Source organism: Flavobacterium sp. Sr18, assembly GCF_011064265.1.
GTDB classification, from domain to species: Bacteria; Bacteroidota; Bacteroidia; order Flavobacteriales; family Flavobacteriaceae; genus Flavobacterium; species Flavobacterium petrolei.
In genome coordinates this window covers 1,384,112-1,499,454 of sequence record NZ_CP049329.1, presented here as the reverse complement: position 1 = coordinate 1,499,454, position 115,343 = coordinate 1,384,112, and the positions used below count along the sequence as shown (strand labels likewise).

The following is a 115,343-nucleotide window of genomic DNA, read 5'->3' as shown; positions in this document are numbered from 1 at the left end:
TTTCTTTTGCCAACTTTCTTTTGGGCAAATTGAAACTCGAAAGTCACTCCACGGACAATTTGTAAATGAATCCGCTTTGGTAGACAATGGCTACGTTTTTAATTTGAATTCGAAAACAAGAACCTTCATCGGCAATCAAGGTTTTTTTGATATTTTGGCGAAAGCCAAAGATACGTTGCTGGTTTCAAGTCCTTTTTTTAAGTCTAAAAAAATCGTACTTCAAGAAAAGGATTTTTTAAAAACGCTGTTTGTAATCAATTTAGAGGCGCAAACTACACTTTTGAAAGAAGTAATTGTAAAAGGTAAAATGGACATAAAGCCTGCTATCGGCAATTCTCAGTCAATCGTGGATACGCAATTTACGGATGATGCGAAATCTTCACCGATAAACAGAACAATGCCTTCAGATGGAACCATAGAAAGCGGAATGGATTTTGTTAGAATATTTAAAATGGTTTCCAAAGTCTTTAAAAAAGATTCGGATGAAAAGGCAGGGTTAAATGCTCAAGCAGATTTTTCTGATGTCGTTTCTAAAGGGTTAGATCGCTATTTTTTTACCAATACCTTGAAGTTGAAAACGGAAGAAATTAGTCTTTTTCTGGATTATTGTGAAAGTGATCCGAAATCAAAAAATCTTTTGAAAGAAGAAGATGAGTTTTTACTAATTGATTTTTTAATCACAAAGAACGAAGAGTTTAAAAGAATTACTACTTTGCAAAAATGAAATCGCCATGATTCCAGAATACAAATATGATTGAAGAATGGCGATAGCATTTTCCGATAAAAAACAAATAGAATCTTCGAATGAAAAAAACAATCTTAATCACTTTTTTTGGTTTACTATTTTTAACATTAACTTCTTTTGGTGTACATAAGTTTTATGTGGCTTTGTATCAGGTGAATTACGCCCCTGAAAAGAAAATGCTTCAGATAACGACTCGCATCTTTGTAGATGATTTGAATATTGCAGTTGGAAAAAAGTACAGCAAGAAAATCAATTTAGGTTCAGAAAATGAATCTGTTGATGATGTAAATTTTTTGAAAAAATACTTCAGCGAAAAATTTTATATCAAAGTAAACGGTCAGACCAAACCGATACATTTTTTGAGCAAAGAAATGGAAGGCGATGTGCTCATTTGTTACTTTAGCATGAAAGAAATTCAAAAAATAAATTCCTTAGAAATTTATAATGCTGTAATCACTGAAGGTAATTCAGAGCAACAAAATATCATGCATTTTAATGTTTCTGGAGTCAAAAACACATTGCTTTTTACGGAATCCACATCCAAGGGAATGTTAAAATATTAATAAATGTAGATGTATCTGCTTAAAATTATTATTTTCACCCATTGAAACAACCAGATTCCCACCTATGAAAAAATTATCTTTATTATTGTTTTTTCCTGCATTGTTATTTGCACAGGAAAAAACAGTGCCGGTAACACCAAAACAAACCGGAAAGTACGACACGAACAAATTTAGTCAAATGTATGATTTGTTAGCCACGCCTAACATGTTTCGTACGGCTTCAGGAGCTCCAGGTCCGGCTTACTACCAACAACAAGCGGATTATAAAATAAATATTGAGCTTGACGACAAGAATTCAAGATTAAGTGGTTCGGAAACCATTACCTATTATAATAATTCTCCGGACACTTTAGAATATTTATGGGTGCAGTTAGACCAAAATCAAGCTGCTAAAAACTCACAAACTCCATTGGCGGAAAGCCAGAGAATGGAGCAGGTTTTTCCAGCGGGAGGTTTTGCTAATAAATTTTTGAAAGAAGAGCAAGAGCGTGGTTTTAACATTGAGTTCGTGAAGGATGTAAAAGGAAACACATTGTCGTATACGATTAATCAAACGATGATGCGTATCAATTTGGCAACGCCAATGAAACCTGGAGAGAAATTTTCTTTTGCAATCAAATGGTCTTACAATATCAACAATTACAGACAAGATGGCGGTCGTTCAGGATATGAATTATTCGAAAAAGACGGAAATAAATTATATGTGATTGCTCAATTCTATCCTAGAATGGCAGTTTATAATGATGTAGAAGGATGGCAGAATATGCAGTTTTGGGGGACGGGAGAATTTACATTGCCTTTTGGAAATTTTGATGTAAATATCACTGTGCCTGCAGATCACGTTATGGAAGCAACAGGAGAATTGATGAACAGAAGCGAAGTGTTTACTCCGGAACAAGTCAAAAGATATGAACTTGCAATGAAATCCTATGATAATCCGGTTGTTATTGTAACACAAGCGGAAGCTGAAGCAAATGAAAAAGGATTCTCTGATAAGAAGAAAACATGGAAATTCAGCGCTAAGAACGTTAGAGATTTTGGAATTGCCACTTCAAGAAAATTCATTTATGATGCCATGGCGGTTAAATTAAGTGAGAAAACGGTAATGGCAATTTCAGTTTATCCTAAAGAAAGTAATCCTTTATGGGGAGAAACTTCGACAAGAACTGTAGCGCATACTTTAAAAAGTTATTCTGCACATACGTTTGATTATCCCTATCCAAAAGCGGTTTCAGTATCTGCGGAAGATCAGGGTATGGAATATCCAATGATTTGCTGGAATTACGGTCGTCCTGACGAAAAAGGAGTGACTAGTGATCGTATTAAAAATGGTATGATTGGAGTAGTAGTGCATGAAGTAGGACACAATTTCTTTCCTATGATTGTAAACTCTGATGAACGTCAGTGGTCTTGGATGGATGAAGGTTTGAACACTTTTATGCAATACATGGCTGAGCAGGAAATGGGAACAAACTTCCCTTCAAGTCGTGGTCCTGCGAGCAAAATTGTTCCTTACATGAGCGGTGATCAAAAATTCTTGGAGCCTATTATGTCTAACTCTGAAACAATAGTTCAATTTGGTGCAAACGCTTATGGTAAGCCGGCAACTGGTTTGAATATTCTTAGAGAAACAATCATGGGAAGAGAATTGTTTGACCATGCGTTCAAAGTATATGCGAACAGATGGAAATTCAAGCATCCTACTCCGGAAGACTTTTTTAGAACGATGGAAGATGCTTCGGCAGTAGATTTAGACTGGTTTTTCAGAGGATGGTTTTACTCCACTGATTTTGTAGATATCGGTGTTAAAGAAGTTAAACAATATTACGTGTCTGAAACGGCTACTAAAGAGCTAAAGGATGCAACGGTAAGAAGAGGACGTTTTGGACAGGAAAAAGGACCTTTCGTGTATTTAGTTCCTGGAACTAGCGAAGAATTATCTGCAAAAGAAAAGAAAGCATTAGCAATTGCGGATGTAAATTTATTAGCGGACTATGTAAATAAAAACTTTACAGCGGATGAAAAAACAAAAATAAAATCTCCAAAATACTTTTACGAAGTAGAGTTCAATAAACCTGGAGGAATGTTAATGCCGCTTATTGTTGAGTTAACTTACGAAGATGATACAAAAGAGTCATTCAAATATCCAGCTCAAATTTGGAGAAAAAACAATGATACCGCTAAGAAAGTATATGCGACTGAAAAAGCAATCAAAAAAATCCAAGTGGATCCAAAATTAGAAACTGCTGATATTGATCTGACCAATAATACTTGGCCGAAAGAAGAAGTGAAATCTAAATTTGACTAAAAAATAAAACTTGTAAAAAAGACTCTGAAAAGAGTCTTTTTTTTATGAAAAAATTAAAAGTCAAAGATTCAAAATTTAATATCTTTGTAACAATCAAAAACAAAAAATATGTTTGGTATAGGTGGAGGCGAATTAATTTTTATCATGTTTATAGTGCTTATGCTTTTTGGTTCTGATAAAGTTCCTGAAATAGCCCGCACCATGGGTAAAGCAATGGCGCAATTGAAAAACGCAACGAATGACATTAAAAGTGAAATTCAAAAAGGCGCTGAGGCAAACGGATTCGATGCGAAAACATTGACCGATTTTAGGGGGAATATTACCTCTGAAATCAATAAAGCGAAGGAAAATTTGTTGGGCGATACATCTCAATTTACTGATATAACCGGCAACATTACTTCAGAAATTAATAAAGCCAAAGACAGTTTATTGGCAGATACAACCGCTCCTATTGAAACTACTAAAGAGGTAATAGAAGACATTACAGGGCCTATAAAACGTCAGATGTAATGGTAGAAAAATTACTTTCATTAGATACGGAATTGTTTGTGTTTTTAAATAGTTTGGGATCAGAAAAATATGATGGTTTGTGGTCATTCATTACTAAACAAAGCAACTGGATTCCTCTTTTTTTACTTTTGCTGTATGTGATCTTCAAAAAACTTGGAGCAAAACAAACACTCTACTTACTGCTATTTGTAGCGGTATTGGTCACGTTTACAGATCAAATGACCAATGTATTCAAAAACGGATTTCAACGCTTGCGACCGTGTAATAATCCTGAAATAAAATCCTTTATACGCATCGTTCAATTCAGAGGATCTTTTAGTTTTTTCTCAGGTCACGCCTCGAATTCAATGGCTGTTGCAACATTATTATATTTTACTTTAAGACAGTATTTCAAATATTTTTGGCTGTTGTTTTTATGGCCTTTCATCTTTGCTTATAGCAGAATTTATCTCGGATTGCATTATCCATTAGACATTTTATCAGGTTATTTATTTGGATTTACCTCGGGTTTTTTGATGTATAAAGTATACAAAATGGCCCAACAAAAGTATTTTCCCTTACGGGCAAGGGATTAGGAGCCATTTCCTGCTCTACGCTGTATCTTTTTCTTGTGATTCTTCCTTGGGTCAGAATAACAAGAAAAAGGATGCCGCTCCCATCAGGGCTAGGCAGTTGTTTTCGAAATGAACAGTTGATTTTACAACACTCTACTCACCGTCAAACCATCACGAATAGGCAATAAAACGGTTTCTACCCTAGGATCATTTGCCAGCAATTGATTGTATTCCAATAATATTTTTGTGCTCAAATCTTTTGGGTTCAACGGTTCCAGTACTTTACCGCTCCACAAAACATTGTCGGATAATATTATTCCGCCTTTGTTCATTTTTGGAACAATCAATTCAAAATAGTTGAGATAATTCTCTTTATCGGCATCAATGAAAACCAAATCAAATTTTATGTCCAGTGTTGGAATAATGGCAACTGCTTCTCCTAAATGTTGGAAAATTTGTTTTCCCCAGGGGGATTTGTCAAAATGCTTGCGCTGAAAATCAACTAATTCTTCTTTGATGTCAATCGTGTGTAATTGTCCGTTCTCCTGCATACCTTCGCACAAGCACAATGCTGAATATCCGGTATACGTTCCAATTTCCAGAATATTCACAGGTCTAATCAATTTTGACAACATACTCAAAACCCGACCTTGGAAATGCCCGCTCAACATTCGCGGCAACAGAATTTTCTGGTAGGTTTCTTTGTTTAAAGCCGCCAATAAAGGGGGTTCTTTTTCAGAATGTTGCTCGATGTAGTCTTCTAATTCTTGGGAAATGAAATGCATTATTTTAAATTTTTCACAAAATTACAAATAACCAAATTCACAAATAACGAAAACCTCAAAATACTTACTAACTTTGCACCATGGAAATCGATAAAAAAGACATACGAGCCTTATCAAAAGAACAACTGCGTGATTTTTTCGTTGCTAATGACGATAAAGCCTTTCGTGGAAATCAAGTGTATGAATGGTTATGGAGTAAAGGCGCACATAGTTTTGAGGATATGACTAATGTTTCCAAAGGAACACGAACTATGCTGGAAACGCACTTTGTCATCAATCACATCAAAGTGGATACGATGCAGCGCAGTGAGGACGGAACTGTGAAAAATGCGGTTCGTTTACATGATGGTTTGGTGGTCGAGTCAGTTTTGATTCCTACAAATACAAGAACAACAGCTTGTGTTTCGAGTCAAGTAGGTTGTAGTTTAGATTGCAACTTTTGCGCTACAGCACGATTAAAAAGAATGCGTAATTTAGAACCGGCTGAAATCTATGATCAGGTAATTGCCATTGATAAAGAAAGCCGTTTGTATTACAATCATCCGTTATCGAATATTGTTTTCATGGGAATGGGCGAACCGCTTATGAACTATAATAATGTGTTGAAAGCAATCGAAATGATTACTTCTCCGGAAGGTTTAGGAATGTCTCCTAAACGTATTATGGTTTCGACTTCGGGAGTGCCAAAAATGATTAAGAAATTAGCGGATGATGACGTGAAATTCAAACTTGCCGTTTCATTACACTCGGCAATCGATGAAATTCGTTCTCGAATTATGCCGTTTAGTGCTAATTTTCCTTTGGCAGATTTACGCGAATCATTAGAGTATTGGTACCGAAAAACCAAAAGCAAAATCTCGTACGAATATGTCGTTTGGAAAGATATCAATGACAATAAAGCTTCCATAGATGCTTTGGTGAAGTTTTGCAAATACGTTCCCTGCAAAGTGAATCTTATTGAATATAATCCTATTGATGATGGAGAATTTCAACAAGCTTCGGAAGAATCTATAAATGCATACATAAAAGCACTTGAAGCCAGCGGAATCGTGGTGAAAGTTCGTCGTAGCCGCGGAAAAGATATTGACGCTGCTTGCGGGCAACTCGCCAATAAAGAAGCATAAAAAAAAGCATTAAGATATAAAACGTCTTAATGCTTTTTGGTTTAAATACAGCGGCTATTTTTGAAGAGTAATTTCGGTTGTAACGCCATTTATTGTTAGCGTTGCGAGATTGTCGCACACTCCATTTCCAAAATTTAATACTCCCTCAGAATCATTTTTAGTTATAGTAACAACGCCGCTTACTGGAAATGGTAAATTACAAGTCATTACATAACGCAAAGGAGTGGTTATTGTTTTTACTATGATGGTTCCTTCAGGTAAAGTTGTTGTGCTGTTTCCAGTAACCAAAAAAACATTGTCATCCCAGATAAGCGGTGTTCCATTTCCCTCAACGGCTTCTTTAACTTTAGTGCCTGTTCTTGTGTAAATTTTACCGTCATCGAAGGTGATTTTCATATCAACAGTAAAAGTCATTACGGGATGAACCTCCGCTAGTAAGGCCGTGCTTTTCAATTCGTAAGTGATTGTTTTGTTTCCTTGAAGAAGTTTATTGTTGTGATAAAAGTCGACAAAAGTATAGGAAATGGTTCTTATGGGACTGGTAAAATCAGTAGAAAAACTAATGATGATTTTTCCTTTTACCATGTTTCCATTTGGGAGCAAACAACCTGCTGTCCCAAAATCAATTGTTCTAGTCCAAATTCCGTCTGCTAATACTGTTGTTATGGTTGCGCACGTGGGTAAAAAACCTTTTGAAGTGGCACTGGATTTATTGGTTGAATTTTGTTGAGTGGTGTATTGATCCTCGACAATGAATACTACATCATCTATTGCGACATCAATTTTTGATTCATTCGCTACATCCGCTGTTGTGAGGACCGGAGACGGATTAGGATCATTATCATCATTATTGTTATTGGAATCACAACTGATAAAAAAACTTAGCATTATAAATGCCATACCTGATAAAATTTTTGTTTTCATGATATATAATTTTTAATTTATACTAATAATTGAAGGTAATCCAATTGTATTATTTGATTTTATTATATGCTTAAAACAGCGGGGTGATCCTCTAATAATTTTAAAGGTTTTAGAGTTAATAAAACGGTTTCTAACGAATTGGGGAATATTAAGTATTTGTACAGATTTAAAAAACAAAAATTGTTTGTAGGTTATTCAATTTTGCGTTGTCTTTCACATAAAATTAATTAAAAAAATCATTTCAGTTTTAAATTCTATGTTAAAATATATCTTAACTATTTTATTTAAAAGAGTATCTTTGAATTCTAATGAATGTTACTTCACAAATAAAACAGCCTATTTTCGATGAAATGGAACTTTTTGAAAAAAAGTTCTATGAATCGATGACTTCGCAAGTGGCTTTACTCAACAGAATCACGTATTACATCGTCAATAGAAAAGGGAAACAAATGCGTCCTATGTTTGTTTTTCTGACGGCTAAAATGGTTTCTGACGGAATTGTAAATGAACGAACGTATCGTGGAGCGTGTGTTATCGAACTGATTCATACTGCGACTTTGGTTCATGATGATGTAGTGGATGATAGCAACCGCAGAAGAGGTTTTTTCTCTCTAAATGCACTTTGGAAAAATAAAATTGCTGTTTTGGTTGGGGATTATTTATTGTCCAAAGGATTGTTACTTTCTATAGATAATGGAGATTTTGATTTACTCCGAATTATTTCTGTCGCTGTACGCGAAATGAGTGAAGGCGAATTACTTCAAATTGAAAAAGCCCGAAGACTTGACATCACGGAAGATATTTACTATGAAATCATTCGGAAAAAGACAGCGACTCTTATTGCTGCTTGTTGTGCTCTTGGTGCAAAATCCGTTATCGAAGATGAAGTTCAGGTAGAAAACATGCGGAAATTTGGAGAGCTCATCGGAATGGCTTTTCAAATAAAAGATGATTTATTCGATTATACCGATGAAGCTATTGGGAAACCAACCGGGATTGACATCAAAGAACAAAAAATGACACTGCCTCTTATTCACGTCTTGAATACCTGTACTTCAAAAGAGAAAACATGGCTTATCAATTCCATTAAAAACCATAATAAAGATAAAAAACGTGTCAAAGAAGTTATTGCTTTTGTAAAAAACAATAACGGTTTGCTTTACGCAGAACAAAAAATGGTTGAATTTCAGCAAGAAGCACTTTTATTGCTGGATAATTATACAGACTCGGAGTTTAAAGACGCGCTGATTTTGATGGTAAATTATGTAATTGAAAGAAAAAAATAACTTTTTTTTAAAATATTTATCTCTCGTTAACAACTGATTTTATTGAGTTTTTTGTTTTTTTTAATTTTAAAATCAAAAAATTTATTTTTAAGATGCAACCTTTTTGCATTGTCAATCGTCTATGCTAATAGAAGTCAGATTCACTATCAAAAATAAATTGCAATCGCAGGAAAATATTGAAATTGAATTTAGCCATTGAATTTATTTATGAAAGTAATCAACTTACATCAAGAGGAAAATAAATTAATCCTGTTGGCTGTCGAAAATAATCGGCAGGCACAACAGCAGATTTATACCCAGTTTTCTCCAAAAATGTTAAGCGTTTGCCGCCAATATATAAAAGACATTCATCAGGCCGAAGACGTTATGATTACCGCTTTTATGAAAGTGTTTACGAATCTGAAGAATTTTCAACACAAAGGAAGTTTCGAAGGTTGGATTAGAAGAATAATGGTCAACGAATGTATTTCTTTTATCCGAGTTGAGAAAAAGTTGAAATACGTTGAAGACGAAACTTATTTTGAAGAAAGTTTCAATAATACTGAAAGCCAATTCGCAATAGCCGACATTCAATTTTTGATAGACAGTTTGCCAGATGGTTATAAAATGGTTTTCAATTTATATGCTATAGAAGGATTCAAGCATCATGAAATTGCCAGTATGTTAGGGATTAAGGAAGGAACATCAAAATCACAATTGTCACATGCCAGGAAAATGTTGCAAGCACAGCTTAATACCTTAAAAAATTACGAGTATGGAACCGAATAAATTAGAAACACTGTTCAAAGAGCAATTGAATTCTAGGGAGATCAAACCATCAGAAATGGCTTGGAGTAAACTGGATGCAATGCTTACGGCGGCTGACCCTAGCAATAGCGAACAGGCGAAGCAAAAACCAAAAACAAAGTTTCCTTGGTTGTTTATGGCGGCAAGTTTTGTTGGATTTCTATTAATTGGAACAGTTTATTTTGGTCAAAAAGGAAATGCAATTGAATACAAGGAAAATGAGGATGTTATTCAGAATTCAGTTGCTCCAAAAACTACTGTTGTTCCAGAGAGTACTATAAGACTAATGGAGGAGGAGAAAGGCTTGGTCGACAATGTTGTGTCAAAATCAACTTCTGGACCTAACAAAACTCCAGTTTTAGAAAAAAAATCGATAATCGTTAACAAGAATTCAAATCAAAATCAAGTAGCAGAAGTTTCAATCAATAATCAAAAAACAGAACAAAAATTAATCAAATCACAAGCTAGCAATATTACAGTTGACGAACTGTTAGCAGTTGCAAGAAATCCTTCAAAAAAGGAAAATCAATTAAACCAAAAACCAGTTGTACATGTAAATGCAAGTAATTTACTCTCGCAGGTTGATGAAGAATTAGAGCTTTCCTTTCGAGAAAAAGTAATCAGTAAAGTAATCAAGAATTACCAAACGGTAAAAGTAGCTTTAGCCAATCGTAACTTAGAATAAAAATCATCAATCACCTTTAAAATCAAATTACCATGAGAAATTTTACCATTTACTTAGTAGTACTGTTGTGTTTTTTTGCAAGTAAAATGCTTGGGCAGGAAACATTTGAACAACGAGCAAAAACCATTGCTTCAAAAATTGAAGCCATTACAAAAGAAGAAAAAGCTGCGCTGAAAATAGAAGTCGAGGCAGTTAATAATCAATTAATCAACGGTACAATTACAAGAGAAGAAGCGGAGAGTAAAAAGAAATTATTGGCAGAAGCCAGAGCAATCAACATCGAAGCCAGAGTGGCTGTTGAACAAGAAGCATTGAAAAACTTGGTTCAGGAAAAAGTGGATGATAAAATTAGAATAGTGGATACTTTAAAAATCGACAGAAGAAGGTCTATTAAAATCTATCTTAACGATAAAAAAAGTAAAAACGATACGATAGAAAAATTTGAATCAGAAAGGAGAACAACGTCACAATTTGTTTTTGCAGCAGGATTGAATAATGTGGTAACTAATAAAAGTGTCGAAAAATCAGACTTCAGGTATTTAGGTTCTCATTTTTATGAATTAGGTGTTTCTTATAACAGCAGAATTGCAAAAAACAACAATTTGCTTCATGCTAAATACGGCTTGTCGGTCATGTATAATAATCTTCGTCCTACCGATAATCGCAGTTTTGTAATCAATAATAATCAAACTAATCTTGTTGTTAATCCTATTGATGTCAGTGATTCTCGTTTCAGAAATGTATATTTAGTTGCGCCAGTTCATTTAGAATTTGATTTTTCGGGTAAAAAAACGAAAGAGGACAAGCCATTTTTCAGAACGCATGAAAGTGTTCGTTTTGGAATAGGTGGTTATGCAGGAATCAATTTGAAATCAAAGCAAATTATCAAATATGATGACAATGATTTGAAAGCTACTGACAGAACCAAAGGGGATTTTAATACCAGTAATTTTATTTATGGTTTGAGTTCTTATATTGGATATAAATCCACGAGTTTGTACTTGAAATATGATTTGAATCCTTTATTTAAAGACAATACAGTGAAACAAAACAATGTTTCTTTAGGACTGCGTTTTGATTTCAATTAGAAATTGTTTTAGTTAGTTTTATACTTTGAGAAGCACTTCGAAAGAAGTGTTTTTTTTGTTTTTAGATATTGAATTATGAACTTTGATTTGCGTATTTTTGCACACTTTTCAACTATTAAACATTTTATCCAACTTGATTTCAAAAGCCACTATTGATATTGTTTTCGAAACTGCTCGAGTAGAGGAGGTTATCGGTGATTTTGTACAGTTGAAGCGTGCAGGAAGTAATTGGAAAGGACTAAGTCCTTTCTCTGAAGAGCGTTCTCCATCGTTCATGGTTTCGCCGGCAAAGGGAATTTGGAAAGATTTTAGCTCTGGAAAAGGTGGGAACTCCGTTGCATTCTTAATGGAACATTCTCATTTTACCTATCCTGAAGCCATTCGATATTTAGCGAAGAAATACAATATCGAAATTGAAGAAACGGAGCAAACGGACCAGGAGAAGGCCATAACTGATGTTCGGGAAAGTATGTATTTGGTTTCGGAATTTGCAAAAAGCTATTTCCATAATACACTTTTAAACTCTGACGAGGGAAAGGCAATTGGATATTCTTATTTTAAAGAAAGAGGATTTACGAATGAGACTATCAAGAAATTTAGTTTGGGGTATTCGCCTGAAACTTGGGATGCTTTCACTAAAGAAGCCTTAGGAAAAGGATATAAATTAGAGTTTCTAGAAAGTACAGGGCTAACAATTCCCCGCGATGACAGACCATTCGACAGGTTCAAGGGCCGTGTTATGTTTCCTATAGAAAGCATGTCTGGACGAGTATTGGGTTTTGGAGGTCGTATTCTTACCAATGATAAAAAAGCAGCTAAGTACTTGAATTCACCGGAAAGTGAAATTTATCATAAAAGCAAAGTACTTTATGGTATTTTTCAGGCTAAACAATCGATAGCAAAATTAAATAATTGCTATTTAGTTGAAGGATATACGGATGTAATTCAGTTCAGTCAATCCGGTATTGAAAATGTTGTATCTTCCTCAGGAACTGCTTTGACACCAGATCAAATCCGATTAGTCAATAGATTAACAAAGAATATTACCGTTCTTTTTGATGGTGATGCGGCGGGACTGCGCGCTTCCATTAGAGGAATCGATTTGATCTTGGAAGAAGGGATGAATGTAAAAGTATGTACTTTTCCTGATGGGGAAGACCCTGATAGTTTTGCTAAAAAAACATCCCATGATGATTTAGTCTCATATCTTGAAGATAATGCTAAAGATTTCATTCAGTTCAAAGCATCGCTTTTGATGAATGAAGCCAAGAATGATCCAATAAAAAAAGCCGATTTGATTCGGGATATGGTGGTCAGTATTTCGAAAATTCCAGACAGGATTCAGCGCGAAATTTACATTCAGGAATGTTCTCGAATTATGGATATTTCGGAGCAGGTTCTGCAAAGTACGTTAGCGCAATTAGTTCAAAAAGATGTTTCTGAAGTTGGTAAAAAGCAAAAACAGGAACAACAGGCCTTCGAAGTTGTAAAAAATGATAATCCAATAGACGCTCAAAAAGTAGATGTTCTATATCGTTTGGAACGTAAGATCATTGAGATTCTTTTGTTGTACGGAAATAAAGAGGAAGAGTTCGAAGATACATTTTTGAGAACAAACGAGGAAGGGGAAATTGAAACGGTAACCGAGAAGAAAGAATATAAAGTATTCCAACGAATCTATCTGAGTTTACAAGAAGATGAAGTTGAATTAGCAAATCCGTTGTTTCGAGATATATTCAATGATTTAATTAATTACTATCATCATAACGAAAATTTTAGTTTAGAGCAGTATTTAATGCACTTACAAGTTGACTTTGCGCAAGAGGTGACGGATATTTTGATGGAGGATGAACGCGTTATTTTACACGACTGGGTTGGACAGAATATTTTTCCAAAATCAAAAAATGATACAATAGTTCAAGAAGTATCGGAGACTATTTTGACTTTGCGTTGGTACTTAGTGGGTAAAATAATCGAAGAATTAAAAAGCTCTCTATCATCTGAACCGAATTCAGATAATACAGAGCCTTTATCTTTGGTAATGGATTACAATATATTAATCCATTCTTTTTCTAAAAAATTAGGAAGAGTAATGTCTAGATATTACTAAACAATCTCTAATTTTTTAGCTTTGTCTACTAAATCTACCAGATTTGTAACATTTAGTTTGGTTAGTAATCGCAATTTGTAGGTACTAATCGTTTTTTCGTTGAGGTTTAAAATTTCAGCAATTTCATGATTCTTTTTTCCTCCACTTAAATAACGTAAAACTTCTACCTCACGGTTAGAAAGCTTGCGGTATAAACGTTCGCTTTTACTTTGTTTTGCAATCAAGGCTAAGTTTTTCTTCACGGTTTCATTCATGATTATCTTGCCTTGGGAGACTTTGATAATCGAAATACCTAAAGTTTCTAACTTTTCTGATTTATGCACAAAGCCAGATACTCCGGCTTTTATGGCATTTGGCGCATAAATCTGTTCTGAAAGCCCACTAAATATAATAATTTTTGTTTTTGGAAAGTTTTTTAAGATCGCTTTGACCTCAAAAATACTGGAAAGACCTTCCAGTTCCAAATCTAATACTAATACATCAATGTCTTTAGTTTGAAGAATATCCCTTACCATCAAGAAATTGCCGACATTGGCAACTATTGAGATGTCTGCATTATCTTTAAAGTAAGATTTCACTCCAAAATGCACAACAGGATAATTATCGGCTATACATACTTTAATCATAATTTTAAATTTTTAGAATTGTTTGTAATTGGAAATGTAAAATTAATAAATAAATTCTGTAATTAATTGTAAATCAATATAAAATATTACTTCTTTATCATTTTGTGATAAAACATACTGGAATTGCTAGCATTTTATGTTGATTAATATTGTTTAATCGCTTATAAATTTCGAAAACAATTTTTTCTCGTCCTGAAAAGTCTTCCGCTGACTTTCCGGCTTCATTTTCAAGCATTGCCCATTCTAATTCATCATAACTGGCTCCTAATTGATCTTCATCAGTTCTGTCATCACCAAATAATCCGTCTGTTGGAGAAGCTTTTAAAATAGATTCCGGTATTTGTAAATAACGGCCTAATAGATAGACTTCTGATTTCATCAAATCAGCAATTGGACTTAAATCTACTCCGCCGTCACCGTATTTTGTATAAAAACCTACGCCAAAATCTTCTACTTTATTGCCTGTTCCTGCAACTAGTAAACCATGGATTCCTGCAAAGTAATAGAGCGTGGTCATTCTTAATCGTGCTCTTGTATTTGCAAGTGCTAGGTGAACTTTTGCTGTATCTGAATCATCAGGAACTGCTTTTTTAAACGTTTCAAAAACGCCAGTCAAATCAGCTTCAGTGCTGGAAACATTAGGGAATCTTTGTTTTAGCTGTTCAATATGTTCGCGTCCTCTGGTTACATGACTTGGTGCTTGATGAATAGGCATTTCAACACATAAAACTTTTAATCCTGTTTGTGCACATAATGTTGAGGTCACTGCTGAATCTACTCCGCCGGAAATACCTATTACAAATCCATTTACTTTTGCATTTTCAGCATATGTTTTTAACCAGTTTACAATTTGAGTATTTACTTTTTCAACTTGGATTGCACTTTTTTTAGTCATAATAGTTTACGTTTTAAAAAGCAGGAATGTATATTTGCAAAATCATTTCGTCATGCATTCGTTTCCTAGGATTCTTTGGAAACAAATTTAATTAATATATATGAAAAAATATCTGTTTCTTGTAGTCTTTTGTCTCGTTTTTTTTTCTTGTGATAAGAAAACTAAAGTTGAAAGTGCCGTTACAGCAATTCCTTTGGAATTAAAAGTGGTGCGATTTGATAAAATATTTTTTGAAACGCCTCCAAAGGATTTAGAAAAAGTAAAAAAGGAATTCCCATTTTTTTTTCCTGCAGGAAACGATAATAGCGTTTGGTTAAATAAAATGCAAGATCCGATGTGGAGAGAATTATACGCGGAAGTTCAAAAAAAATATGCTGATTTTGAACCTGTCAAATTAGAATTGGAGACACTTTTTAAACATATTAAATATTATTTTCCGCAAACAAAAACGCCAAAAGTAATTACCATAATCTCTGAAATGGATTATAATAATAAAGCTATTTATGCGGATAGTTTAGTGATTGTTTCGCTGGAGCTTTATTTAGGAAAAGGGCACAAGTTTTATCAGTTTCCCAATTATTTAAAGCAAAATTTTGAACAAAGACAAATTGCTCCCGATGTGGTTTCGAGTTTTTCGGCTCGTAAAATCCCTCCTGTTCTAGAGAAAGATTTACTGAGTCAAATGATTTATTACGGAAAGCAATTGTACTTAAAGGACCTACTTTTGCCTGAATACACTGATGCCGAAAAAATGGGATATACACCGGAACAAATAGTATGGTGTCAGGAAAATGAAAGTTATATGTGGCGTTATTTTATTGAAAAAGAAATGCTCTACAGTAACGACCAAAAGTTAATTCCGCGATTTATTAATCCGGCTCCATTTTCTAAGTTTTATTTGGAAATTGATAACGAATCCCCGGGACAAGTTGGAGCTTGGATTGGATGGCAAATGGTCCGTTCCTATATGAAAAACAATGAAGTGCCTGTCGCTGATTTGCTGAAAACAAGTGCAAAAGAAATATTTGTGAAATCAAAATACAAACCCAAAAAGTAATGTCAAATAAAAATACATCAGAAATTAAATTTCTAATTGAGTTAGATGAAAACCGTGTTCCGGAAAAATTAATGTGGTCTGCTAAAGACGGTGGAGTAGAACAGGAAGAGGCAAAAGCAATTATGTTGTCTATTTGGGACAGCAAAGCCAAAGAAAGTATGCGTATTGATTTGTGGACAAAAGATATGCCGGTTGATGAAATGAAAATTTTCTTTCACCAAACTTTAGTGGCAATGTCCGAAACATTCAAACGTGCTACAGATGACGAAAAAATGGCTGATACCATGAAAGATTTCTGTGATTATTTTGCAGAGAAATTAGAGTTAACAAAATAGAGTAGATTTCTCTCTAAAAAAAATCCCAAAACTTACGTTTTTAAGTTTTGGGATTTTTTATGCTTTACTAGGAAGCTTTTAAAACTGGCTGTTGTTCTTAAAAACTTCTTGATTTACTTCATCTATATAAGAAAGTAATTCTTCTTTCCCGGTTGATTCTGTTGCTGACGTTACAAAATAATGAGGCATTTCGGCCCAATTATTGGCGAACATTTTCTTTTTGTACGCTGCGATATGCGAATCGATTTTTACTTTACTTATCTTATCCGCTTTGGTGAAAACGATACAAAAAGGAATTTCACTTTCGCCCATGTAGGACATGAATTCAATATCTATAGTTTGTGCTTCATGACGGATATCAATCAGAACAAAAGCACAAACCAATTGTTCTCTGGTTTCGAAATAATCAGTAATGAATTCCTGAAAAATAGATTTCGTTTTTTTGGAAACTTTGGCATATCCATATCCAGGTAAATCGACTAAGAACCAATTGTTATTAATCAGAAAATGGTTTATCAATTGTGTTTTTCCTGGTCTTCCGGAAGTTTTAGCTAACTTTTTATGATTGGTCAGCATGTTTATCAAGGAAGATTTTCCAACATTTGATCTGCCTATAAAAGCATATTCCGGCAAAAAGTCTTTTGGACATTTGCTTACATCAGAGTTGCTGATAACAAATTCGGCGGTATTAATTTTCATTTTCTCGGGGTGTAAAATTCTACTTTTAGGTTTAATGTACGGCTAAATGAGTATGTGTTAACCACTCTTCTAACAAACGGTTAAACTCATCAGGATGTTCCATCATGGCTGCATGGCCACATTTGTCAATCCAGTATAATGTAGAATTAGGTAATAATTTATGGAATTCTTCTGCTACATCTGGAGGAGTGACTTTGTCATTTTTTCCCCATATGATACAGGTTTGAACATGCATTTTTGGCAAATCTTTTGCCATATTATGACGAATCGCGCTTTTTGCAATTGTCAGTGTTTTTATCAATTTTATTCGGTCATTTACGGACTCGTATACTTCATCAATAAGTTCTTTGGTAGCTACTTTAGGGTCATAAAATACATCTTCGGCTTTTTTCTTGATGTACTCATAATCACCTCTTTTTGGGTAACTGTCACCCATGGCGCTTTCATAAAGTCCTGAGCTGCCTGTGATAACTAGGCCTGCAACTTTTTCAGGATACATTTTAGTGTGGTATAAAGCAATGTGTCCGCCTAAAGAATTTCCTAAAAGTATGACGCGTTCTAAGCCTTTGAATGTGATAAAATCCTTCACATATTTTGCAAAACTTTTTACATTCGTTTTCAAAATATTCTGAGTATAGATCGGTAAGTCTGGAATAATTATCTTGTATCCTCTTGAAGAAAAGTAACTAGCAACAGCGTCAAAGTTGCTGAGTCCTCCCATAAGTCCGTGCAAGATGACAATTGGAGTTCCTTCGCCAGCCTCATAATAGCTGTATCTACCTTCTTTTTTATAGTGTTTTTCCATTTTTTTTGAATCCGGATTTCAATTTTGACAAATATAGGATTTAATATATAAAAATGAATTTTTACAACAATTTTTAATTGTAAAATTATCGGGATTGATAAAAAAATACTATGTTTTTTTTAAAAATTAAAGACGCTTTTTCTGAATATTTCACATTTATTCTTACTATTTAAAATTCACTTTTCCTGGAGTTTGAAACCCTTTTTTATATAACATTATGTTTCTTACAAATAAAACAAAAATCAGCTAATGTTCTGACTGTGCATAAATTAAGGGTTTTTAGCTAAAAGTGGTTAAACTTATTAACAAAGTGGTATATAGTGGTAAATTGTGGTAATATTTTTTATATTTTTGCTCTACATCATTTAATAATTTTTTCTTGGATACAATTGTCGGAACATATGAGTGTAAAGTCGATGCTAAAGGAAGGCTGCTTATGCCAGCGCCCTTAAAAAAGCAGTTGGCCGCTTCACTTCAAAACGGATTCGTTTTGAAGCGTTCCGTTTTTCAGCCTTGTCTGGAATTATATCCGATGAAAGAATGGGATTTGATGATGCAAAAGATCAATAAACTAAATCGATTTGTAAAGAAAAACAATGACTTTATCCGTCGTTTTACGGCTGGTGTCAAAGTGGTTGAAATTGATGCTTTAGGTAGATTATTGGTGCCGAAAGATTTAGTGGGTTTCGCTAGTATTTCAAAAGAAGTGGTATTCTCCTCAGCGGTGAATATTGTTGAGATTTGGGACAAAGATTTATACGAAAAATCAATAAGCGGCGAAGACATGGATTTTGCAGATTTAGCCGAAGAAGTAATGGGGAATTTAAATGACGACGACAATGGAATATCATAATCCGGTTTTGCTTCACGCATCAGTAGATGGTTTAAATATTAAGCCTGACGGCATTTATGTAGATGTAACTTTTGGTGGAGGCGGTCATTCAAAAGAAATTTTGAAAAGACTTGGTCCTGATGGAAAGTTGTTTGCTTTTGATCAAGATGAAGATGCTTTAGCGAATGCTTTGCCAGACGAAAGATTTACGCTGATAAACGAGAATTTCAGATTCATAAAACGTTTTTTACGTTTTTACGGAGTGAAAAGTGTGGATGGAATTTTAGCTGATTTAGGTGTGTCTTCGCATCAATTTGATGTTCCGGAAAGAGGTTTTTCTACTCGTTTTGATGCTGGTTTGGATATGCGAATGAGTCAAAAAAATGATTTGAATGCATACCGAGTTGTAAATGAATACGATGAGGCGAATTTGAAAAGAGTGTTTTTGGATTACGGAGAATTGAAAAATGCACCAGTTTTAGCAAGAACAATTATCAAAGCGAGAGAGCTAAAGCTAATCAAGACAACAGATGAATTAAAAGAAGTTTTGGCAAGATTCCTACCAGAAAGGGTCAGAAATAAAATATTGGCACAAATCTATCAGGCCATCCGAATTGAAGTAAATCAGGAAATGGATGTTTTGAAAGAGTTCTTGGAGCAATCCTTAGAAATTTTGAATCCAGGAGGAAGATTAAGTGTCATATCCTACCATTCACTAGAAGATAGATTAGTAAAAAGGTTTGTGAAAAATGGAATGTTCGAGGGTGAACCTGAACGTGATTTTTTTGGAAATTTTTCGGTTCCATTCAAAACCGTTGGAAAGTTGATTGTTCCGGACGCTGCCGAAATAAAGGAAAATAACAGAGCCAGAAGTGCTAAATTAAGGATAGCTGAGAAACGATAAGTAGTCATAAAAATGAAAAACGGAGTTTACAGCCTATTAAAAGCAAGATTTCTTATTAATGATGATGCTGTGAAAAACTGGCGTTTCATCGTTTTTATAATTCTTTTGGCTATTATAATGATTGCAAATACACAGCGATTTGAACAGAAAGTTTTCATGATTGCTGAACTAACAAATAAAGTAAAGGAGTTGCGTTCTGAGTTTGTAGACAGACGTTCTGAGTTGCAGAAATTGAAGATGGAGTCGACGGTTTCTGAGAAAATGATTGAGAAAGAAATTTTTCCGTCAACAGTTCCTCCAATTAAAATTAAAGTTAAAAAAGAAAAAGAGAAAAACTTTTTAGAAAAAATATGGCAGTAGAAGATAAATACATATCCTACAGAATTTATCTGGTAGCTTTTGTCATTTTTTTGATGGCCATAGCAATTGCTGTAAAATTGACAAATATTCAGTGGGTTGAAGGTGATTATTATAGGAAATTAGCTAAAGAGAGAACGGTTAGAAATTTTGTAATTCCTGCTAATAAAGGTAATATTTATTCTGCTGACGGAAGTCTTTTGGCTACATCAATTCCGAACTATGAAATACGTTTTGATGCTTTGGCACCAAAAGTGGAATCTTTCGAAAAAAACGTGAAGTCCCTGTCAGACTCATTAGCAACAGTTTTAGGTAAGCCTGCCAGCTTTTTTGAAAATGAACTTCGAAAAGCCAGAGCAAACAAAAATAGATATTATCTGATAGCTCGAAATTTGAGTTACACAGAGTATTTTAAAATAAAAGGATTTCCATTATTTAATCTAGGTGCTAATAAAGGTGGAATTATAATTGAACAAGAAACCATAAGAGAACATCCGATAGGCAAAATTGCGGAACGTACCGTTGGTTACGAGCGGACTTCTAATGGGGAGTCACTAGACGGAAAAGGAATTGAGTGGGCTTTCAGGAAATATCTAAATGGGAAAGACGGTAAGATTTTAAAACAGAAAATTGCAAAAGGGCAGTGGAAACCAATAAGGGATATTAATGAAGTCGATCCTCAGGATGGGTATGATGTAATATCTACAATAGATGTTTATGTTCAGGATATAGCGCATCACGCATTGCTAAAACAGTTGGAATTGTATCAGGCGGATCATGGTTGTGTGGTGGTTATGGAAACAAAAACAGGTCATGTGAAAGCAATTTCAAATTTGGGAAGAGCTAATGATGGAACCTATTATGAGACTACAAATTATGCAGTAGCCGAATCGCATGAGCCGGGTTCTACCTATAAATTAGCTGATTTAATGGCGCTTTTTGAGGATAAAAAAGCGGATACTAGCACTGTTTATGACAGTAAAGGTGGAGTAGTAGTATATTCAGGAAAAAAAGTACGCGATTCTCATCAAGGTGGTTACGGAAAAATTTCATTAGGAAGAGGTTTTGAACTTTCGTCAAACACAGTTCTGGTTCAGGCGGTTTATAATGCGTATAAAGATGAACCTTCAAGATTTGTGAATCATCTTAATAATTTTGGATTAAATAAAACTTTAGGACTTTCCATTAAAGGGGAAGGAATACCATATATCCCGCAACCAAGTGATAAAAACTGGTCGAATATCTCATTGCCTTGGATGGCTTTTGGATATGGGGTTCATATTACACCATTGCAAACATTAGCTTTTTATAACGCGGTTGCCAATGATGGTGAAATGGTAAAGCCTCAGTTTGTTTCTGAAATTAAGGAATGGAACAGAACCATCAAAAAATATGAAAAAGAAGTTTTGATTCCAAGAATTTGTTCTCCACAAACTATTTCGAAATTAAGAGCAGTTCTGGCAAATGTTGTAAAAAAAGGAACTGCTTCGAAATTATATTCTAAGGATTTTTCGATGGCAGGAAAAACAGGAACAGCGGCGGTGAATTACGGAAAAGCTGGTGGAGTTGGAAAATATTATGCCTCTTCTTTTGTGGGGTACTTCCCTGCTGATGAACCTAAATATTCCTGCATAGTTGTAGTGCATAAACCTAATACAGCAATGAATAATTACTATGGTGCGGATGTGGCAGGTCCAGTTTTTAAAAGAATTGCACAAAAGATTTTTACCGATGCGCCCTCAACAAATGAGATTAAAAACTTGGACAGAAAAATTCCAAAGCAAGAAAACAATTATGATTCCTATTTTGTTAAATCGCAAAAGAAGCAACAAATAATTCCAAATTTAAAGGGAATGTCGGGAATGGATGCTGTCGCTTTATTAGGGAATTTAGGGATGAAAGTGAAGGTACAAGGGGTAGGAAAAGTTAAAAAACAGTCTCTCGAACCGGGACAGAATTTAGTAAAAAACACAACGATACTATTAGAATTATCATGAGTATACTAAAAGACATATTGTACAAAGTAGCTATCGAAGCCGTAAAAGGTTCGACGGATATTGCTGTTAACAAATTGGATTTCGATTCTAGAAAAATCGAGACCAATGATGTTTTTGTAGCGATTCGTGGTTCCATTTCTGATGGTCATGATTTTATAGAAAAAGCAATTCTGCAAGGTGCGTTGGCAGTTATATGCGATACATTTCCAGAAAAAATCGCTAAAGGAATTACTTATGTTAAGGTAACTGATACCAATTCGGCTCTAGCATTTATGGCTGCAAATTATTTTGGAGATCCTTCTCAGAGCTTGAAATTAGTTGGAATTACAGGTACAAATGGTAAAACTACGATTGCTTCTTTATTGTATCAATTGTTTAAAAAAGCAGGATTTAAAGTTGGATTACTATCTACCGTTAAAATAATGGTTGACGAAGTAGAATATAAAGCGACTCACACAACTCCGGATTCAATTACGATAAATCATTTTCTAAAAGAGATGGTTGAAAACGAGGTTGAATACTGTTTTATGGAAGTAAGTTCGCATGGAATTCATCAAAAAAGAACGGAAGCATTGCATTTTGTTGGAGGTATTTTTACGAATTTGTCTCACGATCATTTGGATTATCATCCAACTTTTGCAGAATATAGAGATGTAAAAAAATCATTCTTTGATAATTTACCGAAAACAGCATTTGTATTATCCAATATTGATGATAAAAATGGGCCCGTGATGTTGCAGAATACTGCTGCAAAAAAATTGACTTATGCTCTAAAATCGTATGCCGATTACAAGGCTCAAATTTTGGAGAATCAATTGTCAGGTTTGTTGTTGAAAATAAACGGAAATGAAGTTTGGGTTAAGCTGATAGGAACATTCAATGCCTATAATTTATTGGCAATCTATGGGACAGCGGTTGAGTTAGGAATGGAAAGTCAGGAAGTACTTCGATTATTGTCAGATTTAGAAAGTGTTTCGGGACGTTTTCAATTTATTGTTTCGGCTTCAAATATTACGGCAATTGTGGATTATGCGCATACGCCGGATGCTTTAGAAAACGTATTGAAAACCATCAATGATATTCGGACCAAAAACGAACAACTAATTACGGTTGTAGGTTGCGGAGGAAATAGAGACAAGACCAAGCGTCCAATTATGGCGGGAATTGCATCGGATTTAAGTGGTAAAGCAATATTTACCTCGGATAATCCTAGGAATGAAGATCCTGAGGTAATTATTACTGAAATGGAACAAGGAATTGCCCCGCAGAATTATAAAAAAGTTTTGACCATAACGGATAGAAAACAAGCGATTAAAACGGCTTGTCAATTGGCTCAGCCTAATGACATTATTTTAATTGCAGGCAAAGGACACGAAACCTATCAGGAAATAAATGGGGTTCGTCATGATTTTGACGACATGAAAATAGTTAAAGAGATATTAGCTCAATTAGGAAAATAAGAGTTAGTCGGGAGTTTGAATTATTTGTTTGCGCAAATAAAGATGTGATTAGGAATTAACGAATAAGGAATCAACGATTAACCAAATAAACAAAAATATATGCTGTATTATTTATTTGAATATTTAGACAAAACACTAGATGTCCCGGGAACAGGGGTTTTCCAGTACATTACTTTTAGATCTGCATTAGCTTTAATGCTATCGTTGCTTTTGTCAACAATTTACGGAAAAATGATAATTCGTTTTTTGCAAAGACAGCAAGTAGGAGAAACTGTTCGAGAGCTTGGACTGGCAGGTCAAAACGAAAAAGCAGGTACGCCAACGATGGGTGGATTAATCATCATTTTTGCTACGCTAGTTCCGGTAATTCTTTTTGCCAAACTGCATAATATTTACATCGTTTTGTTGATTGTAACCACACTTTGGATGGGTACAATAGGGTTTATAGATGATTATATTAAAATTTTCAAAAAAGATAAAGAAGGTTTAAAAGGAATATTCAAAGTTGTAGGGCAAGTAGGTTTGGGTTTAATTGTAGGGATTGTTCTTTATTTTCATGCTGGTGTAACGGTTCGTACTGATACTTCTAGCTCAGATATTTTTAAAGCACCAACAGAAACCGTGATTCTGCCTGCGCCAATTGAGGAGAAGTCTACAGCGACAACAATTCCTTTTTTTAAAAATAATGAATTTGATTATGCCGAATTATTGGCTTGGACCGGCGAGGGATATGAAAAATGGGCTTGGTTGATTTTTATTCCAGTGGTGATTTTTATTATTACTGCCGTTTCTAACGGAGCTAATTTAACGGATGGAATTGACGGATTGGCAGCAGGAACTTCGGCAATTTCAGTGCTTGCGCTGGGAATATTCACGTTTGTATCGGGAAATATTATTTTCTCTAATTATCTGAATATTATGTATATCCCAAACTCAGGCGAAATGACGGTATTTATTGCTGCATTTGTGGGGTCATTGATTGGATTTCTTTGGTACAACTCGTATCCGGCTTCGGTTTTTATGGGAGATACAGGAAGTTTGACAATCGGCGGAATTATAGCGGTTTTAGCAATAGCTGTCCGTAAAGAAATGCTGATTCCGTTATTATGTGGAATTTTCTTAGTCGAAAATTTCTCTGTAGTACTTCAGGTAAGTTATTTTAAATATACCAAGAAACGCTTTGGCGAAGGCCGAAGAATATTTCTGATGTCGCCTTTGCATCATCATTATCAGAAAAAAGGATATCACGAAAGTAAAATTGTTACCCGTTTTTGGATTGTTGCCATAATGCTGGCCATATTATCAATTGTTACTTTAAAATTAAGATAACATGAGGCTAGTAATCTTAGGTGGAGGCGAAAGTGGTGTTGGAACCGCTATTCTGGGTAAGCAAAAAGGATATGAAGTTTTTGTATCTGATTTTGGAAAGATAAAAGGCAATTACAAAGAGATTCTTATTATCAATGGAATAGCTTGGGAAGAGGAAAAACATACCGAAGATTTTATCTTGAATGCGGATGTGGTGATGAAAAGCCCTGGAATCCCTGATAAATCGCCAATAGTAAAAAAGCTTTTGGAAAAAGGAATTGCTGTTATTTCAGAAATCGAGTTTGCGGCCCCATTTACAGATGCTACGATTATTGGGATTACCGGAAGTAATGGAAAGACAACTACTACCATGCTTACGCATCATTTGCTGAAATCAGCGGGGTTAAATGTTGGATTGGGAGGAAATATCGGGAAGAGTTTTGCCTGGCAAATTGCTGATAATAAATACGATTCCTATGTGCTGGAGTTGAGTAGTTTTCAACTCGATGGGATTGTCGATTTCAAACCGCATATTGCCATTATTACAAATATCAGTCCAGATCATTTAGATCGTTACGATTACAAGTATGAAAATTATATTGATGCAAAGTTCAGAATAACGATGAATCAAACGGAGGACGATTACCTCATATATGATGCAGATGATGAAGCTATTAATGAATGGTTCAAAACGCACACAACAAAAGCAAAATTAATTCCTTTTTCATTGACTAAAATTTTCAGCGAAGGGGCTTATATAAAAAACAACAAAATGGAAATAAAGATCAATCGAGAAGAATTTACAATGGACACAGAACACATTGCTTTAGAAGGAAAACATAATATGAAAAACGCAATGGCAGCAACCTCTGTGGCAAAATTAATGCAAATAAGAAAGGCGACAATTCGTGAGAGTCTTTCTAATTTTCAGGGAGTAGAACACCGTCTTGAGAAAGTTTTAAAAATCCAGAACGTTCAATATATTAATGATTCAAAAGCAACGAATGTTAACGCTACTTTTTTTGCTTTAGACAGCATGAATACACCTACTGTTTGGATTGTTGGTGGTGTTGATAAAGGAAATGATTATAACGAATTGATGTCATTAGTTCGTGAAAAGGTAAAAGCTATTATTTGCCTAGGAGTAGATAACAAGAAAATTATCGATGTTTTTGGCAATGTTGTCGATATGATGATCGAAGTTTCTAATATGGATGATGCAGTGAGAATGGCTCAACGATTATCAGAAAAAGGGGATACGGTTTTACTGTCGCCTGCTTGTGCCAGTTTCGATTTATTCGAGAATTATGAAGACAGAGGAAATCAGTTCAAACAAGCCGTTAAAAATTTATAAAAAAGTTTAAGTTTTAAAGTGTAAGGTTGAGCAACTTTAAACTTTAAACGAAACTTTAAATCAAAACTTAAAATGAAACAACTAATAAACAATTTAAAAGGAGATAAAGGGATTTGGTCATTTGTGGCCTTATTGGCCTTGTTTTCGTTTATGCCTGTTTTTAGTGCTAGTAGTAATTTGGCCTACATTGGTCAGGGAAACGGAAATACTTTAGGTTACTTAGTGAAGCATATCATGCATATTGGTATTGGTTTTGCCATTATTTTCATGGTGCATAAAGTGCCTTATCACTATTTTAAAGCTGTTTCTAAAGGGGCGTTGTATATTGTTTGGGTTTTATTGGCGTACACACTAATAAAAGGAACAGTAATTGCAGGTGCCAATGCCAGTCGATGGATACAAGTGCCGTTCATAGGAGTTACGTTTCAAACATCAACATTGGCCTCAATGGTTTTGTTTATTTTTGTTGCGCGGTATTTATCTAAGGCAAGAGAAGTGCCTATTGATTTTAAGTCTTCAGTACTGGAGCTTTGGATTCCTGTTTTTGTTACATTGTTATTTATTTTACCAGCTAACTTCTCGACAACTGCATTAATTTTTTCGATGGTATTAATGTTGGTTTTTATTGGTAAATATCCTTTGCGCTACATCGGAATTGTTGTGGGTTCAGGAATCGTATTTCTGGCTTTTTTCATACTTATTGCAAAAGCATTTCCAGATGCATTCCCAAACCGGGTTGATACGTGGATCAATCGTATTGATAATTTTACAAGTGACAAACCGGGCGAGGATGACTATCAAATAGAAAAAGCTAAAATTGCAATTGCTTCGGGAAAAATATACGGCTTAGGTCCAGGGAAAAGTATTCAAAAGAACTTTTTGCCGCAATCTTCTTCCGATTTTATTTTTGCCATAATTGTTGAAGAATACGGACTAATAGGAGGTTTGGGAGTGTTGGCATTGTATTTATTATTGTTATTTCGTTTTGTTATCGCTTCGCACAAAGCCAATTCGCTATTTGGAAAATTAGTAGTGATCGGTTTAGGTTTTCCAATGATATTTCAGGCAATGGTAAATATGGCCGTTGCGGTTGAATTATTGCCCGTTACAGGACAGACATTGCCGCTAATAAGTAGTGGGGGAAGTTCTATCTGGATGACTTGTTTTGCACTTGGAATTATTATAAGTGTAACCAAAAAGGAAGAAGAAATTGCACAGGAAATGAAAGATGCTGCCAAAAGAGAGGAAGCACTCCAAAATTTGATTGATAGAGAATTAGAGGGAGATGCTGCAGTAGCAGAAGGATATTCGATTGAAGATAAAGCAAAGAACCCGATGCATGCAGTTTTAAATAAGTAAGTCGTTTTAGAAAATTAGAAATCAGGAATAATGAAACAGTATAAATTCATATTAAGTGGTGGTGGAACAGGTGGACATATTTATCCTGCAATTGCTATTGCAAATGAATTAAAATCTCGTTTTCCAGATGCTGAATTTCTTTTTGTAGGTGCCAAAGATAAAATGGAAATGCAAAAAGTGCCACAGGCAGGTTACAAAATAATAGGTTTATGGATTGCAGGATTACAAAGAAGATTGACATTTGATAATACTCTTTTTCCAATAAAACTGATTAGCAGTTTATTGAAGTCCAGAACTATAATAAGGAATTTCAAACCGGATGTTGTCGTAGGAACTGGAGGTTTTGCAAGCGGTCCATTATTGCAAATAGCAGCAATTGCAGGAATTCCAACGGTGATTCAGGAACAAAATTCATATCCTGGAATTACGAATAAATTGTTGAGCAAAAATGCAGATAAGATTTGTGTTGCTTACGAGAATTTAGAGCGCTTTTTTCCAATAAACAAAATGATTTTGACAGGGAATCCAGTGCGTCAGGATTTGATAGATATTGACAGTAAGAGAGAAGAAGCATTACAGTATTTTAATTTAGATCCTAATAAACAAACACTTTTGGTATTGGGTGGCAGTCTGGGAGCAAGAAGAGTGAATCAGTTAATAGCTAAAGAAATCTTAACGTTCGCTGCTCATAATATACAAGTGATTTGGCAATGTGGGAAGTTATATTTTGATGAATATAAGCGTATTGAAGAGAATGGAAATATTCAGATTCATTCCTTTATTGACCGAATGGATTTAGTTTACGCCGCTGCGGATATTGTGATTTCGCGTGCAGGAGCTTCCTCAGTTTCGGAATTATGTATCGTAGGCAAGCCCGTGATTTTCATTCCTTCTCCTAATGTAGCGGAGGATCATCAAACTAAAAATGCCCAAACGATAGTGGATAAGAAAGGAGCTTTGTTATTAAAAGAATCTGAACTCGATTCCCAATTCAGCGTGGTATTTGAATCCTTGGTGAAAGATCCAGAAAAGCAAAAGCAGCTGAGTAAAAACATTAAACAATTGGCTCTTCCAGAAGCTACAAAACAAATTGTAGATGAAATTGTGAAGTTAATCAGATAGAAAGAATTAAGATAATAGACAAAAACGAAAACGAAAATGAACCTGAATCAAATACATAACGTCTATTTTATAGGAATCGGAGGAATCGGGATGAGCAATCTAGCCCGCTATTTCAAGAACTTGGGAAAGCAAGTTTCTGGTTATGATAAAACTCCTTCTACGCTGACGAATGAATTAATAGAAAGTGGCATTTCAATTCATTTTGAAGATAATATTGATTTGATTCCAAAGGATTTTTATATAGAAAACACCTTGGTAATTATTACTCCGGCAGTTCCAGTTTCGCATTCAGAATGGAATTATTTTTTAGAAAGAGACTTTCAAATAAAAAAGAGAGCCGAAGTTTTAGGATTAATCACAAAAGATACCTTTTGCTTTGCTGTAGCCGGTACGCATGGTAAAACGACTACCTCAGGTATATTAGGACATATTTTGCACGAAAGTGGAGCAGATGTCACTGCATTTATAGGTGGAATAGTAGAAAATTATAATTCAAATTTAATAGGAAGCGGAAAGAAGATTACCGTTGTTGAAGCCGATGAATTTGACCGTTCATTTCTGCACTTGCATCCCAATATTGCATGTATTACATCTATGGACGCAGATCACTTGGATATTTACGGAACTAGTGAGGCTATCGAAGAATCTTTTATAGAATTTGCTTCGAAAATTAAAGACAAGAGCAAGCTTTTTATTACTAAAGAATTGCCAATAGAAGGAGTTGTTTGTGCGGTCAATGAAGATGCTGGTTATAAAGCGTTTAATGTTAGAATAGGAGATGGAAGTTACATTTTTGATGTGCAAACACCTACCGAGATAATCAGAGATTTGCATTTCGGATTACCGGGACGACATAATTTAATGAATGCATTGATGGCTATTGCAATGGCAAATTTATTTGGTACCCCAACCGATGCCATTGCAAGAGCTTTAGCATCATTCAAAGGAATAAAAAGAAGGTTTTCGTATCAAATAAAAACAGAAGCTAAGGTTTATATAGATGATTATGCGCATCATCCTACCGAAATAAATGCAGTGCATCAAGCCGTTAGAGAATTGTATCCAAACCAAAAGATTTTAGCTGCTTTTCAACCGCATTTGTTTAGCAGAACAAGAGATTTTGCTGATGATTTTGCCAAAAGTTTATCTGCTTTTGATGAGATTATTTTATTAGATATTTATCCGGCTCGTGAACAACCGATTGAGGGTGTAAATTCACAGTGGCTGATGGATAAAATGACAAATAATAATAAGAAAATTGTGATTAAAAACAATTTGGTTGCAGCAATTTTAAAGAGTAACGCAACTGTAATTGTTACAATTGGTGCAGGAGACATTGGAGAATTAGTGCCATCTATAAAAAAAGCGATAAATGAAACTCTTTAATTGGACAAATATTCGATTATTACTGATGTTTGGATTGGTTATTTTTCTTTTTTCTTTCACGTCTAAACGAAATGAAAATAGAAAACTGACTAATTTAGTCGTTGTTTTTGTAGGAGATGACGCTCCTTTTGTTAAGCAAGAAACGGTTAATAAATTGTTAATAGAAAAAAATAGAGAGGCATCGAGCATTCAAAAAGTTAATTTAGATTTGAATAAGCTGGAGACAAATCTAAATTCACAAGAAATGATTGAAAAATCAGATGTTTTTGTGAGCATTGATGGTGTGTTAAAAGCAGTGGTAAAACAAAAAACTCCTATTGCTAGAGTTTTTGACGAAGGAAGTTCTTTTTACATTGATTACGAAGGGAATAGAATGCCGTTGTCAACAAATTTTACAGCTCGAGTTCCACTTGTTTCAGGGGGAATAAATAAACATAATAACGAAAAACTAGCCGACTTATTCCGCATAATTTATGACGATGCATTTTTGAAAAAAAACATCATTGGAATTGAAATTATGCCTAACGGAAGCTTAAAAATGCACAACAGAAATTTTGATTATCAAATAGATTTTGGTATTCTGATAAATGTGGAGCGCAAATTTAAAAATTATAAAGCTTTTTTTCAAAAAGCAGTTTTAGATAGTTCGTTGTATAAATATAAAAAAATTGACCTCCGATTTACGGATCAAGTAGTTTGCACTAAATAATAGATAATGGAAAACGAGAATATTGCAGTAGGTCTAGATATTGGGACAACTAAAATAGTTGCCATGATAGGCAAGAAGAATGAATATGGCAAACTAGAAATTTTAGGTGTTGGAAAATCTAAAAGTTTAGGAGTGGCAAGAGGCGTTGTAAACAACATCACTCAAACCATACAATCAATACAACAAGCGATACAAGAAGCCGAAATTAATTCAGGCTATAAAATTAAAGATGTAGTAGTTGGAATTGCAGGACAGCACATCCGAAGTATTCAACATACAGATTACATCAGCAGACATAATCCTGAAGAGGTTATCGGCGGGAGCGATATTCAGCTTTTGATTGATCAAGTCAATAAATTGGCAATGTTACCAGGTGAAGAAATAATTCATGTTTTGCCTCAAGAATTCAAAATTGATGGGCAATCTGAGATTAAAGAACCTATAGGGATGTACGGCGGAAGATTAGAGTCTAGTTTTCACGTTGTAGTAGGACAGGCTTCTTCAATTCGTAACGTTGGAAGATGTATTCAAAGTTCCGGAATTGAATTGTCAGGTTTGACATTAGAACCGTTGGCTTCTGCAGATGCAGTTTTAAGTCAGGAAGAAAAGGAAGCGGGAGTTGCACTTATCGATATCGGTGGTGGAACAACTGATTTGGCAATTTTTAAAGATGGTATTATTCGCCATACTGCTGTAATTCCTTTTGGAGGAAATGTGATTACAGATGATATAAAAGAAGGATGCTCTATAATAGAAAAGCAAGCCGAGTTATTGAAAGTTAAATTTGGATCTGCTTGGCCAGGAGAAAATAAAGACAATGAAATTGTTTCTATTCCGGGATTGAGAGGTAGAGAGCCAAAAGAGATTTCGTTAAAAAATCTTTCTAAAATAATTCATGCACGTGTTGTGGAAATTGTAGATCAGGTTTTTACAGAAGTAAAAGCGTACGGTCATGAAGATCCTAGAAAAAAACTAATTGCAGGAATTGTACTTACTGGTGGTGGTGCTCAATTGAAACACATCAAACAGTTAGTTGAATATATTACGGGAATGGATACTAGAATTGGATATCCAAACGAACATTTAGCTGGAAATTCAGATGAGGAGATCTCAAGTCCCTTGTATGCAACTGCAGTTGGATTAGTGATGAAAAGCATTGAAAATAAAACACAAAGCGCTGTGCGAATTGATGCTATAGAACAACCAAAGGCACCTGTTTACAGACCGGCAGTTGTTCAAACACCTGTTTATGAGGCTCCTGAAAAGGTAGAAGAGGCCGAAGATCATAATGCAAATGAGAAACAGAATTCTACCGTAAACAGAATACAAAGAAATTTCTTTGATCGTTATGTAGATAAGATTAAAGACTTTTTAGATAACGCAGAATAAGGGTGGAGCCCGAAAAAATATAAGAATTAATAATATAACAATTTCAAAAACCAAATAAAATGATGAGCGACTCAGAATTTGGAAGTATTTCATTTGATTTACCAAAGAATCAATCAAATGTGATAAAAGTTATAGGTGTAGGTGGAGGCGGAAGTAACGCTATAAATCACATGTTCAAGCAAGGGATCAAAGGCGTAGATTTTATCGTATGTAATACGGATTCTCAAGCTTTACAGAGTAGTTCTGTGCCTAATAAAATCCAGTTGGGAGTGCATTTGACAGAAGGACTTGGTGCTGGAGCAAATCCTGATGTGGGACAACAATCCGCTATCGAGAGTATTTCTGAGATCGAAAAAATGTTGGATCGCAATACTAAAATGGTCTTCATCACTGCCGGAATGGGTGGTGGTACAGGAACGGGTGCTGCACCAGTTATTGCGCAGTTGGCTAAAGAAAGAGATATTCTTACAGTAGGGATTGTGACATTGCCTTTCTTGTTTGAAGGGAAAGTGCGTCAGGAACAAGCCTTAATCGGTATTGAAAAATTACGCAAACAGGTTGACTCATTAATTGTTATCAATAATAATAAATTAAGAGAAGTTTACGGTAATCTTGGTTTTAAAGCTGGGTTTTCAAAAGCGGATGAAGTTTTGGCAACTGCCTCAAGAGGAATTGCTGAAGTAATCACGCATCATTATACTCAAAATATCGATTTAAGAGATGCCAAGACAGTTTTGTATAATAGCGGAACCGCTATTATGGGGTCTTCTATTTCTTCAGGTGAAAACAGAGCTAAGGAAGCAATTATCGCTGCTTTAGATTCTCCTTTATTGAATGACAACAAAATTACAGGGGCTAAAAACGTATTGTTGCTTATCGTTTCTGGTACTAATGAAATTACAATTGATGAAATAGGAGAAATTAATGATCATATTCAAATCGAAGCGGGTCATAATGCTAATATTATCATGGGAGTTGGTGAAGACGAATCGCTTGGAGATTCAATCGCTGTAACCATAATCGCTACTGGTTTTGATATTGAACAACAAAATGGAATTGTAAACACGGAACCTAAAAAAATAATTCACACACTAGAGGATGAACAAAGAAGTGTACACAATTTAAGTAGTAAAACTGTTGCTGCATTTGATTTGAACACGGAGTCATCACCAGTTACAAACGTTAACGAAAGAATTGTTTTTGATTTAGTTGAAGATACTGCTGTTGCGCCTGAGTCTGTGATTACCTCTTCAACAATAAATAAAGAAGAGTTGATCGTGATGTCTGAATTTATTAAAAATTTAGATGTGACTTTCGAAATCGTTTCTCCAATTACAGATATTGATTTCACAATTTCCTCTCCTGTTGCTGAAGTAAAAGCGGTACAGCCAAAAGCAATCGAAAGACAAGAACAAACTACTTTCTCTTTTGATTTACCACTTTTTAAAACGGAGCCAGTAGCTCAAGTTGAAGAAAGTAAAGTGATGTACGAGCTAACGAATGAAACACGTGATATAAAAGTAAATGAAGCAGTTCAGTTTGTACCAGTAACGGAATTAACGGATAATGGTATCATCAAATATTCTCTAGAAGAATATATGGAACCAGAGCCTGATTTTATGCCTAAGCCAGTTGCAAAAACTCCAGAAGTTGTTGTTCCGGAGGAGTTAAATATCACCATGAAACAAGTGCAAAGAACTGTGATTAATCCGGTTGATTTTGAAGATATTGCTGCTACCGAAATGACTATTGAAGAATCATTGCGAATGAGAGCAGACGAAAGAAGAAAAAAATTGAAGGAATTCAATTATAAGTTCCATAACAATGTTTCTAAAATTGATGAGTATGAAAAAGAACCAGCTTACAAAAGATTGGGAATAGACATATCAAACAATCAAGCGAACAATACAAACTCGAGAATATCTGTAGGAACAGACAGTAATAATGATTTACAGTTGCGTTCAAATAATTCCTATTTGCACGATAACGTAGATTAATAAAAACAAAACAAAAAGGAGTAGCCCGAAAATTATATTTAATTTTCGGGCTACTTTTTGCCATTATAAGGAGTTTCAATACTTATCTCTTACACGAGACAATCTGTTGTTGTAAATCCGAGTAAAATTCTTTAAATTTGTCGAGCCTTAGAAGAGCTTTTGTTTTAAGTTCCGCCTTAATAATTGGGAGCTTTTTACTGTAATCAGAGCGAAAAATCATTTTTAAAATTAGTAATTCAATAAATCGGTTGATCAAATAATGGATTAACGCAATTAACAATATAGAATATGAGTTTATCAGTACTAATCATGGACGAAATGAAAACCGCCATGAGAGCCAAAGATACCGTTGCATTAGAAGCTTTAAGAGCTATTAAATCTGAAATTCTTTTAGCTCAGACTGCAACAGGATCAAAAGAAGAAATAACACAAGATGACGAGGTTAAATTGCTACAAAGATTAGTGAAAACTCGTAAAGAAAGTGCTAGGATTTTTACCGAACAAAATCGTTTGGATTTAGCGGAACCAGAATTAGCTCAAATTGCTGTAATCGAAAGATTCTTACCGGCACAATTAAGCGAAGCAGAAGTTGAAGCAGTGATAGCAAAAATCATCGCAGAAACTGGAGCGTCAGGAATTGCGTCAATGGGAAAAGTAATGGGGTTAGCAGCTGCAGAATTAGGAGGAACAGCTGAAGGAAAAACTATTTCTACAATAGTGAAAAAACTATTGACATAAAATTTTGGATTGCTGATTAACAATTTTAGATCATAAATCTAAAATCGTTAATCAGCAATCTTAAATCAAATGGCTGCGTAGTTCAACTGGATAGAATATCAGATTTCGACTCTGAGGGTTGCAGGTTCGAACCCTGTCGCGGCCACAAACACATAAAATGCTTCAAAAAATCAAGTTGGCTTGAATTCTTTTGAAGCATTTTTTCTTTTAAAGCAGTTATAACACATGTCACTACAGCTTTTTATTACAGCATTTTTTGGAATGGTTTTTCTTCTGCTTTTAGTTTTTAGAGTGGTTGAGCCAACTTATTTATTGTTATTTAATAAGCCACTTTATATTCATTGGTATTCTTTTTCAAAGAAATTAAAATTAAGTCAACGGCAAATTTTAATAAATGATTTTCCATATTACAATAAGCTTTCTGTCAAAAAGAAAAAGTATTTTGAACATCGGATTATTGCGTTTATCGCGAAATATCAGTTCATTGGCAAAGACATTAAAATTACGGAGCAAATGCAAATATTGATTGCTGGAACCTATGTAATGTTGACCTTCGGGATGAGAAATTATCTTGTAAATTTGTTCGACAAAATAATTATTTATCCTTCCAATTATTTTTCTACTGTAAATCAAGCGCATCACAAAGGAGAATTTAATCCCAGAATGAAAGCTGTTGTGTTTTCGTGGGAAGATTTCATTATTGGTCATTCAGCTTCAAATGATAATATAAATTTGGGTTTACATGAGTTTTCGCATGTGTTGCATTTTCATTGTTTAAAAAGTAATGATCCAAGCGCCATTGTATTTTTTGATGCTTTTAATGACATTGTAAAATATTACATCGATCCAGTTTTAAATGACGAACTGACTCAAAGGGATTATTTTAGATTATATGCCTATGAAAATCAATTTGAATTTTTATCGGTTATCTTGGAGCATTTCTTTGAAACTCCGCGTGTTTTTAAAAGCTACCATCCTGAATTATATGCACATGTTGCTGCAATGATTAACTTTGATGAACCTTTCTAAAATAAAAAATGGCGCTAAATGCGCCACTTTTCTAGAAGTTTGTAAGCTTCTTTAAATCTTGTATCGTTTGGGTTGGATTTTCGGCTTTGAAAACAAAACTTCCCGCTACCAGAACATCGGCTCCGGCTTCCACTAATTGTTTTGCGTTTTTATTGGTTACACCACCATCAACTTCAATGATCGTAGTTGCCCCTTTTTTAGTGATTAAAGCTTTTAGCTTTTCAATTTTTGTATAGGTGTTTTCTATAAAAGATTGTCCTCCAAAACCAGGATTCACACTCATGATACACACTAAATCAATGTCATTGATTACATCTTCCAGTAAGTCAATATTAGTATGTGGATTAATGGCAACTCCAGCTTTCATTCCCTCAGCTTTAATTGCTTGTAGCGTTCTGTGGAGGTGTGTGCAAGCTTCATAGTGTACGCTTAAAATATTTGCGCCTAATTCAGCAAAAGTTTTAATATAACGGTCTGGATCGATAATCATCAAGTGAACGTCAATTGTTTTTTTGGCATGGCGGTTAATGGCTTCCAAAACTGGCATTCCATAAGAAATGTTTGGAACAAAAACGCCATCCATGATGTCAATGTGAAACCAATCGGCTTCGCTGTTGTTGATCATTTCGATGTCGCGTTGCAGATTACCAAAATCGGCTGCAAGCACTGATGGTGCAATAAGTGTATTCTTCATTGGGTAGTTGTTATGTATAGATGCACTGCAGTGCATCTATACAGTTTGTGTTGTTTGTGCAAAAGTAGTTTTTTTGCAGCAATTGGAGAAAGTTTTTTATAGATTCAATTCGTGAATTATCCTGCGATTTGTGTAAAGGATAGAGGCGGTATCCTCGAAGTGTAACGGAGAGATAAAGCCGAAAGCCTGACCCGAAGTTTTTTACGGAGGGTTACGCCCAAATCATTATAAATGGGAAAGGTTTAAGGGAATCTGAAATGAATTCAGATTTAAAAAATAAAACTCCGGTAATCAGCCGGAGTTTCAATCATCAATCAAAAAACGAACAGTTAATCAGACCGTCGTTACTTATTAGTCGAAAGCCGAAAGTCAAAAATCATACAGTTGTTGGACGATATGATTTTTGACTTTGTAGCATTTGACTGTATTATCCTAAATATGTTTTTAGTATTTTACTTCTTGAAGTGTGTTTTAATCTACGGATTGCTTTTTCCTTGATTTGACGCACACGCTCACGAGTTAGGTCGAAAGTTTCTCCGATTTCCTCCAATGTCATTGGGTGTTGATCGCCAAGACCAAAGTACAAACGAACTACATCAGCTTCTCTTGGAGTAAGTGTTTCCAATGAACGCTCGATTTCGGTACGCAATGATTCGTGGATCAATTCTCTGTCTGGATTTGGTGATTCACCAGAACGTAATACATCGTAAAGGTTAGAATCTTCTCCTTCTACAAGAGGCGCATCCATTGATAAGTGACGACCAGAGTTTTTCATGCTCTCTTTTACGTCATTTACGGTCATGTCAAGTTCTTTTGCAATTTCCTCAGCAGATGGTGGACGCTCGTTAGATTGCTCTAATAAAGCGTACATTTTGTTGATTTTATTGATAGAACCAATTTTGTTCAAAGGCAAACGAACGATACGAGATTGTTCAGCCAATGCTTGAAGAATCGATTGGCGGATCCACCAAACTGCATACGAAATGAATTTGAAACCACGTGTTTCATCAAAACGTTGTGCTGCTTTTATCAATCCTAAATTTCCTTCGTTAATCAAATCGGGAAGTGTTAACCCTTGATTTTGGTATTGTTTTGCCACCGAAACCACGAAACGTAAATTGGCTTTTGTCAATTTCTCTAATGCTTTCTGGTCACCAGCTTTAATCTTTTGTGCTAATTCTACTTCTTCGTCAGCGGTAATAAGGTCAACTTTTCCAATTTCTTGTAAATACTTGTCTAATGATGCAGTTTCACGATTTGTTACCTGCTTGGTGATTTTAAGTTGTCTCATGTTTTTGTCTCCTCAATTTTTAAGTGTACAAATGATTATACGTATGGAGTTTCAAAAAAGTTACAATTGTTTTTAAAATAATGTAAATAAAAACAAAAATCCCGTTTCAAATTCATGAAACGGGATTTCCTATAAATAAACCTTTAGTAAACTTAAGATCTGATTACTCTTTTCTTTCCTCACGCGGAGGTCTTGGCATAAGTGCTTTTCGTGACACTTTTTCTTTTCTAGTTTTTGGATCTAGTCCTAAGTATTTTACTTCGAATACATCACCCATTTTTACTACATCAGAAACATTTTCAGTGCGTTCCCAAGCAAGTTCCGATACGTGTAATAAAACTTCGTTTCCTGGAGCTGCTGTATATTCTACAACTGCACCAAAATCTAGCATTTTGATTACTTTTACTTCATAAGACTCATTCATTTGAGGCTTGAAAGTGATTGATTTAATTTTAGCTAATACCGCTTCTATTCCAGCAGGATCTGTTCCTAAAATTTCAATAACTCCTTCTTCAGTAGTCGGGTCTTCATTGATAACAATTGTAGTTCCTGTAGTTTTTTGTAATTCTTGAATCACTTTTCCACCAGGTCCGATCAATGCTCCAATAAACGCATTAGGAATTCTTCTTGTAATGATTTTTGGAGCATACGCTTTAACATCTGCTTTTGGCTCCGCTAAAGTTTCGATTAATTTTCCAAGAATATGCAAACGACCGTCACGAGCTTGCGCCAATGCTGCTTCCATAATCTCATATTTCAATCCGTCAATCTTGATATCCATTTGACAAGCTGTAATTCCTATAGAAGTTCCAGTTACTTTAAAGTCCATATCTCCTAAGTGATCTTCATCACCAAGAATATCAGACAATACAGCAAAACGTTCTCCATCAGTAATTAATCCCATTGCAATTCCAGAAACTGGACGAATCATTTGGATACCAGCATCCATAAGTGCTAATGTTCCAGCACAAACGGTAGCCATAGAAGAAGAACCGTTAGATTCTAAAACTTCAGATACTACACGAATTGTATACGGACAATCAGCAGGAATCATGTTTTTTAATGCTCTTTGAGCTAAGTTTCCGTGACCTACTTCTCTTCTTGAAGTTCCTCTTAAAGGACGAGCTTCACCAGTAGAGAAAGGAGGGAAGTTATAATGTAAGTAGAATTTTTCTTCACCTTGTTCTGATGGAGAGTCAATTTGGTTTGCTTCTCTAGAGGTTCCTAAAGTTGCTGTTGCCAATGCTTGTGTTTCTCCACGTGTAAACAATGCTGATCCGTGAACCGATGGTAAGTAATCTACTTCACTCCAGATTGGTCTGATTTCGGTAGTTTTTCTTCCGTCTAAACGTGTTCCTAAATCTAGGGTTACGTTACGAACTGCTTCTTTGTTTGTTTTGTAAAAATACTTAGAAACTAAATCGCCATTTGCGGCTAATTCTTCTTCTGTAAATAGTGCTTTTACTTCTTCTTTTACTTCTGCAAATGAAGCTGTACGTTCTTGTTTTGAAGAACCTTTGCTTGCAATAGCATAAATTTTATCGTAAGATGCGTCTTTTACTTTTGCATAAATAGTCTCATCTTCTCTTTCTCCTTCATAGGTACGAACTTGTTTTTTTCCAAAAGCAGCTTGCAAACGTAGTTGAGCAGCAATTTGATTTTTGATGTGTTCGTGAGCAAATTTAATTGCTTCTAACATTTCTGCTTCTGAAATTTCTTTCATTTCACCTTCTACCATCGCGATAGAATCCATTGAAGCTCCAATCATCATATCAATGTCGGATAATGCTAATTGTGCGCGACTTGGATTGATGATGAATTTACCATCAATTCTTCCAACTCTTGCTTCAGAAATTAAAGTTTCAAAAGGAATATCAGATAAAGCTAATGCTGCTGAAGCGGCTAAACCAGCTAATGCATCTGGCATTACATCTTCATCATAAGACATTAATTGAATCATAACTTGCACTTCTGCGTGGTAATCATCTGGGAAAAGTGGACGCAAAACACGGTCTACTAAACGCATTGTTAACACTTCGTTATCACTTGGACGCGCTTCTCTTTTGAAGAAACCACCTGGAAAACGACCTGCTGCAGCAAATTTTTCACGATAATCTACCGTAAGTGGTAAAAAGTCGATACCTGGACTTGCTTTTCTTGAAGATACAACTGTTCCTAAAATAACAGTTTTACCTATTCTTACTACTACAGATCCATCCGCTTGTTTGGCTAAACGACCTGTCTCGATTGTGATGTTTCTGCCATCACCTAAATCGATACTTTCTACAAATAATTGTGGAATCATAAATTTAATTTATTAGTTAAACATGGGTTTTAGTTGTGTTGTAGTTGTTGTTTTGCGTAGTTAATGCCTAAAACCCAATGAAAAACCAAACTTTTTTTATTCATCTATACTGATTTAGTACAGACTTTATGGTGTAGTCTTGATTCTAATCCCTTTTGTGTCAGGACCAAAATAGAACCTTTAGACTTTAAATTGTAAAATAAAAAAAGAGGCACTTTCGCACCTCTTTTATATTGATTATTTTCTGATATTCAATACTTTGATAATTTCACGGTATCTGTTGATTTCTGTTTTCTTCAAGTAATCCAACAAAGATCTTCTTTTACCTACAAGCAATACTAATGAACGCTCTGTATTATAATCATGACGATTTTTTTTCAAGTGCTCAGTCAAGTGGCTAATTCTGAAAGTGAATAAAGCAATCTGCGCTTCAGCTTTTCCTGTGTTTGTTTTTTCTCCGTGTTGAGCGAAGATTTCTTCTTTAATCTCTTTAGTTAAATACATTCCAATATTTGTTTAATGATTTTTATGTATGTCATACATCTATTGTAAGACGGGTGCAAAGATAATCTTTATTTTCAAATCGACAAGTTTTAGATGATATTAGTATTTTGTATCTTCCAATTTTAAAAATAGTATTTAACTCATTTGAGAATTATTTTATTGATATAGGTAAAGAATACATTACACTTCTGTTCATTCCTCTTGTTTTACTAGCACTCCATTGGTTATAACTTTTGACTATTCGAATAGCTTCTTCATCAATTCCGAAACCTACCTTTCTGACAACTTTAATATCACTCGCTCTACCGTCTTTTTCAATAATGAAGGTTAAATATACAGTGCCTGACACGTTATATAATTTAGCTTCTTTAGGTTGGATGAAATTATTGCTAATAAAATTGTAAAAATGCTTTATGCCCTTTTTTGGTCCAGGCATAGTAGTTATTGATGTATAATTATATTTAATATTGTTGTAATCTGTGCTTGTTCCAGATATAAGATTTCCCTCCATATAATTTTCGGTATAGGTATACTTTTCAGAATTAACAACACCTTCCCATATTCCATGTTTTAAACCATTAACAATTTTGCCGGTTTCATAGAAATTGTCAGTTTTCGTTTCATATTCACCATTACCATCAATTATTTTTTGGTTACCATTTATGTCCCAAAATTGAATTATTTTATAATTAGGATATCTGGTGTTGTTATCGATGAAAAATTCAGTCTCTGATTTTTTTTGTCCATTTTGATACCAATTGTATTGTTTTCCAGTTTGCGAACCGTTTATATAACTTTCCATGGATTCTTTGTTGCCATTTTCATAATAATAAACAAACTGTCCTTCTTTTTGTAAACGATCTTTGAATTTTGAGGCTCCAGCCATTTGTAAAACTCCGGATTTAAAATAATCATAAATTTTATAGCTTTCTTTATCAGAATAATAATCTTTGACTATCCTATAATATTTATGATTTGCTTCAGTAGTCTCATTCCATGTTGAATCTAAAAATATTTTCCCGTCTTTTGGAGTTTGTGAAAATGATAAAGTGGACAGCAAAAATAATATTGCAGCAAATGAATTAGTTGACATAAGATGTTTTATTTGCAACCAAATATAATTATTTTAGTACAATTTAGCCACCTCTTTATTTACAAATTCCAAGAATTTTTCATCCTCTTCAGTGAAAGGATCTATTACATGACTGTCAATATCAATTTGACCTATGTTTTCTCCGTTTACAAAAAGCGGTACCACGATTTCTGATTTTACAGTAAAACTACAAGCGATATAATTGTCTTGTGCCGAAACGTCAGGAACTACAAAGTTTTCGTTAGAAACGGCTACTTGTCCGCAAATTCCTTTTCCAAAAGGGATTACCGTGTGGTCTGTTTCTGCTCCTACATAAGGTCCTAAGTGCAATGTTTTAGATTCATGATTTGCAAAATAAAATCCAACCCAATTATAATACGAAATAGAATCGCTAAGCAATTGACAAATAGATAATAGTTTTTCGTCTCTGGATTTTGCCGTGTTTAAAGTGATTTCGGTTACTTTTGGTTGTAATTCTTGAAATGTCATATTTTTAATTTTTTACAAAAGTATTTAAAGCTCGTTTTATAAATTACATAAATTTGTTAAAAAATTGATTTTGAAAAAATATTTTACACTCTACAAACCATTTTTACTTTTTCTGGCGGCCTTTTTTTTGACGTATATAGTTTTGACTTTTTTATATCAGCACTATCTTAATAGTTTTGAGGAAAACGAAATAGATTCTATTACTGTAATGGTGAGTGATAATACAGAACAAGTCATGCGATTATTTAATAATCAATCCTACATTAAAAAAAGTGAGATTCATCCTTATATGAAGCTGTTTTTCAATGATAAATATGTTGCCCGAATTGTCGAAGGTTGTAATGCTGTTAGTGTGATTATTTTGTTTATTTCATTTGTGGTAGCTTTTTCAGGAAAACTAAAAATAACATTGCTATTTATCTTTGGCGGAAGCCTGCTTATTTACGTATTGAATGTTTTGAGAATTGCGGCTTTAAGTGCCCTGATTTTTTATTTTCCAAAACAAGAGCCGTTTTTACACGGAGTCCTTTTTCCTTTGTATATTTATGGTGTAGTTTTTATGTTGTGGTTAATTTGGGTCCGTAATTTTTCTAGATATGCTTCAAAAGATACTAAATAACAAAATTCGAGTGCTACAATTCCTTTTTTTGGTGGCATTGTTAGTGCTGGTTCGTGCTTTTGAAAATGAGTTATTCTATGATCCTTTTTTGGATTTTTTCAAAAAAGATTTTACCAAGCTACGATTGCCAAGTTTTAATTCGACCCAATTGTTTTTAGGATTATTTTTTCGTTATACATTAAATACAGCTATTTCATTGGGTATTATCTATGTCCTCTTCAAAGATGTGACAATGGTAAAATTTGCTTTTGCACTGTATTACTTTTTCTTCATGATTCTAATGGCTGCTTTTTTCTACATTGTTTACTACGCAAATGAAAATAGTAATTGGATTCTATTTTATGTTCGTAGGTTTTTAATCCAGCCTATTTTTGTACTGTTATTTGTTCCTGGATTTTATTATCAAAAACAAAATAAGTAGTCTTTTTTCCGTACCTTTAGTGGTGATTTAAGGGTTTGTTTATCAAAACAATACGAATATGAAAATCATCAAACATTCTGGAGATATTGTGGAATTTAACTCAGATAAACTCAAAAAATCTCTTTTAAAATCGGGTGCAAGTACTGTTGTGGTTGATGCCATACTGAATGCTATAAAAAAGCAAATGTATGAAGGTATTTCTACGAAAGAAATTTATAAAATGGCTTTTTCGCTGTTGAAAAAAAGTGCTAATTCTCATGCAGCACGATATAATTTAAGAGAAGCAATTCGGCTTTTAGGTCCTGCAGGTTTCTTTTTCGAGAAATATATAGCCCGTCTTTTTGTTGCGGAAAACTATAAAACGATTACCAATTTGACTTTGCAAGGAAAATGTGTTTCGCATGAAATAGATGTTTTGGTCAAAAAAAATGAAACCATAGCTATGGTTGAATGTAAGTATCATGCGGGCAGAGATGTAGCTTCTGATGTGAAAGTTCCAATGTATATTTTGTCTCGTTTTAATGATATAAAAGAAAAGAAGCATCCTATTTTTGACCAAAAAGACATCGTCTCTAAATGCTGGATTGTTACTAATAACCGTTTTACTGCAGATGCAATTACATTTTCTAAATGTTCTGAATTGAGTTTGCTGAGCTGGGACTATCCAGCGGAAAATAATTTGAAAACCAAAAATGATACTAATTCTCTTTATCCAGTCACCTGTTTGACGACTTTGTCTCTCGCTGAAAAAGATAAGTTACTAATTTTAGATGTCATTTTAGTAAAGGAGATAATTAACAATTCAGATTGTCTCAATAGGATTGGATTAAGTGAAAATCGGATGAAAAATGTGCTGAAAGAGGCATCAGAATTATGTAGGTATTTTTAAGAAGTAAGTTTGAACTGTCAGTTTAATTTTAAAAATCAAATCCCATGAAAGTAAGATTTATAGGTGGTGCGGGAACTGTAACCGGTTCTAAAACATTAATTGAAAGTAACGGAATTCGGATTTTGATTGATTGTGGATTGTTTCAAGGATTAAAGCCGTTGCGCGAACTTAACTGGGAGCCTCTGCCTGTTTTGGCATCCACAATAGACTTTGTTTTGCTGACTCATGGACATTTAGATCATTGTGGCTGGTTGCCAAGATTAGTTAATCAAGGTTTTTCAGGGAAAATATATTGTACAAGGCCTACAAAAGATATTACCAAACTAATTCTTTTAGATAGTGCTAAAATTCAGGAAGAAGAGGCTAAAAATGCCAATGAAGGGAAATATTCGAAACATGAAATAGCCGAGCCGCTGTACACGGTGGATCAAGCTGAGAAAGTTTTTCCGCTATTTAGAGTAATTGAAACTAATGAGGCTGTTGCTTTAGATGCTCAAATCGAAGCTGTTTATACCAATGCGGGACATATTCTGGGCGCATGCAGTATTGCTTTAACCCTTGAAAATAAGACCTTAGTTTTCTCGGGAGATATTGGTCGGGATGACGATGTGTTGATGTATCCGCCAACTAAACCTAAAAAAGCCAATTATGTTTTTCTGGAAAGTACCTACGGAAATCGTATTCATCCTAAAACGGATACCAAATTAGAACTGGAAATGTATATCAATAATACCGTCAATAAAGGCGGAACGATTATTATTCCGAGTTTTGCCGTAGAGCGTGCCCAAACCATCATGTATTTATTGTGGCAATTAAGGAAAGAAGATAGAATTCCAAATATCCCCTATATTATTGACACGCCAATGGGAATCAACGCGCTAAATATTTTTTCTAATAACCAAAAATGGCATAAGTTGTCCTTGGAAGAATGTGCCGAAATGAGTGAAATGTTTTCATTGGTTTCGGATTATCAGGAAACCATGGAGGTGATTTTTGATGAGCAACCTAAAGTGGTGATAGCAGCCAGCGGAATGGTAACTGGAGGAAGGGTTTTGAGTTATCTCGAACATTATATTGGTCTTCCGGAAACTACTTTGATTATTGTAGGGTATCAAGCCGAAGGAACACGCGGAAGAAAGTTATTAGAAGGAGCGACAGAAATTAAAATTCATGGGCAGTATTATCCGGTAAAAGCAAATGTGCTAGAAATACAAGGTTTATCAGCGCATGGAGATCAAAACGATTTACTCAATTGGTTGTCAGAATTAGAAAATAAACCAACCAGAGTTTTTTTAGTTCATGGTGAAAATGAGCCATTAGATGAGCTCCGTATAAAAGTGCATGAAAAATATGATTTTGATTGTAAAGTTCCTTTGATGGGGCAAGAATTTGAATTGTAAACCTTTTTTTTAATAAAATTACATATTGTCACAGTAGTTAAATCAGTGTAAAATTTTGTAATCCTTGTACGGTATTTGATAAATAGAGGAGTATAATTTATATTCAAAATGAAGAGGCATAATGAACCGTTAATAAAACTTTAAAATAAAGCAATAAATTGTTGTTAAGATATATTATCCGTACTTTCACGCACGAATAATTTTAGCATAAAAAACCTAAGAATGAACGATTTTGATTGGAAGAATTTAATTGACCCACTTTTTTATATTCATTTTGATGTTAATGGAATTAAATTGGGTATTTATATAGTTTTATTTATTGTATTTGCCGAAACAGGCCTATTTGCTGGTTTCTTTTTACCAGGGGACAGTTTGTTGTTTTTGGCGGGAATTTACAGCCGTGAATTAATAGAGAATATTGTATTTATTAATAACGATTTTATAAATGTTGTTCTTTTATCAACCCTTGTGGCGTTATCAGGAATCTTAGGGAATGTAGTAGGATACTGGTTTGGTTCAAAAAGTGGTTATTACTTGTATAACAAGGAAGATAGTTTTTGGTTTAAGAAAAAATACTTGGTTCAATCCAAAGACTTTTTTGAAAAATACGGTGGAAAGGCAATTATTTTTGCTCGTTTTCTTCCAATATTTAGAACCTTTGCGCCTATAGTAGCAGGAATTGTGTCCATGGATAAACAAAAATTCATGTTTTATAACATTTTAAGTTCATTTATATGGTCGTTTACATTAATTTTTGCAGGACACTATTTATATGGATTTTTGCTCGATAATTATCAAATTGATTTAAAGGAACACATCGAATTAATTGTTTTGATTTTAGTTGGAATAACGGTCTTACCCGTAATTTACAAGTTCAGTAAAAAATCAAAAGTTCAAGAATAAGAAAAAAATACAACTCATAAAAAAACCGTCTCGATTATATCGAGACGGTTTTTATTTTAAGGAAGATGCTATTACATCATTCCTGGCATACCACCACCCATTGGGTTTCCACCACCATTGTCTTCTTTGATATCAATCAAAGCACATTCAGTAGTCAATATCATTCCGGCAACCGAAGCTGCGTTTTCTAATGCTACACGCGTTACTTTTTTAGGATCAATAATACCGGCTTTAAGCATGTCAACATACTCGTCAGTTTTGGCATTATATCCAAAATCACCTGAACCTTCAGCAACTTTTGCTACAACAACTGAACCTTCAAGGCCTGCGTTTTCAACAATAGTTCTCAATGGAGATTCTACGGCACGAGATACAATTTGGATTCCTGTTGCTTCATCAGCATTATCAGCTTTAATAGCGCTAAGTGCATTTTTAGCTCTTAATAAAGCTACACCACCACCAGCAACAATTCCTTCTTCAACAGCAGCGCGAGTTGCGTGAAGCGCATCGTCAACTCTGTCTTTTTTCTCTTTCATTTCTACTTCAGATGCAGCACCAACATAAAGTACGGCAACTCCACCAGCTAATTTAGCCAAACGTTCCTGCAATTTTTCTTTGTCATAATCAGAAGTGGTAGCTTCCATTTGACCTTTGATTTGGTTTACGCGATTTTTGATAATATCAGCTTCGCCAGCACCACTTACAATTGTTGTATTGTCTTTATCGATAGTCACTTTTTTAGCAGTTCCTAACATTTCGATAGTTGTGTTTTCTAAAGTGTATCCTCTTTCTTCAGAAATCACAGTTCCTCCAGTTAAGATAGCGATGTCTTCTAACATTGCTTTTCTTCTGTCACCAAAACCAGGTGCTTTTACAGCAGCGATTTTCAAGGCTCCACGTAATTTATTTACAACCAAAGTAGATAAAGCTTCACCATCAACATCTTCAGCAATAATCAATAATGGTTTTCCAGATTGAGCAACTGGCTCAAGAACTGGTAATAATTCTTTTAATGAAGAAACTTTTTTGTCGTACAAAAGGATGTAAGGATTTTCCAATTCTACTTCCATTTTTTCTGAATTAGTCACAAAATATGGAGAAAGATAGCCTCTGTCAAATTGCATACCTTCTACAACATCAACATACGTATCAGTTCCTTTAGCTTCTTCAACAGTTATAACGCCTTCTTTTCCAACTTTTGCGAAAGCAGTAGCGATTAACTCACCAATTACTTCGTCATTGTTAGCAGAAATTGAAGCAATTTGTTTGATTTTCTCAGAATCGCTTCCTACTACTTTTGCTTGTTTTGCTAAGTCAGCTACAATAGCTTCAACCGCTTTGTCAATACCGCGTTTCAAATCCATAGGATTTGCACCTGCAGCAACGTTTTTCAAACCTTCTTTTACGATAGCTTGCGCCAAAACAGTTGCAGTTGTAGTTCCGTCTCCAGCTAAATCATTAGTTTTAGACGCTACTTCTTTTACCATTTGAGCACCCATGTTTTCCAATGGATCTTTCAATTCAATTTCTTTTGCAACGGTAACACCATCTTTAGTAACGTTTGGTCCACCAAAAGCTTTTCCAATAATTACGTTACGACCTTTTGGTCCAAGAGTCACTTTTACAGCATTTGCCAATGCATCAACTCCACGTTTTAATCCGTCACGTGCTTCAATATCAAATTTTATATCTTTTGCCATTTTAATTTTATTTGTTAATTCGTTTATTTGTTAATTCGATTATATTATTGCTAAAATATCGTCTTCACGCATGATCAAATAATCTTTTCCTTCCAGTTTTAATTCAGTACCAGCATATTTTCCGTAAAGAACAGAATCGCCAATTTTTACAGTCATTGTATGTTCTTTTGTTCCGTTTCCAACAGCAACAACAGTTCCTTTTTGTGGTTTTTCTTTTGCTGTATCTGGAATAAAAATCCCTGAAGCAGTTTTTGTTTCAGCTGCAACGGGTTCGATAAGAACTCTGTCTGAAAGTGGTTTAATGTTTAAAGCCATGATTTTATATTTTTATATATTTATTTTAACGTCTATAAAGATTTCAGAAATTGTGCCATGCTACTGAAACTGACATAATTTCTTATAAAAAATGCCAGCTTTGACAGGCTGGCATTTAGAATATGTTGTAATAATTTATTGTGCTGGATTTGTGGCAGCAGGTGTGTTTTGAGCTGGTGCAACTGGAGTGCTTGCGGCTGGCGCTGTACTTCCTGTGTTTTCAATGATTTTTGAATCGGTATCACTTAATGTTCCTGTAAAGCTTAAGCTAGAAAGTAAAATAAGTGCAATTAGTATAGTTGCTAATGTCCAAGTGCTTTTGTCTAAAAAATCAGTTGTTTTTTGTACACCACCCAGCATTTGAGAACCACCTATTGTAGATGATAATCCGCCACCTTTAGGGTTTTGAACCATGATTACTACGATTAATAGAAAACAAACTATAGTTATTAAAACTAAAAAAATTGAAAATGTGCTCATTGTTTAATTATTATTATGTTGTAAAATCTTAATATCCGTTATGCGGTCTGCAAAGAAACTACTTTTTTCTGGATATTTCAAAATTAATATTTCATAAGCTTGAATCGCTTTTTGATATTTTTTTTGTTCCAAATAGACTCTGGCTAAAGTTTCCGTCATTAAGAAGGAATTGTCAGCTGCATTTAAGTCAAAAGCAACAGTGGAAGGTACGCCATGTTTTAATGGAGAAATCTTCGGACTCGTTTCTATAAACTTATCAATTAATTCTGTTTTTTTTCTTTTGTCTGCATCTATTATTGGTGCAGCTTGATGTATTGGTTGCTCACTTTCTCTTTTAATTGGTTCAGTTCGCGAAAGCTGTAGCCATTCTTGGAAGGAATGTTGTTCTTTTTTAGAGAAGTCCAACGGTGTTCCAATAGCTAGTTTTTCCTCGATTGCTATTGAATTGTTCTCTTTTTCAATTGGAGAAGCTTCCTTTATTGAAGTCAGAATCGATTGTTCTAATGTGTTTATTTTAACTTCTGATTTTTCTTCAGAAATAAGAATTTCACTATCGATTACTTGTATATCTAAAATTTCGAGGGCTCTTTTATCATACAGACTTTTATGAATAGAAGTAAAAGTGTCCGATGTGATGAAATCAAATAAAACCGATCTGTCCGTTGAATAGGCTGCTGTTATTTTTAAAGCAGCATTGTATTTAAAACTATTTTGATAGTAAAGTCCTTTTAATTGAATCGCTCTGGCACTTTGAAAATAAGGAAACTCAATAAGTACTTTTCCTAAAGCCTCCGTTTGCTTTTCATGGATAGCATCGGGTTTGTTAATCAAATAAGTATAATCGGTTACATTCATAAAGGTTCTTCGTTTATTTGGTTATTCATTAATTTGTTATTCGATTGAGCAAATCATCAAATTTCCGAATATAACCTCATTTACCATTTAGCTAATGACTCGTTGAAAATATCTTGTGTTATTCTCTCAAAAATATCTTTCAAAGCACTATTCAAAGTCGCGCCTGTTAATTGTTGTTCTGCAGGATAATCGTAGAAAAATGTGAATGGTTTTTCAAAATCATCCGCTTCTTTTTTCTTATTGGTAAAACGAACATTCACCCGAATCGTTAAACGGTTTTGAGCTGCTCGCTGATCCGCGGTTGCTGTCATTGGACTAATTCTATAATCTACAATTTCTCCTTCATATGTCAAATCAGCACCGTTTTTGACCAAGTTTAGATTAGTTTGGTTCTGAATCAAATCTTGAAGTTCTAATGTAAATGTACGATCAATTCCGGGTTCGATTAACTCCGCATTATTTTGGAAAAAACCAACTTGGAATGTTTCGGCGTCGATTTTACCGGTTCCTGTGAAGTTATAAACCGAGCAACTATTGATGCTCAATATTAGTATTGAAAAAAGAATAAGTTTAATGTGTTTCATTTTTTATTTTAAAAATAGCCTCGCTAATTTGCTAAAGTCTGGTTCAAATATATTCATTTTCAATCAAAGACATTTAGGTCTCGAAAGAAAAACTACAAATCAAATTGCTTTATTTTTCGGTATAAAGTCCGTTCCGAAATACCTAATTCGTCTGCGGCAGCTTTTCGTTTTCCTTTATTTTTTTCTAATGATTTTTTAATCATTTCAATTTCTTTTTGTTCTAAACGTAAAGTTTCTTCCTCCTCAACGGTTTCTGCAAAAAGATAATTGTCATCATGTTCCTGGTATAAATCCTCATTGTTTTGAGACGCTATTAACGATGCTCTAGGTTCTTCTTCAAAATCTATTTCACTGTCATTTTCTTTTGAACCGTATATTTTTTTTATCAAATTCTGATTCGTTTCCTGCACTTTTGAACCTCCATTTTGAATTAGTTCCAGTGTTAATTTTTTCAAATCATTCAAATCACTTTTCATGTCAAAAAGTACTTTGTACAAAATTTCCCTTTCGGTACTAAAATCACTTTCGCTTTTTTTATCTTTTATAACTGAAGGTAAATTGCTTCCTTGCGCCGGCAAATATGATTGTAAAGTCACAGCAGATATATCTCTGTTGGTTTCTAAAACGGAGATTTGTTCCGCAACATTTCGCAATTGTCTAATGTTTCCGCTCCAACGAAATTTCTGCAATAATTGAATAGCATTTTCGTCTAACTTCAAAGGAGGCATTTTATATTTATGTGCAAAATCAGCAACGAATTTCCGGAACAATAAATGAATGTCGTCTTTTCGATCGCGCAAAGGCGGCAAAGTAATATCCACAGTACTCAAACGATAATACAAATCCTCACGGAATTTCCCTTTTTCAATCGCATCAAATAAATTGACATTCGTAGCCGCAACAATTCGGACGTCCGTTTTCTGTACTTGTGAAGAACCGACTTTTATAAATTCGCCATTTTCAAGAACACGCAACAAACGAACTTGTGTAGTTAACGGTAATTCACCTACTTCATCCAGAAATATAGTTCCGCCGTCAGCGACTTCAAAATAACCTTCACGAGTGCCTGTGGCTCCTGTAAAAGCGCCTTTTTCATGTCCAAAAAGTTCACTGTCAATCGTTCCTTCTGGAATGGCTCCACAGTTTACGGCAATATATTTTCCATGTTTTCTGTGCGAAAGCGAATGGATAATTCGAGGAATGTTTTCTTTTCCAACTCCGCTTTCTCCCGCCACTAATACTGTAATGTCAGTAGGAGCAACCTGAATGGCTTTTTCTATCGCACGATTAAGCTTCGGGTCATTCCCGATAATCTCAAATCGTTGTTTTATAGCTTGAACTGATTCCATATTATTTTTGTTTAAAGTTTTCTTTGTTTCAGGTTTAAAGTTATCGAGAGAACTTTAAACCTGAAACCTGAAACAAACTTTTTTAATTCATTTCACTCAAACCAACTGCTTCTCCTTTTAAAGTTCCGCTTGTGCAAGAAGTGATTCTCACATTTACAAAATCTCCAATCTTGTAATTTTCTTTTGGAAAAACCACGGTAATACTTTGTGAATTTCTTCCTGAAAACTCTTCTGTCGATTTTTTGGAAACTTTCTCAACCAAAACTTCTACAGTTTGTCCAATGAATTCCTCAGAGCGGAACCAAGCGTGTTTTTGTTGTAAATCGACAATTTCCTGCAATCTTCTTGCTTTTGTTTCTTCTGGAACGTCGTCTTCCATTTTTCTTCCTGCCAATGTTCCCGGACGTTCGGAATACGAATACATATAACCAAAATTATATTTCACATATTCCATCAAGCTCATTGTGTCTTGATGATCTTGTTCGGTTTCTGTTGGGAAACCAGCAATCATATCCTGCGAAATGGAGCTGTTCGGAATAATAGTTCTGATTTTATCAATCAAAGTCATGTATTCTTCACGCGTATGCAAACGATTCATCTCTTTTAGGATTCTATTGCTTCCGGACTGCACTGGCAGGTGAATGTGTTTGCAAATATTAGGATGTTTTGCAATCACATGTAAAATACTTTCGTGCATGTCTTGCGGATTTGATGTCGAAAATCGAATGCGCATTTTTGGAAAACCAACCGCTACCATTTCCAGTAATTGATCAAAGTCAACTGCAGTAGCTTTTTGCATTTCGGTAGCATTCTCAAAATCTTTTTTCAATCCGCCGCCGTACCAAAGGAAACTATCCACGTTTTGTCCCAAAAGCGTAATTTCTTTAAATCCTTTGTCCCATAAATCTTGGATTTCTTTCATGATACTTTGTGGTTCACGGCTGCGTTCGCGTCCGCGGGTAAAAGGTACCACGCAAAACGTACACATATTATCACAACCACGCGTGATAGAAACCAAAGCTGTAATTCCGTTGCTCATCAATCGAACCGGTGAAATATCACCATAGGTTTCGTCTTTCGACAAAATCACATTAATCGCATCTCGGCCTTCTTCAACTTCTTGCAAAAGGTTCGGTAAATCTTTATACGCATCAGGTCCTACAACAAGGTCAACGATTTTTTCTTCTTCCAAGAATTGACTTTTCAAACGCTCGGCCATACAGCCCAAAACGCCGACTTTCATCTTCGGATTAATGCGTTTCACCGCATTGTATTTCTCCAAACGTTTACGAATGGTTTGTTCTGCCTTGTCCCGAATAGAACAGGTATTGACCAAAACCAAATCGGCTTCTTCCAGTACTTGAGTCGTATTATATCCGTTTCCAGATAATATGGAAGCTACAATTTCGCTGTCCGAAAAATTCATCGCGCAACCGTAACTTTCTATAAATAGCTTTTTTGTATTCTCAGGTTTATTCTCTAAAACAAGACTTTCACCTTGTTTACTTTCTTCAATAATCTTTTCCATCTTGTATTTTCAAAGTGCAAAGATAACGCAATTCAAATAAATATGACAAGATGTCAGATTAAGAATTAACACTATTTTAAGGCGTTTGTAGCAACAGATAAATTGATCCAAAATTTATTGAATTTAGATATGTTAAAACCCGCCATTCAACGATTAAATTGACTTTTAAAATTTAAAAAACTTAAAATTTAAAAAAATCATATACTTTTGCCGACATAAACAATCGGAATATGGCAAAGAATTTAGTTATAGTTGAATCACCTGCAAAGGCAAAAACAATCGAAAAATTTTTAGGGAGTGATTTTCAGGTAGAGTCCAGTTACGGACATATTGCCGACTTACCATCCAAAGAAATTGGAGTAGATGTGGAAAATGGTTTCAAACCTAAATACGAAGTTTCTGCTGATAAAAAAGCGTTGGTTACTAAATTAAAAGGACTGGCTAAAAAAGCTGAAATGGTTTGGTTAGCAAGTGATGAGGATCGAGAGGGTGAGGCTATTTCTTGGCATTTAGCCGAAGAATTAAAATTAGATAAAACCAAAACAAAACGTATTGTTTTTCACGAAATTACTAAAACTGCGATTCTAAAAGCGATTGATAATCCACGAGAAATTGATTATAATTTAGTCAATGCGCAACAAGCGCGTCGTGTTTTAGACCGATTAGTTGGTTATGAATTGTCGCCTGTACTTTGGAGAAAAATAAAAGGAGGACTTTCTGCTGGACGTGTACAATCAGTTTCTGTTCGTTTGATTGTGGAACGTGAAAGAGAAATTCAAAATTTCAAAGCTGTTGCTACGTATTCTGTTGTGGCAGAATTTACCAATGAATCCGGAAAAATATTCAAAGCCAAACTACCTAAAAATTTCAATACTAAAAAAGAAGCTGAAGATTTTTTAAATAAAAATATAGGTTCTACATATAAGGTAGCCGATTTAGAAACGAAACCTACCAAAAAATCACCAACGGGTCCATTTACCACTTCGACTTTACAACAAGAAGCCGCTCGTAAATTGTATTTACCTGTTGGAATTACCATGCAGTTAGCACAGCGTTTGTACGAAGCCGGACTTATCACGTATATGAGAACGGATAGTGTGAATTTATCCAAAGATGCGATGGAAGCTGCCCAGGCAGAAATTATCAAATCCTATGGAAAAGAGTTCTCTAAACCTCGAACTTTTGTCAATAAAAGCAAAGGGGCACAGGAAGCGCACGAGGCGATTCGACCTACGGATATGTCCCGTCACACGGTAGATATTGACAGAGATCAAGCGCGTTTGTATGATTTGATTTGGAAAAGAACGTTGGCTTCGCAAATGAGTGATGCGCAATTAGAACGTACCAACGTAAAAATTGAAGCAAACAATCACGGTGAAATATTCACTGCATCTGGAGAAGTGTTGCTTTTTGAAGGTTTCTTGAAAGTGTATTTGGAAGGTCATGATGACGATGAAGAAGAGCAAGAAGGAATGTTGCCTGCAATGAAAGTCAACGAAAAATTACAAAATAATTACATTACTGCGACAGAGAGATATTCTCGTGCTGCTGCAAGATATACTGAAGCTTCTTTGGTAAAAAAATTAGAGGAACTGGGAATTGGTCGTCCTTCTACTTATGCGCCAACGATTTCTACAATAATCAATAGAAATTATGTAGAGAAAGGAAATCTTGACGGACAAGAACGTAATTATACGCAATTGACTTTACAATCTGGAAAAGTAGGAGAGAAGCTATTGAAAGAAAATACCGGTTCTGATAAAGGAAAATTAGTTCCTACAGATATCGGAACAATTGTTACGGATTTCTTGGTTAAGAATTTCGGAAACATTTTAGATTATAATTTCACTGCAAAAGTGGAACAGGATTTTGATGAAATTGCAGATGGAAATATCGTTTGGACAAAAATGATGCAGGAGTTTTATGATAAATTTCATCCAACTGTGAAAGATGTCGAAGCCAATGCAGAAAGAGAAAGCGGTGAAAGAATTCTGGGAACAGATCCAAAAACAGGAAAACCGGTTTCAGTTCGTTTAGGGAAATTTGGACCAATGGCTCAAATTGGAGCTGCTGATGATGAAGAGAAAAAGTTTGCGAGTTTGATGAACGATCAAAACATTGGAAACATCACTCTAGAAGAAACATTGAATTTATTTTTATTGCCAAAAAATTTAGGTGAATATAAAGGAGAAGAAGTTGAAGTAAGTAATGGCCGTTACGGTCCTTATATTCGTCATGGTGCGGCTTTTGTTTCCTTGCCAAAAGGAGAAAACCCGTTAGATGTGGATTTTGAAAGAGCACAGGAATTAATTGATGAAAAAGCAATAGCCGATGCTCCAATTGCAGTTTATAAAGGCGAAGGCGTGCAAAAAGGAACGGGTCGTTTTGGTCCTTTTATCAAATGGGACGGCTTGTTTATCAATGTAAGTAAGAAATATAATTTTGATAATTTGTCTCAAGCAGATATTGAATCGTTGATTGAAGATAAATTACAAAAGAATATTGATAAGGTTTTACATAACTGGGAAGATGAAGGGATTTTAGTCGAAAAAGCCCGTTGGGGACGCTCGGTTATTACCAAAGGTAAAATCAAAATTGAATTGAGTAAAGATGTTGATGCTACAAAATTGACATTGGAAGAAGTTCAGGAAATGATAGCCAAGAAAACGCCTGCTAAAAAAGTAGCTGCTAAAAAAGCGCCTGCAAAGAAAGCAGTGGCGAAAAAAACAGCAGTTAAGAAACCCGTAGCAAAAAAGTAAAAAATGGAATTTGATTTTCTTAAACCAATAGATGATGAAATCCAGGAGTTTATAAATGGATTGACTTCACAGCAACTTGGCAGTAAAATAGTTTTACATACGAAGGAGCAATTTCCAGATTTGAATAAGATTAAAATAGCCGTAATAGGGGTTTTAGAAAACCGCGGAGATAAAAAAGCGGTTTCAGATGTAGATTTGGTACCACTCAGAAAAGAATTATATGGTTTGTTTCCAGGAAACTGGGATGCATCAATTGCTGATTTGGGCGATATTGCTGCAGGGAATTCGGTTATGGACACTTATTTTGCAGTAAAAAAAGTGGTGGCAAGTTTGATTAAGAAAAAAATCACGCCAATAGTTATAGGAGGTTCTCAGGATATAACGTATGCGCTTTATAGAGCGTATGATGATTTGGAACAAATGGTCAACTTGGTTTCTATTGATAATAAATTTGATTTCGGAAAAGAAGATGAAGCAGTTTCTGCATCTTCTTATTTGACAAAAATAATTATAGACGAGCCTAATAATCTTTTTAACTATTGTAATATAGGGTATCAAACTTATTTTAATTCTCAGGAAGAAATAGATTTGATAGAAAAATTATTCTTTGATGGTTATAGATTAGGAGAAGTTTCTAATAATATTGCTATTTCAGAGCCAGTTTTTAGGGATGCGGATTTGGTAAGTATTGATTTGAATTCTATAAAATCGTCTGATTCCGGAAATTTTGTTGCGTTTCAACCCAATGGTTTTAATGGTAAAGAAATTTGTTCTTTGTCTCGATATGCTGGAATAAGTGATAAAGTATCTTCGTTTGGGATATTCAACCACAATAATTCAATACAAGAAGCGGTATTGATTGCACAGATAATTTGGTATTTTATCGAAGGGTTTCATTATCGTTCGAATGAGTATCCTTTTGGAAGCAAAGAGAATTATTTAAAATATATTGTTCCATTAGAAGAGGAGGAATTAATTTTCTATAAAAGCGATAAAACAGACCGCTGGTGGATAGAAATTCCATTTATTTCAAATGTTAATAATAAATTAAAAAGAAATTCGTTATTACCATGTTCTTATAATGAATACCTACAGGCTTGTAATCAAGAATTGCCTGAAAGATGGTGGAAAGCACAACGCAAAAATATTTATTAAAATTTTTTTATTTTTATTTGTTAATGTTTTTATAAAAAAATGCAATTTCTTTTGTTTAAAAAATTGTTTTTTATAAAAATTATAAATACGTTTACACCCTTAAAAATAATGAATAGTTAATCCAAAAATTATATGAAGAAGTTCATTGCATTTACGGCAATTTTGACCTTGTTAATTAGCTGTGGAAAGTCAAGTGACAAAGGCGAATTGGTTGGTGTTAAAGGAGAAAAGTGGCATCCTGAAAAGCCTTACGGTATGACTTTGGTTCCTGGTGGGTCATTTATTATGGGTAAATCAGATGATGATATGGCTCATGTAGATGATGCTCCAACAAAAACAGTTACTGTTAGATCTTTTTACATGGACGAAACTGAAATAACAAACAGTGAATATCGTCAATTTGTTGAATGGGTAAAAGATTCTACAATGAGAGTGCGATTAGCCATATTAGCTGATCAAAGCGGATTGAAAGCTGGAGCAGAAAATGCAAAAGGGAAAAATGCAGGAAGTATAGGTGACTATGCTTTTAATGATGCAGATCCGGAAAAAATGACTGCTTATGATAAATATATGTATGACAACTATTATAGTGTTGGTACCGACGATGATCAATATGCGGGTAGAAAATTAAATAAAAAGGTTAAATTAATTAGAGATACTAAACTGTATCCTGATGAGTATTATACCGAAGTTATGGATTCAATGTATTTGCCTATAGAAGCTTCATACAATGGTTTACGCACAATTGATGTAGATAAATTAAAGTTTCGTTATTCTTGGATGGATATTCAAGCAGCAGCGAAAGCAAAAGTGGGTAAAAGAAAAGATTTTGTGAAAACAGAAGAAGTTAAAATATATCCTGACACAACTGTTTGGATTAAAGATTTTGCTTACTCCTATAATGAACCAATGCACAATGATTATTTTTGGCATAAAGCTTACGGGGAATACCCTGTAGTTGGTATAAAATGGACTCAAGCAAAAGCATTTTGTGCATGGAGAACATTGAATAAAAATACATATATTAAATCAAAAAAGAAAGGTCAAGATCTGATCAATTCTTTTAGATTGCCAACAGAAGCTGAATGGGAATATTCTGCAAGGGGAGGATTAGAGTCTGCTACATACCCTTGGGGTGGTCCTTACACGAAAAATGACAGAGGTTGTTTTCTTGCTAATTTCAAACCTAATAGAGGAGATTACGCTGCTGATGAGGCATTGTATACGGTAGAAGCAAAATCGTATGAACCTAATGGCTATAATCTGTATAACATGGCAGGTAATGTTTCTGAATGGACTGATTCTGCATATGATCCTAATGGATATGAATATGTTTCTTCTATGAATCCGAATGTTACTGATGCTTCTAATAAACGTAAAGTTGTTCGTGGAGGATCATGGAAAGATGTTGCTTATTTCCTACAGGTAAGTACGAGGGATTTTGAATATGCTGATTCCGCAAGAAGTTTTATTGGTTTCAGAACAGTCCAAGATTACATGGGACTACAAACTACTGTTACCGGAAAAAAAAATAAGTAGTACAAATAAACCAAATCTATAAAAGTAAAAAACAAATTATTATGGCATTGTTAAGTAAGAAAGTAATGAATTTCTCATATGGTATGGGAGCAGCAGTTGTAATCATTGGAGCATTATTCAAAATTACACACATAGAGTTCGGAGTTATAACTGGAAATTTAATGCTTACAATTGGTCTTGTGGTTGAAGCTGCTATTTTTGCGCTTTCAGCATTTGAACCGGTTGATGATGAATTAGATTGGACTCTTGTATATCCTGAATTAGCTAACGGCCAAGCTAAAGCTGCTACTAAAAAAGTAGAGACACCTTCTGACGCACAAGGATTATTATCTCAAAAATTAGATGTGATGTTGAAAGATGCTAAAATTGATGGTGAATTAATGGCAAGCTTAGGAAACAGTATCAAAAACTTTGAATCTGCAGCAAAAGGTATTGCGCCTACTGTTGATTCAATAGCTTCAACTAAAAAATACAGTGAAGAATTATCTATGGCTGCGGCACAAATGGAATCATTAAATAGCTTATATAAAGTTCAACTGGAAAGTGCTTCAAGAAATGCTGAAGCAAATAAAGAAATTGCTGAAAATGCGGGTAAATTAAAAGAGCAAATGCAATCGATGACTGCAAACATTGCTTCTTTGAATAATGTATATGGCGGTATGCTTTCTGCAATGAATAATAAAGGATAATTAGTTTCAAACTATAATAACAAATAAACTAATTATTAGAAAATATGGCAGGAGGAAAACTAACCCCTAGACAGAAGATGATTAACCTAATGTACTTGGTTTTTATCGCTATGTTAGCATTAAATATGTCCAAAGAAGTGTTATCTGCTTTTGGATTGATGAATGAAAAATTTGAAGGAGCAAATTCTTCAGCAGAATTATCTAACACTCAAATGTTAGCTGGTTTAGATGCTAAGGCATCTGAAGCAGGTGGGGAATTTGCTGCTGCGTCAGCTACTGCGCACAAAGTAGAAGGAATAACTAAAAATTTTTACGATTATATTGCAACAATAAAATCGCAAGTTTTAGTTGGTACAGAAGTAGATCCTGAAACGGGAAAATTGCCTTACGAGGCAATGGACAAAGGAGATAATATCGATAATTTATGGTTTAGTCCAGCTGGTTATTCAACTAAAGGGAAAGAAGTTGTAGCTACGATTGAAAAGTATAAAGCAGATATGAAATTAGCTTTAGGTGATAATAAAAAATTAGCACCAATTTTATCTGAAATCCAAACCAAGTTTAGTTTGGCAGATGTTAAGAATAAAGATGGTGTAGCGATACCTTATTTAGATTATCATTTTAAAGGCTTTCCTGCTGTTGCCTCATTAGCAAAATTATCTGCATGGCAGAACGATGTTAAAAAAGCAGAATCAGATGTTTATAGTACAGCATTAGGTAAGGCGGCTGTTGCAGCTGCTTCATATAGTAACTATCAAGCTATTGTAGTACTAGATAAAAATGCTTATTTTCAAGGAGAGCAAGTTACAGGAAAAGTAGTTTTAGGTCGCTATGATGAGAATACAAAGCCAACTAATGTTACTGGTGCAAGATTGGACCCGGCTACGGGACAAGCTAAGATTGCTTTAACAGCTGGTGGTGTTGGGGAACAAAATATTTCTGGCCAATTTACATTTATTGAAGATGGTAAAACAATTCCTTTAAAGTTCGCTGGAAAGTACGTTGTTGTGCCAAGACCTAATTCGGCTACAATTTCAGCTGATAAGATGAATGTAGTTTACAGAGGTGTATCAAACCCTATGACTATTTCATTTGCTGGTATTCCTGATAATGCGGTTAATGCAGCAGCTCCAGGTTTATCGAAGGTAGGTAATGGTAAATACGTTATGAATCCTGGCGGAGGTAACGAAGTTGTTGTTAGCGTTTCAGGTAAAATGTCTGATGGCAAAGTTGCTACTGATAAAAAAGTTTTCAGAATAAAAGGGATTCCTGGTCCAACTGGAACAATTAGAGGAGAAATGGGTGTAGTTAAAGGACCTAAATCGAATTTAGAAATTGCTACAATCGGAGCAAAATTAGTTGATTTTGATTTTGAAGTTGGTTTAGATGTTGTTGGTTTTAATTTAAAAGTTACCGGTCAACCTACAGTTGTTGTTTCAGGTAATAGATTAAATTCACAATGTAAAGCGGTTCTTTCCAAAGCGGGAAGAGGGGATCAAGTTACGATCTCTGAAATTAAAACTAAACTTGTAGGAGCTGGTAGTTATTTATTGCCTAGAACCGCTCCAGTAATTTTTGAAATACAATAATAAGTAAGTTTATCGGATCCTTGCTTTAATATTATATATTGATACCATGATGAATGTTAGAAATCTTTTTTTAGCTATTGTTTCCTTACTAGGAAGTGTTGCTTCATTTGCACAATCAAATTTGCTAAATGCAAAAAGTCCTGATCAAATAGGACTTAAAACTGCAGCTCAACTTAATTCTGATAATGACAAACCATTGGCTTATGGTTATGTACACGACCGTGATGTTTTGATGGGTAAAACGACTTGGGAAATAATTGATTTAAGTGAAAGAATAAATTTCTCGTTATACTTTCCTATTGACACTGCAAATGTTGGGTCTGATAGACGTTCGTTATATGACGTTTTGACTAAAGCAATGAAGAATGGTAAAATCACTGAAGTGTATACTGATAGCTATTTTAATACTAAAAAATCTCTTAAAGATATTGAAGCATCTCTTTCTCGTATTGACACTACAGATGCGGGTCGTGAACAAATTAACGCAGGACAAGCAGTTTCTCAGGAGTACATCATGAGACAAGATTTAACCGCTCAAGATGTAACACAGTATAAAATAAAAGGATATTGGTATTTTGACAAACGTCAAAGTGAGTTAAAATATCGTTTGTTAGGGATTTGTCCTGTAACACCTGATGTATACACTATGAATAGTGATGAAAAAGATTATATAGAATTGTTTTGGATATTTTTTCCATCAGCTAGAGAAGTATTACATGAAGCTAAAGCTTTCAATGATAAAAATTCTTCAATGCCTGTTTCTTTTGATCAAATATTAAACTCAAGACGTTTCAATAGTATTATCTACAAAGAAGAGAATGTCTATGGAGATAGAACTATCGAAGATTACATGAAAGATAACGCTCAAAATCAGTTGTTAGAATCTGAAAGAGTAAAAGAGAAAATACGTAATTTCGAACAAGATATGTGGAATTACTAATTTCAGTTTTATAAAATATTAATTAACTCTTACTGTAATGGTAAGAGTTTTTTGTTTTAATATGCTTTCTTTGTAGTTAGTTTTAAATGAATGTTTGGATGATTGATTATTTAATTGTTGGTTCTGGTTTGGCGGGTATTTCATTTGCAGAGATTGCTTTGCATAATGGTAGATCTATTATGGTTTTAGATAATAATTCTCAAAATTCTTCGAAAATTGCGGGGGGATTATACAATCCTGTGATACTGAAACGCTTTAGCGAAGTATGGAAAGCGCAGGAACAATTGACTTTAATGAACGAATTTTATAGCCTATTAGAAAGCAAACTAAAATGTAAAGTTGATTTCAAACGACCCATTTTAAGGAAATTTTTCTCTGTCGAAGAACAGAATAATTGGTTTGCAGCTTCGGATAAAATAGCATTGACTCCTTTTTTATCTACTGAATTAATCTCTAAAAAATATATGGGAATTGATTCGCCTTACGGATATGGAGAAGTTTTACAAACGGGTTATGTGGATACGGCTTTATTGTTGAATAAATACAGGCTTTATCTGAACGATAATAACCTATTTCAGCAAGAGTCATTTGATTATGATGCTTTGCAGATTGTTTCGGGTGGTATTCAATATAAAAATACTAAAGCCAAACATATTGTTTTTGCTGAAGGTTTCGGAATGCATGCTAATCCTTATTTCAAGAATTTGCCTCTAGATGGCACCAAAGGGGAACTTTTTATTATTAAAGCTCCACAATTAAACCTTGATGTAATTGTGAATACCAGCGTATTTATTTTGCCTCTTGGGAATGATTTGTTCAAAGTAGGAGCAACATATAATTGGAAAGACAAAACGGATTTACCTACGGAAGAAGGAAAAACCGAATTAATGGAAAGAATCAAGGAAATAATTACTTGTGATTTTGAAATTATTGACCATTTTGCTGGTGTTCGTCCAACGGTAAAAGATAGAAGACCATTAGTGGGGACACATCAATATCATGAAACCATTCATATCTTGAATGGTTTAGGAACGAGAGGAGTGATGTTAGGGCCGGCAATGGCAAAAGCTTTATTTGAAAATATAGAACTTAAAATTCCTTTGGATAAGGAAATTAACATTGATAGATTTTTACCAAAAGGTAAGAATTGATATTATTTTAGTTTTGTAGTTGGATCGTACGAAACAAACATGTTGATATATATATTTCTGGACCAACGAAGAACAAAGGGGAATGATACGATCAAGGAAGCAATAATGACCATAAAGGCGACTTTAAGATTCGAGTCAAAAAAGACAAATGAGATTATAAAAGCTGCAATTCCTATAGCAACATTTAATCCATAACTGACATACATTGCACCGTAAAAAAAAGAAGGTTCAATTTGATATCTTAATCCGCAATGACTGCAATTTTCATGCATTTTTAATATTTTGTTGAAATGCAATGGATTTTTGTCCAAATACATACTCTCATTCTGACATTTAGGACAAGTTCCTGTTAAAATGCTATATAATTTGGATCCTTTTTTTAACATTTGCAAAAAATTTAATTTTTCCTTTTTTGGAGTTACAAATTTACGCATTCGAAAAGGAATAAAATCACAATACATGCTTAATATACACAATTTATCCGTTTCGTTTGGTGGTTCTTATTTATTTGAAGAAGTTACCTTTCGATTGGGTGCCGGAGACCGTGTTGGTCTTGTTGGGAAGAATGGAGCGGGGAAATCTACGATGCTTAAAATGTTGGCAAAAGATTTTGCTCCTGACTCAGGTGTTATTTCTCAAGAAAAGGATCTTCGAATGGGTTTTTTACGTCAAGACATCGATTTTGAGCAGGGAAGAACCGTTCTTGAAGAAGCCTATGAAGCTTTCACGGAGATAAAAATTGTTGAGAAAAAGCTTGAAGAGATTAATCACTTGTTAGTTACAAGAACGGATTATGAAAGTGATGAGTACAGTCAAATCATTGAAGACCTATCTGATTATACACATCGTTTTGAACTTTTAGGAGGTTATAATTATGTGGGCGATACAGAGAAAATTCTTCTTGGTTTAGGTTTTAAAAGAGATGTTTTTGATAATCAAACGGAGACTTTTTCCGGCGGATGGAGAATGCGTATCGAATTAGCCAAATTATTACTGCAAGCCAATGATGTTTTGTTGCTGGATGAACCCACGAATCACTTGGATATAGAAAGTATAATTTGGTTAGAAAGTTTCCTTCGTAATTATCCGGGCGTGGTGGTGATTGTTTCGCACGATAAGATGTTTTTAGATAATGTAACCAACAGAACTATTGAAATTTCACTTGGGAAAGCCTATGATTTCAACAAACCATATTCTCAATATTTAGAATTGCGTCATGAAATTAGGGAGAAACAATTGGCTACACAAAAAAATCAAGCTAAAAAAATTGAAGAAACAGAGAAATTAATCGAAAAATTCCGTGCCAAAGCTTCTAAAGCGTCTATGGCGCAATCGTTAATAAAAAAATTAGATAAAGTTGAACGCATCGAAGTAGATGAAGATGACAACTCAGTGATGAATATTACTTTTCCAGTTTCAAAAGAGCCGGGAAGAGTTGTAATTGAAGCTGAAAATGTGACTAAAAGTTACGGTGATAAAACTATTTTGAAAGATATCAATCTTTTGGTAGAACGTGGAAGTAAAATTGCTTTCGTTGGACAAAATGGTCAGGGGAAATCGACTTTCATCAAAGCGATTGTTGATGAATTTGAATATAAAGGAAATATCAAGTTAGGACATAATGTGCAGCTAGGATATTTTGCACAAAATCAGGCAGAATATCTGGATGGCGAAATCACGTTGTTGCAAACGATGGAAGACGCAGCTGCAGATACAAACCGAATGAAAGTACGCGATATGCTGGGTTCTTTCTTGTTTCGTGGGGATGATGTCGAGAAGAAAGTTAAAGTGCTTTCTGGAGGCGAAAGAAACCGTTTAGCGCTGTGTAAATTATTATTGCAACCTATTAATGTTTTGTTGATGGATGAGCCTACGAATCACTTAGATATCAAATCTAAGAATGTTTTGAAAGCCGCACTTCAAAAATTTGGCGGTACTTTGCTTTTAGTTTCTCACGATAGAGATTTCCTGCAAGGAATGTCAAATTTGGTTTATGAGTTTAAAGACCAAAAAATAAAGGAATATCTAGGTGATATCAACTATTTCCTTGAACAGCGTAATATGGAAAATATGCGTGAAGTGGAGAAAAAAGATGCCGAAAAAGCTGCAGCACCTAAAGAAAGCAATAAATCGTCGTACGAAGATCAAAAGAAAGGCAAAGCCTTGCAAAACAAATTGAGTAAAGTAGAAAGTCAAATCAAGCAATTAGAAAGAGACATTCAACAAGATGATAAAATGTTGGCTTCTAATTATGACAAGCATATTGAAGATGCTAAGTTTTTCATGGCCTACAATAAGAAAAAAGCAGAGTTGGATAAGCTGCTGCTGGACTGGGAAGTAGTTCAGGAAGAAATAGATAATTTATAATAAAAAAAGAGTTCCACAAAGGAACTCTTTTTTTATACAATAATACCAATTGATTTGGAGTGCGCAATGGCTTCGGTACTATGTTTGAAATAACAAATTGAAACGTTCAAGGTTTCTAAATTTTTCATTACGTTGATTGTTTTTTGCTTTTTAGTTGAACCAGTCTGTCGGATGTAAACTGCTTTTACAGTAACTGGAAATATTTTACAGATGGCTTCATATAAATACGGATCATGCTGTGAATCATCACCGAGCAACACATATTCTAAATTGGGATAAAATTCTAAAATGTGTTTTATTTTATCAAACTTATGGTTGTGATCTCCTCTTCCTGTCAAGAAAAAATCCGCTAGACTTGTTTTAATGTCCTTCAATAGCAAAACTGCTTTTGGGAGCTGATGAATTTCAGTGAATTTTGTGATGAAACGGTACAAATTCCACTCGCTGCTCGAAACATAGAAAAAAGCATTAAACTCTTCCTTTTTCTCTCTTCCAGCTGTGCTTAAAGCTTGATAATGGGTTACAACATCTTCGTATATTTTTCTCTTGTTTACATTTTTGAATAATAATACATATAATTTTTTCAAAGGATTTAGCGTATGCGATACTAAAAAGGTATCATCAATATCGGATATGATTCCCAGATTTCCCTTATGCGGTCTAATATAACTGTCTTTTGTGGTGATCGTTTCGTTTTTGTAAACGATGCTTACTTCATAATCAATCCAACCATAATTAGTGTTTTGGTCTAATGGGACGCAAAATTTAAAATAGCCATCAACTAATGTTTTGGTATGAATTTTGGAATTGTTGTGTTTTAAATAGACATCGGCATTTGCCTGCGTTTTTATTTGGAACATTTTAATAACAGAAGTTGCATTTTTTAGATTCTTTTTTTGAAAATTATACTCTTCCATTGATGTTGGTTTGAAGACGTGGCCCATGACGATTAATTCCTGTTCATTTGCGTATCCTCGGTATAATTTTAAAATTGGTTTCATATATTGTATTACTTTTGATAAGAGTTCAATTTAGAGGTTTTTAATCAATAAAAGAAGAAAAAGTTTGAAAAATAATATTATCCTTATCGTTAATCCTATTTCCGGAGACGTCGATAAATCAGAGCTTATTGATGCCGCGACTGTTTTTGCCGAAAAAGAAAACTTGAATCTCGTGATTTACAACACTTCTGGAATTTCAGATAGTGACAATATAAAAGTGCTTTATAATACCTACACTCCTCAGCGAATTATTGTAGCGGGTGGTGATGGAACTATAAAAATGGTTGCTGAAGCTATGGAAGCCCATGACGTTATTATTGGGATTTTACCTGCCGGATCTGCTAATGGTTTAGCGGTAGATTTGAATTTGCCTTCAACAATTGAAGAAAACTTAGAAATTGCATTTCATAATGATTACATGGAAATAGATATGATTTCTATTAACGGAAAGAAAAGTATTCATTTAAGTGATTTGGGTGTAAATGCGGAAATGATAAAGAATTATGAAAATAGCAGTATTCGAGGCAAGTGGGGATATGCTTTGCAAACCGTTTCGACTTTGATTGATTTAGAAGACCCGTTTATTGCTACCATAACAGGTGATTTTCCTACTATTGAATGCGAAGCAAGAATGATTGTTATAGCAAATTCCCAAAAATACGGAACTGGAGTTTCTATAAACCCAAACGGGGTGATGGATGACGGAAAGTTTGAATTAGTGATTTTGAAAAATATGGATTTAGTGGTTTTGGGAAAAATCATCACTGGAAATATGCCGATTGATGTCAATGATGTTGAAATTATTTCTACAGATCAAGCCTTTGTGACGACTAATATTCCGGTTAGTTTTCAAATTGATGGAGAATATTGCGGTAAAGAAACAAAATTGAATATCGAAATTCTGCCAAAGCAATTGAAAGTTGCAGTTCCGAATCCAATTAGTGCTACTGTTTAAAAGGATTGCGTTCTTGCCAAATAGTTTCCGGTTCTAAATATTTGAATATTTTAGGCATATATGGATTAACCATTTCATTACTATGTGCGATGATTCCATACATTTTTATCGGTTTTGCGCCAACAGAACTTTTGATTTCTAATGCTGTTCTTGCAAAAACAATTTCCTTGAAACCTTTATTGATGGAGTAGGCAATCATATCGTATAACATGTTCAAGTACAGCATTTTTTCACGCTGAATACTTTCGTCATACCCCAGAAAATAGGTGTCCATTACTTCACCATTTTTAATTAAAGTGTTGAAACCTATCAGTTTTTCATCGATAAAATAGCCGTAAAAAAGGAATTTGTCTTTAAAGATTTCTTTGAAAACTCTAAAATGATTTTTTGGCAGAAAAAAAGTATTAAAAGGTGCGTTTTTCGCAACATGAAAATACAAATCATAAATTATATCCTCCAAAGCGATGATGTCCTCCAGATGTAGCTTTCTTTTCTCAATATCAGCTGCTTTTTTGCGGGCTCTTTTGTATTGATCTCTGTATTTTTTTGAAAGTGAATCGATGTAATCCTGCTCCGTTTTCCAGTTTTCATTAATCGAGAAAACCATGTTGGGTTGTGTCGAGAATTGATAATCATTTTTGAATTCTGGAACGGCAAAGTGTATAATTTCCTCTTCGCTAAAATCTTTATAAGTCGTAATATGAATCTTGAAACCCTTAGATTTAAATATCTTTTTTAATTCGGTTGCGGCAGCATGTAATGTTTGTATTGCTTTCTTTTTAACAATCGTATTGGATAAAGCAAAGGAGTTTTGCCCCGTAAGCATGTTGTTGCCAATGACCAGCACATGAGAGCCAAAGTTTCTAAAAACAATATTTCGTACAGCAGTTTTGATGCATTTATCACGTTCTCCAAAAGATTCCAATGTATTCAAATCTAAAAATTGAGAAATTGCAATGCCAACTAAAGTTGTATTATCAAAGATTCCAATGAAGTTACAAATCATGTTGTCAGGAGATGATTTTTCTAAAACTTGCAGGTATTTTTTTGACAAAAAAATAGTTGAAATAGCTAAATCATCCCAGTTTTCAGGAAGTTCAATAGTTGAATTGTAAATTTTGAAAGAGTAAACTGGATTCAAATTGTGTAGAAATATTTTTTTCAAAATTAGTTAATAAAGTTAAAGTATTACTGATTGTCATGAAATAAACTAACTTTATATAACTAAATAAATTAATTATGAAAACCTACTCAGAGGAATCTATTCAAATCGCGCTGAAAGAGTTGAAAGACTGGAAGTTTGGCAATAATGGAATCGAGAAAAATTTTAAATTCAAAGATTTTACTCAAGCTTTGGGTTTTATCGTACAGGTAGGAGTAATGGCTGAAAAAAGTAGTCATCATCCGGAATTATTCAATGTCTACAATAAAGTAACGATACGCTTAACAACCCATGATGCAAATGGGGTTACGGATAAAGACATCGATTTGGCAAAAGCCATAGAAAAGATGTAAAGAAAAATAAATTTCGCCTTTTGAATCAGAAGGCGAAATTTAATTTAAAAGTTAAGATAATTTCCATCCACAAATAATCCCTCCCATAATTGTAAGGCAAACAATCCAAAATCCACCAGTTACAAAGGTATATTTGAAACTTCTTCTTTCATATAAAGCATTCGTTCCTATAATTGGTAGAGCAAAAAACAGTCCCGTCATAAAGCCGTGTAAAGTTCCGTGCTTAAATGTTCTGAAAGCATTTCCATAGTCAGTCATAAAAGCATCATAGGAAGGTTTTGCAATACTGGGATCTCCGCCAATCATACCTATTGCTCCAAATTGATGTATGGTGACCATTTGAAGTACGAAGCTGATAAAAAAAGCATATAGCAATGAAGTGCCAAATATTAAAAGCATATTTCCTCCTTTTAGCTTTTCTTCAGTCAAGCCAGATTCTTTCATCCAAATAGTTCCAAAAACTTTTGGATGGTACCAAACAAATCCTATTACAAGTGTAGATAAAGCGGCAACAAATAGTGCTAAGAAATTGATTTCCATAAATTTAAAATTAAGGTTAGTAAGTCAAATTTAATAAAATATTATTTACTAGTAAAAAGAGGCTAATTGTAAGGTATTACTGTATATAAAAAACAATATTATGTAGTTTGTCGATTTTATTTGCTGATTAGCCATAATGGCTGTAGCTTTAGATGTGTAAAAGAAAATTATCCTGTTATGAAAAAAATATCTACTCTATTTTTAACCCTTTTGTTTTCATTTTCAATGCTTGCAAATGTATCTCAATCCGAGAAAAATGCATTGGTGAAATTTTATCAGTCAACAAATGGTAGACAATGGAAAGTGCAGTGGGATTTATCATCACCGGTTTCAACTTGGTATGGTGTTAAAGTGCAAGATGAAAAAGTAATTGCAGTGCATTTAGCCGATAATAATTTAGTGGGAGAGATTCCAACTGATATTGTAAACTTGGTTAATCTACAAGAATTGGATTTACATAGAAATCAAATATCAGGAACAATTCCATCTACTATTGGAAAATTAAAGGATATGAAAGTATTGAATCTTTCGTTCAATAAACTAACAGGTTCAATTCCTTCTTCTGTTTGTGAATTGTCAAATTTGAAAGATTTAGAATTGTATATGAACAGATTTTCAGGAGAATTGCCTTCTAAAATAGGTGATCTTAAGCAGTTAGAGATCTTGTCGCTTTACAATAATGATATATATGGCGAGATACCTACTTCATTATATACTTTGAAGTCGTTGAAAATCTTACTTTTGAATAGTAATAAGTTCTCAGGAAAATTAAATCCTTTAGTCGCAACATTAAGTAATTTAGAGAGTATCAGTTTGTTTGATAATAATTTTATAGGCCAGGTTCCATTTGAGTTGGAAAAATTAAAAAACTTGAAAGAAATGAATATTTCGTTCAATATGTTTAGTGGATTAGTTTCTAAAGATTTGGTTCAATTAGATGCTATGAATATGAAGATGATAAATGAGGAAGGAATTGCAGTATTGCTTAAAGTAGCGATGGATAGAAATTCAGCAATTGTTTCAGAAGATTAATTTTAAATAAAATAATAGACTTAGTATTTTTAAACAATTAGAATTTAGTTGATTTTTTGGTTATGTTAAATTGAATAAACGTAGTTGGTTAAAAACCTGTGTGACTTGCTCCACAGGTTTTTTTGTTATTTCTAAAAAATATTAATAAGGAATATCTTTTTTCATCCTGTTAGCTGTCAGGAAGTTTTTCAACCTGTTTGCCATTTTATAATTCTTAGTTGAATTTGAAAGATTATCCAATTCAATGTATATTCTTTTAGTGTTCTTTAGATAAATTTTGAGTCGGTCAATACCTTTTCCTCTTAATGTTTCCATTGATTACTATCATTCAAAATAATCGTTTGAGGATTAAACGAACTATAAATTGGTTTCTTTATCTAATCCATTTTAATTGTCTCATTTCGAAGTTCTAGAAGTAGTGTGCCGGAAAACAATCTAAATAAAACAATTGCAGAAAGCATAGTAATGGTAAAAGCGAGAATATAGATCAGTAGGCTATTTTGTACTCCAGTTTGTGCCAAAAGGATTCCTAATAGGGGTAAAGAGATCACATACATAATTCCGAAAGGTAGTATTGATAACGTTTTGGCTTTTAAATGTAATACGTTTTCTTCTATTATTTGAGTTTAAAAGATTTTACAAATTCTAAAAAAACAAATTTATCAAAGGTATTAAATGAAAAAAGCTCCAGATTTCTCTGAAGCTTTTTTAGTAGCGGGAATATGGTAATTTTTATTTTATTATTTCTTCAACTTTTAATAGTGCCTCATTAAAGTTGAGAGCTTTTGATTGGGAATTAATATAACTTTTTTTAGAATTATCTATTAACTGATTAACATAGAATAATTCATTATCATTATTTAATTTTTCAAATCTGTTTTTAATATTTTTTAATTCAGTTTGTGTTAAAATGTAACTATCTTTTTTCTTAGATAAATTTGATACATAGATTGTCATAAAATCACCTAATCCGCTAAATCCTATTGAATCTCTATCTCCTGCATAAATTTTGTTGAACAAATTATTTAAGAAACTATAGTCTTCAATGATATCATAATTAGTGTATGAACTCTGATTTAATGAAGGTGATTTATCTAAATCTAAAAATGAGAAAACATATTTTAGAGCTTGTGATGAATTTAATTCAAATAAAATGGCCAATGCGCTTGAGTAGTAATAATTTTTTTCGTCATCTATATTTAAATTAAGATATTGTACGGCTTTTTCCTCACAGAAATTTTTCTCAATTTTTGAATTCATTAGAAGTTTGAGTGAATTCCAGCAATTATGGCTTTTAATTTCAATACAAAGTTCTTTTAATAGTTCGATATCATTAGTCAAGCTAATATATTGCTCAAGCTTTTTGTCAATATTCCCTCCATATTCTTCCATCAGAAAGTATTCTCTAATTTTTGGAAATGTTTTAGTTAGATTATTATCTAATGCATATTGTATGTGTTTATCTAATAAGAAAGAAAATAATTTTTTATTATTAAGATTTTCAATAATTCGTTTATTAAAAAGATCATTATTATTAATTTTTGCCTTCAGCAATTCTAAATTGTTATTCTCTTCACTTGCATTATTGACATCGAAAAACTCAATACTATTTAAGAGAAATTCTTGAGATTGATCAAAATTGAATTTGTTTAGAAAAAACAATATTGTTCTTAGCTTATTATAATCCTGAAGTATATTAAAATTATTTATAGTTATATATCCCATCACTTTATCAAAACGAATTTCATTAGACGCTTTTCTGTACCAGCTATATATAAAAGCTTCTTGCTCTTTGCTTATTGTGAAATTGTTGTTTGAATTGTTTAAAGTCTGAATTTGAGATTTTATTTCTACAATAATTATTTGTTCATTTTCTAAATTCTGTTCAATATCTTTGAATTCAACAGTAGTATTCTTTTCGTAAATAAACTTTTTTAATAAGGAATTTGCAAAATTAATTCTATTGTGATGACCATTTTTTTCATACCATTCCTTGTCAATATTTCGAATCAAAGTTGAATCAATGTGTTTTCCATATTCTTCAAAAATCTCTTTTATTTTTAAAAGTAAATTTCTTTTATCAAATAACAAATCAAAATTCTCTTGTGGTTTGTTGCTGTATATTGTTTTTAATTCTTCAAATTCTTGTAGATTTAAAAAACGTTGGTTAAAAACAAAACCTTTTTCTATCATAGAATTATTAAATTGTTCTGCTAGTTTTCGATTGCCGTGATTTGCTATAACATTTCTGTAAAAATCCAAATTCGCGCTTTCAATTGAGCCATTTGCAAAATTATTAATCACAAGATCTATTGTTTGTTCATCTGTAATAGATGCTAAAAAGTACCCCACATTATTATATGTGTATTTTGAAATTAAACATTCAAAGGCTTTTATTTTACTTGATTTTCTACTTTTTAAAATCAATTTTTTTAATGCATCCTCTTTAAGATAATATTTTGTTTCTTCATCAAAAGAAGAAAGTAGCATAACTAAAAAGGTTTCATCTAAATTTTCAAAATAAAGACATCTTTGAATAATTTCATCTGTAAATCGATCATCACTATAATTATTTTGTGTTTCATCAAAATAGTATTTGACTAAATCAACGAAGTTAGCTGGTGTTTTTAATTTAATAATTATTTTTTCTAATTTCCAACTAGTTCCTCGCATTACCTCATCTTTTACTGCTCTTTCAACAATTCTTCGATCTCTTAAAAATTCAAGTTTGATGTACCAAAAGAAATCATCAATGTTTTCGTAATCTTCGATTAATGAAAGTAAGGCTATATTAATCTCTTTACTAGTTTCGTTTTTAAATAATTCAAATATTTTATTCAAATACTCATTGTCTTCGCAAAGCTTTTGGTCACAAATGCAGTCTAAAACATGAGATTTTACCATTTCAGAATTTTGAGAATTCTGTAATAAAATGAAAAAATCATCTTTAAGTTTTTCTTTTTTATTTGCAGGAATTGTAAAATGACTTAATAAATCTAGTGCTGATATAATTACCCTAAAATGAGGTTTAATTTCGTTGATAAAATAAACTAAGTAATCAAAATTAGTTTCACAATTTCCAAATTCTGCAATTTCCTTAACTGAAAAAGTTCTATTACTGCTAATCCAAAATTTCTTTTCAATACATTCTGATTGAAAGTAATGTTGGAAAACACGAACTCTAAAACTTTCAATTCTATTAGAGTCCGCTTTAAATAATAATTCAGATTCATTGTCAATCAACCATTGTACGAGTTCATCATATTTATTAGAATCAATAATATTTATCAGAAATGTAATCGTATTGAATAATGAAGGATGAGTTTTGTTTATTCCTTTCTCAATAAGTATAAATTCTTTTATTGTGGAAAATGATAAATTACTTAATGCTAATGCCGCAAAATATTCTTGAATATTTCTATGCTCAAAAAAATATTCCTCCTGATTAACTAATTTATTGATTAATGGATTTTTTTTAAAACCTTCAAATTCTTTTGTGTCTTCATTAATTGATGTGTAAAGATTATTCTCATCAATAATGTTACTTTTCATCAACTCATTGATTAATGAAATTTTCTTCGACCATTTTTTTAACGCAGGTACGTTTAAACTTATTTTCTTTAATTTTTCATCTTTATCGTGAGAAAATCTATTGTTAATATAGGTTTCCCATAAGATAGTAGTATTTTTAGGAATTTCTTTTTTATCATTAATGAAATTAGCCAAAATTTCTAACTGGAAAGGGGTTTTTAAAAAATTAGTTAATCTTGTATGAAAATCTAAAGTGTCAACAATATCTCCACATTTGGTTTTTAACAAATCAAGACTTTCATAATAATTTAAATCCTTCAAATAATAGACTTTAAAATTTGAAATACCTTTTACGATACTTTCATAGACATTGGTTCTGCAGCTTATTATGTATTTATATTTTTTCTGATTATCAATGTTTTGATTTATAAAGTTTTCTAGTTTTGATTTGAAATATTCAATATCTGAAATTTCATCTATGCCATCCAAAATAAAAAAAACTTTATTAAGTTCTTTCCATCCTGTAGGTAAATAGTCCATAATTGAATCAGTATTTGTAAAGTTTTTTAAACTTTTAAATATTGGAACAAAGTTTTCTGTTTCGTCGGTTATCCAATTTTGAAGTGCAAATTTTTTTAGTTCAGTAGATTTACCAATACCTGGGTTTCCGATAATAAATATTTTATCTTCTTTTTCTAGTATTTTTGAAAGCGTTAAATTCTCTTTTTTTTCATTCCTTAAAAATGAATTTTTATTATCTACTTCTTCAGAAAAATATCTTTCAATATGATTTTCTTCTAAATTTATATCACCAATAAATTTAATTTTATCGGAATCTTTTATTATAATTTTTTTGAATGGTTTTCTTGAAAAAATAATATTCTTAAATCTATTTATTTCTTTTTCTTCATTAATTTCAAAATCAACTTCTTTTTGATAAATTAATTTAAAGAACTGATTATTTAAGGCAAATAATTCTTTTACACCATTTGTAATGTCTAATGCATAATAACTAAACTTAAATTTGTCACTTAAAATAGGAGATAGTTTTTCGGAATTATCCTCATTACTAAAGCTTGATCTTGGATTTATTGCTATAAATAAATCATTCTCATCAAGAGTATAATTGGATTCTAAATTCAGACCCTTTTTTAAAATATTACCTATCGATATATCAGATTCATAATTTTTACATTCAATAAAAATTTTATTTTCTACATAATCTTTTGAAATTATAATTAAAATATCAAATCCATTTTGTGAGCCAGCTTTTTGAACTCTTGCTTTTGTAATTGTAAAGCCAATACTTTCTAGTAACCAAACAAAAAAATCTTTAGTTATTATTTCAAAACTGCTCCCTAATTCTTGATTTGTCATCTTTAACATATTTACTCAAATATATTAAAATTCCTTAGCTATTGTGTAAGTTATTGTGGGTTTTTGAAAGCGAAAAAGAAATGATTTTTCTACGAGGATTAAATAAAAGTGTTTTTAGTTTTCAATTATTGAATATGATTTATTTTGGAAAGTAAAGACATAAAAAAAAGCTCCAGATTTCTCTGAAGCTTTTCTAGTAGCGGGAACAGGACTCGAACCTGTGACCTTCGGGTTATGAGCCCGACGAGCTGCCTACTGCTCTATCCCGCGATGTGCGTTTTGTAATCTCAATAAGGCTACCTTAGTAGCGGGAACAGGACTCGAACCTGTGACCTTCGGGTTATGAGCCCGACGAGCTGCCTACTGCTCTATCCCGCGTTGTTTCGGGTGCAAATGTACAACGAATTTCCGTATTTCCAATAAAAATTTTAAAAAATGTTTTATTTCGTCTATTGACTTGATATGTCTACCTTTGCACAATAAATTATAATAGAAATGTCACATAAAGCAGGTTTTGTAAACATCATAGGAAACCCAAATGTTGGGAAATCAACACTAATGAATGCCTTTGTTGGAGAACGGTTATCAATTATTACTTCAAAAGCACAAACAACACGTCATAGAATTCTAGGAATTGTAAACGGGGAAGATTTTCAATTGATCTTATCGGATACACCGGGAATCATCAAGCCAGCCTACGAAATGCAGGCTTCTATGATGAATTTCGTTAAATCCGCGTTTGAAGATGCTGATATTCTGATTTATATGGTGGAAATTGGAGAACAAGAATTGAAAGACGAAGCTTTTTTTAATAAAATCATTCACGCTACAATTCCTGTTCTGCTATTATTGAACAAAATTGATAATTCTAACCAAGAACAACTCGAAGAGCAAGTGGCTTTTTGGACTGCAAAAGTTCCTAATGCCGAAATTTTTCCAATATCAGCTTTGCAAAATTTTAATGTTCCAGAAGTTTTTGGACGCATAATAGAATTGTTGCCGGAATCACCTGCGTATTATCCAAAAGATCAATTGACAGATAAACCGGAACGTTTCTTTGTAAATGAAACCATACGCGAGAAAATATTATTGAATTACAGCAAAGAAATTCCATACGCAGTAGAAATTGTAACTGAAGAGTTTTTTGAAGATGAAAACATCATTAGAATCCGTTCTTTGATTATGGTGGAACGCGATACGCAAAAAGGAATCATCATTGGGCATAAAGGTGCCGCTTTGAAAAAAGTAGGAATGGATGCTCGCGCTGATTTAGAGAAATTCTTTGGCAAGCAAATACATATTGAGTTGTATGTAAAAGTGAATAAAAACTGGAGAAGCAACGCAAATATGTTGAAGCGTTTTGGTTATAACCAGTAATTTTTTCTGGTCCTTTTTTTGAAAAATCAATATTGGAATTCAACTTTCGATATTGATTTTTTTTTAGCCCAGATAGCAGCGGCATCCTTTAGTGCAGTCCCGAAACTACGGGACTGCACTAAAGATATAGCGGAGAGCTGGAATTGCTCCAAAGAAAACTAAGATTCTATAATTTCCAAAAATATGTTTTCCAAATCATTTATTTGGTCGTGACCGTTACTTCGGATTTGTTTAGCTACAATATAGAGTAGAAACCAAGCAAAAATCATTAATCCCATCACAACTAAATCAAAAGTAATGGGGTTTTTAAGGATATAATCAGTGTAAGCAATTCCGGAAAAAATCAAAAATATTCCTGCAATAATAAAATGGAAGAACATAAAAAGTGTCCATAAGGTTGGGTCAGGGCCAAATAATGCTCGGATATGAGTTTCATTTTGGTCTTTTGATTCCATTTCGATGTGCAAATGAGGTGACCAATATGCTTTTTTTTGACCTTTTATGTTCAGCCAAATGTGATAGCCGCGTATTTTTACAAAGTAATCTTTGGACTTAATTTGAGCGTAATTAGCGAATTTAACACGTAAAGCATCTATGTTTTGCGGAACATCTTTGTAAAATCGTAATCGAAGTCTGAGTTCTTTATTAGCGTCCATAACAGTAAACTTGTAAGTATTAAAAGGATAAGGGTTTGCTAATATATCAAAAAAATAGATATTCATGGTTTTAAATGCTACCTTTGCAAAATATTTGAATTTATATTATGAATAACATTGTTGCGATAGTAGGAAGACCTAATGTAGGGAAATCAACCCTTTTTAATAGGCTGATACAAAGAAGAGAAGCTATTGTAGATTCAGTATCCGGGGTGACCCGAGATAGAAACTATGGTAAAAGCGAGTGGAACGGAAAAGAGTTTTCCGTAATTGATACCGGCGGATATGTGCGTGGTTCTGATGATGTTTTTGAAGGAGAAATCCGTAAACAAGTGGAACTTGCTATTGATGAGGCTGATGTTATCATTTTTGTGGTTGATGTAGAAGAAGGGATTACTCCTATGGATGATGTTGTTGCGCGTTTATTGCGTAAAGTGACTAAGCCAGTTCTTTTAGCGGTAAACAAGGTAGATAATGCCATGCGTGAGAAAGACGCTCTTGAGTTTTATAACTTGGGTTTAGGTGAATATTATACATTTGCGAGTATTTCAGGGAGTGGAACTGGAGATTTATTGGATGCATTGATTGATGCTTTTCCTGTAAAACCAGAACCAGTTCAAGAAGAAGTAGTTTTGCCTCGTTTTGCAGTGGTAGGACGTCCTAATGCTGGTAAATCAAGTTTTATCAATGCATTAATTGGTAAAGAGCGTTTTATGGTAACGGATATCGCTGGTACAACCCGTGATGCAATTGATACGAAGTTTGACCGTTTTGGTTTCGAATTTAACTTGGTAGATACTGCGGGAATCCGTCGTAAAGCTAAGGTAAAAGAGGATTTAGAATTTTATTCTGTAATGCGTTCCGTTCGTGCGATTGAACATGCTGATATTTGTATCTTGATTATTGATGCCACTCGTGGTTTTGAAGGTCAGGATCAAAGTATATTTTGGTTAGCTGAGAAAAACCGTAAAGGAGTTGTAATTCTTGTAAATAAATGGGATTTGGTTGAAAAGGAAACCATGTCTACCAGAGATTATGAGGAGAAAATTAAAAAAGAATTAATGCCATTTACAGATGTGCCTATTCTTTTTGTTTCAGCATTAACAAAACAACGTTTGTTGAAAGCATTGGAAGCAACCGTAAAAGTGTATGAGAATAGACAACAACGTATTGCGACTTCAAAATTCAACGAATTTATGTTGAAAGTGATTGAAGCATATCCGCCGCCAGCAACAAAAGGGAAGTATGTAAAAATCAAGTATTGTATGCAATTGCCAACACAGACACCACAATTTGTATTTTTTGCCAATATGCCACAATATGTAAAAGAACCGTACAAACGTTATCTGGAAAATAAAATTAGAGAAAAATGGGACTTTTCAGGAGTACCAATCGATATCTATATTAGAGAGAAATAATCTTTATTTCCGTAATCACACTAGAAAGTTTATTGAGTTTGTAAAAGCTCTATAAACTTTTTTTATTTTTATAAAAAAAATGAATTCAACAAATGGCAAAATTGTTTGGATTACTGGTGCTTCCAGTGGTATAGGAGAGGCTTTAGCGTATGAATTGGCTGGGAGGAATTGCAAACTCATTCTTTCGGCACGGAACATAAAAGCTTTAGAAGTTGTGAAATCTAAATGTTCAACAGCGGAAGTTGTGATTTTGCCTTTTGATCTGTCTGATTTTGACAATGCTAAAAATCAGGTAGAAAATGCTATTGCTGCCTTTGGAAAAATTGATATTCTAGTGAATAATGGAGGTGTTAGCCAACGCTCACTGATTGCTGACACCGATTTTGAAGTAGATAAAAAACTAATTGAAGTAGATTATCTAGGTACAGTTGCGTTGACAAAAGCTTTATTGCCTCATTTTATCAAAAATAAGAAAGGACATTTTGTTACTGTAACCAGTTTGATGGGAAAATTTGGGTCGCCATACCGTTCCGGATATTGTGGTGCAAAACATGCCTTACATGGTTTTTTTGATGTTTTGAGAATGGAACATCAAAAAGACAATATCAATGTCACCTTAATTTGTCCCGGTTTTATACAAACGAATGTGGCCAAAAATGCCTTAACGGCAGACGGATCTAAACAAAATATAGATGATACTGCAACTCAAAATGGAATGCCAACAAGTCTTTTTGCTACAAAATTTGTGAAAGCAGTTGAGTCTGAAAAATTTGAAGTCTATATTGGCGGCAAGGAAGTTCTAGGCGCTTATTTGAAACGATTTTTTCCTAAGTGGTTGCATCATTTTGTTCTGCAAAGTAAAGTTAGATAATCTGAATTTCAATAGTTCAAATTGATAATTATAGTATTGTAAAATACGAAGAAATCCCGAGCAGTCGGGATTTTTTGGATTAAAATGGATTGAAATGATTAACTTTCTTCTTCTTCTTTTTCCAATGTTTCCATTGGATGGTCGCCGTACCAATCTTTGAATGTTTTTGTAGTTTTATAATCATCAGTTAGCACGGTGTAAACCATAAAGAGGATTAACGGCATGCCAACGCAATATAACGTCATTATTACCGGCAAAGCAACATTAGTTTGACATAAACCGGCAAAAACAAAAACATAAATGGTAGTGAACCACACGAGTTTAATTGCAAAATTTTTCATGGCTATATCTTTTAAATAAAGTTACGGCACGAATTCTAAAAAATTAGTTAATGCATTGATAATCAATATTTAAAATTATTGTAAATATTTATCTCTAGCAAATTATAAATGCTGTTTATACTTTTTTTGAGATTTTAATTTTATGAAAAATGCTGAAGCGGATAATGTCTCTGTTGAAATAATCGATTCCATTGCTTCTTCTTTGGAAACTGTTTAGGTACCCGAGTTCAAATGCTAAATGGCTATTGAGTCCATAGTGAATGGCAGCGTAAATTCTATTTTGATCAAACGTATTTTTAATTATTTTTTTTCCAAAATTGAACATTATTTCATCAGACAGTACGGCTTTTAGCAACTGTTTTTCTTTTTTCCAAAAGGTATAGTCACCTTGGAGTCTGTATCTGAATCTCCAAAAAAATGTAGTGCCAGGAAGCAACTCATCTTTATTAGAATTGTGAATAAATCGCTCTTCTACTTGAAAACGTTGTATCAGAGTTACTTTATTAGCATTTAATTTCCAAGTAAGATCCTGCTGTCCTCTGTATTCAGGGGTATTGTAATCAGGATTAATTTCAGGGACTTGTGTATCAACAGAAAAATAAGCAAAGCCAGCACCAGTCTCTAAATGATCATTGATTTTATAGCGACCTTGAATTCGGACGACATATAAGTTTTCTTGCACTGGTTTTAGAAAAAGTCGGTTGTCAAATTCAGAATCCAAAGACCATTTTTCGGTTAGCAGCAATTGATTGTAATAACGAGTCCAAAGAATACTTTGATGATCTATATTTTTGTCCTCCGTTTGCGCTTGGCAAAGAACAGACAGCAGTGAGAATAAAATGACTCTAAATTTTTTCACGAAGCTTTATTTCAATTTTGGCAAATTTACATAAAGTCTACAAATCCTATAGGTATTGTTTTGTGTTTTTAAAAAGTATTTTACTTTGTCAGCTTAATAGTGTTTTAGAAAAAAGAAACCAGCACTCTTAAAACCTGATTTTTAAGAGTGCTGTTTCAAATTTTAATTTTTTGAAAGTTTTTTAAAGTGAATATTTCAATGTAATACCATACGTTCTTTGATCTCCTAATACACCTGCATATTGTCCTGTATTACCACCAGCAGGCAATAGTTGTTCGTAATAATCTTTGTCTAAAAGGTTGCGTCCCCAGAATTGTACAGACAGACCATCTGTTGCACGGAAACCTAAACGAGCATTAAATAGCGCATAACCCTGAACTACTAAATATTTTGAAGCAGATGGACTTGAAGAGAATTCAGAACGTGCATAAGAATCAACTCCAAGGAATATTTTTCCTGTATTCCCAAAGAATTTGGCTTTGTCTGTTAGTTCACCTCCTAAAGATCCTGCCCATTTTGAAGCGCCCGGTAATGCAGTTCCGGAAACATCTTTGAATGATACTGCCGCTCCTGTTTCTTCTAGCGGAAGGGGAGCATTTGTAAATTTAACATATTTAGCATCTGTATAGGTAGCTGCTCCATTGATGGTCAAATGTTTGCTAATTACAAAACTGGCATCCCATTCTATACCTTTTACCTGTACTTTATCTGCATTGGCAAGATAGCCACGGTTTACACCTAATTCAGCTGCCTGTACATTGGTTTGAAAATCTTTGATGTCGGTATTAAAGAAGGTTATATTGAATATTGAGTTTTTAAACGGTGCTGTTTTAACTCCAATTTCATAATGATTGACTTCCTCGGGTTTAATTACGGCAAGCTCAAGAATGGGCTGTCCGGCAAGAGTAGGTAATCTAGCTACGTTGACTCCAACGGGTTTGTAGCTTTTTGCAAAAGTTGCATATGCATTAATCTTGTCAGTGGCTTTAAAAGAAAGGGTTATATTTCCAGATAAGTCAGTATTATCTGTGTTAGATGAAAAAGACTGATCCGTATAAACTAGTTTTTTCAAGGCAATTAAAGCTGGGTCATTCGTTTGGAGTCCTCCGTATGTGGTACGGTTGTAATCAGCATCTTTTTTGTCAAAATTATAACGTAAACCCGGTAATACATGTAAACGTTCTGTTATTGCCCAGTCTAACTGACCAAATACTGCCGCACTGGAAGCTCTAATGCGAGCATCCGTTGTGATACCGTATCCTTCAAATAGACTTGGTGTTTTCCATAAATTACTGGTAGTGCTTTGTGCAAATCTCCATTGTGCAGAACCAGATTCTTCTGTGCCATCTGTTTGTGATGCTTGGTCAATAAAAAATACACCTACCACACCACTTAATTTAGAGGTAAGCTGACCTGCATAACGTACTTCTTGTGTTATTTGTGTTTGTCTGGTTGGGTTTTGTGATTTTGCTAGTACTTGTAGTCCTGTAAAATCTCTATCATTTGATGGATCCCAATTCCAAAAACGCCAAGCTGTTGTTGAAGTAAGTGTTCCGTTTCCAATTTTTGAATCTATATTAAGAGATATACCTCCCATGTCTTGTCCGGAACGCCATGGTGTATCATGGTCAATTTTGCGGTCAAACGCATTTAAACTTGGTAACTGATAATTCAAATCTGCAATAATAGCATCAAATTGGCGGTAAGGCGCTCTTTGTGTAGGTGCAATACCAGCAACTACCTGTGCATATCCGTCTGGACGTTGCGTTGTGATATCTGCAGCTAGTGTAATGTTAGTTCTTTCAGAAGGGGTATAAAGCAATTGTCCTCTAATTCCTTGATTATTGAGGGTATTGGTAGGTTTTCCTGTTGCGATATTATCGATTAAACCATCACGTTGTGTACCTGAAAACGAGATACGACCAGCGATTTTTGAACTCAAAGCTCCAGTAATCGAAGCTTTAGCTTGCAAAAAATTGTAATTTCCGTAACTCACTTCAAAGTTTGCACCTGAAGTAAAACTTGGTTTACGAGTAGTAATGTTAAAGGCTCCCGAAGTTGTATTTTTACCAAATAATGATCCTTGCGGGCCGCGTAGTACTTCAATTTGATCTGTATCGATAAAATCTAAAGTGGTTGCCGCTGGACGTGCATAATAAACGCCATCAACATAAAAACCAACACCCGGGTCGATTCCATCATTTGTAAGTCCAAATGGAGAACCTAAGCTTCGAATATTAATTCCGGTATTTCTGGGGTTTGACGAATATAATTGAACTGAAGGAACAAGTTCTTTTATGCGATTAACGTTAAAAGCTCCAGATTGTTCTGCTTGTTTTCCTGTTATTACTGATATCGCTATTGGCACATCCTGTACTTTTTCTATTCGGCGTCTTGAAGAAACTACCACTTCGACCAAAGTATTTTCTTCAATAAGATTTATTTGTAATGAAGGTATTGGTAAAGAAGTGATTTCTATTTCTGCAGTTTTGTATCCTACATCTTGTACTAAAAGAGTTAAAGGGAGTTTTCCTTTTGTGTCTATTGTAAATTTCCCGTTAGAATCTGAAATCGTATTAGAGGTTGTTCCTTTTATTACAACATTTGCGGCTTCTAATGGATTATTTTGGTTTGTAGTAACCACGCCTTCAATGTTCTGTGAAAATGATATTGAGAATGTTAAAATAGATAGTATTGTAAATATGTTTTTTATAGAATTTTTCATTTATATTAAGTATATGTAATTAGTAGAATTTAGTTTAAATTTTTTTACTAGCACATACACATCATTTGAGAACTCTTTTTTTTAATTATAATTAGTCGATTTTTTTGGGATTGCCTAGTCAAAAAAGCAAGCTTACTTCGGTACGTTTTCATACGTTTAAATTTGGATTGTTAATGATATATTAAATTCGAGGCAAATATATAATTAATTCTATAATATTAGTAGGGTTTAAAATATATTTTTTATTTTTTTACTAATGAAGCAATAGTAATGCCTTGCATGGCCTTTAAAGTTTCCTCTCTAATGGTAATCAATCCGTGTCGTAGTAAGCATTCCGATTCATCGACGCAATCAGAACAGCGTTCGTAAAAATTCAATGATGCACAGGGAAGTAAAGCAATTGCACCATCAAAAAGACGGTGAATGTCGGCTAAAGTAATTTCGTTTTTAGATTTCAAAAGATAATAACCGCCAAATTTTCCTTGTTTGCTTCCTACGAAATGGCCACGTTTTAAATCCAATAGAATCTGTTCCAAAAATTTTTTTGGAATAGAGGCTGCCTCAGCAATTTCTACTGTTTTAGAGATATGGTCTACGTCTTGTTCTGCTAAATAGAGCAGTGCTTTAAGTGCATATTTGGTTTTTTGTGAAAGCATTTGATATTCGTATTACGCTTTTTAAGTCTATTAAAAACTAGGCTAAAGGTACTTGTTTTTTTAAACGAAACAACTCTAATTTATGAAGTTTTTAGATCTTCAGGATGTGTGTTTCATTATTGTGATTGCTTACCGCTAATTTGAAAAAGGATAAAGAGGCGTACAGCAGTCTTCATCCTTTTACTGTATTGGCTTAAATCACAAGTTTATTTACAAGTGCTTTTTAATTTAATAGTGTAATCTGGATTTAAGGGTTCATTTGTTTGTGCTAGTCGTTGCGAACCTATATTTGCTGGACATGCAATGTCATTAGTTGCATTATAAACAATTCGTTTTCCAGTAACCAATAGTGTTTTGGGAACATAAAGTTGTACTTTGGTTATTGCATAACCAGAGGGAAAATACCGAATGTAGTATCCATCTGGGTGTAAAGTCCAAATCCCACTTGGAATATCCGTGCGTACAGGTGCCATACCGGCAATGATGGCATATTTTTCCATTTCGGCGTAGGTATAATTGCCATTAGCTACCATTTGTCGAATATTATTTTCGGCTTCAAAAACATTTTGTACCGCTTCAGGAAGTTTTGATTTTGCTTGATTCATAATGCTCGCAGGCAATACACCTAGCATGCCACCTTCAAGGTGCGTTAATTCGGCTGTACTCAATAGTGCTACAGCAGTAAGTTTCAATTGCCCACTGAAATCGGCAAAACGGGCTCTAGCTATAATAGCCCACAATAATTCTTGTATGTTGTGCTGCTTTATTTCAGGATGTTTTTCGCCATTTTTTAAAATAGCAGTTACAATTTCTTGCTTAGGACCTAGAGTAGGTGCGTACATGTATCCATCGCCTTGAGATGGTGCAAAGGTGCCTGCTTTTAAACAATAACTTTTCGCACTCATTTCATAAAAACCATCGCACAATACATAACCACCTTCAGTAGCTTTTGGTAACAAATACAATGGTTGCGCGTTTTTGACTACTAGTAAATCAGGTAATTTTGATCCTGTTTGGTCCACATCTTCAAATGAAGTGGTAATCGATTCTGGTTTTTTCAGCACTTGATCAAGTCCCATTTTTTTGGCCCCCAAAGCAGCGCCTGCTTGTAATGCTTTTTCTTTCCAACCACTAAATTGTGCGTATCCTTGCAATCCAGTGCATAAAATTAGGATCACGATACCATGCGATAATTTTAATTTTTTCATTATTTAAAAATTTAGTTTCTTATTCAAAGATAAAATTGTTACTACTAATTTAATTAAAAAGACATTTAATTTTTTTTATAAAGAAGTTGCTTTTAGGCAAGAAAACTAATATTTAGTGCTATTTAGAAACAAAAAAAGCTGCGATTGCAGCTTTTAATTATTTTATATGTTTTACCAGTCTCCACCAGATCCACCGCCAGAGAAACCTCCACCGCCAAATCCACCGCCGAAACCTCCACCGCCAAATCCACCACCTGATGAACCTCCGCCGAAACCGCCTCCGCCACTGTTTCTGCCTAAACTGCTCAGAATAATGACGTCTAATAAACTAGGTCCTATTCCGCCACCTCTGTTACCAGAATTGCCACCGCCTTTGTTTCGCGATATCAGCACCAGTATAATGATGACAATAATAATGATTGGTAAAATCGGCAATCCTTTATCTTTGGTTGCTTTAACTCGTTCGCCTTTGTATTTCCCTTTGAAAACATCAAATAAAGCATCCGTTCCTTTGTCAAGTCCTTTGTAATAACTTCCTGCTTTAAATTCTGGAATAATAATGTTTCGGGTAATTTCTCCACCAATACCTGCAGTCAATCGATCTTCAAGACCATAACCTGCTGAGATCCATATTTTTCTTTCGGCTTTAGCCAATAAAATAAGAACTCCATTATCATTTTTTGCTGTTCCTCCAATTCCCCAAGTTTGTCCCCATTTTGGAGTAAGAATACCAATATCTTCCCCTTTGAGGGTTTCTATGGTAACAATCACAATTTGAGTAGTGGTAGAATCAGAATATTTAATCAGCTTTTCTTCTAATTGTGCTTTTTCTGTTGCGCTTAAAACATTCGCATAATCATAAACAGAAGTCTGTAAAGTTGGTTTTTCAGGAATGGTAAATTGCGCAAAGCCAATTTGTGTGAATAACAAACAAACAAATAGCATTAGGAAAATTGTAGTATTCTTTTTTTGTAATAGCATTATCCTCTAGATATTTCGTTTGATAATTCATTTGTGTCTCCTTCCAACCAAGGAAAATATTTCTGCAATTGTTCTCCGGCTCTTGTAATTCCATCAATAAGGCCTTGCTTAAAATCTCCTTTTTTGAATTCCGCCACCATAATGTCTCGGGTACAATTCCAAAAATCATCTTGTACTACGTCATTAATGCCTTTGTCACCACAAATTACAAAATTTCTGTCTTCTACCGCTAAGTAAATTAAAACACCATTTTGAAGTTCAGTTTCATCCATTTTTAGTTCATGAAAAACTTCCATGGCGCGATCATACGCATCCATGGAAGTTGTCTTTTCTATATGAACTCTAATCTCTCCAGAAGTGTTTTTTTCAGCCATACGAATAGCTTCAACAATTTCTTGTTCTTCTTCTTTGGTTAAAAAATCTTCTACTTTTGACATTGAAATATTTTTGAGTTAAAATTAACGATTTTTGATTTCAGAATTATTAAATCTGCAATAAAAACCGTTAATTTTTAAAGGTTGTTTCTTCAATTTAAATTTGATTTATTTAGACTTTTAAAAATCTAAGAAGTCTAATAATCTAACTTTAGAATTTTACTTCAACTGGTTTATCTGCACCTTCAACTGCATTAAAGTATGCTTTTTCTTTGAATCCGAATAATCCAGCAAATAAGCTGTTTGGAAACGTTTTGATGTGAGAGTTATATGGTTTTACTGCTTCGTTGAAACGCGTTCTCGCCGTTAGAATTTGATTTTCTGTGCTTGCCAATTCGTCTTGTAATTTCAAGAAGTTCTGGTTGGCTTTCAATTCTGGATACGCTTCAACCGTTACTAATAAACGGGATAATGAACTGCTCACACCACTTTGCGCTTTGTTGAATTCCGCTAATTGTTCCGGAGTAATATTTGCAGGATCAATTTTTACAGCAGTAGCTTTAGAACGCGCTTCGATAACTGCTGTCAAAGTGCTTTTTTCAAAATCAGCGGCACCTTTCACGGTGTTTACTAAATTCCCAATAAGGTCATTTCTTCTTTGATACGCTGTTTGAACATCACCCCAAGATTGTTCTACATTTTGGTTTAACGTTACTGCAGTATTATTAATTCCTTTAACCCAGCTGTAAATTACAAAAATCACAACCGCTCCAATAATCCAAGGCAAAAATCTTCTCATGTTTACTTAATTTAATGTTTATTATTTAATTGTTTAAAAAAAATTAATTGGTAAGTAGCCGTGCTGACTACAATTCGTTTTTAATATTTGTTAATTGTGTGCGTATCGTTTCCAGTTTGCGAATAATTTCAAACTTATCCAAGGTTTTCTTTTGTCCTTCTTTCAAATGGGTTTTGGCACCTTCCAGGGTAAAACCTCTTTCTTTGACTAAATGATAAATCAATTGTAAATTAGTGATATCCTCCGGAGTAAACATTCGATTGCCTTTCGCATTCTTTTTTGGTTTCAGAATATCAAATTCATTGTCCCAAAAACGAATCAGCGATGCATTCACGTCAAATGCTTTGGCTACTTCGCCAATGCTGTAATATCTTTTATCTTTAGATAATTCAATATGCATATCTGTTTTTTATTTTTTGTCCAGTTGAATTGTTACTGTATACTATTTTTTGTCTGAACATTGCGAACCGAACACTGCACCCTATTTTTGTATTAATCTAATGATTGATTCTCCTGGTTTGCCAGTTGCGCGATTACAACATATTCTACTGCCGAAATGTTTCCGTAGTAAAAATTTAGCGGATTCACCACTTTTTTATCTTTTAGAACTTCATAATGCAAATGTGGTGCTTCGGACCTTCCTGTGCTTCCTACATAACCTATAACGTCACCTCGTTTTACGCGTTGTCCAGCTCGGGCTTTATATTTGCTCAAATGTGCGTATAAAGTTTCGTATCCAAATCCATGCCGAATTACAATATGATTTCCATATCCGGAAGCGGTGTTGTCTGCTTTTGCTACCACTCCGTCACCCGTAGCATAAATGGGCGTTCCTGTTTTTGCCGTAAAATCCATTCCTTCATGCATTTTCCTTGCTTTTGTAAAAGGATCCGTGCGATAACCAAAACCGGAGGCCATTTGTTTTAAATTTTCATTTCGTACTGGCTGAATGGCAGGAATGGCTGACAAAAAATCACTTTTGGCTTCTGCCAATTTCAAAATCACATCCAATGATTTGGACTGAACCGCTAATTCCTTACCAAGGACATCAATCCTTTTTGTGGTATTGATTACCAACTGTGAATTGTCATATCCTTCTAATAATTGATACCTGTTTTTGCCTGGTAATCCTGCTTTCCGAATAGAATCTGGAATTGCTGATTTGTTAAAATACACGCGATACAAATTATTATCCCTATCCTCAATAGCTTCAATAACACCATTTACCTGATCCATTTTTTTGTTCAGCAGCGCATAATTCAATTTCAAATTCTCAATTTCACGCGCTTGCAAACGGTCTTTTGGCGTTTCAAAATAAGGAGTGTTTAGTAAAGCTACAAAACTCAAAAAACCAAACAACGCTGATGCCAATAAAAACAAGATAATAACACCAAATTTTATTCTTTTTCGTGTTTTTATTTTTCTATAGGCTAGATTTTCGGAATCGTAATAATATTTTACTTTCGACATATTTTAAAATACCCTATTTTTGCACACTGTAAAAAGGTTAGACGAACAAATTTAAGAAATGTTTCATTTGTTACACCCTTTTTTCAGGAATAAATAAAATAATGTGCCTATTCCAGCTATTCGTTACAAGTTCTCGTTTATAAATCTTTTTTTCTAATGAGCCAGCAGGAGCTTCCTCTAGTCGCTCTGCCACCTCAAGAAAAAATAGATGTATAAATCTTGAAGCTTTTCACTGCTATCTGGGGCAAAAAATGAATAGTAAAAGATGTAGTTTCAGGGATAATTAACTTTAAACCTTAAACTTTAAACTAAAATTAATAATGAAATCACAAGACGTACGTAAACAATTTTTGGATTTTTTCGCATCAAAAGGACACTTAATCGTTCCATCAGCACCTATTGTACTTAAGGACGATCCAACATTGATGTTCAATAACTCAGGAATGGCACAGTTCAAAGAATATTTTTTGGGGAACGGAACTCCAAAAAGCACCAGAATTGCCGATACGCAAAAATGTCTTCGTGTTTCAGGAAAACATAATGATCTTGAAGATGTAGGTTTTGATACCTATCATCACACGATGTTTGAAATGTTGGGTAACTGGTCTTTTGGAGATTATTTCAAAAAAGAAGCGATCAACTGGGCTTGGGAACTTTTGACAGAAGTGTATAAAATTCCAAAAGAAAATTTATACGTTTCCGTTTTCGAAGGAAATCCGGATGAAAACGTACCTTTCGATCAGGAAGCTTGGGATATTTGGAAGGAATTGATTGACGAAGACCGCATTATTCTTGGAAATAAGAAAGACAATTTTTGGGAAATGGGCGACCAAGGACCTTGTGGGCCTTGTTCAGAAATTCACGTTGACATTCGTTCTGCAGAAGAAAAAGCTTTAGTTTCAGGAAAAAGTTTAGTAAACAATGATCATCCGCAAGTTGTAGAAATATGGAATAATGTATTTATGGAATTCAACCGTAAAGCTGATGGTTCTCTGGAAAAATTACCTGCAAAACACGTTGATACCGGAATGGGATTTGAGCGTTTGTGTATGGCATTACAAGGAAAAACTTCCAATTATGATACCGATGTTTTTACACCGCTTATTGAAAAAGTAGAGCAAATTACAGGATTAAAATATACTTCAAACGAAGTTTTAAATATTAGTGAAGAGCAAAACAAAACTAATATTGCTATTCGTGTTGTGGTCGATCACGTTCGTGCCGTAGCTTTTGCTATTGCTGATGGACAATTGCCATCAAACACGGGCGCTGGTTATGTGATTCGTAGAATTTTGCGTCGTGCAATTCGTTATGGATTTACGTTCTTGAATACCAAAGAACCGTTCATCAATCAATTGGTTAGTGTTTTAGCGAATCAAATGGGGGAGTTTTTCCCAGAAATCAAAGCACAACAACAATTGGTTACGAATGTAATTCGTGAAGAAGAAGCTTCTTTCTTGAGAACATTAGACCAAGGATTACAATTATTAGAAAATGTAGTTGCCGAAACTAAAGGTTCAACTGTTTCTGGAACAAAAGCATTTGAATTATACGATACTTTCGGATTTCCAATTGACTTAACAGCATTAATTCTGAGAGAAAAAGGATTCGAACTAGACGAAGCTGGTTTTAACGCTGCAATGCAAGAACAAAAAAATCGTTCCCGTGCTGCATCGGAAGTTTCTACTGAAGACTGGTCTGTATTGATTCCTGGAAATGTGGAAACATTTGTAGGCTACGATCAATCAGAAAATAACGTGAAAATCACCCGAATCCGTAAAGTCGACAGTAAAAAAGACGGAGTTTTGTACCAAATCGTTTTAGATAACACGCCATTTTATCCAGAAGGAGGAGGGCAAGTAGGAGATAAAGGAACATTGGTTTCTGCAAATGAAACTATAGAGATCATCGACACTAAAAAAGAAAATAACCTGATTTTACATTTTACAAAACAATTACCAGAAAATGTAAACGCTGGTTTTGTTGCTAAAGTAAATCAGGATTTGAGAAGCTTGTCTTCCAGAAATCATTCGGCGACACACTTGATGCATCAAGCGTTGAGAAGTATTTTAGGAACACACGTGGAACAAAAAGGATCTTTAGTAAATCCAAACTACTTGCGTTTTGACTTTTCTCATTTTGCTAAAATGACAGAAACTGAATTGCAACAAGTGGAAGATTTTGTAAACGCAAGAATCCAAGAGCAATTGCCACTAATCGAAAGAAGAAACATTCCTTTTGCGCAAGCAGTTCAAGAAGGAGCGATGGCTTTGTTTGGAGAGAAATATGGTGATGAGGTTCGTGCGATTAAATTTGGCGAAAGCATGGAATTATGCGGTGGAATCCATGTGAAAAATACAGCTGAAATCTGGCATTTCAAAATCGTTTCTGAAGGAGCGGTTGCTGCGGGAATTCGTCGTATCGAAGCGATTACAAGTGATGCGGTAAAAGCACATTTTGCTTCGTATGAAAATACATTGAATGAAGTGAAATCAGCCTTGAAAAATCCTCAGGATATTTTGAAAGCCGTTCATTCGATGCAAGAAGAAAACGCCAAATTAGCGAAACAAATTGAAGCTTTGGTAAAAGATAAAGTAAAAAACTTGAAAGCGAGTTTAGTTGCTGAAATTCAGGAAATAAACGGCGTGCAATTCTTAGCCAAACAAGTCGATTTGAATCCAGAAGGAGCAAAAGATTTGGCTTACGAATTAGGGAATTTAGGGAATAACTTATTTTTAATTTTGGCTACTGCCGACGAAGAAAAACCAATGTTGACCTGTTATGTTTCTAAAGAATTAGTGGCGGAGAAAAATCTGAACGCAGGACAAGTAGTTCGTGAATTGGGTAAATTTATCCAAGGAGGTGGTGGCGGACAACCGTTTTTTGCGACAGCAGGTGGGAAGAATGTAGCTGGAATTCAACAAGCTTTGGATAAAGCAATTGAGTTTGTAAGGTAAGTAGAAAGATTCAAATTAGAAATGATAGGAAATGTTTTTGTAACTTTGCACTTTAATTAATTTATAAAAAATTCTAAAATAGACTATAATATAATTGACTTTTAATGAAAAAAAACAAAATATTTTGGATAGTATCGATTTGTTTATTGGCTCTTTATTCTTGTTCATCGGATAATGATGATAGCATAAAATTTATAAAAAAAATAGTTGAGACTTCAGTAAATGGAACTTCTGAAATAACTTTGTTTACTTATAATGGAAATGAAATAGTGCGTATTGACGGTGCTAAGAAACGTACCGATTTTACGTATACTGATGGCTTGATTAACAAAACGGTAACGCTAAATAAAGTAAATCAGCTTCTGGAGACTATTGAATATAGTTATCTTGAAGGAAAATTGGTTGGAGTCGAATCTTTGGGTAATTACAGAATAAAATACATTCACAACTCAGATGAAACTGTTTCTTATGAAAAATTTACGATTAGTTCAGCAAATCAGCAAGTAAAGGAATTTCACGGAAAATTGTCTTTTGAAAATGAAAACTTCTTGAAAGATGAACGAATTTTAGACAACACGGCGGTAGGAGTTACTTCAAATTATAGCATAAGTTTTGATTATGATACTAAGCATAATCCATTATATAATATTTCGGGCTACAAAAAACTGTTGGATTATAATGAAGAAATCTCTTCTAATAATAGTTTGATGAGTACTGTAATTACAAGTATTTCTAAAGACGACCAAATAACATCATCAGCTAATTTTTATACTAATTCTTTTAAATACGATTTAGATAATTACCCGATAGAACGGGTTTCCGAAAATACTGTTGCTACTAATGGAAATGGTGGTTATTTGAAAACAGAATACTTCTATTAATAAAAACATTTATGTTTGTAACAACCCTTTCAAAGTTTAAAACTCTGAAAGGGTTTTTTAATTTTAGATTTTTTAATACCAATGAAAAAAGATCTAAACCTCATTTAATTCGCTAAAATTATTCAAATTTGTAGTAAATAAATTAACAATGCAATTCAGAACCCCAATTCCCATTCTTGAAAGTAATTATCCAATAGACTACAATTCAAAGATTGTCTCTTTAGGTTCTTGTTTTGCGGTTAATATGGCAGAGAAACTGGACTATTTTAAATTTCAAAATCATTGTAATCCAGTTGGTATTTTATTTCATCCTTTAGCGATTGAAAAACTAATAGATTTTGCCGTTTCCGAAAAGCAATTTACAGAAAACGACATTTTTTTTCACAATGAACGTTGGCATTGTTTTGATGTACATTCGGATTTAAGTAATTCAAATAAAGAAGAATTGTTGGCATCTTTAAATGACCTAATCAAATCAACTAACCAACAAATAACCGAATCAACTCATGTCATCATAACATATGGAACTTCATGGGTTTATCGAAATATAGTAAGTTATTCTATTGTGGCGAATTGTCATAAAGTGCCACAAAAGCAGTTTAAGAAAGAATTACTTTCTGTTGCAGAAATAGAAAAAAGTATTGCAAATACGCTGAAATTAATTCATGCTTTAAATCCTAATTGCACTATTATTTTCACGGTTTCACCGGTACGACACATCAAAGATGGTTTTGTAGAAAACCAATGGAGCAAAGCCAATATAATTAGTGCGCTTCATGGGACTTTTGACTTTCGACTTTCGACTATAAATTACTTTCCTTCTTACGAAATAATGATGGATGAACTTAGGGATTACCGTTTTTATGCAGAAGATATGTTACATCCTAATCAAGTGGCAATCGATTATATTTGGAAACGTTTCAAGGAAACTACTATTTCTGAAACTGCTTTTGCGACGATGGATGAAGTAGAAAGTATTCAAAAAAGTCTTTCGCACAAGGCTTTTAATCCGGATTCTGAAAGTCATTTAAAGTTCGAGACCAAAGTCAGAGAAAAAATCACTAAATTGGAAAGTCAATATTCATTTATGAAATTTTAATTATGCTTAGAAGAATACTTATTGGAATAGCAGTTATTGCCGGAATATTTTTATTGTTCAAATATTGCGATTTTAAGAAAAACGATGATGAAGATATCACGTACAACACAAATCTCATTCAGCAACAAATCCTAAATGTAGGGAAATTGGTTGTTACCGAAGGTCATTTCTCAGAAGTTATCACCTATAAAAATCAACAGAAATACTTGATGGACATGCTTTCTTTCGAGAAAAAAGCTTTGGTTGTCGTCAATGCCGATGTAACTGTAGCGTATGATTTGCACAAAATGAAATACGATATCGATGAAAAAAATAAAACCATCACGATTGTTAGTATTCCAAAAGAAGAAATAAAAATCAGTCCGGATATTCAATTTTATGATGTCGAACAAAGTAAACTGAATCCTTTTACGGGAGATGATTACAATAAAATCAACAAATCAGTAAAAGCAAATCTGGCTAAGAAAATAGAAAAATCAACATTGAAAACAAATGCTCAAAATCGATTAATCAGCGAGTTGTCTAAACTATTAATCACAACGAGTCAGTTGGGTTGGACTTTAAAATACGAAGGTAAAATTATCGAAAGCGAGAAAGATTTTGGGCAAAAAATAAAATTATAATTAAAAAAGGAACCGCAAATTCACAAATTTTAGACAACTCTAATAATTTGTGAATTTGCGGTTCCTTTTTTTAAGCTTTCTCTTTGTCAAAAATCAAGTCTAAACCACCTGTAATCAAATGCGCTACTTCGGGTCTTTTTACTTTCAATTGATCCAAATAAACCATTATTTCCTGTAGCAATTGAGGTTCGTTTCGGTCGTTCAATAGCTCTGTAATTTCAACAGCTAACAACCAATCGTTTGGATGATTGGTTCGTAGTTTATCAAAAATTGGAGCCAAAGAAGTTTCGGTATCCTTCGTTTCTCTTATGTTTCGAACTGTTTGGTATAAAACCTCTAAATCATCACGTTCCGCGGTATGTTTCGCTTTGATGGTTTTGCTTGTTGGGACATGCGAAATCAAATCAAAACTATTCACATCAGCAGGACCTGAAAAAGCAGAAATCACTTTTTTACCAACAGCCATATCATAAATTCCCCATTCTGGTTGGAACAAAATGGTTTCTCCGTGAGTCACGGTACAATTCTTTAAACTGATTAAAATAATCTCTCCGTGCAGGTTTCTAGAACCTGTAATGATTTCTCCTTTTACGGTTATATCTCCTTCAAATTCTAAAGTTACAGTTTTACTTTCGGTAATGGAATAAGCGCTTAAGTCTCTTGGACTCATGTCTTCAATCGCTAGATTTATACCTTTTAATTTTCCAATAGGACTTCCAAAACCTTCGGCATGTTTGATTGTTCCATGACCAACTAATTCTTTTTCACGGTATGACAATGCCGTTTTTCCGGTTGTTTGGATATAAACGGGTTTTCCTTCTTCTTCAATAACATTTATAAAAACTCCCGAAATCTGAATTCCGGTGCTCAATTCAATCGTTCCTAAAGCATTCGAATGAATCAGTTTATTAATTCCTGATAATCCTCCGGTACGCAACGCCATTTTATTGGCAAACTCTTCTAAAACTAAGCTTAAATAAGCAAAATCTGGAGTAACGTAAAGCTGCGGTTGCAGTTTTGTAATGTCAAAACTTTGGTTCGCCGCTGAGATGTCGTAAGGTATTTTCTTCACATTATCCGTCATACACCAAGCGCTTTCACCAATGGACGAAAGCAGTCCAGCACCATAAATTTTTGGATTGTCAATAGTTCCAATCAAACCATATTCCACGGTCCACCAATGCAGGTTTCTGATTTGCGCCATTTCGGATAATTCACCCATGTTATTCTGCAAATCTTCCACCGCTTTTTCGGCAGCATCAATATCAGCTTGCGGGGTATCTTCGGCTTCTTTTAAGATAGAAAGCAGTCGGATGGCTTCATACATTTGGTAATCTTTGTGCGAAGAAATCGCTTTACAGCCTATTTCCCCAAAACGACGCAGGTATTCCGCATATTCCGGATTGGCAATAATGGGCGCATGACCGGCACCTTCATGAATAATATCCGGTGCAGGCGTATATTCTATGTGTTCGAGTTGGCGAATGTCAGATGCAATTACAAGCACATTATAGGCCTGAAATTCCATAAAAGCATTGGGCGGAATAAATCCATCCACGGCAACAGCAGCCCAACCTATTTCGGTCAGAATACGGTTCATTCCGTACATACTCGGAATGTTGTCAATTTCGATTCCCGTTTTTTTCAAACCTTCCAAGTAAGAACTGTGGGCTACTTTTGATAAGTAATCTACATTTTTGCGCATCACATAACGCCAAACCGCTTGATTTATGGGCGTGTAATCGCTATAATCCTGAGGTTTAATGAATTGTTTTAAGTGCTTTGGCAATCGGTCTAATAACGGATTGCTTTCTATAGTTGAGTTCATATCGAAAACGTTGTAGTTCTACTGCAAAAGTACGAATTTCAGGAGCTATTTCCCGCTTTTCATTGCAAGTTTTTGCAAACCCGTTTGTTTTTCTAAAGTTCATAAAAGAGCTTCCTCCGGTCGCTTTTTATAAACAAGAAAAACCAAAACGGCTTTCGCAAAAAGCTTTTCATTGCAATCGGGGCTAGGGGAGTTGGGGATTGAAACATGTTCTTTGGATTTACTACTTCACTAATTCAAACACCAAAACCTGCGTTTTCTGTTTATCAGAAAAATTATTATCCGAAACAAAAATGAGAGATGGATTGCCATTTGCCAATTTTGGTCCAAAAGTTAGCCCTTCAATATTATCAATAAAAATTCCCAAATCATCCATGTTAAGGACCAGTCTTTTAGAAGCCAATTCTAATTTTTGATTTTGTAAGGAAGGATAATTTTTAATGTCAGTTGCCTTTTTCAGGTCACACAAAAATATTTTTACCGTGCAGGCTTGCGTTCCGGTCGAGTAGGAGCGTTCTACTATCAATAACTGATTTTTACCATAATACTGAATTGCCGAAATACCATTTACTGCAAAAGCTCCTTTAGGATTGGGTTCAAGCGCAATAGGTTCCAGTTGATAGCCGTACTGAGCGGTGTTCTCTTTTGTTTTGGCATCAAATTGATAGAACCGGATTAAACCTCCTTTGCTGGTGTTGGCTTGGTCGCCATCTTCAAATAAAGGTTCTTCAATGTTGGTGTAGATATTTTTATACTTTTTGTCAAAAGTAATTCCTTCTAAAGTCCCGTTATTTCTCGGGCCTTTTTCTAGCTTTTGCATTTTTAAATTTTCAGGTAAGGTAACATTGCCAAGAAAGTCACCTTTTATATCCATGAAGTTCAGGGAAGGATTTTGTAAGACTTCTTTATCGGCAGTAATCACTCGCGCGCCTTCGCTGCTCCAAATTAAAGAATTCGTTTTTGGATTGAATCGGATGTCTTCTGGATCTGCGGAAGTAGTTGGCGTGGTGTTCCAATTTCCATACGCTGTTCCGGTTTCGTTTTTCAAATAAGTTACGTTTTGAAAAGCAAAACTTTTTATTTTGTCTTCGGACAAATTAATCTTTACGGTATAAAATCTGGAATCGTTAAACACAGATCTATCGTCACATATCAGGTAATACAAATCGTTTTTTGCATCATAATCGATTCCGGATAATCCGCCCACTTTTGTATTCTGAAACATTTCATCAAATGGAATTTCAATCGAACTGATTAGCTTTAAACTTGGCGTTGCTTTGTTTTCAGCGGTTTGTTTTAAATTGGAACAAGAAAATAGAAAAGTTGGAAAAACGGCAAGAAATAATAATTTACGCATAAAGAAATGTGTTGCTGTTTGCAATAAGGAACAGATTTTGGATTGAAAAACCATTTAAAAAACTACGAATTGTTCGTTTGATTTTTCTCAAGACTGCGGAAATAGTCAATTTTGTAATGGAACATTTCAGCCATATTTTTAGCCCGAAGTTTTGCTTCTTCTGCTAATGGTCCTACAAATAGACTATCAGTAGTTTCAGTGAAAATTTCCATCCAGCGGTCAAAATGTTCTTTCGCAACCGGTAATTGTTTGTGTGGCGGAAATGGACTTCCGGAATAGGAATGCACTTCAAGTAAAATAGTTTGCCAAAAGCGGTACATTTTTTCCAGATGTTCGGGCCATCGATTTCCTATTTTCTCATTGAAAATGGGACCAATAAATTCGTCTTTTTGAACTTTGGAATAAAAAGTATCAACCAGTAATTTGATATCGTCGAATGTAGTAATGTCGGTTTGTGGTGTCATGATTGGGTATAAAAAAAGCCTACGCAAAGGTAGACTTTTATGTTTGAATCTGATGGGAAACTATTTTGCTTTAGGTGGAAATTGCTCTAAAATTTTAGCAACAAATTCGTTGATTCGTTTTTCTTTTTCACTGCGATTTTCCGTCAAATAACCAACGCCTTCTCCTTGCCAAACTAATTCTTTTTTCTTGGCATCAATTAAATCAATATACAATGTTCCTTCAGTTGAAGAGGAAACATAAGTGCTGCGGCCTCCCCATAAATAAGGATTCCATCCCCATCCCCAACCGTAACCCCAACCTGCGTTGTATTGGTTTACGTCAATTCGTTCTCTTTCTTTGGTAAGTATATTGATTAGCAAATCTGGATTTTCACTTTTAGTCATCCCTTTTAAGCTTAATTCTCGGTCTATTGCATTTAGTATTCTTTTTTTATCCAATTCTGAAATCTCAACTTTATCGATTCCTTTTTTATGAAAAGCGTATGTTTTATATTGGCTAAAATCCACGTTGTTATCATAATCGGAATATACTCTTACGGAACTGCAAGATGCAACTACGAAAAGTAAAAGTACTGGGAGGAGTTTAATTGCTTTCATGGCTTGATTATTAGATTACTAAATGTTATTAAAGATACGTTCAAATTTTTAAAAATCCAACAAATTGTCGGCAACTATATTAGGGATGGTGACTTTCAACAAAGGTTGCGTTTCCATTGCTCGTTTGATGGCAAATAGTGCGCCTTCGTTTCTAGCCCAGCTTCTTCGGGAAATCCCGTTGTTGACATCCCAGAAAAGCATTGATGCTAAACGTTTTGAGGCTTCTTTTGAACCATCAAGAACCATACCAAATCCTCCGTTAATTACCTCGCCCCAGCCAACTCCTCCGCCATTATGAATAGAAACCCAAGTGGCACCGCGAAAACTGTCTCCAATGACGTTTTGAATTGCCATATCAGCCGTAAAACGGGAGCCGTCATAGATATTTGAAGTTTCTCTGTACGGCGAATCAGTGCCAGAAACATCGTGGTGATCGCGACCCAAAACGACAGTTCCTATTTCGCCTTTGGCTATAGCCTGATTAAAAGCTTCGGCAATTTTTACGCGACCTTCTGCATCAGCATACAAGATTCTGGCTTGGGAACCCACAACTAGTTTATTTTCCTGGGCACCTTTTATCCAGTGAATGTTATCCTGCATTTGTTGCTGAATTTCTTCGGGAGCTGTTTTTGCCATTTCTTCGAGAACTTGGCAAGCAATTATATCTGTTTGGGCTAAATCTTCTGGTTTCCCTGAAGCACATACCCATCGAAAAGGACCAAAGCCATAATCAAAACACATAGGGCCCATGATATCCTGTACGTAACTCGGATACCTGAAATCGATGTGGTTTTCTGCCATAACATCAGCACCAGCTCGGGAAGCTTCTAATAAAAAAGCATTTCCATAATCAAAGAAATACGTTCCTTTGGCAGTGTGTTTATTGATAGCGGTCGTGTGACGACGTAAGGTTTCTTGAACTTTTGTTTTAAATAAATCAGGTTTTTCAGCCATCATTATATTGGCTTCTTCAAAGGAAATATCATCTGGATAGTAACCACCCGCCCAAGGATTATGGAGTGAAGTCTGATCAGAGCCTAAATCGATGTGGATGTTTTCTTCGTCAAATTTTTCCCAAACATCAACTACATTTCCAAGATATGCGATGGAGACAATTTCTTTATTGGCTTGTGCCAAAGCGACTCTTTTTACTAATTCATCCACATTTTCAATAACTTCATTGATCCATCCTTGACTGTGGCGAATGTGCGTTATTTTTGGGTTTACTTCGGCACAAACCGTGATGCAACCGGCAATATTTCCGGCCTTTGGTTGTGCGCCAGACATTCCGCCTAAACCAGAAGTGACGAATAAGCCGCCTTTTGGACTGCGTTTTATTTTACGAAAACCGTTCAAAACGGTAATGGTTGTTCCGTGTACAATACCTTGCGGACCAATGTACATGTAACTTCCTGCTGTCATTTGTCCGTATTGAGAAACGCCCAATGCATTCATTTTTTCCCAATCGTCCGGTTTAGAATAATTAGGAATTACCATTCCGTTTGTCACAACAACTCGCGGAGCTTCTTTGTGGGAAGGAAATAATCCCATTGGATGCCCGGAATACATCGTCAAGGTTTGCTCATCAGTCATTTCAGATAAATATTGCATCGTCAATAAATACTGTGCCCAATTTTGAAAAACTGCTCCATTTCCACCATAAGTAATCAATTCATGCGGATGTTGCGCCACGGCATAATCCAAGTTGTTTTGAATCATCAGCATAATTGCTTTGGTCTGTTCGCTTTTTCCTGGATATTCAGTTATTGGTCGTGCATACATTTTATAATCCGGACGCAAACGGTACATGTAAATACGGCCGTAGGTTTCCAGTTCTTCCGAGAATTCTTTGATTAATTCGGCGTGATGTTGCGGTTCAAAATAACGTAAGGCATTGCGTAAAGCAAGTTTTTTTTCTTCTGTCGAAAGTATTTCTTTGCGCTTTGGGGCGTGATTGATATCTGTTTCGTAGGGTTTTGGTTTTGGTAAAACCGAAGGAATTCCCTGTTGTATTTGTTCTTGAAAAGTCATGTTTGATGTTGTTTCGTTAATTTTTTTGTGTTGATTCTTGAAAGAAGCAGTGGCTTCTTGAAAAAAAATGAAACAACTATGGATAACGAATATCCGACCTGTGGTAGGATTTATGAATTTTGATTCTATATTTCTGTAAACAAATATCCATTTTTATGTTTGTGTTTTTAAAACTGACGCTCTAATACTATTTATTTTTTAGATTCTAAAATGCGATTATTTTTTATTGGTTCCTGTTTTTTTATCGAAACCATATGGACAATGACGACAGCCACTTTTGCAGCAGTAACCGCGTTTTAAATGGTGTTTTTCGGTAAAACATTTATATCCTTCCGGTGTGTAATAGAAATCTTCCCCTTCTATCAATTTATTTTCATTACTTTGTTCAATCATATTTGGGAATGTTCTATTGTAAAATTCATTTAGTTTTTTATAATTCAGCAACGTCAACTCAAACGATTGAGTATTTCATCAAATAGAACCATTTTATCATTACAAATTTATAAATTTTATAGCGAATGTTTCTGATTGTTGCTAAATTTTTAATTCCAAAAGGATTCCGTGGATTGACACTATTTCCTTTTGTATTGGTAAAATTTCCGAAAGATAAAGAAAATATAATTTTAGTCAATCACGAAAAAATCCATCTTCGTCAACAGCTTGAATTATTAATACTTCCTTTTTTTATTTGGTATTTATTAGAATATCTTATTCGCTTGGGTCGGTATCAGAATGCAAATTTGGCTTATAGAAATATCAGTTTCGAAAGAGAAGCTTACGCAAATGAATCTAATTTAGAGTATTTGAAAAACAGATCTTTTTTTAGTTTTTATAACTATTTATTTTTGAAAAAATAGTGTTTAATTCATAACAAATTTTTTTGAAATAAGATTTTATGCTTCAATCTCAGATAGAATTATGTTTTCTTTTCGTTGCAAATTTTGATATTTTAGAAAAGTGATCCATCTTCAACGATCAAGCTTTTTTTTGTTAAAATAGCTTTGCAATAATTTTATTTATTTATTTTTTCGATTTATTTATATAAGAAATTACGTATTCAATATACAAAAATATGTATTTAAACAGATTTATATTCTTTTAATCGAGTGTTTTGTCTAAAAAAGTTATATTTTTATTGTGATTTTCAACAATAAATTTTATGCTTATGACCTCAAAAATACTTAAAAAAACACTGCTGATTGTTACTGGTTTTTTAATCCAGAGTAATATAAATGCACAAATGTATGTAAGTCCAAACTCTTACGTTTTTGCCAGTAATGAAGTTGTTTTTATAAAACAACAATTAGAGTTAAATGCGGCAAATAGTGATTTTTATTTGAGGGAAAATGCACAGTTGCTGCAGGGTTCAACTTCTTCAGGGGTAAATAGTGGATTGGGTAATTTATCTGTGTTCCAAGAAGGAACCACTAATAATTTTCAATACAATTATTGGTGTTCCCCAGTTGGCGGGAATATAGCTGCCGCAGGAAATTCACCCTTTGGAATTACCCAACTTAAGGATATTGTGACTTTAACATCTAGTGTTAATTCAACCCCTTTAGGAATGAATAATTATAATGGAACCGCAACTCCATTTGCTATAGCGCCCTATTGGATCAATAAATTAGTAACTTCTAGTACTTATTCGAGTTGGATTTCCGTGGGTACAGCATCTACCATAAATGCAGGAGAAGGTTTTACCATGAAAGGAACTTCCGGAACTAATGCAACAATAGTAAATGGCGTTATGAATAATCCAGGGAGTAAGCAACGATATGATTTTAGAGGGAAACCAAATGATGGAACTATTGCAATTAACGTTCTCAATCTTCAATATACATTAACGGGCAACCCATATCCATCTGCAATAGATTTGAAATTATTCTTGTTAGGTGCCTCAAATACAACTGGTATTGCCTATTTCTGGGAACATGATAAAACTGCGAATTCGCATTATATTGATAATTTCAGAGGAGGATATGGCGCGTATTCCCCACTTGGAGGCGATAGTAATGGTACTATCGGAAACATGGGGGTCTACACACCGGCAACATTTTATTCGTACGATGGTAATGGGAATGAAGTCACTAATTTAGGTAGTTCAGGAAATGTTTTTCAAAGACGATTTTGTCCTGTTGGTCAGGGGTTCATGTTAGATGGTACTGCTGATGGAATAGTAGAAATGAAAAATAGCTATCGCGTGTTTGTAAAAGAGGATGTTCTAAATTTTTCTCAATTTGAAAGAAGCAGCAGTCCTAGTAAAACTAAAAACATCAATGAATTTTTGCCGGCAATTCAATCATTGTCCGGATATGATTATACCATGGTCAACACAAAGCCCGCTCCGCAAATTAGATTAAATGCATTATTAAACGATCAAGGGATTCGTCAGTTGGTTTTGGCGCTGGTGCCTGATGCAACAGATGGTGTAGATCACGCTATGGATGCTATGTTAGCTGGAGATAACGCTGGAATAGATACCTATTTTTCATTAAATGAATCTGAATATGTTATTGATGCGAGACCGTTTAATATAGACACAAAAATTCCACTTGGTTTTAAAAATACTAATCAAGCCAATTTTAAAATTACAGTACAAGAAATTTTGAATTTCACGGAAGCTGAGAATATCTATTTGCATGATAAGAATACGGACCTTTATCACGATATAAAAAATGATTTTTATGACTTAACGCTACCTGGAGGTGTTAATAATACACAGTTTGAATTAACTTTCAAAAACAATAATAGTTTAGGTACAGAAGACTTAGCGGTTAAAGATTTTGTTGTTTTTCAGAATAATAATGCGAAAAATTTAACGATTAACAATCCTTTTCAATTAGATATTGCTACATGTAACTTGTATGATATTGTTGGGAAGTTAATTTTCAGTAAAAAAGATTTAGGCAGGAATGTTACTTATAATTTTCCCACATCCGGTTTAAGTGATGGAGTCTATATTGTTAAAATCGCAACAGATGATAAGATAGAACTTGGGAAAAAGATTATAATTAAAAATTAATTTTTGTTTTTAGTACAAATAATAGAAATGCAATCTGTAGAGGTTGCATTTTTAGTATATATAAATTTACTTTGTAAAAAATAAAATAGTTTGAATCAAAAGGTACTAACATTATTTCCGAACTCTATTTCAGTGCAAATCAAAAGGGAAGATTTGATACATCCTTTTGTTTCTGGAAATAAGTTTAGAAAGTTGAAGTATAATTTGCTTCAGGCGAAAGAAGAAAATCAGGAAACATTACTTACTTTTGGAGGTGCTTTTTCCAATCATATTGTCGCAGTAGCTTTTGCAGGAAAAGAAAAAGGATTCAAAACTATAGGGATTATCCGCGGAGATGAATTGGCAGGTAAAGTTGCTGAGAATCCGACGTTGTCATTCGCTCAAAATTGCGGTATGCAACTAGAATTTATATCTCGGGAAGAATACCGATTGAAAAGTGAAGTGTCTTTTATCGAAAATTTAAAACAAAAATTCGGCAGTTTTTATTTGATTCCAGAAGGCGGGACAAATGATTTGGCCATCAAGGGATGTCAGGAGATTCTGGGTCCGGAAGATGCTGAATTTGATTACATTTGTTGTTCAATAGGAACTGGTGGAACGATTTCAGGAATCATCAATAGTGTTTTGCCACACCAAAAAGTTTTAGGATTTCCCGCCTTAAAGGGTGATTTTTTAAAAGAGGAAATTCGCAATTTCACCCAAAATGATAATTGGGAGTTACTAACGGACTATCATTTTGGTGGATACGGAAAAGTAAATGAAGTATTAATCGGATTCATCAATCAATTTTATACTGAAAATCAAATTCATTTGGATCCCATTTATACGGGAAAGATGGTTTTTGGCGTTATAGATTTAATTGAAAAAAACTATTTTCCCGCCGAATCAAAAATTTTACTGATTCATACGGGTGGAATTCAAGGAATTCAGGGAATGAACATGAAATTAAGAAACAAACAATTACCAACAATAGATATCAATGTTTAAAAAAATCCTACTAATTTTTACAATACTGACTTTGATAGGGTGTAATGCCACAAAGCCAGTTATTGCAACAACCAAAAAAGCACCTTTAAAATCAAAATCAGAAGTCGTAAGGACCGTTAAAAAAACGAATCAAATAAGCAGGAACAGCACAAAACCCATCCTTTCCAAACCCACAAGACCAGAACAAAAAAAGAGTGAAACGGAAACAATTGTTTCTACTTCAAAAACAGTAGTCACTAATGATATTGTTAGATTTTACATTTCTCAATATAAAGATGTTGCCATGGGAAACATGAAGAGTTATGGGATTCCCGCAAGTATTATTTTAGCTCAGGGGATTTTAGAATCAGGTGCTGGAAGAGGCGATTTAGCAATAAGTGCCAATAACCATTTTGGAATAAAATGTCATGTGGGATGGACAGGAGAAAGCGTTAAGCACGATGATGATTCTGATCAGGAATGCTTTAGGAAGTATGATAACCCTTCAGAATCATTCAAAGATCACGCGTTATTTTTAACTGGAAGAAGCAGGTATGCCAAGCTTTTTGGTTTTTCCAAAGATGATTACAAAGCTTGGGCAAGAGGATTAAGAGCTGCAGGTTATGCCACAGATCCTAAGTATCCAGACAAATTGATTTCATACATTGAGCGCTATAATTTGGATCAATATGACAGTCAGGTGTTAGATATTAATTATGTTTCGAATGAAAAACAGCTAGTGGAGGAATTATCACTAGAAACCAGAACTATAGCTAGTAATGGCCTGACTTCCTATGTTGTTCAAAAAGGAGATACATTATATTCCATTTCGAAAAAATTCGAATTAAAGGTGGAAGATTTAAAACAAAAGAATAATCTTTCGGATAATGCGCTTTCTATTGGACAGAGATTAATGGTAAAATAATTGAAAAAATAACTATAATTCATAATTCATAAATGTTATATAAAAGAAGCAGTCAGCTTTTTGCTGAAGCAGAAAAAGTAATTCCAGGAGGTGTAAATTCACCAGTAAGAGCATTTAAATCAGTAGGAGGAACTCCAATTTTTGTCAAAAGTGCCAAAGGCGCTTATTTGTATGATGAAGATGGAAACCGTTTGATTGACTATATCAATTCTTGGGGGCCAATGATTTTAGGACACGCTTACGAACCAGTCGTACAAGCAGTGATAGAGAAAGCGAAGTTAGGAACCTCGTTTGGAATGCCAACGGAATTAGAAACACAAATTGCAGCTTTAGCCGTTGCGATGGTTCCAAATATCGATAAAATTAGATTTGTAAATTCCGGTACCGAAGCCTGTATGAGCGCTGTAAGATTGGCACGCGGGTTTACCAAAAAAGATAAAATAATAAAATTTGCAGGTTGTTACCACGGTCATTCGGATTCGTTTTTAATCCAAGCGGGAAGTGGAGCCATTACTTTTGGTTCACCAAACAGCCCTGGAGTTACGGCAGGAACAGCCAAAGATACTTTGCTTGCAAAATACAATGATTTAGAAAATGTAGCTACTTTAATAGAAGCCAATAAAAATGAAATTGCTGCCATAATTGTGGAACCTGTTGCGGGGAATATGGGTTGTATTCCGCCCAATAAAGGCTTTCTAGAAGGCTTACGCCAATTGTGTACCGATAATGATATTCTATTAATCTTTGATGAGGTAATGACAGGATTCAGGCTCGCTGCAGGCGGTGTTCAGGAATTGCTTAACATAACGGCTGATATCGTTTGCTTCGGAAAAGTAATCGGTGGAGGATTGCCTGTTGGTGCCTTTGCCGCCCGCGAAGAAATTATGAATTATCTGGCTCCGTTAGGTCCTGTTTATCAGGCAGGAACATTGTCTGGAAATCCGTTGGCAATGGCTGCAGGATTAGCAATGCTGCAAGCTTTAGATACTGATCGTGCTATTTTTCAAAGATTAGAGGAAAAAACAGCGTATTTGGCTTCAGGAATTGATAAAGTGTTGAAAGCAAATAATGTTACCTTTACAATCAACAGCATTGGCTCGATGATTTCAGTTCATTTTGACGTTACTCCTGTTATAGATTTTCAAACCGCTGCAAATGGCGATAACGAAACGTTCAAGAAATTCTTTCACGGATTATTGCAGGAAGGAATTTATATTGCGCCTTCCGCTTACGAAACGTGGTTTATTACTGATGCATTAACGTATGAGGATTTAGATTTTACCATTCGAGCGATAGATAAAGTTTCGAAAACATTTTAATAAAAAAAGCCCCAAATTTGGGGCTTTTTTATGAACTAAGATGAAATAGTTTAAGTAAATGGATTATTTTTTATCACCCATTTGTGCTGCTTTTCTGCCGTTATGATGCGCCATTCTTTGATTCATTCGGTGGTGGTTTTTTCCTTTCATTTCATCCCATTTTTTATATTGGTCTGCTGAAAGAATTTTTTTCATTCTCTCTTTCATCACAATTTGCTCGTCTAACATTCGGCTTTTTTTAGCAAAAAGTTCATCAGAAGTAAGTTGTTTTTTAACCGAATCTTTGTTTGCTTTTCTCTCTACCATTCGGGCCTCTCTTTTAGTACTTTGTTCCGTAATGATTTTACTCATTTCTTTTTGTTGAGAAGCATTCAAATCTAATTCTAGAGTCATCTTTTTCAAGTGCAATTGGTTTCTTTGCTCAGGAGTCATTTGCTCCATTTGAGCTCTCTCCGGTCTTGCTTTTCTTTCTTGTGCAAAGCTTGTCATTCCGACAACTAATAATGCAGCGATAAATAATTTTTTCATGTGTATTGTTTTAAGTTTTATAAGTATAAGATAGGAATAGAACTAAAAAGTTTAATCGTTAACAAAAGTTTATCGTTTTGGTTTTAGGATTAAATGTAAAGTTGAAGTTATTTTTTTTCTATAAAAAGACACAAAATAAGTGTTGTTTATAGCTGTGAAAGCATGATATTTATCAGTTTTTATATGGTTTTGTTTCTCGATTTTTGTGGTTTATTTATTTAAATCATTTAACATGACAACACGTAAACCACTACATACTTTTCATATCCCCGTTATGGGACTTGCTTATACGATTGATAGTCCGATACGAGTGGCAAAGTATGGAATTTCGTCCGTGATTTCAATTATGGATGATGAACTTATCGAAAAAATGAATGCTTTTTATAGCAAGAAATTCGATTTGCCGTATCAGGAAATTACCCAAAAAATACATGATTACCGCGCAGAACGCATTACTTCTTATTTGAATTTGGTAGACAAAATCGTTAAGGAAAAATTTGAAAACTTCAAGACGGAATTATCCGAAAGCAAATCAGCTTTGGAAAATTACATCGCGATGCTACCCAACAAATCAGAAATTAAAGCAGGCCTGCAAAACTTGATGGAAGACGGTTTCGCTTTCAAAGAAAACATCAAAAATTATCTGGAGAAAAATCTTTATCCAGGCGATATTGATGTCAATATTATGACCAAATTAGATAAGGATAATTTCATCAAAGACGAACAATTGCCAATTGCTTTTAATGATGCACATGCTGCGCTGCGTGGGTTTGTGAATAGTACATTAGAATCTTCGGTCGTTTTATCTGCTGGGATGAATCCAAGATTATACAGCTATTTTGAAAGTTTTTCGGCCTTCTTTCCGGATGTGAATAATACATTGAAAAAGAAAATCACGCTGAAAGTAAGTGACTTTCGCTCGGCGATGATTCAAGGGAATTTTTTGGCTAAAAAAGGACTTTGGGTTTCTGAATATCGAATTGAATCCGGACTGAATTGCGGCGGACACGCTTTTGCAACCGAGGGCTATTTGTTGGGACCAATTCTTGAAGAATTCAAACAGAAAAAAGAGCAATTGATTCAATCCGCTCATGAGTTGATGGTGAAAGCATTGGGGCAAAAAGAAATGCATGTTCCGGATCAGCCATTGGATTTAAAAATCACGGTTCAAGGTGGCGTAGGAACTGCTGAAGAACATGATTTTCTATTGGATCATTATGAAGTGGATTCTGTGGGTTGGGGTTCGCCTTTTTTATTGGTTCCTGAAGCCACTTCGGTAGATAAACACACCAGAGATTTATTGGCTGGAGCCAAAGAAGATGATTTATATTTAAGTCATATTTCGCCGTTGGGAATTCCTTTCAATACACTGCGAGGAACGACAAATGAAAAATTCAAATTGAAGCGAATCGAGGAAAGCAAAGCGGGAAGTTCATGTCCAAAACGATTTTTGGCGCTAAGCAAAGAATATGATGTCAAAGGAATTTGTACATCTTCCAAAAAATTTCAAGACTTAAAACTGGAAGAATTGCTTCTTGAAAAAGATATTTTACCGGCAGAAGTTTTCGAAAAGAAGAAAAACAGTATTACGGAGAAAGCCTGTCTTTGTGTGGGTTTAGCCAATGCTTCATATCTTGAAAATGACATTAAGATAAAAGGGCAGGCTCAAGGCGTAATCATTTGTCCAGGGCCCAATATGGCGTACTTTGACCAAGAAGTTTCACTTTCTAAAATGGTACAGCATATTTACGGAAACGCTTCTGTGTTGACGGTTACTAATCGCCCAAATCTATTTGTGAAAGAGTTAAAAATGTATTTGGATTATCTGAAAAACGAAATCACAGCGGTTACGGAAGAAATAACGTTGGGACAAATAAAAAAATGGAATTCGTTCAAAAATAATTTGCTCGCAGGAATCGGATATTATGAGCATTTATTTGCAGCAACTCCTTTTTTCGAAAGCACTAAAAACGAGATTTTCAGTCAATTTGATTGCTATAAAACGGAATTAAACGAGATTGAAATCCCCGAATTAAAATTGGCGTAAAGCATTCAAGTATTTGGTTTTGAATAGAGTGATTTTATTTATGATTATTCTATTCAAAACTATTTTTTATCAAACAATCATTTAGTAATTTTGCACGGTGAAAAAAATCATATTTATAATTGTATTTATCATGCTTATAAAACCCGTTCTTCCGGTTTTAGAGTATGTCGTTAATTATGAATACATTTCAAAAGTACTTTGTATCAATAAGGACAAACCTAAAATGCAATGTAACGGAAAATGTCATTTGATGAAAGAATTAGCCAAAGCTTCTGAGGCTGAAAAGCCTCTTTCTTCCGATAAAAAAGTAACTGCTCCTATACTAGATGTAATTATTTTTGAGGAAATCAAATCTTTCGAAATTGCAACAGTTTTTTTTGATACCAAAGAAAAAATAAACCCGCATTATTCTAATTTATATGCTCGCTTGAATAGTGCTTCTGTTTTTCACCCACCCACTTTCATTTCATAATTTTTTTAAGCATGTAGTATGCTTTATTTCTTCCGTTCTAAACAACGGATGAAAATTTGTTTGCTTTTTTTGGAAATAATAATCCAAATATGGCATGCGAAATAGTACTTATATTCAAAATAAAAAACTTTAAGAAATGAAATTTCAATTAAAAAATATACTAGCTGTAATGGCTATCTCAGTTACCTTGTTTTCTTGCTCTAATGATGATGATAATGAAATGATTACCGGAAACGGAAATTTAAAATTAGAATTTGACAACGTGTATAAATCGGCTAATTTTGCTTTCAATACGAACTATACCAATTCGAATGCTGAGGTTGTAGCGGTTTCAAAAGTGAAGTACATTGTGAGTAATATTGTCTTGACAAAAGAGGATGGAACTACATTTACGTACCCAAAAAGTCAAAGCTATTTTATTGTAGATGAAGCTACGCCTGCAACATTAGTATTAAATCTTTCAAACATTCCTGCTGGAAATTACACTAAAGTAAAATACGGAATTGGAGTCGATAAAACCCAGTGGGAAGCAGGAGCAACGGGTCAAGGAGATTTCTTGGCAACAGCCCAAACCGCAGGAATGATGTGGTCTTGGAGTGCAGGTTACAAGTTTGTGGCTTTCGAAGGTACTTTTACAGCTCCTACGGTAACAACGGCAAAAGAATTTAAAGTACATACCGGACAAACTGGAACCGATTATAATTATGCTGAAGTTACTTTGAGTTTCCCTGAAAATGCTTTGGTACGAACTACAATTACGCCTCAAGTACACATCATGACTGACTTGTCTCAAGTTATAGATGGAACTAATAAAATCAATCTTACGGAAGCGGCAACCGTTATGGGTGGGGCTAAACTGGCTTTGGTTACTGCTAACGTTTCTTCTATGTTCAAAATAGATCACGTTCACAACGATTAATTTTTTAATCAAAAAGCGGTTGGGAATTAAATCTCCGACCGCTTTTTTAAAAAAATATAAAATGAAAGCAAAATATATCATATTGCTCATTTTTCCGTTGCTGTGGTCTTGTTCTGCTGATGAAAGCGAAGACTATCAGGACGTTCCTCTGAACTTTCAGGTTCCGGCAAATTTCCCGCCTTTGGCATACGATTTGGCGAATAATCAACCCACCGAAAAAGGATTCGAATTGGGGAAAAAACTTTTCTACGACGGTCGATTGGCTTCGGATGGGATTGTTTCCTGCGGATTTTGTCACATTCAGGAAGATGCTTTTACGCATCACGGCCATACTTTGAGTCATGGAGTTGATGATGCCATTGGAACCCGAAACACGCCACCAATCCAGAATTTAGCCTATCAAACCACTTTTATGTATGATGGTGCAGCATCACATTTGGATTTACAGCCTATTATTCCGTTCACAAGTCCTATAGAAATGAATGGCGATTTTGCAAAAGCGATTGCTATGATGAAAGGCGATTCAGCCTATCAAAACCTATTCAAAGTTGCTTTTACGGATGGACAAATCAATTCCGAAAACATGCTCAAAGCCTTGGGACAATTTATGGTAATGGTTACGTCCTCGAATTCCCGTTTTGACAAGTACCGACGCAATGAATCTGGCGGAACGCTCACGCAAGACGAGAAGGACGGATATGCCATTTTCAATCAGAAATGTTCCACTTGTCACGCCACGGATTTGTTTACGGACAATTCTTTTAGAAACAACGGTTTGTCAATTGATCCCGCGTATAATGATATCGGTCGTTTTCGCGTGACGGAGTTGCCTCAGGATAAGTACAAATTCAAAGTGCCAAGTTTAAGGAACATAGAAAAAACAGCGCCTTACATGCACGATGGACGCTTATTTACAATAGAAGCCGTTATGGATCATTATAATTCCGGTATAGTGAATTCAGCTACTTTAGACCCAATTTTGAATAAAAACGGGTCACTCGGAATCCCTTTGACAGCGACAGAAAAATCAAAAATTATTGCTTTTCTAAAAACATTGACAGACACGCAATACCTAACAGACAAACGCTTTTCTGAATATTAATTTCAGAAGCTATTTCCTGCTGTACACTGCAAGTCCTCGCTACAAAAGCCGTTTTTCTATGTCCTGAAAAGAGCTTCCTCCGGTCGCTTTTTCAGGACAAGAAAAACAAGCTTTTTCCGCTGTGGGCTTTCCGTTTCCATCAGGGCTAAAAACAACAAACATGAAAAAATACACATTGCTTTTAGTACTTCTTTTTCAATTGGCAAACGCCGCCGAAAAAGACAGTTTAAATACCGTAAATCCATTTACAAAATACCATTCTTTCCTTGAAGAAGAGGATTTCTGCGATGCCTGCGGTTGCTCCGCCAGTGGCGGAAGCATGGGATTCGCCTCGATGTTAAACTCTAATTTTGTTGGGATTCGGTATTTCAATCAACAATATAAATCCATGGATGGCTTATACAGCAATTCCCCTTGGTATAAAGAAAATTTCAACACCGTTCAGGTTTGGGGCCGAATCCCGGTTAGTGCAAAGGTTCAGGTTTCGGCATTATTGCCGTATCATTTTCATGAAAGAGAAACCGCAACTGGCAACAAAAGCATCAATGGGATTGGCGATATTACTGTTTTGGCAATGTATCGTTTGTATCAAACCCATAAAGACAGTACGTTTTTGGTACATACATTACAATTGGGAGGTGGAATCAAAGCGCCGACCGGAAAATTTAATGAGGCAAATTCCGGTAGTATAAATCCAAGTTTTCAAGTAGGAACAGGAAGTTGGGATTATCTTTTGGCAACTGAATATGTGGTTAAAAGAAAACAATTTGGTTTAAACTCGATGCTGAATTATGTTATAAAAACGGAAAACCAAAAGAGTTATCGTTTTGGGAATCAGTTGAATTATGCAGGCACCTTTTTCTATTTGTACGAGAAAAATAGTTTTTCTATTGTTCCACAACTTGGGTTTGCTGGTGAAGTTTATGAAAGTAATTACCAGTACAATCAAAAATTAAGAAATACAAACGGAGATATTCTTTTTGGGAAAGTTGGTTTTGAGGTTGGAAAAGACAGGCTTTCTTTTGGAGCCAATGCCATGCTGCCTATCAATCAAAATCTTACCGGAGGCAATGTAGAAGCGAATTACAGATGGAGTGTAAATTTGAATTATAGTCTGTAATTGTCGAGCCTCTTTTGCGTTGGAGATGCTATTTGATACCGTTTCAATTCCTTACTTTTACCGTTCAAATAAAAAAAGTATATGTTTCAAAATAAGAATTTTTGTTTTTCGTTTTGCTTCTTAATAATTAGCACTCTCAGTTTTGCACAGGCAAAAGAATATGTTTTGCAATTTAAAACACCATCAGAATTGCATCGTTTTTTAAAATATTCGAACAAAAGTATCCCCTTGATTAGTGCGCATAGAGGTGGTCCAACGACTGGATTTCCAGAAAATTGTACAGCAACATTTGCAAATTCTATTCGATACAATCCTACAATTATTGAAACGGATATTGCGCTGAGTAAAGATTCTGTCTTGGTGATGATGCACGATAACAAGCTGGATAGAACCACGACGGGTGTCGGTAAGATAGAAAATTATACTTACAAAGAACTGCAACAATTATTTCTGGAGGATAACGAAGGCAACCAAACCCTTTATAAAATAGAAACTTTAGATCAGGTTTTACAATGGGGAAAAGGCAAAGTGATTTATAACCTTGATGTCAAAAAAGATGTTCCCATGAAAATGATTGTTGATGCAGTGCGCAGGAATAAGGCGGAAGCCTACTCCGTTATTATAACATACAACGCAACTCAAGCCGCCGAAGTAGCGCAACTGGCTCCCGATTTAATGATTTCGGTTTCGGCAAGAGGAAAAGAAGATGTGGAGCGGATGGAAAATCTTGGTGTCAAAGTGGATAAAATGATAGCGTTTGTGGGTACGGCAGAACCAAAAGCAGAAGTGTATCAGTATTTACACAGCCGTGGAATAGCTTGTATTTTAGGTACTATGGGCAATATAGATAAAAGTGCTGCTGCAAATGGAGATGCTTTGTACTATAAATTAATTGAAAATGGAGTAACTATTCTTTCGTCTGATCGGCCTGTTCAAGCAGGAAAACAATTAGCAAAATTCACTAAAGACAAAAAGCTAAAATCAAGACATATTAAAATTTTAAAGCGATAATACGAAATATAGTTTTTATTAAATTCTCTATTATTTTCTTGAATTGTCTGAAGCCTTTTCTGCCGGAAAATTTCAAGGTGTTTTTTACTTTTACAAACGTTTCAATTTAGTTGTTTTTAAGTTTTTTTTAGAATTTTAAAACCGTAACGAAGTATTCTTCGTACATGGTTATAGAACTAAATAAATAAACGATGAAAAACAAACAACAAAATTTAGGTTTTGCTTCCATTATTGGACTAGTACTGTTATCTTTTACTGCAATTTCATGCAATGATGATGATAACAATGAAATGATGATACCTGTTGCGGCACCAGATGTAAATTTTACTGCATTAGCCAGTAATAATACCATTCTCACATTCAATGCAAGAAATTTAGCTACTCCAACTACGACCACTCCAATTGTTGGTTTACCTACATCAGAGAGTATCGTAAGTATTGATTACAGACCTGCAACCGGACAGTTGTATGCAGTAGGATCGTCTAGTCGTCTCTATTTTATTAATGAGAAAAGTGGAGTTGCAACAGCATTAGGTGCTGGCTCTTTTTCTCCTGTTGTTGCGGGAGCTAACGCTTCATTGGATTTTAATCCAACAGTAGATAGAATTCGTTTGGTAACAGAATCTGGTCAGAATTTAAGATTACACCCAGAACTAGGAACAGTTGTAGCAACTGATGGAGTTATTAATGGTGGTACAAATCCTAAAATTGGTGCAGTAGCGTATACAAATAGTATGGCTGGTGCAACAGCAACGATGTTGTATGATATAGATTTCGAACAAGATAAATTGTATTTGCAAACGCCTCCAAATGATGGTGGACTGCAGCTTGTGGGTGACTTAGGCGTGAACTTTCAAGGTGTAGGCGATATGGATATTTTAGCGGATAATTCGACGGCTCTTGCTGTAACAAATAATGCTAGTGTATCCACTTTATACACAATTGATTTAGCAAC

The 115,343-nt window shown here is 34.3% G+C and carries 106 protein-coding genes and 3 tRNA genes (2 of these 109 running past the window's edge); 64 read left to right on the top strand and 45 right to left on the bottom strand.

Annotation, left to right across the window (positions count from 1 at the left end; all coding sequences use genetic code 11):
• The 5 genes from G7A72_RS06665 to G7A72_RS06645 all read left to right on the top strand — a co-directional run.
• Nucleotides 1–724: the 3' portion of a hypothetical protein gene (locus tag G7A72_RS06665; RefSeq protein ID WP_241258586.1), read on the top strand. 32 nt of this gene lie to the left of the window's left edge; only the last 724 of its 756 coding nucleotides appear in the window; its start codon lies off the left edge, out of view; it ends in the stop codon at nt 722–724.
• Between the two features lie 80 nt (nt 725–804).
• Entirely contained in the window at nt 805–1,308 is a 504-nt protein-coding gene (locus G7A72_RS06660; RefSeq protein ID WP_165151898.1) for a DUF6702 family protein, read from the top strand.
• Nucleotides 1,309–1,372: 64 nt separating this feature from the next.
• Nucleotides 1,373–3,616 carry a M1 family metallopeptidase gene (locus tag G7A72_RS06655; protein ID WP_165151897.1) on the top strand — a complete coding sequence of 748 codons (2,244 nt, stop codon included), beginning with the start codon at nt 1,373–1,375 and terminating at the stop codon, nt 3,614–3,616.
• A gap of 108 nt (nt 3,617–3,724) precedes the next feature.
• Complete coding sequence (locus G7A72_RS06650) at nt 3,725–4,126, top strand: twin-arginine translocase TatA/TatE family subunit (protein ID WP_113665140.1); 402 nt, start codon at nt 3,725–3,727, stop codon at nt 4,124–4,126.
• Nucleotides 4,126–4,701 (top strand): phosphatase PAP2 family protein, encoded by a 576-nt coding sequence (locus tag G7A72_RS06645; RefSeq protein WP_165151896.1) that lies wholly within the window; start codon nt 4,126–4,128, stop codon nt 4,699–4,701. Before G7A72_RS06650 ends, G7A72_RS06645 begins: the two co-directional genes overlap by 1 nt.
• A 122-nt stretch (nt 4,702–4,823) precedes the next feature.
• Here G7A72_RS06645 and G7A72_RS06640 read toward each other — a convergent pair whose 3' ends face one another.
• Complete coding sequence (locus G7A72_RS06640; protein ID WP_113665142.1) at nt 4,824–5,465, bottom strand: O-methyltransferase; 642 nt, start codon at nt 5,463–5,465, stop codon at nt 4,824–4,826.
• An 80-nt stretch (nt 5,466–5,545) separates the two neighbouring features.
• Between G7A72_RS06640 and rlmN the strand changes: the two genes are divergently transcribed.
• Nucleotides 5,546–6,589 carry a 23S rRNA (adenine(2503)-C(2))-methyltransferase RlmN gene (gene rlmN / locus G7A72_RS06635; protein ID WP_113665143.1) on the top strand — a complete coding sequence of 348 codons (1,044 nt, stop codon included), beginning with the start codon at nt 5,546–5,548 and terminating at the stop codon, nt 6,587–6,589.
• Between the two features lie 54 nt (nt 6,590–6,643).
• Here the strand turns inward: rlmN and G7A72_RS06630 are convergent, their stop codons facing one another.
• Nucleotides 6,644–7,513 (bottom strand): hypothetical protein, encoded by an 870-nt coding sequence (locus G7A72_RS06630; RefSeq protein WP_165151895.1) that lies wholly within the window; start codon nt 7,511–7,513, stop codon nt 6,644–6,646.
• 308 nt (nt 7,514–7,821) lie between these two features.
• Here G7A72_RS06630 and G7A72_RS06625 point away from each other — a divergent pair, with 308 nt between their 5' ends.
• The 5 genes from G7A72_RS06625 to dnaG all read left to right on the top strand — a co-directional run bounded on the left by G7A72_RS06625 (nt 7,822) and on the right by dnaG (nt 13,468).
• On the top strand, nt 7,822–8,799 hold the full coding sequence (locus tag G7A72_RS06625; RefSeq protein WP_165151894.1) for a polyprenyl synthetase family protein: 978 nt from the start codon (nt 7,822–7,824) through the stop codon (nt 8,797–8,799).
• Nucleotides 8,800–9,006: 207 nt separating this feature from the next.
• Complete coding sequence (locus tag G7A72_RS06620) at nt 9,007–9,567, top strand: RNA polymerase sigma factor (protein ID WP_113665146.1); 561 nt, start codon at nt 9,007–9,009, stop codon at nt 9,565–9,567.
• Nucleotides 9,554–10,270, top strand: a complete 717-nt coding sequence (locus G7A72_RS06615; protein WP_165151893.1) for a hypothetical protein — start codon at nt 9,554–9,556, stop codon at nt 10,268–10,270. Before G7A72_RS06620 ends, G7A72_RS06615 begins: the two co-directional genes overlap by 14 nt.
• A gap of 32 nt (nt 10,271–10,302) precedes the next feature.
• Entirely contained in the window at nt 10,303–11,358 is a 1,056-nt protein-coding gene (locus G7A72_RS06610; protein ID WP_165151892.1) for a TolC family protein, read from the top strand.
• Nucleotides 11,359–11,491: 133 nt separating this feature from the next.
• Nucleotides 11,492–13,468: a DNA primase gene (gene dnaG, locus G7A72_RS06605; protein WP_165151891.1), complete on the top strand. Its 1,977-nt coding sequence runs from the start codon at nt 11,492–11,494 to the stop codon at nt 13,466–13,468.
• Here the strand turns inward: dnaG and G7A72_RS06600 are convergent.
• Both G7A72_RS06600 and nadE read right to left on the bottom strand, forming a co-directional pair.
• Nucleotides 13,465–14,094: a response regulator transcription factor gene (locus G7A72_RS06600; RefSeq protein WP_113665157.1), complete on the bottom strand. Its 630-nt coding sequence runs from the start codon at nt 14,092–14,094 to the stop codon at nt 13,465–13,467. The genes dnaG and G7A72_RS06600 overlap by 4 nt on opposite strands.
• Before the next feature lie 97 nt (nt 14,095–14,191).
• A complete protein-coding gene (gene nadE, locus G7A72_RS06595; RefSeq protein ID WP_113665158.1) occupies nt 14,192–14,989 on the bottom strand; it encodes an NAD(+) synthase in 798 nt (265 codons plus the stop codon).
• Nucleotides 14,990–15,089: 100 nt separating this feature from the next.
• Here nadE and gldB point away from each other — a divergent pair, with 100 nt between their 5' ends.
• Both gldB and gldC read left to right on the top strand, forming a co-directional pair.
• Nucleotides 15,090–16,046: a gliding motility lipoprotein GldB gene (gene gldB / locus G7A72_RS06590; RefSeq protein ID WP_165151890.1), complete on the top strand. Its 957-nt coding sequence runs from the start codon at nt 15,090–15,092 to the stop codon at nt 16,044–16,046.
• A complete protein-coding gene (gene gldC, locus G7A72_RS06585) occupies nt 16,046–16,381 on the top strand; it encodes a gliding motility protein GldC (RefSeq protein ID WP_091165314.1) in 336 nt (111 codons plus the stop codon). Before gldB ends, gldC begins: the two co-directional genes overlap by 1 nt.
• A gap of 78 nt (nt 16,382–16,459) precedes the next feature.
• Here the strand turns inward: gldC and yihA are convergent, their stop codons facing one another.
• Both yihA and G7A72_RS06575 read right to left on the bottom strand, forming a co-directional pair.
• Nucleotides 16,460–17,080 (bottom strand): ribosome biogenesis GTP-binding protein YihA/YsxC, encoded by a 621-nt coding sequence (gene yihA / locus G7A72_RS06580; RefSeq protein WP_113634788.1) that lies wholly within the window; start codon nt 17,078–17,080, stop codon nt 16,460–16,462.
• Between the two features lie 31 nt (nt 17,081–17,111).
• Nucleotides 17,112–17,885 carry an alpha/beta fold hydrolase gene (locus G7A72_RS06575; RefSeq protein WP_113665161.1) on the bottom strand — a complete coding sequence of 258 codons (774 nt, stop codon included), beginning with the start codon at nt 17,883–17,885 and terminating at the stop codon, nt 17,112–17,114.
• 379 nt (nt 17,886–18,264) lie between these two features.
• Here G7A72_RS06575 and mraZ point away from each other — a divergent pair, with 379 nt between their 5' ends.
• The 16 genes from mraZ (at nt 18,265) to G7A72_RS06495 (ending at nt 35,826) form a co-directional block, all read left to right on the top strand.
• Nucleotides 18,265–18,738, top strand: coding sequence for a division/cell wall cluster transcriptional repressor MraZ (mraZ, locus tag G7A72_RS06570; RefSeq protein ID WP_113665162.1), 474 nt, complete (start codon nt 18,265–18,267; stop codon nt 18,736–18,738).
• The gene (rsmH, locus tag G7A72_RS06565) at nt 18,713–19,621 is read left to right on the top strand and encodes a 16S rRNA (cytosine(1402)-N(4))-methyltransferase RsmH (RefSeq protein WP_206531537.1); all 909 of its coding nucleotides are present in this window, start codon (nt 18,713–18,715) and stop codon (nt 19,619–19,621) included. Before mraZ ends, rsmH begins: the two co-directional genes overlap by 26 nt.
• 12 nt (nt 19,622–19,633) lie before the next feature.
• On the top strand, nt 19,634–19,981 hold the full coding sequence (locus G7A72_RS06560; protein WP_165151888.1) for an FtsL-like putative cell division protein: 348 nt from the start codon (nt 19,634–19,636) through the stop codon (nt 19,979–19,981).
• Nucleotides 19,972–21,975: a penicillin-binding protein gene (locus G7A72_RS06555; protein WP_165151887.1), complete on the top strand. Its 2,004-nt coding sequence runs from the start codon at nt 19,972–19,974 to the stop codon at nt 21,973–21,975. Before G7A72_RS06560 ends, G7A72_RS06555 begins: the two co-directional genes overlap by 10 nt.
• The gene (locus G7A72_RS06550) at nt 21,972–23,435 is read left to right on the top strand and encodes a UDP-N-acetylmuramoyl-L-alanyl-D-glutamate--2,6-diaminopimelate ligase (RefSeq protein WP_165151886.1); all 1,464 of its coding nucleotides are present in this window, start codon (nt 21,972–21,974) and stop codon (nt 23,433–23,435) included. The genes G7A72_RS06555 and G7A72_RS06550 overlap by 4 nt, the downstream gene beginning before the upstream one ends.
• 99 nt (nt 23,436–23,534) lie before the next feature.
• Entirely contained in the window at nt 23,535–24,764 is a 1,230-nt protein-coding gene (gene mraY / locus G7A72_RS06545) for a phospho-N-acetylmuramoyl-pentapeptide-transferase (protein WP_113665167.1), read from the top strand.
• A 1-nt stretch (nt 24,765) separates the two neighbouring features.
• Nucleotides 24,766–26,097, top strand: coding sequence for a UDP-N-acetylmuramoyl-L-alanine--D-glutamate ligase (gene murD, locus G7A72_RS06540; RefSeq protein WP_165151885.1), 1,332 nt, complete (start codon nt 24,766–24,768; stop codon nt 26,095–26,097).
• Between the two features lie 72 nt (nt 26,098–26,169).
• Complete coding sequence (locus G7A72_RS06535; protein WP_165151884.1) at nt 26,170–27,456, top strand: FtsW/RodA/SpoVE family cell cycle protein; 1,287 nt, start codon at nt 26,170–26,172, stop codon at nt 27,454–27,456.
• Nucleotides 27,457–27,486: 30 nt separating this feature from the next.
• Nucleotides 27,487–28,578 carry an undecaprenyldiphospho-muramoylpentapeptide beta-N-acetylglucosaminyltransferase gene (gene murG, locus G7A72_RS06530; protein WP_165151883.1) on the top strand — a complete coding sequence of 364 codons (1,092 nt, stop codon included), beginning with the start codon at nt 27,487–27,489 and terminating at the stop codon, nt 28,576–28,578.
• 36 nt (nt 28,579–28,614) lie between these two features.
• A complete protein-coding gene (gene murC, locus G7A72_RS06525) occupies nt 28,615–29,964 on the top strand; it encodes a UDP-N-acetylmuramate--L-alanine ligase (RefSeq protein ID WP_165151882.1) in 1,350 nt (449 codons plus the stop codon).
• Complete coding sequence (locus G7A72_RS06520; RefSeq protein WP_113665172.1) at nt 29,951–30,673, top strand: cell division protein FtsQ/DivIB; 723 nt, start codon at nt 29,951–29,953, stop codon at nt 30,671–30,673. Before murC ends, G7A72_RS06520 begins: the two co-directional genes overlap by 14 nt.
• A 6-nt stretch (nt 30,674–30,679) precedes the next feature.
• Nucleotides 30,680–32,062, top strand: a complete 1,383-nt coding sequence (gene ftsA / locus G7A72_RS06515; RefSeq protein WP_165151881.1) for a cell division protein FtsA — start codon at nt 30,680–30,682, stop codon at nt 32,060–32,062.
• Nucleotides 32,063–32,121: 59 nt separating this feature from the next.
• Nucleotides 32,122–34,059 (top strand): cell division protein FtsZ, encoded by a 1,938-nt coding sequence (gene ftsZ, locus G7A72_RS06510; protein ID WP_165151880.1) that lies wholly within the window; start codon nt 32,122–32,124, stop codon nt 34,057–34,059.
• Nucleotides 34,060–34,347: 288 nt separating this feature from the next.
• Nucleotides 34,348–34,797, top strand: a complete 450-nt coding sequence (locus G7A72_RS06505) for a GatB/YqeY domain-containing protein (protein WP_165151879.1) — start codon at nt 34,348–34,350, stop codon at nt 34,795–34,797.
• Between the two features lie 71 nt (nt 34,798–34,868).
• Nucleotides 34,869–34,942 (top strand) — tRNA-Arg (locus G7A72_RS06500).
• Nucleotides 34,943–35,022: 80 nt separating this feature from the next.
• Nucleotides 35,023–35,826, top strand: a complete 804-nt coding sequence (locus tag G7A72_RS06495; RefSeq protein ID WP_165151878.1) for a zinc-dependent peptidase — start codon at nt 35,023–35,025, stop codon at nt 35,824–35,826.
• Nucleotides 35,827–35,857: 31 nt separating this feature from the next.
• Here G7A72_RS06495 and rpe read toward each other — a convergent pair whose 3' ends face one another.
• The 6 genes from rpe to G7A72_RS06465 all read right to left on the bottom strand — a co-directional run bounded on the left by rpe (nt 35,858) and on the right by G7A72_RS06465 (nt 42,202).
• Complete coding sequence (gene rpe / locus G7A72_RS06490; RefSeq protein ID WP_165151877.1) at nt 35,858–36,520, bottom strand: ribulose-phosphate 3-epimerase; 663 nt, start codon at nt 36,518–36,520, stop codon at nt 35,858–35,860.
• Between the two features lie 427 nt (nt 36,521–36,947).
• A complete protein-coding gene (locus G7A72_RS06485) occupies nt 36,948–37,811 on the bottom strand; it encodes an RNA polymerase sigma factor RpoD/SigA (RefSeq protein WP_007137700.1) in 864 nt (287 codons plus the stop codon).
• A 163-nt stretch (nt 37,812–37,974) separates the two neighbouring features.
• Nucleotides 37,975–40,116, bottom strand: a complete 2,142-nt coding sequence (locus G7A72_RS06480) for a polyribonucleotide nucleotidyltransferase (protein WP_165151876.1) — start codon at nt 40,114–40,116, stop codon at nt 37,975–37,977.
• Nucleotides 40,117–40,353: 237 nt separating this feature from the next.
• A complete protein-coding gene (gene rpsO, locus G7A72_RS06475) occupies nt 40,354–40,620 on the bottom strand; it encodes a 30S ribosomal protein S15 (protein WP_113634840.1) in 267 nt (88 codons plus the stop codon).
• 151 nt (nt 40,621–40,771) lie between these two features.
• Complete coding sequence (locus G7A72_RS06470) at nt 40,772–41,713, bottom strand: energy transducer TonB (RefSeq protein WP_165151875.1); 942 nt, start codon at nt 41,711–41,713, stop codon at nt 40,772–40,774.
• A gap of 33 nt (nt 41,714–41,746) precedes the next feature.
• Nucleotides 41,747–42,202, bottom strand: a complete 456-nt coding sequence (locus G7A72_RS06465; RefSeq protein WP_165151874.1) for a GAF domain-containing protein — start codon at nt 42,200–42,202, stop codon at nt 41,747–41,749.
• A 70-nt stretch (nt 42,203–42,272) separates the two neighbouring features.
• Between G7A72_RS06465 and xrtF the strand changes: the two genes are divergently transcribed.
• The 5 genes from xrtF (at nt 42,273) to G7A72_RS06440 (ending at nt 46,434) form a co-directional block, all read left to right on the top strand.
• Nucleotides 42,273–42,821, top strand: coding sequence for an exosortase family protein XrtF (gene xrtF / locus G7A72_RS06460; RefSeq protein WP_165151873.1), 549 nt, complete (start codon nt 42,273–42,275; stop codon nt 42,819–42,821).
• Nucleotides 42,799–43,242, top strand: coding sequence for an exosortase F system-associated protein (locus G7A72_RS06455; RefSeq protein ID WP_165151872.1), 444 nt, complete (start codon nt 42,799–42,801; stop codon nt 43,240–43,242). Before xrtF ends, G7A72_RS06455 begins: the two co-directional genes overlap by 23 nt.
• A gap of 58 nt (nt 43,243–43,300) precedes the next feature.
• Complete coding sequence (locus G7A72_RS06450; RefSeq protein WP_165151871.1) at nt 43,301–44,131, top strand: ATP cone domain-containing protein; 831 nt, start codon at nt 43,301–43,303, stop codon at nt 44,129–44,131.
• A gap of 44 nt (nt 44,132–44,175) precedes the next feature.
• Nucleotides 44,176–45,531, top strand: coding sequence for an MBL fold metallo-hydrolase (locus G7A72_RS06445; protein WP_165151870.1), 1,356 nt, complete (start codon nt 44,176–44,178; stop codon nt 45,529–45,531).
• 222 nt (nt 45,532–45,753) lie between these two features.
• Nucleotides 45,754–46,434 (top strand): DedA family protein, encoded by a 681-nt coding sequence (locus tag G7A72_RS06440; protein ID WP_113665187.1) that lies wholly within the window; start codon nt 45,754–45,756, stop codon nt 46,432–46,434.
• Between the two features lie 71 nt (nt 46,435–46,505).
• Here the strand turns inward: G7A72_RS06440 and groL are convergent, their stop codons facing one another.
• From groL to miaB, 7 genes are all read right to left on the bottom strand, one after another.
• Complete coding sequence (gene groL / locus G7A72_RS06435; RefSeq protein WP_114754245.1) at nt 46,506–48,134, bottom strand: chaperonin GroEL; 1,629 nt, start codon at nt 48,132–48,134, stop codon at nt 46,506–46,508.
• Between the two features lie 39 nt (nt 48,135–48,173).
• On the bottom strand, nt 48,174–48,449 hold the full coding sequence (gene groES / locus G7A72_RS06430; protein ID WP_007137725.1) for a co-chaperone GroES: 276 nt from the start codon (nt 48,447–48,449) through the stop codon (nt 48,174–48,176).
• Between the two features lie 135 nt (nt 48,450–48,584).
• The gene (secG, locus tag G7A72_RS06425) at nt 48,585–48,929 is read right to left on the bottom strand and encodes a preprotein translocase subunit SecG (protein WP_165151869.1); all 345 of its coding nucleotides are present in this window, start codon (nt 48,927–48,929) and stop codon (nt 48,585–48,587) included.
• Nucleotides 48,930–48,932: 3 nt separating this feature from the next.
• Complete coding sequence (locus G7A72_RS06420; protein ID WP_165151868.1) at nt 48,933–49,784, bottom strand: tetratricopeptide repeat protein; 852 nt, start codon at nt 49,782–49,784, stop codon at nt 48,933–48,935.
• Nucleotides 49,785–49,864: 80 nt separating this feature from the next.
• Nucleotides 49,865–50,368, bottom strand: coding sequence for an LptE family protein (locus G7A72_RS06415; protein ID WP_113665190.1), 504 nt, complete (start codon nt 50,366–50,368; stop codon nt 49,865–49,867).
• A gap of 92 nt (nt 50,369–50,460) precedes the next feature.
• Entirely contained in the window at nt 50,461–51,717 is a 1,257-nt protein-coding gene (locus G7A72_RS06410; RefSeq protein WP_113665487.1) for a sigma-54-dependent Fis family transcriptional regulator, read from the bottom strand.
• Between the two features lie 82 nt (nt 51,718–51,799).
• Nucleotides 51,800–53,245, bottom strand: coding sequence for a tRNA (N6-isopentenyl adenosine(37)-C2)-methylthiotransferase MiaB (miaB, locus tag G7A72_RS06405; protein WP_165151867.1), 1,446 nt, complete (start codon nt 53,243–53,245; stop codon nt 51,800–51,802).
• A gap of 230 nt (nt 53,246–53,475) precedes the next feature.
• Here miaB and topA point away from each other — a divergent pair, with 230 nt between their 5' ends.
• From topA to G7A72_RS06370, 7 genes are all read left to right on the top strand, one after another.
• On the top strand, nt 53,476–56,004 hold the full coding sequence (topA, locus tag G7A72_RS06400) for a type I DNA topoisomerase (protein WP_165151866.1): 2,529 nt from the start codon (nt 53,476–53,478) through the stop codon (nt 56,002–56,004).
• Nucleotides 56,005–56,007: 3 nt separating this feature from the next.
• Nucleotides 56,008–57,159: a formimidoylglutamase gene (locus G7A72_RS06395; RefSeq protein ID WP_165151865.1), complete on the top strand. Its 1,152-nt coding sequence runs from the start codon at nt 56,008–56,010 to the stop codon at nt 57,157–57,159.
• A gap of 132 nt (nt 57,160–57,291) precedes the next feature.
• Entirely contained in the window at nt 57,292–58,698 is a 1,407-nt protein-coding gene (gldK, locus tag G7A72_RS06390; protein ID WP_113665194.1) for a gliding motility lipoprotein GldK, read from the top strand.
• A gap of 41 nt (nt 58,699–58,739) precedes the next feature.
• The gene (gene gldL / locus G7A72_RS06385) at nt 58,740–59,387 is read left to right on the top strand and encodes a gliding motility protein GldL (protein ID WP_165151864.1); all 648 of its coding nucleotides are present in this window, start codon (nt 58,740–58,742) and stop codon (nt 59,385–59,387) included.
• A 44-nt stretch (nt 59,388–59,431) separates the two neighbouring features.
• Nucleotides 59,432–60,976: a gliding motility protein GldM gene (gldM, locus tag G7A72_RS06380; protein WP_165151863.1), complete on the top strand. Its 1,545-nt coding sequence runs from the start codon at nt 59,432–59,434 to the stop codon at nt 60,974–60,976.
• 49 nt (nt 60,977–61,025) lie between these two features.
• Complete coding sequence (gene gldN, locus G7A72_RS06375) at nt 61,026–61,916, top strand: gliding motility protein GldN (RefSeq protein ID WP_165153667.1); 891 nt, start codon at nt 61,026–61,028, stop codon at nt 61,914–61,916.
• Between the two features lie 98 nt (nt 61,917–62,014).
• The gene (locus G7A72_RS06370; RefSeq protein ID WP_165151862.1) at nt 62,015–63,067 is read left to right on the top strand and encodes an FAD-binding oxidoreductase; all 1,053 of its coding nucleotides are present in this window, start codon (nt 62,015–62,017) and stop codon (nt 63,065–63,067) included.
• Between the two features lie 2 nt (nt 63,068–63,069).
• On the opposite strand, the gene G7A72_RS06365 is transcribed toward G7A72_RS06370, so the two are convergent.
• Nucleotides 63,070–63,453 (bottom strand): DUF983 domain-containing protein, encoded by a 384-nt coding sequence (locus G7A72_RS06365; RefSeq protein ID WP_113665197.1) that lies wholly within the window; start codon nt 63,451–63,453, stop codon nt 63,070–63,072.
• A gap of 73 nt (nt 63,454–63,526) precedes the next feature.
• On the opposite strand from G7A72_RS06365, the gene G7A72_RS06360 reads away from it, so the two are divergent.
• Complete coding sequence (locus tag G7A72_RS06360; protein WP_113665490.1) at nt 63,527–65,434, top strand: ATP-binding cassette domain-containing protein; 1,908 nt, start codon at nt 63,527–63,529, stop codon at nt 65,432–65,434.
• A 32-nt stretch (nt 65,435–65,466) separates the two neighbouring features.
• Here the strand turns inward: G7A72_RS06360 and G7A72_RS06355 are convergent, their stop codons facing one another.
• Nucleotides 65,467–66,435: an App1 family protein gene (locus G7A72_RS06355; RefSeq protein ID WP_165151861.1), complete on the bottom strand. Its 969-nt coding sequence runs from the start codon at nt 66,433–66,435 to the stop codon at nt 65,467–65,469.
• A 64-nt stretch (nt 66,436–66,499) separates the two neighbouring features.
• Between G7A72_RS06355 and G7A72_RS06350 the strand changes: the two genes are divergently transcribed.
• A complete protein-coding gene (locus G7A72_RS06350) occupies nt 66,500–67,390 on the top strand; it encodes a diacylglycerol kinase family protein (protein ID WP_165151860.1) in 891 nt (296 codons plus the stop codon).
• Here G7A72_RS06350 and G7A72_RS06345 read toward each other — a convergent pair.
• The gene (locus G7A72_RS06345; RefSeq protein ID WP_165153665.1) at nt 67,380–68,531 is read right to left on the bottom strand and encodes a GNAT family N-acetyltransferase; all 1,152 of its coding nucleotides are present in this window, start codon (nt 68,529–68,531) and stop codon (nt 67,380–67,382) included. The genes G7A72_RS06350 and G7A72_RS06345 overlap by 11 nt on opposite strands.
• A 98-nt stretch (nt 68,532–68,629) precedes the next feature.
• Between G7A72_RS06345 and G7A72_RS06340 the strand changes: the two genes are divergently transcribed.
• Nucleotides 68,630–68,905 (top strand): 4a-hydroxytetrahydrobiopterin dehydratase, encoded by a 276-nt coding sequence (locus G7A72_RS06340; RefSeq protein WP_165151859.1) that lies wholly within the window; start codon nt 68,630–68,632, stop codon nt 68,903–68,905.
• A gap of 51 nt (nt 68,906–68,956) precedes the next feature.
• Here G7A72_RS06340 and G7A72_RS06335 read toward each other — a convergent pair whose 3' ends face one another.
• Nucleotides 68,957–69,445, bottom strand: coding sequence for a DUF1761 domain-containing protein (locus G7A72_RS06335; RefSeq protein ID WP_165151858.1), 489 nt, complete (start codon nt 69,443–69,445; stop codon nt 68,957–68,959).
• Nucleotides 69,446–69,622: 177 nt separating this feature from the next.
• Here G7A72_RS06335 and G7A72_RS06330 point away from each other — a divergent pair, with 177 nt between their 5' ends.
• The gene (locus G7A72_RS06330; protein WP_165151857.1) at nt 69,623–70,477 is read left to right on the top strand and encodes a Two component regulator three Y domain protein; all 855 of its coding nucleotides are present in this window, start codon (nt 69,623–69,625) and stop codon (nt 70,475–70,477) included.
• Nucleotides 70,478–70,618: 141 nt separating this feature from the next.
• Here the strand turns inward: G7A72_RS06330 and G7A72_RS06325 are convergent, their stop codons facing one another.
• The 4 genes from G7A72_RS06325 to G7A72_RS06310 all read right to left on the bottom strand — a co-directional run bounded on the left by G7A72_RS06325 (nt 70,619) and on the right by G7A72_RS06310 (nt 75,763).
• A complete protein-coding gene (locus tag G7A72_RS06325) occupies nt 70,619–70,792 on the bottom strand; it encodes a hypothetical protein (RefSeq protein ID WP_165151856.1) in 174 nt (57 codons plus the stop codon).
• Between the two features lie 417 nt (nt 70,793–71,209).
• On the bottom strand, nt 71,210–75,385 hold the full coding sequence (locus G7A72_RS06320; protein ID WP_165151855.1) for an NACHT domain-containing NTPase: 4,176 nt from the start codon (nt 75,383–75,385) through the stop codon (nt 71,210–71,212).
• A 197-nt stretch (nt 75,386–75,582) separates the two neighbouring features.
• A tRNA-Met gene (locus tag G7A72_RS06315) sits at nt 75,583–75,655 on the bottom strand.
• A 35-nt stretch (nt 75,656–75,690) separates the two neighbouring features.
• A tRNA-Met gene (locus tag G7A72_RS06310) sits at nt 75,691–75,763 on the bottom strand.
• 117 nt (nt 75,764–75,880) lie between these two features.
• On the opposite strand from G7A72_RS06310, the gene era reads away from it, so the two are divergent.
• Complete coding sequence (gene era, locus G7A72_RS06305) at nt 75,881–76,762, top strand: GTPase Era (RefSeq protein WP_113634912.1); 882 nt, start codon at nt 75,881–75,883, stop codon at nt 76,760–76,762.
• Nucleotides 76,763–76,920: 158 nt separating this feature from the next.
• On the opposite strand, the gene G7A72_RS06300 is transcribed toward era, so the two are convergent.
• Nucleotides 76,921–77,484: a hypothetical protein gene (locus G7A72_RS06300; RefSeq protein ID WP_165151854.1), complete on the bottom strand. Its 564-nt coding sequence runs from the start codon at nt 77,482–77,484 to the stop codon at nt 76,921–76,923.
• 41 nt (nt 77,485–77,525) lie between these two features.
• Between G7A72_RS06300 and der the strand changes: the two genes are divergently transcribed.
• The gene (gene der / locus G7A72_RS06295) at nt 77,526–78,836 is read left to right on the top strand and encodes a ribosome biogenesis GTPase Der (RefSeq protein WP_113635069.1); all 1,311 of its coding nucleotides are present in this window, start codon (nt 77,526–77,528) and stop codon (nt 78,834–78,836) included.
• Between the two features lie 79 nt (nt 78,837–78,915).
• On the top strand, nt 78,916–79,707 hold the full coding sequence (locus G7A72_RS06290) for an SDR family oxidoreductase (protein ID WP_113665204.1): 792 nt from the start codon (nt 78,916–78,918) through the stop codon (nt 79,705–79,707).
• 98 nt (nt 79,708–79,805) lie between these two features.
• Here the strand turns inward: G7A72_RS06290 and G7A72_RS06285 are convergent, their stop codons facing one another.
• The 10 genes from G7A72_RS06285 to G7A72_RS06240 form a co-directional block, all read right to left on the bottom strand.
• A complete protein-coding gene (locus tag G7A72_RS06285; RefSeq protein ID WP_113665205.1) occupies nt 79,806–80,048 on the bottom strand; it encodes a hypothetical protein in 243 nt (80 codons plus the stop codon).
• Between the two features lie 115 nt (nt 80,049–80,163).
• Nucleotides 80,164–80,907, bottom strand: a complete 744-nt coding sequence (locus G7A72_RS06280) for a DUF2490 domain-containing protein (RefSeq protein ID WP_165151853.1) — start codon at nt 80,905–80,907, stop codon at nt 80,164–80,166.
• A gap of 181 nt (nt 80,908–81,088) precedes the next feature.
• Nucleotides 81,089–83,632, bottom strand: coding sequence for a TonB-dependent receptor (locus tag G7A72_RS06275; RefSeq protein WP_165151852.1), 2,544 nt, complete (start codon nt 83,630–83,632; stop codon nt 81,089–81,091).
• Between the two features lie 242 nt (nt 83,633–83,874).
• Nucleotides 83,875–84,288, bottom strand: coding sequence for an Rrf2 family transcriptional regulator (locus tag G7A72_RS06270; protein WP_165151851.1), 414 nt, complete (start codon nt 84,286–84,288; stop codon nt 83,875–83,877).
• A gap of 206 nt (nt 84,289–84,494) precedes the next feature.
• Entirely contained in the window at nt 84,495–85,496 is a 1,002-nt protein-coding gene (locus G7A72_RS06265) for a hypothetical protein (protein ID WP_165151850.1), read from the bottom strand.
• Between the two features lie 171 nt (nt 85,497–85,667).
• On the bottom strand, nt 85,668–86,441 hold the full coding sequence (locus tag G7A72_RS06260; protein WP_241258585.1) for a YgcG family protein: 774 nt from the start codon (nt 86,439–86,441) through the stop codon (nt 85,668–85,670).
• A 35-nt stretch (nt 86,442–86,476) separates the two neighbouring features.
• The gene (locus G7A72_RS06255) at nt 86,477–86,914 is read right to left on the bottom strand and encodes a TPM domain-containing protein (protein WP_113665211.1); all 438 of its coding nucleotides are present in this window, start codon (nt 86,912–86,914) and stop codon (nt 86,477–86,479) included.
• Nucleotides 86,915–87,062: 148 nt separating this feature from the next.
• The gene (locus G7A72_RS06250; protein WP_113665212.1) at nt 87,063–87,650 is read right to left on the bottom strand and encodes a LemA family protein; all 588 of its coding nucleotides are present in this window, start codon (nt 87,648–87,650) and stop codon (nt 87,063–87,065) included.
• A gap of 67 nt (nt 87,651–87,717) precedes the next feature.
• Nucleotides 87,718–88,050 carry a MerR family transcriptional regulator gene (locus tag G7A72_RS06245; RefSeq protein WP_091165014.1) on the bottom strand — a complete coding sequence of 111 codons (333 nt, stop codon included), beginning with the start codon at nt 88,048–88,050 and terminating at the stop codon, nt 87,718–87,720.
• A 92-nt stretch (nt 88,051–88,142) separates the two neighbouring features.
• Nucleotides 88,143–89,120: a M23 family metallopeptidase gene (locus G7A72_RS06240; protein WP_165151849.1), complete on the bottom strand. Its 978-nt coding sequence runs from the start codon at nt 89,118–89,120 to the stop codon at nt 88,143–88,145.
• A gap of 320 nt (nt 89,121–89,440) precedes the next feature.
• Between G7A72_RS06240 and alaS the strand changes: the two genes are divergently transcribed.
• The 4 genes from alaS (at nt 89,441) to G7A72_RS06220 (ending at nt 94,680) form a co-directional block, all read left to right on the top strand.
• Nucleotides 89,441–92,077, top strand: a complete 2,637-nt coding sequence (gene alaS, locus G7A72_RS06235; protein WP_165151848.1) for an alanine--tRNA ligase — start codon at nt 89,441–89,443, stop codon at nt 92,075–92,077.
• Between the two features lie 104 nt (nt 92,078–92,181).
• Complete coding sequence (locus G7A72_RS06230) at nt 92,182–92,958, top strand: hypothetical protein (protein ID WP_165151847.1); 777 nt, start codon at nt 92,182–92,184, stop codon at nt 92,956–92,958.
• 148 nt (nt 92,959–93,106) lie between these two features.
• A complete protein-coding gene (locus G7A72_RS06225; protein WP_165151846.1) occupies nt 93,107–94,057 on the top strand; it encodes a GSCFA domain-containing protein in 951 nt (316 codons plus the stop codon).
• A 2-nt stretch (nt 94,058–94,059) separates the two neighbouring features.
• Complete coding sequence (locus G7A72_RS06220) at nt 94,060–94,680, top strand: DUF4230 domain-containing protein (protein ID WP_165151845.1); 621 nt, start codon at nt 94,060–94,062, stop codon at nt 94,678–94,680.
• Between the two features lie 70 nt (nt 94,681–94,750).
• On the opposite strand, the gene G7A72_RS06215 is transcribed toward G7A72_RS06220, so the two are convergent.
• The 6 genes from G7A72_RS06215 to G7A72_RS06190 form a co-directional block, all read right to left on the bottom strand.
• The gene (locus G7A72_RS06215; RefSeq protein WP_165151844.1) at nt 94,751–96,508 is read right to left on the bottom strand and encodes an aromatic amino acid hydroxylase; all 1,758 of its coding nucleotides are present in this window, start codon (nt 96,506–96,508) and stop codon (nt 94,751–94,753) included.
• Between the two features lie 223 nt (nt 96,509–96,731).
• Nucleotides 96,732–97,865: an esterase-like activity of phytase family protein gene (locus G7A72_RS06210; RefSeq protein WP_165151843.1), complete on the bottom strand. Its 1,134-nt coding sequence runs from the start codon at nt 97,863–97,865 to the stop codon at nt 96,732–96,734.
• 62 nt (nt 97,866–97,927) lie between these two features.
• Nucleotides 97,928–98,329 (bottom strand): group III truncated hemoglobin, encoded by a 402-nt coding sequence (locus G7A72_RS06205; protein ID WP_165151842.1) that lies wholly within the window; start codon nt 98,327–98,329, stop codon nt 97,928–97,930.
• 60 nt (nt 98,330–98,389) lie between these two features.
• On the bottom strand, nt 98,390–98,926 hold the full coding sequence (locus tag G7A72_RS06200) for a DUF4136 domain-containing protein (protein ID WP_165151841.1): 537 nt from the start codon (nt 98,924–98,926) through the stop codon (nt 98,390–98,392).
• Between the two features lie 48 nt (nt 98,927–98,974).
• Nucleotides 98,975–100,957, bottom strand: a complete 1,983-nt coding sequence (locus G7A72_RS06195; protein ID WP_165151840.1) for a urocanate hydratase — start codon at nt 100,955–100,957, stop codon at nt 98,975–98,977.
• A 216-nt stretch (nt 100,958–101,173) separates the two neighbouring features.
• Nucleotides 101,174–101,350, bottom strand: a complete 177-nt coding sequence (locus G7A72_RS06190; protein WP_165151839.1) for a DUF5522 domain-containing protein — start codon at nt 101,348–101,350, stop codon at nt 101,174–101,176.
• 125 nt (nt 101,351–101,475) lie between these two features.
• Between G7A72_RS06190 and G7A72_RS06185 the strand changes: the two genes are divergently transcribed.
• From G7A72_RS06185 to hemL, 5 genes are all read left to right on the top strand, one after another.
• Complete coding sequence (locus G7A72_RS06185; protein WP_165151838.1) at nt 101,476–101,814, top strand: hypothetical protein; 339 nt, start codon at nt 101,476–101,478, stop codon at nt 101,812–101,814.
• A 308-nt stretch (nt 101,815–102,122) separates the two neighbouring features.
• Nucleotides 102,123–103,979: a T9SS type A sorting domain-containing protein gene (locus tag G7A72_RS06180; protein ID WP_165151837.1), complete on the top strand. Its 1,857-nt coding sequence runs from the start codon at nt 102,123–102,125 to the stop codon at nt 103,977–103,979.
• Nucleotides 103,980–104,069: 90 nt separating this feature from the next.
• Nucleotides 104,070–104,966, top strand: a complete 897-nt coding sequence (locus tag G7A72_RS06175) for a 1-aminocyclopropane-1-carboxylate deaminase/D-cysteine desulfhydrase (protein WP_165151836.1) — start codon at nt 104,070–104,072, stop codon at nt 104,964–104,966.
• Complete coding sequence (locus tag G7A72_RS06170) at nt 104,959–105,870, top strand: glucosaminidase domain-containing protein (protein WP_165151835.1); 912 nt, start codon at nt 104,959–104,961, stop codon at nt 105,868–105,870. Before G7A72_RS06175 ends, G7A72_RS06170 begins: the two co-directional genes overlap by 8 nt.
• A gap of 32 nt (nt 105,871–105,902) precedes the next feature.
• Nucleotides 105,903–107,189 (top strand): glutamate-1-semialdehyde 2,1-aminomutase, encoded by a 1,287-nt coding sequence (gene hemL, locus G7A72_RS06165; protein ID WP_165151834.1) that lies wholly within the window; start codon nt 105,903–105,905, stop codon nt 107,187–107,189.
• A gap of 63 nt (nt 107,190–107,252) precedes the next feature.
• Here the strand turns inward: hemL and G7A72_RS06160 are convergent, their stop codons facing one another.
• Nucleotides 107,253–107,717, bottom strand: a complete 465-nt coding sequence (locus G7A72_RS06160; RefSeq protein ID WP_165151833.1) for a hypothetical protein — start codon at nt 107,715–107,717, stop codon at nt 107,253–107,255.
• A 232-nt stretch (nt 107,718–107,949) separates the two neighbouring features.
• Here G7A72_RS06160 and G7A72_RS06155 point away from each other — a divergent pair, with 232 nt between their 5' ends.
• From G7A72_RS06155 to G7A72_RS06125, 7 genes are all read left to right on the top strand, one after another.
• On the top strand, nt 107,950–109,764 hold the full coding sequence (locus tag G7A72_RS06155) for a hypothetical protein (RefSeq protein WP_165151832.1): 1,815 nt from the start codon (nt 107,950–107,952) through the stop codon (nt 109,762–109,764).
• Between the two features lie 130 nt (nt 109,765–109,894).
• Nucleotides 109,895–110,236: a hypothetical protein gene (locus G7A72_RS06150; protein ID WP_113665233.1), complete on the top strand. Its 342-nt coding sequence runs from the start codon at nt 109,895–109,897 to the stop codon at nt 110,234–110,236.
• Between the two features lie 136 nt (nt 110,237–110,372).
• Nucleotides 110,373–111,155, top strand: coding sequence for an MbnP family protein (locus G7A72_RS06145; protein ID WP_113665234.1), 783 nt, complete (start codon nt 110,373–110,375; stop codon nt 111,153–111,155).
• 61 nt (nt 111,156–111,216) lie between these two features.
• Nucleotides 111,217–112,257, top strand: a complete 1,041-nt coding sequence (locus G7A72_RS06140; RefSeq protein WP_113665492.1) for a cytochrome-c peroxidase — start codon at nt 111,217–111,219, stop codon at nt 112,255–112,257.
• Between the two features lie 160 nt (nt 112,258–112,417).
• Nucleotides 112,418–113,377, top strand: a complete 960-nt coding sequence (locus G7A72_RS06135) for a transporter (RefSeq protein WP_165151831.1) — start codon at nt 112,418–112,420, stop codon at nt 113,375–113,377.
• A 165-nt stretch (nt 113,378–113,542) separates the two neighbouring features.
• A complete protein-coding gene (locus tag G7A72_RS06130; protein ID WP_165151830.1) occupies nt 113,543–114,388 on the top strand; it encodes a glycerophosphodiester phosphodiesterase family protein in 846 nt (281 codons plus the stop codon).
• A gap of 191 nt (nt 114,389–114,579) precedes the next feature.
• A protein-coding gene (locus tag G7A72_RS06125) for a DUF4394 domain-containing protein (protein WP_165151829.1) crosses the window boundary here: on the top strand, nt 114,580–115,343 show its 5' portion. 760 nt of this gene lie beyond the right edge of the window; only the first 764 of its 1,524 coding nucleotides appear in the window; its start codon is at nt 114,580–114,582; its stop codon lies beyond the right edge, outside the window.

Excerpts from the sequence above, each read along its gene's own strand:
- G7A72_RS06660 (WP_165151898.1), top strand. The coding sequence starts at position 805 with ATGAAAAAAACAATCTTAATCACTTTTTTTGGTTTACTATTTTTAACA.
- G7A72_RS06655 (WP_165151897.1), top strand. The coding sequence starts at position 1,373 with ATGAAAAAATTATCTTTATTATTGTTTTTTCCTGCATTGTTATTTGCA.
- G7A72_RS06650 (WP_113665140.1), top strand. The coding sequence starts at position 3,725 with ATGTTTGGTATAGGTGGAGGCGAATTAATTTTTATCATGTTTATAGTG.
- G7A72_RS06645 (WP_165151896.1), top strand. The coding sequence starts at position 4,126 with ATGGTAGAAAAATTACTTTCATTAGATACGGAATTGTTTGTGTTTTTA.
- G7A72_RS06640 (WP_113665142.1), bottom strand. The coding sequence starts at position 5,465 with ATGCATTTCATTTCCCAAGAATTAGAAGACTACATCGAGCAACATTCT.
- rlmN (WP_113665143.1), top strand. The coding sequence starts at position 5,546 with ATGGAAATCGATAAAAAAGACATACGAGCCTTATCAAAAGAACAACTG.
- G7A72_RS06630 (WP_165151895.1), bottom strand. The coding sequence starts at position 7,513 with ATGAAAACAAAAATTTTATCAGGTATGGCATTTATAATGCTAAGTTTT.
- G7A72_RS06625 (WP_165151894.1), top strand. The coding sequence starts at position 7,822 with ATGAATGTTACTTCACAAATAAAACAGCCTATTTTCGATGAAATGGAA.
- G7A72_RS06620 (WP_113665146.1), top strand. The coding sequence starts at position 9,007 with ATGAAAGTAATCAACTTACATCAAGAGGAAAATAAATTAATCCTGTTG.
- G7A72_RS06615 (WP_165151893.1), top strand. The coding sequence starts at position 9,554 with ATGGAACCGAATAAATTAGAAACACTGTTCAAAGAGCAATTGAATTCT.
- G7A72_RS06610 (WP_165151892.1), top strand. The coding sequence starts at position 10,303 with ATGAGAAATTTTACCATTTACTTAGTAGTACTGTTGTGTTTTTTTGCA.
- G7A72_RS06600 (WP_113665157.1), bottom strand. The coding sequence starts at position 14,094 with ATGATTAAAGTATGTATAGCCGATAATTATCCTGTTGTGCATTTTGGA.
- nadE (WP_113665158.1), bottom strand. The coding sequence starts at position 14,989 with ATGACTAAAAAAAGTGCAATCCAAGTTGAAAAAGTAAATACTCAAATT.
- gldB (WP_165151890.1), top strand. The coding sequence starts at position 15,090 with ATGAAAAAATATCTGTTTCTTGTAGTCTTTTGTCTCGTTTTTTTTTCT.
- gldC (WP_091165314.1), top strand. The coding sequence starts at position 16,046 with ATGTCAAATAAAAATACATCAGAAATTAAATTTCTAATTGAGTTAGAT.
- yihA (WP_113634788.1), bottom strand. The coding sequence starts at position 17,080 with ATGAAAATTAATACCGCCGAATTTGTTATCAGCAACTCTGATGTAAGC.
- G7A72_RS06575 (WP_113665161.1), bottom strand. The coding sequence starts at position 17,885 with ATGGAAAAACACTATAAAAAAGAAGGTAGATACAGCTATTATGAGGCT.
- rsmH (WP_206531537.1), top strand. The coding sequence starts at position 18,713 with ATGACGACGACAATGGAATATCATAATCCGGTTTTGCTTCACGCATCA.
- G7A72_RS06560 (WP_165151888.1), top strand. The coding sequence starts at position 19,634 with ATGAAAAACGGAGTTTACAGCCTATTAAAAGCAAGATTTCTTATTAAT.
- G7A72_RS06555 (WP_165151887.1), top strand. The coding sequence starts at position 19,972 with ATGGCAGTAGAAGATAAATACATATCCTACAGAATTTATCTGGTAGCT.
- G7A72_RS06550 (WP_165151886.1), top strand. The coding sequence starts at position 21,972 with ATGAGTATACTAAAAGACATATTGTACAAAGTAGCTATCGAAGCCGTA.
- mraY (WP_113665167.1), top strand. The coding sequence starts at position 23,535 with ATGCTGTATTATTTATTTGAATATTTAGACAAAACACTAGATGTCCCG.
- murD (WP_165151885.1), top strand. The coding sequence starts at position 24,766 with ATGAGGCTAGTAATCTTAGGTGGAGGCGAAAGTGGTGTTGGAACCGCT.
- G7A72_RS06535 (WP_165151884.1), top strand. The coding sequence starts at position 26,170 with ATGAAACAACTAATAAACAATTTAAAAGGAGATAAAGGGATTTGGTCA.
- murG (WP_165151883.1), top strand. The coding sequence starts at position 27,487 with ATGAAACAGTATAAATTCATATTAAGTGGTGGTGGAACAGGTGGACAT.
- murC (WP_165151882.1), top strand. The coding sequence starts at position 28,615 with ATGAACCTGAATCAAATACATAACGTCTATTTTATAGGAATCGGAGGA.
- G7A72_RS06520 (WP_113665172.1), top strand. The coding sequence starts at position 29,951 with ATGAAACTCTTTAATTGGACAAATATTCGATTATTACTGATGTTTGGA.
- ftsA (WP_165151881.1), top strand. The coding sequence starts at position 30,680 with ATGGAAAACGAGAATATTGCAGTAGGTCTAGATATTGGGACAACTAAA.
- ftsZ (WP_165151880.1), top strand. The coding sequence starts at position 32,122 with ATGATGAGCGACTCAGAATTTGGAAGTATTTCATTTGATTTACCAAAG.
- G7A72_RS06505 (WP_165151879.1), top strand. The coding sequence starts at position 34,348 with ATGAGTTTATCAGTACTAATCATGGACGAAATGAAAACCGCCATGAGA.
- G7A72_RS06495 (WP_165151878.1), top strand. The coding sequence starts at position 35,023 with ATGTCACTACAGCTTTTTATTACAGCATTTTTTGGAATGGTTTTTCTT.
- rpe (WP_165151877.1), bottom strand. The coding sequence starts at position 36,520 with ATGAAGAATACACTTATTGCACCATCAGTGCTTGCAGCCGATTTTGGT.
- G7A72_RS06485 (WP_007137700.1), bottom strand. The coding sequence starts at position 37,811 with ATGAGACAACTTAAAATCACCAAGCAGGTAACAAATCGTGAAACTGCA.
- G7A72_RS06480 (WP_165151876.1), bottom strand. The coding sequence starts at position 40,116 with ATGATTCCACAATTATTTGTAGAAAGTATCGATTTAGGTGATGGCAGA.
- rpsO (WP_113634840.1), bottom strand. The coding sequence starts at position 40,620 with ATGTATTTAACTAAAGAGATTAAAGAAGAAATCTTCGCTCAACACGGA.
- G7A72_RS06470 (WP_165151875.1), bottom strand. The coding sequence starts at position 41,713 with ATGTCAACTAATTCATTTGCTGCAATATTATTTTTGCTGTCCACTTTA.
- G7A72_RS06465 (WP_165151874.1), bottom strand. The coding sequence starts at position 42,202 with ATGACATTTCAAGAATTACAACCAAAAGTAACCGAAATCACTTTAAAC.
- G7A72_RS06455 (WP_165151872.1), top strand. The coding sequence starts at position 42,799 with ATGCTTCAAAAGATACTAAATAACAAAATTCGAGTGCTACAATTCCTT.
- G7A72_RS06450 (WP_165151871.1), top strand. The coding sequence starts at position 43,301 with ATGAAAATCATCAAACATTCTGGAGATATTGTGGAATTTAACTCAGAT.
- G7A72_RS06445 (WP_165151870.1), top strand. The coding sequence starts at position 44,176 with ATGAAAGTAAGATTTATAGGTGGTGCGGGAACTGTAACCGGTTCTAAA.
- G7A72_RS06440 (WP_113665187.1), top strand. The coding sequence starts at position 45,754 with ATGAACGATTTTGATTGGAAGAATTTAATTGACCCACTTTTTTATATT.
- groL (WP_114754245.1), bottom strand. The coding sequence starts at position 48,134 with ATGGCAAAAGATATAAAATTTGATATTGAAGCACGTGACGGATTAAAA.
- groES (WP_007137725.1), bottom strand. The coding sequence starts at position 48,449 with ATGGCTTTAAACATTAAACCACTTTCAGACAGAGTTCTTATCGAACCC.
- secG (WP_165151869.1), bottom strand. The coding sequence starts at position 48,929 with ATGAGCACATTTTCAATTTTTTTAGTTTTAATAACTATAGTTTGTTTT.
- G7A72_RS06420 (WP_165151868.1), bottom strand. The coding sequence starts at position 49,784 with ATGAATGTAACCGATTATACTTATTTGATTAACAAACCCGATGCTATC.
- G7A72_RS06415 (WP_113665190.1), bottom strand. The coding sequence starts at position 50,368 with ATGAAACACATTAAACTTATTCTTTTTTCAATACTAATATTGAGCATC.
- G7A72_RS06410 (WP_113665487.1), bottom strand. The coding sequence starts at position 51,717 with ATGGAATCAGTTCAAGCTATAAAACAACGATTTGAGATTATCGGGAAT.
- miaB (WP_165151867.1), bottom strand. The coding sequence starts at position 53,245 with ATGGAAAAGATTATTGAAGAAAGTAAACAAGGTGAAAGTCTTGTTTTA.
- topA (WP_165151866.1), top strand. The coding sequence starts at position 53,476 with ATGGCAAAGAATTTAGTTATAGTTGAATCACCTGCAAAGGCAAAAACA.
- G7A72_RS06395 (WP_165151865.1), top strand. The coding sequence starts at position 56,008 with ATGGAATTTGATTTTCTTAAACCAATAGATGATGAAATCCAGGAGTTT.
- gldK (WP_113665194.1), top strand. The coding sequence starts at position 57,292 with ATGAAGAAGTTCATTGCATTTACGGCAATTTTGACCTTGTTAATTAGC.
- gldL (WP_165151864.1), top strand. The coding sequence starts at position 58,740 with ATGGCATTGTTAAGTAAGAAAGTAATGAATTTCTCATATGGTATGGGA.
- gldM (WP_165151863.1), top strand. The coding sequence starts at position 59,432 with ATGGCAGGAGGAAAACTAACCCCTAGACAGAAGATGATTAACCTAATG.
- gldN (WP_165153667.1), top strand. The coding sequence starts at position 61,026 with ATGAATGTTAGAAATCTTTTTTTAGCTATTGTTTCCTTACTAGGAAGT.
- G7A72_RS06370 (WP_165151862.1), top strand. The coding sequence starts at position 62,015 with ATGATTGATTATTTAATTGTTGGTTCTGGTTTGGCGGGTATTTCATTT.
- G7A72_RS06365 (WP_113665197.1), bottom strand. The coding sequence starts at position 63,453 with ATGTTAAAAAAAGGATCCAAATTATATAGCATTTTAACAGGAACTTGT.
- G7A72_RS06360 (WP_113665490.1), top strand. The coding sequence starts at position 63,527 with ATGCTTAATATACACAATTTATCCGTTTCGTTTGGTGGTTCTTATTTA.
- G7A72_RS06355 (WP_165151861.1), bottom strand. The coding sequence starts at position 66,435 with ATGAAACCAATTTTAAAATTATACCGAGGATACGCAAATGAACAGGAA.
- G7A72_RS06340 (WP_165151859.1), top strand. The coding sequence starts at position 68,630 with ATGAAAACCTACTCAGAGGAATCTATTCAAATCGCGCTGAAAGAGTTG.
- G7A72_RS06335 (WP_165151858.1), bottom strand. The coding sequence starts at position 69,445 with ATGGAAATCAATTTCTTAGCACTATTTGTTGCCGCTTTATCTACACTT.
- G7A72_RS06330 (WP_165151857.1), top strand. The coding sequence starts at position 69,623 with ATGAAAAAAATATCTACTCTATTTTTAACCCTTTTGTTTTCATTTTCA.
- G7A72_RS06325 (WP_165151856.1), bottom strand. The coding sequence starts at position 70,792 with ATGGAAACATTAAGAGGAAAAGGTATTGACCGACTCAAAATTTATCTA.
- G7A72_RS06320 (WP_165151855.1), bottom strand. The coding sequence starts at position 75,385 with ATGACAAATCAAGAATTAGGGAGCAGTTTTGAAATAATAACTAAAGAT.
- era (WP_113634912.1), top strand. The coding sequence starts at position 75,881 with ATGTCACATAAAGCAGGTTTTGTAAACATCATAGGAAACCCAAATGTT.
- G7A72_RS06300 (WP_165151854.1), bottom strand. The coding sequence starts at position 77,484 with ATGAATATCTATTTTTTTGATATATTAGCAAACCCTTATCCTTTTAAT.
- der (WP_113635069.1), top strand. The coding sequence starts at position 77,526 with ATGAATAACATTGTTGCGATAGTAGGAAGACCTAATGTAGGGAAATCA.
- G7A72_RS06290 (WP_113665204.1), top strand. The coding sequence starts at position 78,916 with ATGAATTCAACAAATGGCAAAATTGTTTGGATTACTGGTGCTTCCAGT.
- G7A72_RS06285 (WP_113665205.1), bottom strand. The coding sequence starts at position 80,048 with ATGAAAAATTTTGCAATTAAACTCGTGTGGTTCACTACCATTTATGTT.
- G7A72_RS06275 (WP_165151852.1), bottom strand. The coding sequence starts at position 83,632 with ATGAAAAATTCTATAAAAAACATATTTACAATACTATCTATTTTAACA.
- G7A72_RS06270 (WP_165151851.1), bottom strand. The coding sequence starts at position 84,288 with ATGCTTTCACAAAAAACCAAATATGCACTTAAAGCACTGCTCTATTTA.
- G7A72_RS06265 (WP_165151850.1), bottom strand. The coding sequence starts at position 85,496 with ATGAAAAAATTAAAATTATCGCATGGTATCGTGATCCTAATTTTATGC.
- G7A72_RS06260 (WP_241258585.1), bottom strand. The coding sequence starts at position 86,441 with ATGCTATTTGTTTGTTTGTTATTCACACAAATTGGCTTTGCGCAATTT.
- G7A72_RS06255 (WP_113665211.1), bottom strand. The coding sequence starts at position 86,914 with ATGTCAAAAGTAGAAGATTTTTTAACCAAAGAAGAAGAACAAGAAATT.
- G7A72_RS06250 (WP_113665212.1), bottom strand. The coding sequence starts at position 87,650 with ATGAGAAGATTTTTGCCTTGGATTATTGGAGCGGTTGTGATTTTTGTA.
- G7A72_RS06245 (WP_091165014.1), bottom strand. The coding sequence starts at position 88,050 with ATGCATATTGAATTATCTAAAGATAAAAGATATTACAGCATTGGCGAA.
- G7A72_RS06240 (WP_165151849.1), bottom strand. The coding sequence starts at position 89,120 with ATGTCGAAAGTAAAATATTATTACGATTCCGAAAATCTAGCCTATAGA.
- alaS (WP_165151848.1), top strand. The coding sequence starts at position 89,441 with ATGAAATCACAAGACGTACGTAAACAATTTTTGGATTTTTTCGCATCA.
- G7A72_RS06230 (WP_165151847.1), top strand. The coding sequence starts at position 92,182 with ATGAAAAAAAACAAAATATTTTGGATAGTATCGATTTGTTTATTGGCT.
- G7A72_RS06225 (WP_165151846.1), top strand. The coding sequence starts at position 93,107 with ATGCAATTCAGAACCCCAATTCCCATTCTTGAAAGTAATTATCCAATA.
- G7A72_RS06220 (WP_165151845.1), top strand. The coding sequence starts at position 94,060 with ATGCTTAGAAGAATACTTATTGGAATAGCAGTTATTGCCGGAATATTT.
- G7A72_RS06215 (WP_165151844.1), bottom strand. The coding sequence starts at position 96,508 with ATGAACTCAACTATAGAAAGCAATCCGTTATTAGACCGATTGCCAAAG.
- G7A72_RS06210 (WP_165151843.1), bottom strand. The coding sequence starts at position 97,865 with ATGCGTAAATTATTATTTCTTGCCGTTTTTCCAACTTTTCTATTTTCT.
- G7A72_RS06205 (WP_165151842.1), bottom strand. The coding sequence starts at position 98,329 with ATGACACCACAAACCGACATTACTACATTCGACGATATCAAATTACTG.
- G7A72_RS06200 (WP_165151841.1), bottom strand. The coding sequence starts at position 98,926 with ATGAAAGCAATTAAACTCCTCCCAGTACTTTTACTTTTCGTAGTTGCA.
- G7A72_RS06195 (WP_165151840.1), bottom strand. The coding sequence starts at position 100,957 with ATGACTTTTCAAGAACAAATACAACAGGGAATTCCTTCGGTTTTACCA.
- G7A72_RS06190 (WP_165151839.1), bottom strand. The coding sequence starts at position 101,350 with ATGATTGAACAAAGTAATGAAAATAAATTGATAGAAGGGGAAGATTTC.
- G7A72_RS06185 (WP_165151838.1), top strand. The coding sequence starts at position 101,476 with ATGTTTCTGATTGTTGCTAAATTTTTAATTCCAAAAGGATTCCGTGGA.
- G7A72_RS06180 (WP_165151837.1), top strand. The coding sequence starts at position 102,123 with ATGACCTCAAAAATACTTAAAAAAACACTGCTGATTGTTACTGGTTTT.
- G7A72_RS06170 (WP_165151835.1), top strand. The coding sequence starts at position 104,959 with ATGTTTAAAAAAATCCTACTAATTTTTACAATACTGACTTTGATAGGG.
- hemL (WP_165151834.1), top strand. The coding sequence starts at position 105,903 with ATGTTATATAAAAGAAGCAGTCAGCTTTTTGCTGAAGCAGAAAAAGTA.
- G7A72_RS06160 (WP_165151833.1), bottom strand. The coding sequence starts at position 107,717 with ATGAAAAAATTATTTATCGCTGCATTATTAGTTGTCGGAATGACAAGC.
- G7A72_RS06155 (WP_165151832.1), top strand. The coding sequence starts at position 107,950 with ATGACAACACGTAAACCACTACATACTTTTCATATCCCCGTTATGGGA.
- G7A72_RS06150 (WP_113665233.1), top strand. The coding sequence starts at position 109,895 with ATGCTTATAAAACCCGTTCTTCCGGTTTTAGAGTATGTCGTTAATTAT.
- G7A72_RS06145 (WP_113665234.1), top strand. The coding sequence starts at position 110,373 with ATGAAATTTCAATTAAAAAATATACTAGCTGTAATGGCTATCTCAGTT.
- G7A72_RS06140 (WP_113665492.1), top strand. The coding sequence starts at position 111,217 with ATGAAAGCAAAATATATCATATTGCTCATTTTTCCGTTGCTGTGGTCT.
- G7A72_RS06135 (WP_165151831.1), top strand. The coding sequence starts at position 112,418 with ATGAAAAAATACACATTGCTTTTAGTACTTCTTTTTCAATTGGCAAAC.